The sequence below is a fragment of the Treponema brennaborense DSM 12168 genome, assembly GCF_000212415.1.
Taxonomy (GTDB): domain Bacteria; phylum Spirochaetota; class Spirochaetia; order Treponematales; family Treponemataceae; genus Treponema_F; species Treponema_F brennaborense.
In genome coordinates, this window is sequence record NC_015500.1 from 57,672 (window position 1) to 173,014 (window position 115,343).

Sequence of the window (115,343 nt, forward strand, 5' to 3'; positions counted from 1 at the left end):
CGAGGATTGCGTGGGCCGATTCCGGGGCGGGCAGAATGGTTTCGTATTTTGCGAACATGGTTGCGGCTTTGAATACGTCTGTCTGGCGGACGGAGACGGCTTCCATATATCCGTCGTGGTACAGTTTGGACAGAATGGGCGACATGCCGTGATAGCGCAGGCCTCCGGCGTGGTCGGGCGAGGGTTTAAAACCGCAGCCGAGGGTGTACATTTTGGCGAGCGGGGTGATTTTGCCGGTGTCGCAGAAGTCGTAGGCGTATTTTCCGCGGGTGAGCGAGGGGCACGAAGCGGGTTCTACGGCGACGACGCGAGGGGCGGCTTTGCCGGTGAGTTTGTCCTGCATGAACGGGGCGATCAGTCCGCCCAGATTTGAGCCGCCGCCCGCGCAGCCGATGACGACGTCGGGGTATTCGTCGAGGAGTTCCATGGCTTTTTTTGCTTCAAGGCCGATGACGGACTGATGCAGCAGTACTTGATTGAGTACCGAACCGAGGACGTAGCGGCAGCCTTCGGTGGAGACGGCTTTTTCGACCGCTTCGGAGATGGCGCAGCCGAGGCTGCCGCTGTTGGCGGGGTCTTCGGCAAGAATCGCGCGGCCGGCGTTGGTGGTGTCGCTGGGACTTGCGATAACCGTTGCGCCGAACGTGTTCATGACGGTGCGGCGGTGGGGTTTTTGGTTGTACGAGCATTTGACCATAAAGACGGTGAGCGGGATGTCGTAGTACGCGCACGCTTCGCTGAGCGCGGTGCCCCACTGTCCGGCGCCGGTTTCGGTGGTGAGGGAGGTGAGTCCCTGCTGTTTTGCATAATACGCCTGCGCGATGGCGGAATTCAGTTTATGGCTGCCGGAGGTGTTGTTGCCTTCAAATTTATAGTAGATTTTTGCCGGAGTGCCGAGCGCTTTTTCCAGATTGTAGGCGCGGATGAGCGGCGAGGGGCGGTAAATTTTATACATTTCGAGGATGCCCGCGGGAATGTCGATGTAGCGCGTCGTTGCGTCCATTTCCTGCTTGGCGAGTTCCGTGCAGAAAACGGGGTAGAGGTCTTCGACGGCTGCCGGTTTCATGGTGGCGGGATTTATCATCGGATCGGGCTGCTCTTTCATGTCGGCGCGCAGGTTGTACCACTGCGTGGGCATTTGGTCTTCGGTAAGATATAAACGGTGGGGTACTTTCATATGATCTCCTATAAAAAAGCAAGGCGAAAGTATCAATTTTCGGAGTGCTTTTTTAAGCTGCTTTGACGAAAGCAGCAAATAATGAAACAGTTTGCAACGCAAACTGGGAAGATAAAAACTGACGGCACTGCGGCAGTTTTTATCATTCCGCCTTTCAGATATACGGGGTTCCGTTAAACACGCAGTGTTTCTATGTGTAGAATTGTAATATATAAACGTGGTTTCTGTCAATAGTAACGAGAAAAAAATTATATTGCAGAAATCGTACGGAATTTATTTTTCTATCATTTCACGGCAGATTTTTTCGATTTCGGCGCTGATGTGGGAAATAAGCGTGTCTTTGAGCGTAGCGGCATATCTTTTTCTGAACGACGCATTGATGTTTGCAGGACTGCCACTTTTTGAAAAGAGAATTTCCGGCTCAATGTGCAGAATGCCGGCTATTTCATCTATGACTTGCGGCGGCGGAAACGAAACACCGCCTTCAATACTGTTAACGTAATTATAGCCTTTATTCAACATGATTGATAAATCTTTTTGTGAAAATTTTGCCTGCTTCCGGTAGAATTTCAGGTTTTCTATAAACGTTTCCTGCAATGACATACTTCTATATAGAACATTTTTACTGTTAAAAAACATTGTTTTATAGCATATCTAATTTATATTTGCTTGAATTTCTTTAAAACAATGTATATAATCTGCTAAAACAATGTGAAAGGCAGTAATTTAATTATTCTTCCCATTAAAACAATGTTATCGTGAGGGTTTATCATGCAAGAAACAACTGAAAACAAATTATACGTTAAGCGTTCTTCAAATTTTGAGCTGCTTAGAATTCTTGCAATGTTGATGATTGTTGCATGTCACGCGGTGCAGCATTCCCGCACCGGAAACTTCTCTTTGATGATTGAGCCTTTCAGTGTAAATGTGGCGGCGAATTATCTTTTGGGTTCGTACGGACAGCTTGGGGTGATTTTGTTCGTTATTGTTTCAAGCTGGTTTTTATGTAGTGCGAAAAGTATTCACTCCGAAAAGGTCGTGCGCCTGTATCTTCAGACCATGCTGTGCAGCGTTGCGGTTTTTGTGTTCGTAAAGCTCGGCGGATTTGAGCCTGTAGGATTTAAGGAACTTGTAAAAACCTTTTTAACGCCGATATACGGCGGTTACTGGTTTATCAGGACGTATCTGTTCTTTTATCTGCTGGTACCGTTTCTGCAGGATTACGTCCGGAAGGCGGATGAAAAACTTCAAGTTCGCTTGCTTGCAATTATGACGATCCTTCTGCCTGTGTTTCGTTTCTTTTTTTTTGTTGAATCTGAATTCGGGAACGTTGGGGATTTTATTTATGTGTTCATCGCCGTGGCATATTTGAAGAAAAAAGAAGGCAATTACCTTGAAAAATACTGCCGAATTATTTTTGCGGCGCTTCTTGCTTTGATGTGGAGTGCACTTTTTGCCGCGAATATCCTGTGCCATCGGTTAGAATTCAGCAAAAATCTGACACGGAACGTTATTCTGCACATTTATAGCAGTCGCCATATTTTTATTATGTTGCTTGCCATGAGTCTGTTCTATATCTTCAAAAACCATGTGAAAATCGGGTACTCAAGAATCATAAATACCGTGGCTAATACGACGTTCGGTGTGTATATTTTCCATGAGAATCTGCTGTTCCATTCTTATGGAGAAAACGGCTTGAGTGAAACGGCACTTTTGTTTGAACAATGGCTGCACGTTGGTGCGCATTTTGAAACGGACAAGCTTTATCCGCTTTATTTGATTTTGTGCGTGTTTGCAGTGTTCACCGTTTGCGGTCTGATAGAATTCCTGCGCCGAAAATTGTGCTGCTCGGTAGAGTACGGGTTCAAGAAACTCCTTCGGAGATGAACGGCGTTTCCCGGTTACTACAGGAAAACGCCGTTTGTTACGCTTGTACGTTTTCGGTTACGGTTTATGAAATGGAGCCGAAAACGCCGGTCTGTACGCAGATGCTGATGACGGTAAAAATGATAAGCGATACGATTATCTGGAGCGATAAAAATCCGGAAGTGAATTCGACGGATTCTTTTTCATTCGTATACATGGGAAGCAGAAAAGAACTCGGAATGAAAAAGTACGTAACGATGGAGACGGTCAGCGCCGGAAACAATCCGATTATGCGTGACAAGAAAAACAGGACGAGCGCGCATAAAATCCCCATAACGACGAGCCGGCAGCAAACCAGTTTGATACCCTTTGCAAAGATCCGCCGGTTGAATTCCAAGCCGGAGCCGATGCACAACAGTATGACCGGCGAAAGCGGTTCTGTCAGCCAGCGTATGCATTGCCGGTATACCTCCGAAAAGGCCGAATCGTTTATTTTAGTTCCTAACTGGAAAGCGCAGCCGATAAATCCGGCGATAACGGCAAGAATGAGCGGACTGGTAAAAAACGATTTTACGGTTTCTCCGATCGTCATTTTCGAGCCGGCGAGTATTTTCAGGCTGGTCGCCATAATGGTAAAACAGAAAATGCCGTTCATCATGTCCATCGGAATGATGTAAAACAGGTTTTCCGCCCCGACGAGTATGGATATCATTGCCCAGCCGAACATTCCGCCTTCAAACGTAGTAACGGCGAGCGGTACGTATCCCTGCACGCTCCGGTCGAAAAACCGTTTGCAGAAAAATCCCGCGCCGTATGCGGCAAACAGGACGACGATTTCCGTACCGATTAAAACGAGCGAACTTTTGCCGAATTTTCCGTTTATCAACACGTTGAAAGCGATTGCCGGCAGAAACACGTTTACGGCTATATTTTTTATCGAAGCGATACCCGAATCGCTGATAATTTTTTTGCGTTTCAGGACGTAGCCCAATGCTATCAGAAAAAATACGGGTACGACGATTTCCAGAATTCTCATACGGAACCTCCTTCGTACGATCACTGACCGTACTGTTTGAATTTCTTGATCAGTGAAATCATTTCACTGTCTTCCAAAATAACCGGCGTACCGATAGCCCGCGATTTTACGTATATCTGTGCGCAGAATTCGATTTCTTCTGCCACGGTGAACGCATGGGCTATCGATTCACCGCCGGCAATCAGTCCGTGATTCGCCAAAAGTACGGCGTTCCGGTCTTTCATGCCGTCGAACGCAACGTCGGCCAGCGCTTCCGTTCCGAACTGCCGGTAGTCGGTGCAGCGGACGTTTTTTCCCGCGAACGCGACCAAATAACTTGAAGCCGGCAGCGGTTCGCGTATCGTTGCCAGCACGGTGCAGTACGGCGAATGCGTGTGAACGACGGCGGAAATATCTTCACGGTTCGCGTAATAAATGAGATGCATTTTCAGTTCGCTCGACGGTTTCCGTTTTCCTTCAACGACGGCGCCGTCGAGTGAAACGACGGGAATGTCCGTCAGTTCCACTTCAAAATAATCCATTCCGCTCGGACTGATGGCGACGAGATTCTGATCCCTGTTGTAAATGCTGATATTCCCGCCGGTACCTTTGGTAAGTCCCGCAGAAACCAGTTTTCTGCAATAATGCATGACGTCCATCCGTTCTTTTTCCAATAACATAAAAAACCTCCTGAAGCATAGTTATCCGCGGCTTTCGCCGCGTTTGCGTTTTACTTATACCGGTACAGCAGCGGTTCTTTCCGCATAAAGCGGATAATATCCGAAACGATTTGTCTGGTGTGATTGGTGAGCACTTCGCGCGTGGCGCCGGCGATATGCGGTGTGACGACGACGTTGTCCAGTTCGGTAATATACGGGTGATTACGGGCGAGCGGTTCGTGTTCGTAAACGTCGAACGCCGCGCCGGCTATTTTTTTACGGCGCAGCGCGTCGATCATCGCCGATTCGTCGAGAACGGATCCTCTGGAAGTGTTGATAAAATACGCCGAAGGTTTCATCAGCGCGATGCGTTCGCGGTTTATCATGCCCCTCGTTTCGGGGGTAACTTTCATGTGACAGGTTATAAAATCGGATTCGCGCATAAGCTGTTCCAGCGAACGGACTTTCATGATGCCGATTTCTTCAATTTCGATTTCGCTTTGATACGGATCATACACGAGCAGCTGCATACCCATTGCGCGCGCAATTTTTCCCACGCGGCGGCCGATACTGCCGTATCCGAGAATGCCGAGCGTTTTTCCTTTCAATTGAGTGCCTTTGAACACGGTGTACGGCGCGTCGACGGTCATGTCCCAAATGACGTCCTGTTTGAGTCCCGCCTTAGCCTGATTCGGCACGGTTTCCGGTGCGGTAAACAGTCCTTTTTTCAGCGCGGAATGCGCTTGCGGAACGTGCCGTGCGGCGCACAGCATGAGTGCGACCGTCAGTTCCGCTGCGGAATCGGAATTCCGCCCGGGAGTAAACAGCACCGGTATGTTTTTTTCCCGTGCCGCTTGTACGTCTATATTAACCGGGGTTGCCCGGGTACAGGCTATCAGTTTGAGATGCGGCGCGTGTTCAATAACTTCGCGCGTGATGTCGTCGTAGGACGTAACGATCATGTCGGCGTCCGCCGCTTTTTCGGCAAGCTGTGCTTCCGTTAATTTGGGCAGCCCGCGTGCCCAGCCGTCGAACAGAATCTCGGCGAATTCCGCCAGCGGTTCCAATTCATTCGCGTCGTATTCCGCGGTAAAAAAGATTTTGATTTTTTCCATATTTCCTCCTGTAAAAAATTCAGGTAAAATCCGAGTGGTTTATATTGCGTTTTCTTGAGAATCGATGCGGTTGCTCAAGAAAAGGTGCGTTTTCACGAGCGGCGGTGTTCCCGGTTACGGGCAGTCCGTTTGCCGCAGATATTCCAGAAGCTCGCGGCGTCTGTTCCACAGCGGCATGTGCGCAATCCGAATTTCCCGGAAAAGACCGAACACGCGGTCGTAGCGTTCTTTTTTTTGCGGATCCGGCGTGTATTCGGCTTTGAATTTGCAGGAAGCGGTAACGGCGGCTTTGTAAGAACCGAATACGCCCGTGCGCACCAGTGCCATAAGAGCGATGCCTTTTGCTCCCAATTCTTTGGTGTCGGGAATTTTCACCGGCATGCCCATGATGTCGGAAATCATTTGCGCCCATACGGTGTCTTTCGCGCCGCCGCCGGCAAGATATATCGTGCCGCGGCCGTCGATATTTCCCAGACAGTCCCTGATGGAAAACGAAATGCCTTCGTAAACGGCCCGTATCAGCGTCGCTCTGGATGTTTGCACGTTTATGCCGAAAAAGCCCGCACTTGCGTACGGATGATGGAACGGCGCCCGTTCACCGGACGTGCTTATGTACGGCAGATATATGACGCCGCGGGATCCGGCCGGCTCGGAAGCGGCCAGCTGCCGTGCGACGGAAAAATCTTCGGTGCCGATAATTTCTTTCATTGCCCAGTCGAGGTTCGGCGTCCCGTTCATAGTCGGCTGCAGCGAGATATACAAATCTGTGAGCGGATGTTTTTCATAGCGGGAACCGGCTTCACCGAATTCGCAGCCTTTTTTGCGGTATATCACTTCGGTCGCGCACGTGGTTCCCAGAATAACGCAGCAATCGTGTTCTTTTATTGCGCCGATACCCAGCGCCGAAACCGACACATCCAGTCCGCCGGTGATAACGGGCGTTCCGATACACAGTCCCGTTTGAGCCGCCGCCTGTTCGCAGACGCATGCGCACAGCGTGTCGCTGCTGATCGGAACGGGAAGAATCGGCAGATATTTTTTAAGTCCCATAGCTTGCAGGATATTGACGGCGATCGTTCCCTGATCCAGATGAAGCAGGCTTGTTCCCGAATCGGTCCAGTCGCACGCAATTTGTCCCGATAACCTGAACCGGATCCAGTCTTTACAGAAAAAACAGGCGGCGGCGCGGTCGAGCGTTTCCGCGCGGTTGTTCTGCATCCATTTCAGGAGCATCAGCTGCGTCCCTTCGAGCGGCGGTGTTCCCGTGATGGTGTGTATTATTTGTCCGATATCGGATCGCTTGAAATACGAAACTTCTTCGGTTGCGCGCCCGTCGCACCAGAGAATGGCGTTCTGCACGGGTTCCCCGTTCCTGTCTATGAGCCAAAGGCCTTCACCTTGTCCGGTGATGCCGACGGCCATGATTTCCTCCTTTTTTGCGGGTCCCGATTCGACGAGATCATTGATACAGTGCGCCGTTTTGTCCCAAATGAGATTCATATCCATTTCGGCGGACGACGTACCGGAATAAATCGGCCGGTTTTCCCGTGATGTAACGAGGATTTCCGCGCCTGTTTCGTCAAAAAGAACTGCTTTTATGTTCGTCGTTCCGCAGTCTATTCCGATAACGTAGGTCATGAGCTTCTCCTTTTTTAACCTTACATTTGTAATTTAATATTACAAATGTAAGGTTATGGATAGTATGAACCCATTACCGGAAGTTGTCAAATTTTTTTTCGGTTTTTCGTGCGATTTTACGGAGCGGCGGGAGATATCAGCGTGCAGATGCGGGCGGCGGTGCGAGAATCGACGATGAGGGTGTCGATACAGCCGGTGCGCAGTGCGCTTACGATCGATTTTGCTTTATCGGCGTTGGCCGATACGGCGATTACGTCGGGTATTTTACGGAGCGTCGGAATGTCTATGCCGATTATCCGATCGGACAGCGGGCAGTCGTGCCAGGAACCGTCGTCGCGTATCGGATTCAGGCAGACGACGGAATGGAATCCCGTTGACCGCAGCTGTTCGATCTCCGCTTCCGCAAAAAAGTTCTGCCGGATAAACGTGTCTGAATCGATGGATCCGATTCCGACAAGGGCGGCGTCGCAGGTGGTAAGGTAGTCGAAATAGTCGCGTATCGGTTTTTCCTTCAGCAGCATGTTGCGCAGTTCCGCGGAAGAAACGATTCCCGGAGAATACATGGTGTAACAGGTACAGTCCAACTTTTCGGCAAGCAAATGGGCGACGGTGCTGTCCTTCGTGCTGTCGGAAAGGGCGTTCTGCACGCCGAACATCTGCACGACGTGTCCGTTCGCATTTTTCTTATATTCCATTTTCTGCACCGTTTTTGACAGCGTTCTGCTGAACGAAACGCCGATCCGTTTTTTCTGCGGCAAAAAGACATCCAAACAGGACGCAGCAAGCGACGTTACTTCGTTCATGACGTTTTCCGGCGTGAAATCGTCGGACACGGACGCAACCAGAACGTGTTTCAAGTTGAATTCGGTTTCAATAGTGTTCTCAAGAATAAAATCGCGGTTTTCGTAGCCGTTTATCTTTATGGAAACAATTTGCATGTCTTCCAGCTGATTGATTATCTGGTTGACCTTTTGGCGGGAAATGGAAAACCTTTTTGCGATTTCATCCTGTGTCAATTTCAATACATAGTAGAAATGAGCAATTTTGATATAAAATTTCCGTTTTTCCATATCGCCTCCCGTTTTTATCCCGATTCGGTTACCGTTTTATTATAACACGGGAAAAAACGGGCTGCAATATATCCGTTCTTTATTCTATCGTCAGTTCAGGCGGTTCGTCGAGCGATTCTGAAACGTATTTTCCGTTTTTTTTACGCTGCCGCACGCATTCGGAAAGCAGATATTCGATTTGACCGTTTACCGATCTGAAATCGTCTTCCGCCCAGGCTGCGACGGCATCGTATAATTTTGCGGAAAGGCGCAGGGGAATCTGTTTTTTCTGCGCTTCTTTTTTTTCCGTTTTTTCCATATGCTAATACAAGCTTCCCGAATTGACGATAGGCTGCGCGTCGCGGTTTCCGCAGAGGACGACCAGCAGGTTTGAAACCATCGCGGCTTTGCGTTCTTCATCCAAGTTTACGACGTTGTTTTCGTTGAGCCGCGCCAGTGCCATTTCTACCATGCTGACCGCGCCTTCCACGATCATTTTGCGCGCGTCGATGATAGCCGACGCTTGCTGCCGCTGCAGCATGACTGCGGCAATTTCCGTTGCATAGGCAAGGTAGGTTATGCGCGCTTCAAGTATTTCGAGTCCCGCTTCGGCTACTTTCTGCTGGATTTCGTCTTTGATGCGCCGTGCGACGATTTCACTGGAACCGCGCAGACTGCCTTCGTCCGCAGTGCCGTCACCGGTGGTGTCTACGTTCGGGGCTACGTCGTACGGGTACAGGCGGACGATGTTTCTGAGCGCGCTGTCGCACTGGAGCGACAGATATTCTTTGTAATTGTCCACGTTGAAAACTGCTTTCGCTGTATCGGTTACGCGCCACATGACGGCGATGCCGATTTCAATCGGATTTCCCAGACAGTCGTTGATTTTTTGAATGTTGTTGTTCAGCGTCATGATTTTGAGAGACACGTGTTTGCCGGTGGAACCGAAGGCTTCCGCTGCGTTCGCCGCGTTGCGGGCGCTGAGGGCCGACATTTTTGACGGAGTGTCGGCAGCGGTGCCGCTTTGATTCAGCTTCGTTTTTTCAGCCGGATTGATGGCCGTACAGAACGGATTGACGAAGTAAAATCCGTTGCTTTTCAGTGTTCCGACGTACGTGCCGAACAATGTCAGTACCAGCGCTTCCTGTGGTTTGACGATTTTCAGACCCAGAAACGGCACCCAGCCGAACGAAACGACGGCGATGCTAACGATGAAGAGAAGCGGCGAATCGCCTTCGTCCATTATGACGGCGCCGTATACTGTTCCCACGATTGCTGCAAGATATACGATAGCCGTAATCAGCAGCGCGGCCATACCGTTTTGTTTGGTATGTAAAATTTTTTCCTGCATAACGTATGTTCCTCCATGAAACGACGTGACATCAGAGTCTGCCGTAAAACGTGCGCACCGCTTGCTGCCGACTTTTTGATGTCTTTATGATATCATTTTAATATCATATTCGGAGGTTTGTCAAGCGTTTTATCGGAAAGTACCGGTACTGTTTTTCGGTGCCGGGGATTGTTGTGGACGGGAACGGCTGCGGTACGGCGGCAGTCGCTGTGCTATTTGTCTCTTTCTATTCTGCGTTTCTGAGGCATTCTGCGGTGATAGTTTGAGCGGTGTCGTGCATCTGCCGCGGTGTGCCGGTAAAGACGACTTGTCCGCCGTTTTTACCTCCGTCGGGGCCGATGTCGATGACCCAATCGGCGCGTTTTACGACGTCGAGATTGTGTTCGATAACGACGACCGTGTTGCCTTTTGTCACCATTCTATCGAACAGTTCAAGCAGTTTTCCGGTGTCGGAAGGGTGCAGCCCCGTCGTCGGTTCGTCCAGAATGCAGATGTTTCCCTTTTTGCCGACGTATTTAGCCAATTTGATGCGCTGCCGTTCGCCGCCTGAAAGCGTTGAAAGCGGCTGTCCGAGCGTCAGGTACGATAGGCCGACTTCGGTGAGCGCTTTCAGCTGCGCGGTGATTTTTGCGGCGGATTTTGCCGTCGGTTCTTCAGTAAAAAACGAGCGTGCGGCGTCGGCGGTCATGCCGAGAACGTCGGTGATCGATTTTCCGCGGTATGCGGCTGAAAGCGCGCGCTCGTTGTATCGCGACGTGCCGCACGCTTCGCACGGGGTGACGATCGGATCCATAAACGCCAGTTCGGTTACGACGACTCCTTTGCCCTGACAGACGGGGCATGCGCCTTTTGAATTGAAACTGAAAAGACCCGCGTCTTCACCGGTTGCGGCGGCGAACAGTTTGCGTATGTCGTCGAAGAATCCCAAAAAACTTGCCGGCATGGAACGGTTCGTCGCCGTGATGGGACCTTGATCCACTTTAACGACGCGATCGGCGTACGTGTCGGCGAAGCAGTGCGAAACGAGCGTACTTTTACCGCTTCCGGCGACACCGGTTACGACGGTCAGGACGCCTTCGGGAATCCGTACGCTCACGTCTTTCAGATTGTGGAGCGTCGCGTGTTCAACGGAGAGCCAGGCGCGCGGTGTTCTCTCGTGCGTTTTATACGGGAGGGACTGTTTCATGGCGCGCCCGGTGAGTGTGTCCGATTCGAGCAGTTGTGCGTACGATCCCTGAAAGACGATTTTTCCGCCGTCCTGTCCGGCGTGCGGGCCGACGTCGACGATATGATCGGCGATGGAAATGACGTCTTTGTCGTGTTCCACGACGAGGACGGTGTTCCCCTTGTCTCGCAGATTCCGCAGGAGTGCGTTCATACGCCCCACGTCGCGCGGGTGCAGTCCGGTACTCGGCTCGTCGAATATATACGTCAGATCGGTTAAACTCGATCCCATGTAGCGTACCAGTTTGAGCCGCTGCGCTTCTCCGCCGGAAAGGGATTCCGATTCGCGGTTCATGTGCAGATACGGCAGTCCGATTCCGATAAGTCTGTCGAGGCTGGTCAGGAGCGTTTCGATTACGGCGGAAACCCGGCTGTCGCCGATCGCGGCGAGTATGCGGCGTAAATCGGTAAATTCCATATTGCACATTTCGACTATGGTGTGATCGGCGACGCGGCAGCTGCGTGCGGCAGCGTTCAGCCGGTCGCCCCGGCAGTCCGGGCACGGCTCTTCGGTAAGAACGTTCGCCTGATGCGTTTGAGACGCTTTGCTCATAACGCTGGTGTCGCGATTTAAAAAGAGTCGGGTAAAATGCGGCAGCAGTCCTTCAACGAATTTGCTTTCGCGCAGGACGACTGCGTTTTTCGCGGCTGCGTTTTTCGCGGATGCCGCGCCGTTTGGGGCGATCTGTTCGGCCGTTATTCCCGCCCGGTTCCCGTATACGAGCAGATTGTATTCTTCCGGTGAAAATTCTTTGATTTTTTTGTCCAGGGCGAACAGTTTGGAGCGTTCCAACTGGCTCCAGTAATAGCCGCCGGGTTTGTACAGCGAATGTCGGATGCCGCCTTCGTTGAGTGATTTTTCGTGATCCAGCAGCGGTTCCATATTTATTTTGGTTACTTTGCCGATTCCGGCGCACGTGCGGCACATACCGTTCGGATTGTTGAATGAAAAATACGAGGACGTGCCTACGTACGGCGTTCCGATGCGCGAAAAAAGCAGCCGCAGACTTGCGTACATATCGCTGATCGTACCTACCGTGGAGCGTGCGTTTCCGCCGAGCGGCGACTGGTCTACGATGACCGACGCGGTCAGGTTTTCGATCTTTTCGGCGTGCGGTTTGGGATATTTGGGAAGCCGGCTGCGGATAAACGCGGAATAACTTTCGTTCATCTGACGCTGGGATTCGGCGGCGATCGTGTCGAACACGATGCTCGATTTGCCGCTGCCCGACACGCCGGTAAACACCGTGATTTTGCGTTTGGGAACGCGCAGCGAAACGTTTTTGAGGTTGTTTTCTTTTAATCCGATAATGCTGATTTCGTCATTGTTCATGTCGTGATTGTACAGTCTCCCGTAAGGGGAGGGTCAAGACGTGAGGCCGGTTGCCGTTCGCGGTGCGCTGCTGGTCAGTTCAGGAGCGTTCCCGATGCGAAAAAGGATACGTCGCCGCGGATAACGACGTCGCCGTTCCGGGTAACCCGTCCGGTTATGGTGCTGGGTCTGCCGCAGAAGCGGCCTTGACTGAGCGTTATGTCCGTTTCCGCGGGATACGCGCCGACGTTCACGAGGTACGCGACGAGCGAACCGGCGGCGCTGCCGGTGGCGACGTCTTCGTACGAGCCGGAATTGTCCCACGTGCGGCATTCGAGCGTATCGGTCTGAAAAAAATAGGCGAATTTTGCTTTCCGTTCGGCCAGATACGCTTCAAATCCGTCTTTACGGATACGGGCGTACGCGAGGTTCTGCTTGATCGGAATCAGCAGATATGCGAGTCCGGTGGAAACGACGCGCATCGGATACGAGTCGTCGATATCCTGCGGCGTAAGGCGCAAAAATTCGCACAGTTCCCGCACGTTTTGAATCGGTTCCGGATTGACAACGGATGCTTTGCCCTGATTCATTTCAACGGTCATATACGCGCCGCGTTTCAGACTTTGCAGACTGAGACTTCTGCCGGTGGATTTGATTTGCAGGGTGATTTTCCGTTCGGGGGAGTCGGGAGCGGTCAATTCGTGCAGGAGAGCGGCCGTTCCCAACACCGGGTGACCGGCGAACGGCAGTTCTTCCTGCACGGTGAATATCCTGATGGGGAACACACCGTCCCGCTCCGGATAGATGAATACGGTTTCAAACTGTTTGAATTCCTGTGCAATGTGCAGCAGCGTCTGCGGATCCGTTTCCTGCGGAAGGAATACGACGGTCAGGCCGTTGCCCGACAGCGGCTGTGAAGAAAATACGTCGACGTGATAATAATTCATACGGACTCCTTACGTGCCTCAACATTCACAAATCATTTATAGTTTTCCATGATTTTTTCGCAGATGAGAAAGGCGGCCGGGCAATACAGGGAGTCGAGCGCCAAGCCGACCAGTTTTTTCTGTACGTTCACCGATTTGGTGTGCGGAAAATTCCTGCACGACAGGGTTCGCTCTTCGTAGACGGCGCACGTGTTGTCGGCTTCCTGAAACGGGCAGGGCAGCTCTTTGAGCATATAGCCGACGCCGTCGGGATCTTGCATCAAGTAGCGGTTTCTGAACTCTTTTTCGTTCGTACCGATGGCGGAGCAGATATGCATGACGTCGGTATTGCGGAACACCGGTCCCAGATTCCGGCAGCACAAACCGCATTCGGTGCAGTCGATTTCCGCAAAAACTTCGTCGTGGTAACGGTGCACGGTTGCGTCGAAGTCGCGTTTGCTGAGCTTTGAAAGATGCCGCATTTTGCGCATGATTTCCTTATGTTTGGTTTTGCTTCTTTCGAGGATGGCGTCGAATTTACCGATGATATGCTCCTTGCAAAATCGTTTTCGCGCCCGCTCCTAGAGACCCGGAGTACTGAAAAATCCGGGTCGGACGGAAACGTACGCTTATATGAACTCGTGCTCCGGATTTTTCAGTATGAGCCGGAGGAGGCGAAGGTCGGAAGGAGCGCGAAGGCGCCCGTAAAAAACTTATGCAATCGTATATTCCGTTTTTTCGTACGTGTTCCGGAGTAAATCGGCGGTGACGATGTACGGGATATCGTTTTCGTATTCCCAGATTTGGATGCGCTCGATTTGGAATGCGATGACGACTTCGGTTGTGAGGTTTTTATAACGCTCGTAGGAACCGGCGTGGACGGCTTTGAATTTTTGCCTGAGTTCGGGGTGGTCGTCCCAAGTGCCGATGACGCGCGCCGTACCGTAAATTTGGTAATTGTCGACGCAATAGGCGGCGCGTGGGTTCCGTTCGACGGCGTGCGTTTTTTCCATTCGGGAGTCGGTTTGACAGTAGACGGCGTCGTAATCGACGAGCACGCTCATATTGCGGGCGGTTACCTGCCCGTCCCGGGACGTTGCGAGCACCATGATTCGTTTTTCCGACAGGGTGCGCAGAATATGTTCGATTTGCGGTATGTACATCTGTATAGTATACGGGCGGCCGCTGTTTCTGTCAATCAGAGACATGGGAGGCATAGAAGGCATAGAAGGCGATTTGCGTTTGTACAGCCGAGCGTGCGCGCGACGAGTAAGACGAGCGCCGTGCGTAATACGATCCGCAATGCCTGCGGTCGTTGTTTTTTCACGTTTTCTTCTGGCAAGAACTTTCGTACGTGCTTTATAAAGGTTCGGAGCATGTTGTGAAAAGCTTTTCATAACATGCTCCGTTTTTCCCTTATCTTTTCATTATCAGACCCGAAAAAGGGATCTGCCAAGTTTTTTATTCATTCAGGAAAAAAATCGTGAACGAAAAGGCTGCGCGGGCGTTTCCGGCCGTTTCTTATCCGGCGGAATCCGCAGTCTCCGTCGTATTGTTTGCCGCCGGAGCGGAAGCTTTTAGCGCAGTGCGGAAAGAATCGACCGGCCGATCGTTCCTTCGGGCATCGCTACGCCGAAGTTGTCCGCGACGGTTGCTCCGATAACTGCGAACGTGTCGTAATCGGGCAGTTTTCCGTTTTCGGGAAGCCCGTTGCGTCCGCTGCCGGCTGAAGCGTAAAAGCCGGGCGACCATGCGATGAAGGGAACTTGTTCGCGGGTGTGGTCGGTTCCCGTATACGTCGGGTCGTTGCCGTGATCGGCGGTCAGAATCAGCAGATCGGAATCGGTGAGTTTTTCCGTCAGTATGCCCAGCTCCGCGTCGAACCGTTCGAGTTCTTCGGCGTATCCGCGCGGATTGCGCCGGTGGCCCCACAGCGCGTCGAAATCGACCAGATTTGTAAAACACAGTCCGGTAAAATCCGTGTCCGCAATTTCGATCGTCTGTTTCATGCCGTGCACGGAACTTTCGGATTTATGGGCTTCGGTAATTCCTTCTCCGACAAAAATGTCGTTGATTTTTCCGACCGATACGACGCTGTATCCGGCTTCGGCGAGTGCGTTGAGAACGGTTTTGCCGTACGGCTTCAAGGCGTAGTCGTGGCGGTTCGCAGTCCGTTTGAATTCGCCGCGTTTGCTTCCGGTATACGGGCGTGCGATAACTCTGCCGACTTTCCATTCTTCTTTCATCGTCAGTTCCCGGGCGATTTCGCAGTACCGGTACAGCGTTTCAAGTCCCATCGTTTCTTCGTTTCCGCATATTTGCAGAACCGAGTCAGCCGACGTGTATACTATCAGGTGTCCGTGCGCGAGTTCTTCTTCCGCCAGTTCTTCCAGAATTTCCGTACCGCTCGCACTTTTATTGCCGATAACGGTTCTGCCGGTGCGTGCGGACAGTTCGTCTATCAGTTCCTGCGGAAATCCCGTGTCGGTAAACGTCCGGAACGGTTCGGTCGTATGAAGCCCCATCATTTCCCAGTGTCCGGTCATGGTGTCTTTGCCGTTGCTCGCTTCGTTGAGGCGGGCGTAATAACCGAGCGGCCGTTCGGCCGGTGCAACGGTGCTGACGGAATGCAGATTGGCCAGGCCGAGTTTCCGCAAGTTCGGAATGTGCAGCGTCGGAACGGAACGGGCTATGTGTCCGAGCGTGTCTACGTCGAAATCTCCGAACGACGCAGAGTCCGCCATCGCGCCTATTCCGAGCGAGTCGAGGACGATGATAAAAACTCTTTTATACTTCATAGGCTTCAGCGGGTTCCTCTTTTTTTGCGTCGTCGGCGATAAGGTGCCGTATGGCTTCGACGGTTACGCGGATGGCTGCGTCGGTGTCGTGCACGATGGGATTATCCATTCCCGCCTTTTGCCGTTCCTGATTTCCGACGACAAGAAACGCCGAGCCGCAGCGCACTTTCAGATAATCGGCAACGATGAACAGTGCTGCCGATTCCATTTCGGACGCTTTGCATCCCATGCGGAGCCAGGCTTCCCATTTGTTCTGCAACTCGTAACTGACCGGTTTCGTTTCCGGTTCGTGCTGGCCGTAAAAGGCGTCCTTGCATTGGACGATGCCGGCGTGGTACGGCAGGGCGAGTTTTTGCGCGGCGTGAACCAGCGCGTTGGTAACGTCCAGATTCGCGACAGCCGGAAATTCGATGGGAGCGTATTCTTTGCTCGTACCTTCCGCCCTGATGGCACCGGTTGCGACGACGATGTCGCCGCCTTTGACATCGACGTCCATACCGCCGCAGGTGCCGATTCTGACGAACGTGTCGGCGCCGCAGCGAACCAATTCTTCCATTGCGATGGATGCCGACGGTCCGCCGATTCCCGTAGACGTTACGCTGACTTTTTGGCCGTCCAGCGTGCCGGTGAACGTAACGTATTCACGGCTGTCGGCGATTTGCACCGCGTCGTCCAAATACCGTGCAATTTTGGCACATCGTTTCGGGTCTCCGGGCATAATGACGTACCGACCGACTTGACCGGGTCTGATTTGCAGATGGTACTGCAGATCCGCTTCTCCAGAATAGTTTTGCATAAAAACTCCTGTAAAAAATGATTCGGCGGGGGCGTTTTAAGGTGATTCGTGCGGAGGGTGTTATGCCCCGACGCTTGCGGCGTAATAAAGGGTGTAAACCCCGACAGCGATACCTTTTGAGAACAGCGTACCTCCGCGCGCTGCGTCGAGATATGCTGTTTCCGGATCACGGTTCCTGCCGACGGCGGAAACCGTACTGATAAAAGGGTTCAGGGTCTGTTTTTATCAGCGTCCCCGTTTTCCGGCTGATTGCGGATTTCAGTATTGCACAGTTCCGGTGAAAAGACAAGTTTTTTTTGATACCTCAAAAAACGCAAAAAACGTGAAAAACGCGGTGGTATGTTCAGTCGTTACGCTGGCGTTACTCTACGGGCTGCAAAAAACTCGATTACTCTACGGGCTGCAAAAAAAAATTTGACAAATTGAATTTACGGTGTTATGCTTTTTTATGAAAAGCTTTTCATAGTGTTTTCATGTTTTTTTCATCAAAAAATGTGATTTATCTGCCGGACACTGTCGTTTTTTCGTGCAAAACGACTGCTCATTTTAAAAAGGGACTGCCGAATGCATAATTTCCAATTTTTATTATATGGCGTACAGGTTCCGTTTGTCCTTTCGTGAGGAGACTTCATATGAAGTGTAAACGGAAAATATTTCTGCCTGCTGCTGTGTTGTTGCCGTTTTCGGGATTGATTACGGGATGCAAACAGAATATTCCCGGTGAACCGGCGGTAAAACCGCCGGGAATAGCTGCGGGTGATCCGGTGTTCGTGCAGATCGGTTTATGAACGGAAACAAGCGGTGCGCCGTTTAACCGTTCAGCGGATCGGTTTCGACGCCCGTTTTTGAAAGGAGGAAATTAAAATGAAAAAATGGTATGCCGGTATCGCAATGCTGCTGACTGCCGTTTTCGTATTCGGCGGCGGGTTGAAGGAGAACCCGAAAAATACCGCCGTGGTACGGACTCCGGATGCGGAGTATCAGTTCGTCGTGCTGCATACGAACGATTATCACGGCGGAGCCGTTGCGGAAAACGGGAAAGGCGGGGCCGCTTCGTTGTCGACGTTCGTTGCGCAAACTCGTGCGGCGAATGAAAACGTATTACTGCTTGACGCCGGCGACGTCAATACCGGCGGAGCCGTATCTAACATGTTTTTTGCCGAACCGGAATATAAGGCGTACAGCATGATGGCGTACGATGCGGTTACGTTCGGAAACCATGAATTCGACGTATCGCTGGAACAGCTGGAAAAGCAAATGCAGATTGCGGGTGTTCCTTTCGTTTCGGCGAACGTTAAGCGGCGCAACGGTAAATCGCTCGGTACGGCCGAATATCTTATCAGGGAGTTTGAAGGTATTCGCGTGGGAATTTTCGGGTTGACGACGCTGCGTACGACCGTTCTCGAAAATCCCGATGAAAGTTTGACTTTTACCGATGAAATCAAAACTGCCGAAGCGGTGGTTGACGAACTGCGCAATAAAAAAAAGGTTGATATCGTTATTTTGCTGGGGCATATCGGTGATGTCAAGGAATCGGCAGATCACGTAACTTCGCCTGAACTGGCGGCGGCGGTTCCCGGAATCGATATCATTGTCGACGGGCATTCGCATTCCTTGTTTGAGTCTCCGCTCGTCGTCGGCAGCACGAGAATAATTACCGCAGGATCTTACGGAAAGACTGTCGGTAAAGCCGTCGTTACGGTGCGCAACGGCAAAATTATCGGTTTTGACTGGGACACGGTCGTTTTATCGGAAGATGTGTTTCCTCCCGATCCTGCCGTTGCGGCAATGCTTCGTCCGTATGAACAAGAGGCAGAATCGTCTCTTAGTGAAGTCGTCATGCAGGCTGCCGAGCCTTTTGCCAACGATAAAAAACAGACGCGATACGGAGAAACGGCTCTCGGCAATTTTATCTGCGACGCGTTTTATGCCCGGCTTACCGCGATCGGTCACGAACCCGATTTCGTGCTGCTGAACGGCGGCGGTATTCGGGCGTCCATTCCGGCGGGAGCCGTTACGAAAGGCGATATTCTGACCGTTTTACCGTTCAATAATTACCTTTACGTTATTACGCTGAAAGGATCCGACGTTCTGGACGTTTTCGATTTTATTGCAACCGTGCCGCAGGGGGCGGGCGCGTTTCCCAGTGTGTCAAAACAGGTGCGCTATACGGTCAATTATAAAACCGGTAAAACGGAAAATCTGACGGTTAACGGTCGCCCCGTGGATCCCGACGCGGAGTATACGATCGGTACGATCAACTATCTTGCCGAAGGCGGCGACGGATACGAAGTTTTTAAAAGAAGCACGGATTCGTTCAATACTTCCATTTTATATGGGCAGATGCTGTTGGATTATTGCAAATCGTTATCCGCACCAGCCGTTCCGTATACGGACGGACGCGTAATCGTGATAGGAGGAAAATAGCGCGCGTGTAAAACCGTCCGGCCGAGCTCGAAACCGGACGGCAATCTGCCTGTGGAGGATATCTATATTATAGAAGATAAATGTTTGACAATGCGAAATGCCTGTGTTAGCATGACCAAAGCTTTTCTTAAGAAAAAAGGAATAATATGCTCAATATTAAGGATATCGCAAAATTGGCAGATGTTTCCATTTCCACCGTGTCGCGGGTTATCAACAAAACGGCTTACGTCAATCCTGAAACGGAACGGCGTGTTCGGAAAATTCTGAACGAAACCGGATACACGCCCAGTTTGCAGGCAAGAGAAATGCAGCAGAAAAGGACTCATACGATAGGAATCATCATTCCCCGTATCGACTTGGAAACGTTTTCTGCCGTATTCGACGGAATTTCACACGTTTTGTCGGAAAGAAAGTACAGCGTTCTGCTGGCGGATACGCACGTGGATCTCGAAAAGGAATTGGAATATCTGGACGTTTTCTGCAAAAAACGGGTAGACGGAATCCTGTATTTCGTAGTCGGAACGAGCGAAACGCAGCGGCGGATCGTTTCACGGCTGCCGGTGCCGGTCGTGATTCTCGATCAGAGCGGAATCGCTTTCAATCGCCCGGCGGTGCGTAAAGATTCGTTCGCAGGGGCGAAGGATATCGTTACGTATTTGTGTTCGCTCGGACACCGCCGGATCGGTTGTTTATGCGCAGATTCTACGGATTACAGCAGCAGCGTTTTGCGGCGGCACGGATACGAAGCGGCGCTGACGGAGCAGGGGATTCCTTCCGACCAGGAACTGATAGTAGCCGGTACTTTTGAATACAGTTCCGGCTACGAAGGAACCGAAAAATTGATGCTTCGAGGCGACGCGGCGCCGACTGCGATTTTCTGCATAACCGACCGTTTGGCGATTGCCTGCTGCAGCTGGCTGCTGTCTCACGGATATCGGATTCCGCAGGACGTGTCGGTTGCGTGCGTGGACGACACCTCGCTGCTGAAATATTGTTATCCGGGGGTAACGACGATGTCCCTGAATTATGAACTGATGGGGAACACCGCCGCTCGGATGATACTGGAATGCATTGAAGAGAATGAAAAGGAACGGAAAGAGATCGTCTTTCCTTATACGTTAACGGTCAGGGGAAGCACCGGTGAAGTGAAAACCGATACGTGAAACGTGCTGCGGTAAAATAAAGGGGGCGTATTTTTATGGAATATGTTGTAGAGATGCTGCATATCAGCAAGTTTTTTCCCGGAATTAAGGCGAACGCTGATATAACCTTACAACTGGCAAAAGGGGAAATACACGCGCTGCTCGGAGAAAACGGCGCCGGGAAGTCGACGCTGATGAGTATCCTGTTCGGTTTGTATCAGCCCGACGAAGGCGAATTGAAAATCTGCGGCAAAGCGGTGCGGATAAACGACCCGAACGTTGCAAATGATCTGGGGATCGGCATGGTTCACCAGCATTTCAAACTGGTTCCCAATTTTACGGTAACGGAAAACATCGTGTTGGGAAGGGAACCTACTGGCGGCCCCTTTTTAAATGTAAAAAACGCTGCGGAAAAAATCCGGTTTCTGTCGGAAAAATACGGGCTCAACGTGCAGCCTGATGCAAAAATAGAAGACATTTCCGTAGGGATGCAGCAGCGCGTTGAAATTCTGAAGATGCTGTACCGGGACGCCGATGTATTGATTTTTGATGAACCGACGGCGGTTCTGACTCCTCAGGAAATTGAAGATTTTATCCGCATTTTGAAAAGTTTAAAAGCGGAAGGAAAATCAATCATACTGATTACCCATAAATTGAAAGAAATAAAAGCGATTGCCGACCGCTGTACGATCATCCGGCAGGGGGAACTGATAGACACCGTGTCCGTTCGTGAAACGAGTGAAGAAAAAATGGCCGAATTGATGGTCGGCCGTAAAGTATTTCTCACGATTGAAAAGGAAAAATCGAAACCCGGCGAAGCGATATTGGAAATCGAAAATCTTTCCGTTAAAAGTGCGCGAAAAGTACCGGCGGTAAAAAATTTCAGTCTCTGCGTGCACGCCGGAGAAATTGTCGGCCTGGCCGGTGTCGACGGCAACGGACAAACCGAATTGATTGAAGCGCTGACGGGGTTGCGGCCGATAGAAAGCGGCTCGATTTTGCTGAACGGAACCGAAATCAGCCGATTGCCGGTGCGTGACAGGATAAAAAAAGGTTTGGCTCATATTCCCGAAGATCGGCAAAAACGAGGACTCGTTCTTGACTATAATATAGAAGAGAATTTGATCCTGCATGAATTCCGCACCGAACCTTTTTCCCGATACGGATTTATGGATCGCAAAGCGATAGCCGGATACGCGCAGGGCATAATCAGGGATTTCGACGTCCGTTCGCCCGAGGGAGCTGCCTCAATTGTCAGAACCATGTCCGGCGGAAATCAGCAAAAGGCGATTGTCGGCAGGGAATTTTCCTTACATCCCGATTTGCTGGTGGCCGTGCAACCGACGCGCGGGCTCGACGTCGGCAGTACGGAATACATTCACCGTCGAATCGTTGAACTGCGCGATACAGGAAAGGCGGTTCTGCTCGTTTCACTCGAATTGGATGAAATTTTAGGTCTTTCCGATAAAATCGCCGTTATCAGTCACGGTGAATTGATCGACGTAGCGGACGCCGCGTCGGTAACGGAAAAACAAATAGGTCTCATGATGGCGGGAGTAAGGAGGAATCATGATGTCGCGTAAAAGAACGGGCAGGGAATTTTTGGTCGGACTGCTCGCCGTTATACTGGGGCTTTTCGTCGGCGGCATATTGATGCTTTGTACCGGAAACAATCCGTTCAGCGGATATCTGTTCCTGTTCAAAGGCGGTCTGATGTCCGTCGAGCGCATAGGCGATACGTTCGCGATGGCGACGCCGCTCGTTTTGACGGGATTATCGGTGGCATTCGCTTTCCGTACCGGATTGTTCAATATCGGAACGTCCGGTCAGGTTTTATGCGGAGGTTTGTGTGCCACGATGATCGGTTTAACGGTGCCGCTTCCGAAACCGGTGCTGCTGATGATGATGTTTGCGGCGGCGTTTGCCGCCGGTGGAGTTTGGGGAGCCGTTTCAGGGTTTTTGAAAGCACGGTTTAACGTTCACGAAGTGGTTTCCGGCATCATGCTGAACTGGATTGCGTATTGGATTGTGTATTACGTAGTGCCGGCTTATTTTAAGGGCAGTTTTGAAACGGAATCCCGGCATATAACGGCGGGTGCTTCTTTGAAAGTGAATTGGCTGACGGCGTTGTTCGACGGCTCGTATATCAATTTGGGAATTTTTATCGCGCTCGCCGCCGTCGTCTGCACTGCGGTCGTTCTGAACCGCACGACGCTCGGATATCAGCTGAAAGCCGTCGGTTTTAACCGATTTTGCGCCGAATACGGCGGAATCGAAGTGAATCGTAATATCGTCGCATCCATGGTCATATCAGGCGCGTTGTCGGGTGTCGCGGGGTTTTGTCTGTATTGCGGATACTCTTCTACCATTCAGATCGGCGTTATGCCGTCTCAAGGATTCGACGGTATAGCGGTGGCGCTTTTGGGCGCAACGGCTCCGGCCGGCGTCGTGCTTTCCGCTTTGTTTTTCGGCATATTGCAAAGCGGAAAGGGGTTTATGAACGCGATGACCGATATTCCGCCGGAAATCGGCGATACGATTATTGCGGTAATCATTTATTTTTCGGCAACGAGCGTCATGATTCGCCGTTTTCTTGCAAAAATAGGCAGATAGGAGGATAGTATGTGGTCTGTTATCGTAAACATATTTCCGTATGCGATTGCGTTTGCAATGCCGATGCTCGTTACGGCTTTAGGGGGTCTGTTCAGCGAACGCAGCGGAATCGTCAATATCGGTTTGGAAGGGCTGATGATCATAGGGTCTTTTGCCAGCGCCGTTTTTGCTTCCGTTTTTTATCCGATTATCGGCATCGCCGCAGTTTGGGTGAGCCTGCCGTTTGCAATGCTCGCGGGAGTTTTGTTTTCTTTGCTTCATGCGTTCGCCAGTGTCAATTTAAACGCGAATCAGGTTATCAGCGGGACTGCGATAAACATGATCGCCGGAGCCGTCACGGTGTATCTTGCCCGTATCGTAACCGGTTCGGGAAACATTCAATTACAGCAAGGCGTTCCCCGGTTCGACATCCCGCTTTTGGTTCGTATTCCGGTCGTCGGGCCGCTGCTGTTCCGGCAGACGTACGGCACGACGTGGGTGATTTTAGCTGTTCTGCTGATAAGCGCCGCCGTGTTGAATAAAACGAAATTCGGCCTGAGGCTCCGTTCCTGCGGTGAAAATCCGCACGCGGCGGACGCCGCCGGTATCAACGTGTACCGGATAAGGTATGCCGGCGTGATGATTTCGGGTGCGTTCGCGGCTTTGGGCGGCGCGGCCATTCTGGTAACGTATTCCGGTGAATTCAACGGGTCCGTCGCGGGTATGGGCTTTCTTGCCTTGGCGGCGCTTATTTTCGGTCAGTGGAAGACGTGGGGAATTCTCGGCGCAACTTTTTTCTTCGGCTTTGCCGTAACGCTGGCGAATTCGTCTCAGGCGGAACCGGCGCTGCAGGTGATTCCCGAAGTCGTGCTGAAAGTATTTCCGTATATCGTAACGCTGTGCGTTTTGGTATTCTTTTCAAAGACGACGCAGGCGCCGCGCGCTTCCGGGGTCATCTTTGACAAAGGGCAGCGATGATTTTTAGGTGAACGGGTGAGAGTTTGCGTTGCAAACTGTGTTATTGTCTGCTGCTTTTTCAAAGCAGCGTGAAAAATCAATCGGAAAGCAGACTCTTTCGTCTTGCTTTTTCATAGGAGAATGAAATATGGACGTGAAAATGAACGGGTATATCGATCACACGATTCTTGCTGCAACGGCTGTGCAAGCGGACGTACGGAAGTTATGCGCTGAAGCAAAAGAATACGGATTCCATTCGGTGTGCGTCAATTCCTGCTGGGTGCCGCTGGCAAAAAAAGAAGTCGGCGATTCAGGCGTAAAAGTGTGTTCCGTAGTCGGATTTCCGCTCGGTGCGATGTCGAAAGAAGCGAAAGTATATGAAGCGACGACTGCCGTACAGCAGGGGGCGGATGAAATCGATATGGTCGTCAACATCGGGTTACTGAAGGGCGGTTCGTACGATTCGGTTCGGGAAGAAATCGCCGCCGTAAAAAAGGCGATCGGTTCCCGTGTTTTGAAAGTCATTATCGAAACCTGTTATCTGGATAAGGCGGAAAAAATAAAGGCGTGCGAATTGGCCGTTGCCGCGCACGCGGATTTTGTCAAAACGTCGACCGGATTCGGAACCGGCGGGGCGACGTTTGAAGACGCGCAGCTGATGCTTGATACCGTCGGAGTGAACGCGAAAGTCAAAGCTTCCGGCGGCGTTCGCGATTATGAAACGGCGCGCAGGTACGTTGAAATGGGCGTTCGGCGGTTGGGAACGAGCAACGGTGTGCAGATAGTCGGGAAAAAATGAAACGGCAGCCGAAAAAGCTTCGTACGGATTGACGGGCTTCACCGTTTTATGCCGATTCGCGGCTATACTGAACGATATAATCTGATAGGAGATGAAAATGAAAGTAAAATTGATTTCAATGTTGAGTATTCTTGCGTTATGCGCGCTGATTCCCCTGAACGTGTTTGCACAGAAAGTCGGAATGGTTACCGACGCGGGAACGATCGACGACAGGTCTTTCAATCAGGGTACCTGGGAAGGAATAGTCCGAGCACAGAAAGAATGGAGGCTGAAAGCAAAATATCTGAAGCCGTCGGGAACGACTGAAGCCGATTATCTGAAGGAAATAAGCAATCTGTACGATGCCGGATATCGGCTGATCATCATGCCGGGATTCAAATTTGAAACGGCGCTGTTTATCGCACAGGACAAATATCCTAAAGCGAAATTCGTCATTTTGGACGGCAGTCCGAACAACGGTGCCTACGATGCGACGCGGAAAGAAAAAGTCGGCGGAAACACCGTTTCCATCTTTTTTGCCGAACACGAAGCGGGATTTCTTGCCGGCGTCGCTGCGGCTTTGCAGGTTCGGCAAGGCGATTTCGGTTTTATAGGCGGAATGGAAATTCCTGCGGTACAAAAATTCAACTGGGGCTGGCAGCAAGGAATCGCGTACGCCAATAAAAATCTGGGAACGAAGATTACGCTGAAACCTGAAAACGTCATCTATCAGGGAACGTTCAGCGACGTTGCCGCCGGGCAGCAGTTGGCCGCTCAAATGTTTGATCGCGGAGTAAAAGTCATACATTGTGCGGCGGGCGGCGTCGGTGTCGGCGCTATCAACGAAGCCAAAGCGCGCGCGCAGAAAGGCGTGTGGATAGTCGGCGTCGATTCCGACCAGTACGAACAGGGTGTGTATTCCGGAAAAAAATCCGTTATTCTCACTTCGGCAATTAAACGCATCGACGTCGCCGCCTACGATATGATAAAAGCGGAACGGAACAAGAGCTTCCCCGGCGGAACGACGCTGTATTTCGACGTAAAGAACGACGGCGTCGGAATTCCCGCCGAAAATCCCAACCTCGATGCGGCGGTTGTGCAAAAAGTATCGGATATCGCGGAACTGATAAAAATCGGGCAGATCGTGGTGTCCGGGGAAAAAGGTAATTTGATAAAATAGGAACGCGAACGTACGATTTTTATGCAGGCGGGGAACAGTTTCCGGTTTCGGTTCCCCGCCGTATTTCAATCACACAAGGAGTAATCGATGAGTTTGCATATCGGCTGAAAGCACGTACGGCGAGCATATACGGCGGACGCCGGCAGTGAAAATTCCGTGTACGTGGGACAAGGCTATTCAAGCGATTCGTCTTATGATAAAGCCGAAACACGGAAACTGTTTGCAGTCTACGGCGTACCGGGCCGTGAAACGGAAACGGCGGAACCGGCCGCGCTGGCGTGAAAAATCAGCGGATTACGAGTCGTCTGACTTCGCGTTCCGTTAAAGCGGTAAAGTCGGGTGCAATGAGGTCGGCGAACGGTGCGACGGCTTCCGCCGGATTGGTGGTAGTGAGCGCGACGACTTTCATGGCGGCGCTCTTGCCGGACGTGAGCCCGTTGACGGAGTCTTCAAACACGACGCAGTTTTGTACGGGAACGCCGAGTTTTTCGGCAGCGAATAAATACGGATCGGGGGCGGGCTTGCTGCGTGTGAACTGCTCCGCGGTAAAAATGCTGCTGAACCAGGTGCGCAGTTCGGGGCGGCGCCGGTACACGCTTGCCATTTTTGCGGCGTTGGAACTGGTAACGATCGCCGCTTGCCAGCCGGCAGTTTTCATTTGGGTGAAAAATTCGGGAAACCCCGCTACGAACTGCATGTCCATGTCCGCTTCAAACGCATCGAGCGCCGCGGTTATTTCGTTTTGTACGTGAGACATTCGGGAAAAATGCGCGGCGTAAATATGCGGGAGCGTGGAACCCTTGATCGCGGTTCCGAAGTCGTCCCGGCCGAGGTAGGTTTTTCCTATTCCGTTCCAAAAAACGGAATACTGATTTTCGGTATCTATGATGACGCCGTCAAGGTCGAACAGCGCGGCGAGAGGTTTCGATGTATCGTAATTCATCGGCATATGATAGCGGGGGCCGCTCTTTGTGTCAATACGGGACTGGTACGGCTGCGGCAACGTTTGTGCATTCTCAAAGTATCCTTGTCGGAAAGCATCTTGATTTTGTTGTAGATTATACGCCTGATTATGGCAAGATTCTCCGCCGCATTCCTGTCCAGCCCCGGGCATTCATTGTCCTTGAAAACGACATCCGGACACCAATGCAGGTTATTTTCAATACTCCAACGGCTTCTCTCTGCCTGGGCAAACGTTTTTACTTCATTGACGCGGCAAATGATACCTGTTCTCCTCACGCCGCTCTGTTCTGCCATGGCTTTGCCGAACGTTTCATAATGTGAAAAAGATTGCCTGCCTTCTCATTCAAAGACTTCTTTCACTTCTTCATACGGCAACAGGTGGTTTTTCTTTGACGCCAGAATATAATCTTATCTGCTATTTCCTTCTGGCACATCATTGTGTCGGTGGTTATCACCGCTTCTGAAAGTTTCAGGCTGCCCAAAAGCTGCTGGCAGCCTGTGATTTCATTACTTTTTTCACGGCTGTATTTTTTTGCACCAAGACCACGTCAAGTTTGTGACTGTAAGCGCTCAGCAGATGCAGCGGGGACTCTGTTTGCGTTTCGCTCCCATTTGTGCTTTTCCAGTCTGGACTGAAGCCTGGCTACGGAACATTTGACTCCAATGGAAAACAAATTTTTCTAGGGCCCAAGACAAGCGTCTCGGCGATAACCATGATGGACGGATCTGTCTTTACTTTATACGCCTCCGTTTGACCATTCATGGCGTATAACAAATGCAAATTCCTTTAAAAGAATTAAGGCTTAATCTGGATAAAATCGCTTTCAAATGACAAAGATTACATTTCCCTTGTAAACAAACTTTTATCCCAGAAAATCCAATTCGAGTTGTCAGACTAGAAAACTCCTTATTTTTTGTATCCTATTTACTAAAATCGATCCAAACTCAAAAAATTTATTGGTCTTTAACCTTAAATAAAGGAACGTTTTTATCAGTCTTTACAGCTTTTTCAATGCGTAAATCAATTTGTTCCAATATAAGTCCTTTACCGTACTCTGTTCCTTCGTCATAACCAATCTTACGCCCGTCTGTGTAACCAATGTCATAAGAAGTTTTTTTTGCTTTTTCAATTTCAGAGTTCATAATCGTTTTTGATACTTTATCAGGATCATTTATATATTCTTTTTGATAAACAATTTTCTCTTCTACACGTGAACATGAGTGCCCGATGCCAAATCCCAAAATAAATACAATAACAGAAACAATTAGTATAGATTTTCCCAAAATTGACCACCTTAATAAAAGTCAACAATATTTACATAAAATACTCTTCCACTTTCTGCATCAATAACCTGTATACTTAATGAACCGGATCGAGTAATTTCAGGCTTAACAAAATAAGATAAACCAAGATTGCGAGTTAGTGATAAAGCTGTTTTATCATCCATTCTATCAGATAATTGTAGTTCCTGTTCCCTTTGTATATCTTTTAAATAACGACGAGTTACTACAACAAATTTTTTTGAATCTACCAATAATCTCTCAATTTGTCGTTGTACCCAATCTGAAACAGTAGATACAGTACCTTCCTCAAAACGTAAGTCAAAACACCAATCAACACCAATTCTGGAATTTTCAGGAGCTGATTCAATAATACTCTTAAATTCAGAATCAAGCAATGGTTTAATTAAATTTCTTTGTTTAGAATATGATGGTTGCGAAGAACAAGAAAATAATATAAATACAACAAATAAAAATCCAAAAAATGACCATTTTTTCATCTTATTTTATCTCCATAATTTTATTTCTTTATAGTTTTATTCTAAAGCAGTAGATTTTCATAAAAAAGCTTCGTTATCTTTCACATTGTTCCTTATGCAAAAAATATTCTTTTTTCCCTCTCCTGACGCCCGCAAGGGGCAATCTAACATTTGCTTAACCTGCACTGCCGGTTTTGCGTAGCAAAAATTGGCGCGAAACCCGTGTGAAGAACACGAAGCGTTTAGCAGGTTTCCTGATAACAGCAATGTCAAGTTTAACTTTTTGTTAGACTTTCCCGCATAAACAATTGTAATCCAAATAAATTACTCATTGACCTGAAATGCTTATCGCATGAAAAAAGTTGCATATTATTATCAATCGCATTTTGTACTATAAGTATCATTTTATGCACGCTTCCGCAGCGTATCTACATCTATTCCAAGGTCAACTTTTCCGTAATATTTTTTTAAACCTTGTATTTTTTCTTTTTGAATCAGATTTTCAAGCGCAACCTTTATTACATCCGTTTTCGTTTGAATTTTTGTAAGCGCCATCGCTTCCTATACAAGTGTGTCAGGGAGTTCTAATGTTGTTCTCATATATATCCTACTATGCATAATAGTATTGCATATTATATGCATAGTCAACAATTTTTATATGCATCTGCAATTATTATGCTGCCATATACTCGTAACATAGTATTTTTTGCATATTTTAGCGCCCTGCAGACGTCAGCCTGACATTGTTTTACACCGCAGCGGGCTTGAGCTGCGCAGCCCGTTCCGCATAGCGGATTGGCGCGATTCTTGCCGAGGAGCGTTCCCCAACGTAGTTGGGGCGCGACGACTAGCAAGAATCGTGACATAGCCGAGTCTGGTTGAAGCAGTTGTTAACTATTTCGTCCATATTTTATTTCACTATCACTAAATACCGTTATTACATCAATATCTATTTCATGTTTTTTTCAAAACGAAAAAAATCTGCGAAGTAATCATTTTCGGGAAACTGCTCTGCATCTTCTTTTTCATTTGGATCTTTATGATACTTATTATAATACTCTACAATATGAAATCCACATTTATTAACATAGAAATGTATATTCCGTTTTTCAAAGTATGGCGTATGAGTTTCCCATATTTTAGTATCAGGATATAATTTTTCAATTGCATTCCATATTAACTGTCCTAAGCCTTTACTGTGACTTCCCTTTTTAACATATAAAAAATCAAGATGATTATGTTGTGTTTCGTTGTTGATAACAACAATTGCGCCACCAACTAACTTTCCATCAAACCACGCTTCGTAAGTAAAGGAACCATTAACAGAAACAGATATATCAATATCTTTTTCAGGAAGTATTTCTGTATTTACATCACTAAACCCATCAACTGCACCTTGTTGAAAAGATTCTTGCATATCTTTTTAAAATTGTGTTAAGTGTTCGAGTTCAAGAGGAATCAATTTAAAGCACATTTAATATTCTCCAAAAGCGAAATTTTATCTGCGTAATTATGGGGTCATAAAATCTACCAAATAACGACTATTAGTATATAACTCCAATATTTAGTAAATATGATTCAATACTGATTTCATTCTTTCATTAATAAAAAAATGTATTAATACGATAACAACCTATTCTATTTACTTCTAAATAACTGATTAATGATATTATTCTGTATTAATCTGCCGCGTGTGCAGCGTCCAGCTAACTATATTTTAACCTGCCTTTGCGGTTTTTGCGAAGCAACAGCACAAATCGTGACAAAGAAAGCATCAGGTTGAAGCAGTTGTTAGGCCTTTTTGTTTAATTGCGGTTACCATATATTATGAGCAAAGAAATCATCGCCCTCACCGAGTAAATTTTCATTTAATAAGCAATTCAACTCACCAAGATGGTAGTAACTATGTCTGGATATGAATATAACTACACTTTCAATATCTTTCCCGGTCCATGGAAATTTTTCATTCTTTTCATTTAAATCTATATTTTCAATCCAGTTCTTTATTTTTTCATATTGCTTTTTGATATTTATTATTATTTCTTCTTTTTTAATACTAAAATTATTATCAATTTTGTAATCATGACATAAGCCTGTATTCCCATTACATTCTTCAAAATTAGAAGTATCAGTCATATAAAACTTAGTTGACTGAAGAATATGAAATGATAGTTTTTGAGGAACAGTTAATTTATGCCCAACCGATACCCATGCATCATCACTAAAGCCATTAACAATGTCTGAAAACATCCGATAAAACTGTTCAAATTGCTTAATGTAGTTTTCTTTCATAAAAAATCTCCTGCTTTTTTTATATCCTTTTTTATACACGTTTTATAATGGACAATTAATAATACCTTATTGCTAATATACAAAACTATGCCTGAATAAATTGAAAGCTATTTCAATAATTTCTTATTTATATATTATTAGCTTTATCTATAAGTATATGAACCAATAAGATTTTTCAAGTATTACATGTGTCATAATAAATCTCCTGTAGGTTTATAATATTATATCCGCGCGCGCAGCGCTAACATTGTTTTAACCTGCAGCACGTCATTGGCGCGCTGCTTGCATTTACTGCAAAACAATATTTGTGTGAAATCTATGCAAGCAACGTGACAATAGCGCTGTCGGGTCGAAATCGTTGTTAGAGCAATTTTCTTATATATACAGTATCAAGGTTTTTATCATTAACGTTTCGGAAATACTGTATTTCATATTCGCTTCTATTTAATTCATCCTCAATTACTTTAACCGAGGGTGTATATATAAACACGCCGTCTTGCTTTAATGAATGGAGTATTTCATAATACTTCTTCATATATGTGTCTTTATATTCGTCGCTATTAATTATTGATCTTCGTAAATGATTCGAAAATGACATATGAGCAATAATCGTTCCCCAAGTTGATTCCTGGAATGAATAATCAAACCAATTACTACATGCTACTTTTGAATCATTACTAACATATTGATCTAATCCATATACTTTTGAATAACCATTTCTTCGTAATAGTTTAATTAATTCATATGATAATCCGCAGCCGATATCGATAATTGGTTCATGTAATTGATTTAGATCAGTTCTTAGGATTTCGTTCTGAAATTCACCAGTATATTCTGCGCAGGGAATAAATAATTGTTCTTTTTTATCCTCATAATCATTGTTTTCAAGTGCTGAAACTAACTTATTTCGATGTTCATCGACTATACAGCGTAATTCAATAATTTCATATTTTTTACTACTAATTTTGCGCAAATTAAGTACGAGTTGTTTATAGATCTCATTAATCGCGTTTATTGTTTTATTTGAAAGTGAAACATACTGGTTGTTCTGCACACATTCTTTAACAAATTGATTATAAATCAAGCCAGTGTATTTCTGTATTTGAATATCTGTATTTATTCCCTGATACAACAGAATATTATCATTAATAAGGGAGACTATTCGTTCTTTTGTTTCATCGCTTTGTAGATACTGAATTATATTCTTCATATTTTATCCTTTTTTGCGCACGAGCGGCGTCAATCCAACATTGTTTTAACCTGCAAACGGGCTTGACCCGTTTGTCAGCGTTGAAAACTGTGTTAGCTGTGTTTTTTATAATTCTTCGGAAAATAGTCTTTTCCAACTTGCCATAAATACTTATCTATCTCTTTTAGATTATACTTCTCTAATTTGTAAAATTTCCTAAATTCTAATAGAATATTATAAAACTTTTTGTATTGTTTTAATTCACAATCTTCAAACATATAAAATTTATCTTCTTTTCGAAGATATTTTAAAACCTTTTCTACAAAACTATCAAAGATTGGATATTTAGTTTCAAAATGATGACTACAATATTTAGAAGCAAACGAATAGAAATTTATTTGCCTTTTTTTTATTGTAATTGTTGCTATATCATTTACCAAATTTAAATCACCTTCTTTTAATCTTTCATCTATTTTTAATTGAACAATATGTTTTGCTACATCAAATGGTGAAAAAATATTGGTACTGTAGAAATCATTTAATGAACAAACTTTTATTAAAACATCATCCATTTCTGTATTGGAAGGATATGTTCTATGAAATAATTTATCTAAACTACTTTCTTGAAGAACATAGTTGTCTAAAGAATTCCATTTTAATAAATACTTTTCAATTTCTTTTTCTGTTGGAAATAGCATTTTTCTTGTTTGTATTTGTATTTTTGATATTGCTTTTGATGAAACTAATTTATCTTTTAAACAAATGGAACAAATACCTTTTTCTTTGTTTACTATTTTTTCAGAAGCAAGTTTTGTTGTTATTGAGTTTATTTGTTGTCTGGGGTAGATACTACATTTTTCTGATAAACAATCATCACATATAAAATCATTCTCTTGTAAAAAATTTATTACTTTATTACCGTTTGATTTATTTGTCATCATATATTTTTATTCTTCATTATAAACTTTCTCCATTGAGCACCGCTGTGCGGTGTCCAGCTAACATTTGCTTAACCTGCATTGCGTACATTGGCGCACTTTTTGCCGAGGAGCGAAGCGACGACTGCAATTTTCATGACAAAAGGAATTATCAGACAATATGAAGAGACCTCCAGTATGTTATTAATCGCGGATTAGCAGCATACTGGAAACCAATACGTGCATACCGCACACAAACGGAGGCCCCTTCATGAATAGAATAGTTTATATTGGAATGGATGTCCATAAGGACACGTACAGTCTTTGCAGTTTTGACTCTCATGAAAACTATATGTTTTCAGAGACAACGATTAAATCAGAGACTACTGCAGTACTTGCATATATTAAGACGATCGAAAATCGTTTTAAGGATGATGATGTGATGGTCGTCTGCGGATACGAGGCAGGGCCAACTGGATTTTCATTATGTCGAGAGCTCCAAAAGAAAAATATATCCTGCGTTGTTATGGCGCCATCATCACTGCCTAAATCGACAGATGATAAAAAAAGAAAAACTGATAAAATCGATGCTCGTCAGCTCGCCCTGCATTTAGCCCATAACACCTATAAATCAGTGAACGTCTTAACGCCAGAAATGGAAACGATTAAGGAATTAACCCGAACCAGAGCTACCGCATTGAAAGCCCAAAAGAGAGCAAAGCAAATTTTGCTGTCCTTCTTACTGAGAAAAGGCATGGTATATCCCTATGGCAACAGATCTAAATACTGGACGCAAAAGTTTTATGCTTGGCTCAAGACTCTCGAGTTCACTAATGATATCGAACGCTACTCTTTTGAAGAATATCTTTCCGAGGTCAATCACCAAATGAGCAGGGTATCCAGGCTCGATGACAAAATCGCAGAAATTGCGGAAACCCCCTTAATCAAAGATGACGTTAAAAAACTATGCTGTTTCAGCGGTATCAGCATTCTTACCGCCGTAACTCTTATTTCTGAGGTCGAAGACTTCAATCGTTTTGAAAAGGCAACGTATTTCGCAAGCTATCTTGGTTTATGTCCGGGTATTCATGCAAGTGGTTTATCAAGCCAAAACAGGGGAATCACAAAGGCAGGAAATAAACACTTGCGATGTCTATTGATCGAGGCCGCACAATCCATGAGCCACTCGCAGTTATGCGGGAAAAAATCGCTTCGTTTATTAGCGCGGCAGAAAGACATGAATCCTTTGATTGTTTTCTATGCCGATAAAGCCACCGAACGTATCAAACGAAAAAGGAACTCAATGATTTTTCGTGGTGTCAACCCAAACAAAGCGACGACTGCAGCCGCCCGTGAAATGGCCTGTTTTATTTGGGGAATGATGACGAATAATATTGCATAATTATTGTGTTTTGCTCGGGGACAAAGTTTGACGATTACGCTATTCAAGTCATCGTCGATTCAACCGTAAGGACAGTTCTTTTTATTACAAAGATCTGAATCCTATTGTCAGAGAGGACGGACTTATTTCTGGCGGACCATTGACCTGTGGTATCCAATCCACGTATATGAGAGTGGTCAAGCCGTTATAAATCGTCAGCTTTGTCCCTTTTCTATGTTGACAGAGGTCTCATCATATGAGGTTGAAGCAGTTGTTAGATGAATGACTAAATGAATAGATGCAAATCGATATTTTTAAGTTTTTTTTCTATATATTCTTTACAGTCATCATCTGATAACGAAAGTATTTCTGCTTTATAGTTTGTCTTTTGTTTTAATACTGTCGCAACTTCTTTCACCCAGTTTGACATACTCATTTGAATAATAGTTCCATCGATATTTTTTGCCATGTCAACAATTCTACTACGTTCTCCTATTCGATCAACGAGTATTATTGTTGACATATAGTATTTTTGTCGGCCCATCTCTATTTCTCTTTCAAATCGTGATACTTTATCAAGTGAAATTTCGGTGTTCCCAGGACCTATAAAACCAATATCAAAACGTACGCCAATACCTGGTTCAACTATTAATGTCGCATCGCTTTCTCGTTTATCTTCTCTTTGAGAGAGCCAGAATGTTTTTTTTGTAATACTTGGATCATCTTTCAATTTAAAACCTAATACACTTAATAAAGATCCAAGTACCAATTTTTCAAAAAACTTCCCATACATAGATTTTTCAGAACCACGTATAGTTAATGTTTGTGCACCAATTGCTGTAAATAGTTGAAGTAGTTCAGGCCATTGTAGGAAATATTCCTGATTTTCCTTATCAATGATTTTTGCAGTAAGTTCCCCATATACTTGTGAAGACTCAGCAACACTTTTCTCAAGAGATGCAGATAAATCTGTTAAGTATGATTGAAACTCTGAGTCATCACTTCTTAATACATTTTGTATGCTTTTTCCTGTTAAACCGACAATCCAGTTTAGAAATATTTTGGTTTCCTTATCGTTTTTTTCTTATTTAACTCTTCTGCAATAATTGTGTTTAGGTTCTCACTAAAGTTATCAATGTTTTTTAAGCATGCGAGGAATGTGATAAGCATTGCCCCATTTGACAAATTCAACCTTCGTCTTGTGAGGCTTTCAGTTAATGATCTTACATTCCCACCAGATAATATTGATAATACAACAGATCGTATGACATCTTCGCCTAACCTATCAATAATTTCAGTACCAGAATAAAAAGAGAGTTCCTTGCCTGTTTTTGGAATAAGAGCTGAAATGCTTTTCTTATTCATCATCTTCTCCTGTAAACTCAAGGTATTTTTGATTTCTATTAGGTGGTTGTGTATTAATCCAGTTAATCTGATCAACTTTTCCTGATGTCCACCGTAATGCTTTTTGTTTAATTTCCTTCATATATTCATCATTCATTTCAAAAAGAACATAACGACGGTTTAACTTGTTTGCTGCATCTCCTACAGTTCCGATTCCACCAAAAGGATCAAGGATGACATCATTAACAAATGAATAATACTGTATTACTTTTTCAGCAAGAGAAACAGGGAAAATAGCTGGATGTTTTTTTGAATGAGCCGGAGTAATTTTCCAAATATTTGTTACTTCATAGCCATCTTCAATTTTTGATTGTTCGACTAATTTTTGATCTGGGTGTTTGCGAATATGCCAATCAATAAGTTTGTCGGTCTTTTTTCTATATACCAGAATGTATTCTGTTACTGGAACAGGTTTGTATTGAAGAGGATTTCTGTCAGCAGAAAAACGCCGTCCGCGTCCTGTTGCCCATCCGGCACCCTCTGGTTTTACCCAAATAATGTCATCAATAAACTCAAATCCTTCTTCAATAAACAAACGATGAAAATCAAATGGAACAGCGATACGTTTTGATGATTCACTTCTACTTGATCTTCTAATTAGTATTGGAGAAATATTAATTACGAAGAAACGTCCTTCATTTAATACTCGATGACAGGCACGGATTATTTTCCGCATTTTATTCAAATAATCTTCATAGGTTTCGTAGTCAGCATATTCTGGTCTTGCGTTGTAATAAGGCGGTGATGTAAAAACTAGATCAATTGATTCTGCAGGTGTTTCGTTAAGAAGCTCTTCCGAATCACCTAAGCCAATTGTGTTGATTACATGAGAAATCTTTGGGCTATCACCATTTTTTTTGGATTGAGCAGTATTCTCTTTTCGTTGAAGTATTCGATTCTCTAAAATATTAGGCTTTGTTGTTTTTTGCTCATCAATTAAGCTTGTCAATGAATCAATTACTACTTCACCCAATAGATGACTATTATGAAGCAGGGGAACACGCCAAATATGGTAACGATCATCAACTTCTGGTAGTCCGAAATCAATTACTTTATCAAGCATTATTGATTTAAGATAAACAAATGCAATTTTTTTAGCATCGTCTACAGATTTAACCATATAGTTCTGTTGTTTATTCTTCGATCGTGCCATTTCAACCTCAAACCAAAAATTATATCAAATAATATTAAATACTTCAAGTATGTGCGCCGCGAAAGCGGCGTCCATCGAACATTTCTTCATCAGCTCCATATAACATCCTCTCTACCACGATTCCGGTGGTATAAAATGCCGTTTCGCCTTGATTATTCATTATATTATCACAAATTGTCCATTTTTACAAACATTTTATGAGGATCCGTATAAACTCTCCGTTATATCAAATAAAGCGTTCGCACATTGTTCACCACTCGTCAATATCAATCGGTAAATTATGAAAGCTGGCTGTAATCTTTCATGCTGAAGCTCTGGATACGACTGCGGTAACGCCGCCCCGTTGCTGCCGGATAGCGTGAGATTGAACTCCCGAATGTTGCCGGCCGGTTCCCCGATTGCCGTCAGTGTGCTATACTGCAAAAATGAAATCGTTCCAGAAAGAGTTGCCGTTCAGTGCGGTATCTATGATCGCCGGACTATCCGATACCGGAGAAGTTCTCCGTGCCTGAAAATATCACCGTTCTGATAAAACCTGCTTCTTCCCTGTGCAATATGCGCTGCCGATGGTACTGCTTTTTTTCTTTTTTCAAAAATACATGATAAAAGGACTGGTTGCCGGTGCGGTAAAAGGCTGAACGTCCCATCTCCTCCGCCTGTACCGGAGAACAGAGCAGGCTGACGGCGAGGCGCGATTCTTTTATCGTTTCCGGCTAACGAATACGTTGTAAAAGTCATCGCGTCCGGCGGTATTTTTTTCGTAATCTGAAAACACTTGCGAATCGATGAATCCGTCAGCCTGTAATAACTCCAGAACTCTTGTCCTTTTTACCGGTAACAATTCCGTAGAATCCGTATGGTGCGTGCCCCGGATTTTATCGAAGAAATCGATTTCAAACGTGATTTTGTCTTCAGTAATGTTCGTATAGTTTCTGGAAAAAACGTACTCGCCGTTTTCCTTTTTGGGAAATTGAACGGATGCATCTCGTACTATTTTATCATAATTGAGTATTTGAAAGATGAAAATACCGTTTTTATTCAGCAGTCGGTTTATTATCGTGATACACTTTTCAAGTTCGGTCCATGACGACACGTGAGGCAACGTGTTTCCCAAGCAGAGGACGCAGTCGAATTTTTCATTCGCGTCAAGCTCCAGCATATTTTGTGTTTTAAAACTGACTGAAGCGTTGTGTTTTCCGGCTTTAGCTTTCGCAATATCTATCATTTTTTTGTTCAAATCGATACCCGACACGAAGTATCCGCGTTGACAGAGGGCTAACGCCAAATCACCCGCTGCACAGCCGATATCCAGTATTTTTTTAGCATTGATCGTCTTGAGATAGTATTCTATAAAACGAACGGTTGCAGCTTCCAGGGGAAATATCGAACTGTAATTCGACGCAATTAAATCATACATTTTCGTCTCCTCATATACGTATATTGTAATACGCTATCCCTTTTCCCGCAAACGCCTCCGCAGTTTTCAATTCTGTAACTTCGTTTGTCTTTTTTCATTTAAATAGGGTATATCTTTATAAAAGTAATTCCGTACGGGGCGCACGGTATTCCGTACGGATTTGCGCATCTCATTTTATTCATCATTTGGAGGTCGCATGATAGAGGCGGAGCATGTCAGCCGCTCGTTCGGAACGTTCCGGGCAGTGGATGACGTCAGTTTTTCCATTCAGACAGGCGAAATCGTCGGATTGCTGGGACCGAACGGTGCGGGCAAGACGACGACGATGCGAATGATTACCGGATTTCTTGAACCGTCTTCCGGCAGCATCAAAATCGACGGGCAGGATATCGCGTCCGACCCCGTGCGGGCAAAACGCAAGATCGGGTATATGCCCGAATCGGCGCCGCTGTACGCGGATATGATCGTGGACGATTACCTTCGGTACGTCGCCGACATGCAGGGCGTGTGTGCCGACGAGCGGCTGCCGGTTTTAGTTGCCGAATGCGGACTGCGCGACGTGATGCACAAAAACATTGCGGATCTGTCGCGCGGCTACCGGCAGCGGGTTGGGCTTGCTCACGCGCTGATGAACGATCCCGAAATTTTGATTTTGGACGAACCGACGGGCGGTCTTGACCCGAATCAGATCGGCGAAGTTCGCGCTCTGATAAAAGAAATCGGCAAAACCCGCACGGTCATCATTTCCACCCATATTTTGGGCGAAGTCGAAATGTTGTGCGACCGCGTCGTTATCATTGCGCACGGAAAAATCGTTGCGGACAGTCCGACTGCCGAACTGCGGCTGCGTTACGGAAACGGCGCGTCGCTGCACGTTGCGGCCGCCGGTTGTACGGCGGCTGAATTGCAGGATGCGCTTGAAACGGCGTGCCGGAACGCAACCCGCGTCGATTCCGACGGTTCGGCAGTTGCGATAACGGCGGAATCGTGCACGCTGCCCGCTGCGGAAGACCGGCCGGCGGCCTGTGCGGACGTTTCCTTTTCCGCCGGAACGGAACTCAGACCTGCCGTTTTTGCGGAGATCGTAAAGCGCGGCTGGATTTTATATGAAATGAACGTCTGCCGGAACAGTCTGGAAGACGTGTTCAGAAACGTAACGGCCGGAGGTGACGCCGATGAGTGAACGATTTGAGAACGAGACGGAAAAGGCCGGCAGCGAACGTACTGCCAACGAATGTACTGCCAGCGAACGTACTGCCAGCGAACGTGCCGGCCGTAACGCTTCTTTTAAAATAGATACGGCCGGCATAGATTCAGCCGGTATAGATACGACATGCACTGCGTCCGCCCGCCGTGCGGGTGCAAAACGGGCGGCGTTCGTTATCATGAAACGCGAATTGGCCGCGTATTTTACCGGGCCGATTGCGTACATCGTTACCGGGCTTTTTTTGGTGTTTTCGGGATTCTTTTTCTTTTCGGTATTTTTTCTGGCGGATCGGGCGGAACTGCGGCAGTTTTTTACGCTGCTGCCGGTGCTGTTCGCGTTTTTCATTCCGGCGCTCACCATGCGCGTTTTTTCCGAAGAAACGCGCAGCGGCAGTTTGGAAACGCTGCTGACGCTTCCGGTAAGCGCGGCCGACGTGGTTGCCGGCAAATACCTCGCGTCGCTGATTGCGTCCGCGTCGATGCTGGTACCGACGCTGCTGTACGCGGCGACGGCGGCCGTGTTCGGCGATCCGGATCCGGGACCGCTTGCGGGCGGTTACATCGGCGCGATTTTTCTTGCCGCAGCGTTTTGCGCCGTAGGCGTGTACGCGTCGTCCATCACCAAAAATCAAATTATCGCGTTCTTTACCGCGTTTGCAGTGTGCATCGTGCTTACGATGATCGACAATTTTCTGGTTTTTCTGCCGGGAGCGTTCGTAAGCGCGGCGAATTTCCTGTCCGCTTCGGCTCATTTTGAATCCGTCGCGCGCGGTATTATAGACAGCCGCGACATCGTGTATTTCCTGTCGCTCACGGCGGTGTTTATCGGACTGACGGTGTGTTCGGTTGAAAGACGGAGGAGGGCGTAATTTATGGAAGACAAATTGGAACCTATCGACACGGATCGGCGCGCCGTCAGGCCGCAACGATCCGGCAATTCGGATAGCGCCGTTCGCGGCGGAAACGGTCGCCGTACGGGCGGCTTTGCCCGTTGGTTTGCGGGCAGCCGCGGTGATTTCATATTGTTCGTGATAGCCGTCGTGCTGCTGAATCTGGTGTGCAGCCGCGCGTTTTTCAGAATCGATTTGACGTCCGCGCGCTCGTATTCGCTGTCTCCGGCGAGCCGCGAACTGGTGAAAACGCTCGACGCGCCGCTTTCGGTAAAAGCGTTTTTTTCGGAAAATCTGCCGGCGCCGTATAATTCGGTTGAACAGTACGTACGCGATCTGCTGGCCGAATACAAGGGCGCGGCGAATCGGCATTTTTCGTACGAGTTTTATGATGTGGATAAACCGGAAAACGCCGAACTTGCCGCCGGATACAATATCAGGCCGATACAGATTCAGGAAATAAAAAACAACGAATTCGGCGTGAAAAGCGCGTACATGGGACTGGTCCTCGTGTACGGCGACGGCATGGAAACGCTCGACGGCATTTCTTCCGCCGAGGGATTTGAATACAAACTGACGACGGCCATGTCGCGGCTGATTTCGTCGGTTAATACGCTCGCCGGTTTGAGCGGCGACGTAAAATTGACGCTGTACGTTTCGTCCCGGCTCGCGCCGTTCGGTATCAGCGGTTTCGACCGTATCGAACAGTCGGTGTTGGACGCGTACGCCGCCGTAAAAAAGCAGTCTTCGGATAAATTGACGTATCAGCGGGTCGATCCGTCGCCGGATGAAGCGGATTCGCTTGCCGCGCGGTACGGGCTGCAGACGCTTTCATGGAAGGAACGCGACGGTACCGTTCACCGCGGCGTTATCGGCGCCGTTCTCGAATACGGCGATTCGTTCCGGCAGCTTCCGCTGTATCTGTCGCGGACACTGTTCGGCGGATACGCGGTCGCGGGACTTGACGAACTTGAACAGTCGCTTCCCGAAACGCTGAAAAGTCTGCTCGCGCAGTCGGTCGAGATCGGATACGTAACCGGTCACGGCGAACTCGATTTGAACGATACCCGCAGCGGTGCCGGTGTTTTTACGGGGCTGGTTTCCGGATCGTATACGCTCAAACCGCTTGATCTGACTGCGGACGCGATTCCGGCGGGACTTTCGACGCTGATGATCGCCGGTCCAAAGACGGCGTTTTCCGAAGCGGAATTGTATAAAATCGATCAGTTTATCATGAAAGGCGGAAACGTCATGTTCCTGCTGGATCCGTTTGCCGAAGTCGCCGCTCAGTCGTATTACGAACCGTCGACGTTCGTTCCCGTTGAAACGGGGCTCGACCGGCTGCTGAACGCGTACGGAATTGCGGCGGATAAAAATTACGTTATGGACGCGCAGTGTTTTGAAAGCATTCAGCAAGGATACGGTAAAACGTCGCTGAATTTTGCACCGCTGATACAGAAAAACGGATTGAACCAGAAACACGTCGTTTCGGAAAATCTGGGATACGTGCTGTTTTTGCAGGCCGGCTCTGTTCGCGTTTTGGAAACGGCGGACGGCGGCGCGCACACCGTTTCGATTTTGGCGCAGTCTTCGCCCGAATCCTGGACGGTTTCCGATAATATCGTGCTCAATCCGCTGTACGTCAAGCCTCCCGCGGAAGGCTATACGGGACGCGAAGCGCTCGCGCTGATCGCAGAAGGCCGGTTTTCCAGTGCGTTCGATCGTGCACCCGAAACGGCGGATTCTGAAACGCCGGGTGCGGCGAATTCTGCCGGTTCGGGCGATTCGGCGCTTGCGGTGAACGACCATTTGGCACAAAGCGTTGCCGGCGGTAAACTGTTCGTTGCCGGGTCTTCGCTGATGCTGACGCCGCAGATGATAGACGAGTCGGGGCAGCAGGGAATTGCGTTTTTCATGCAGAACGCACTTGATTACTTGAACGGTGCGCCTGAATTGTGTGCAATGCGAACGAAAGGACTTTCGCTCGATACGCTGACGTTCAAAAACGCAGCGGCACGTAAAGCGGCGCAAGTATTCAACCAGTACGGTGTGCCCGCGCTCGTTGCGTTGGCCGGGCTTATCGTGTGGCGGCTGCGCGTTGCGCGGCGTAAAAAGATCCGCGCCGGATACGCGGCATCCGATCCCAGAGAGACGGACGCCGTATCGGAAACGGACAACAGCGGGGTGGCGGAATGAGTACTAGAAAAACAGTATTAGTGACTCTGATCGGAATTCTTGCGGCGATATACGCCGGTCAGCTCGTCCTTTCGGGCCGCAATCAGGTGCGCGAGCTTACGCTCGGCGTGGAGCCGGATACGGTCGTTATCGAAAACGTGCACGGTACGGTAACACTCGCCTTAAAAGACGGAACCTGGGCGGTATCCGGTGCTTCGGCAAAAGGCTCCGAGGCTGCGGGTTCCGAAACATCGGGTTCCGAAACGTCGCCGGATTCGTTCCGCGCGGCGGATTCGGCGGCGGTCGATACCGTTTTGCGTACGGCCGGTATGCTGAAGGTGTTGGGAACCGTTTCTCCGGACGGAGACGGTAGCCGGTACGGTTTTTCCGACGGAAAAGGAATAAAGGTAACGCTTCTCACGAACGGGCAGGCGGTGCGGACGCTTACGGTGGGAAAAACGTCTGTTACGACGCAGCAAACGTACGTGCAGCTTGACGGTAAAAAAGACGTGCTGCTCGTGTCGGGCAACGTTCCGGCGCTTTTGAACAAATCGGCGGATGATTTCAGAAGCCGGAAAGTCTACACGCTGTCCGCCGCGGATATCGGCGGCGTGACGGTAACGCTCGGAGCCGCTTCCGGCGCGGGCGCGCAATCGTACGCGCTTGAAAAGTCGGGCGAACCGCCGCGCTGGCAGCTCGTTCCGGATTCGGACGGTTCCGATTTGCAGTCGGCGGTGGATGCGGAAAAAGCCGCTTCCTGGATCGATTCGCTTGCCGCGCTGAACGTCGTTTCCTGGGCGCCGGACAACGTCGTTCTCCCCGATTCCGAGGAAGCGGCGGGTACCGTAACGCTCGCCGCGGCTTCTTCCGGAGAAGTGCGCACGGTTCGGGTTACCGTTTTCGGCAAAGACAACGACGGCAATTATTTGTGCACGTCCGACGCGGTGCCGTACGCGTTTTATCTTTCGTCGTATGCGGCGGAAAAATACCTGAAACCGCTTTCCGCGCTGGCCGCGGATTAGCGGACAATGTGCGGGTTGCCAGGCGATTTGCAGGGTAACGGACAATGCGCCGTAAAAAGGGTGAGGCTCCGCAAGCGAAACGCTTACGGAGCCTCATTCGTTTATGCGTACGGAGATTCGGTTCCGTTACGCCAGGTATTTTTTGAGCGTCGCGCGGACGGCGTGCGGCGCGGCGATCTGTTCCAGAAACATCGCTTCTATCAGGCCGCCTATTCCCGCTTCATACAGGTCGATGCCGAAAATATGCGCGTTCGACAGGATCGGTTTCAGCTGTCCGGTGTACGTTTCGGGCTTTCCCACCGTTATGCCGGCGAGCTGTGCGGTCAGGTCGGGAATCATCGGATCCGGAGAAAGCTCGAACGGGTTTCCTTCGTCGTCCCGTGCGAGCAGATACCGGCACCAGCCGGCCAGTGCGAGCGGGATTGCTTTCAGTTTAGCCGCGCTGCCGTATTTTTCAACGTACGATTTGATCGTTTCTCCGTAGCGGATGCCGACTTTCTGCGACGTGTCGGTCGCGATGCGCTGCGGCGTGTCGGGCATGAACGGATTGGGAATGCGCACGTTGATAACTTCGTCGGCGAACTTCTGCGGAGACAGAATTCCCGGATCCGTAACGACGGGCATTCCTTCGACGAGGCCGATTTCGTGTACCAATCGGCGCAGCTCGGCGTCTTTCATTTCATCGGCGATGAGCGTGTATCCGAGGACGCAGCCGTATACGGCGAGCGCGGTGTGCAGCGGATTCAGGCACGTGGTTACTTTCATGCGTTCGACTTTGTTAACCGTTTCGCGGTCGGTCATATATACGCCCGCTTTTTCGAGCGGCGGCCGCCCGTTGGGGAACGTGTCTTCAATAACCAGATACTGCGGCCCTTCGGCGTTTACGAACGGTGCGATATACGTTTTCTTTGACGTTATCACCGGTTTCATGTCTTCAACGCCGAGTTTTTCAAGTTCACTGCACACGGAATCCGCCGGGCGCGGCGTGATTTTATCGATCATCGACCACGGGAACGCCACCCGTTTTTCATCGGTAAGATACGAAGCGAATCCTTCACCGGTGAATCCTTTTTTGCGCCATTCGTCCGCCATCGTAACTATCGCGCGGCGCAGTTTTTCACCGTTGTGCGAACAGTTGTCCATGCTGACGACGGCGATCGGCGCTCCGCCGGCTTTGTACCGTTCGTTCAGCAGCGCACAGACGACCGCCATTGCCGAAACGGGTTTTTCAGGGCCGTTGTCGATGTCCGTTTTGATAAACGGAAAGTAAGCGCCGTCCGCGCCGGTTAAGGCGTATCCTTTTTCGGTAATGGTGAACGAAACCATTTGCAGCCCCGGATCGGTAAATATCCGTTTCAGCCGGTCCCATTCGGCGGCAACGGACGATCTGGCTTTAATCGCTTCGGTGAGCGAACCGAGCACCCGTTTATCCGTAGAACCGTCGGATTTGAGCGTAACCGCCAGCACCAGATTGTCGTACGGTGCGTAGATTTTGTCGGCTACGTCGAAGTCGAACGTTTCCACGCAGGTGATGCCCGTGTCGGTGTTCCCGCTTTCAAGAAGCGAATCGGCAATGCCGCCGATAAAAATGCGGAAAATGTTTCCCGCACCGAAGTGTACCCACTTCGGCGCCTTTTTCGTACGGTCGGCGACTGCCGCGATATCATAGGAAGGAAGAGAAATCCCCGCTTCTTTCCATGCCGTTTCGGCTTTCAATCCTTCACGCGTTAATTTCATAATTACCTCGATTATTGCTTGCGGGCGTGCTGTTTTTCAACGGCTTCCCATAATCCGCGAATGTAGGCGGCGCCGAGCGCGCGGTCGTACAATCCGTATCCGGGCATGGCTTTTTCGCCCCATATCATGCGGCCGTGGTCGGGCCGGATGGGACCGTCGAATCCTATGTCGTATAATGCCTTGACGATTTCGTACATGTCGAACGAACCGTCGCAGCTCAAGTGCGCCGATTCCTGAAAATCGTTTCTGCCGTCGTTAAATTTAAGATTGCGCACGTGTGCAAAGTGAATTCTGCCTTTCAGCGCGCGGATCATTGCCGGCAGGTCGTTGTCCGGATTCGTGCCGTACGAGCCTGCGCAGAACGTAACGCCGTTATGCGGATTATCGGTCATTTTCATCATGCGCCGGATGTTTTCCATATTCGTAATGATGCGCGGCAGTCCGAAGACGCTCCACGCCGGATCATCCGGATGGATCGCCATGTTGATGTCGTATTTGTCGCATACCGGCATTATCGCGTCGAGAAAATATTTGAGATTGGCGAACAACGCTTCGGCGTCGGTGTCTTTGTACATTTCAAACAGATCCTTGATTTTCGCCATACGTTCCGGTTCCCAGCCGGGCATAACGGTTCCGTTCATATCGCCCGAAATGGACTCGAACATGTTCGCCGGATCGATTTTATCGACGGCGGCCTGCGAATATGCCAGAACGGTGGAACCGTCGGCACGGACGCGGGCGAGTTCGGTTCTGGTCCAATCGAAAACCGGCATGAAATTATAGCACACCAGCCGCACGTCCGCTTTTCCCAGATTTTCAAGCGTTTTAATGTACGCGTCGATGTCTTTATCGCGCGCCGCGCCGCCGGTTTTGATGGCGTCGCTGACGTTCACGCTTTCTATGCCGGAAAGGGTGAGGCCTTCCGCTTCGATTTCCGCTTTAAGCGCGTTGATTTCCTGCGGCGTCCATAATTCGCCGGGCATTTTACCGTACAGAGTGGAAATAACTCCCGTCGCGTAGCAGGTCTGTCTGATCTGCCGTAAGGTAACGGTGTCGTGTTTGCTGCCGTACCATCTCATCGTCATTTGCATAACTTTACCTCTTTGCGTGTTTTTGTATCCGTCAACCGTCTATCCACTGAAGGGGAACGGTGATCAATTGCGGAATGAATATCAGTAAGAATACGAGTATTATTTGAAGAACATAATACGGCATTACTTTCGGTATCAATTTGTCCATTTTGACTTTACCGGTCGCACAAGCTACGTTCAGCACCGGACCTACCGGCGGAGAGGTCAGGCCGAGTACGTTTGCGAGCGTAAAGACGACGCCGAAATATACCAGATTGATGTTCGCCGCACGCAGCAGCGGTAACATGATCGGCGTCATGATCAGAATCGTCGGTACGACGTCCACGCACGTTCCCATCAGAATGATGATCACCTGAAGCACGAAGTTGAGCAGCATCGGATGTTCGACGAGCGGCGCGAGCGACTGCGTGATGAGCTGCGGAATTCGTGAGATTGTCAGAATATACGCGGCAACCTGTGCCGCCGCTGCGAGGAACATGACGACTGCGGACATTTTGGCCGCGCCGATAAAAGATTTGAAAATATCGCGCGGTTTCAATTCCCGATAGACGAACAGTCCGATCACGAGTGCGTATACGACGGCGACGACGCCCGCCTCTGTTGCGGTAAAAACGCCGCAACGCAGTCCGGCGATAATGATAATCGGCAGGAACAGCGCCCACATTCCTTCAATAAAACAGCGGACGGTTTCTTTGAACGTGGGCTTCGGTGTGTCTTCTTTGATGCCGTCTTTTTTGGAAACGAAAAACCAGACGATACACATGATGACCGTCAGATACACGGCGGGCGCGATTCCGCCTAAAAACAGCGATTTGATGGAAACGCCGGCGGTAACGCCGTACACGATCATCGGAACGGACGGCGGCATGATCGGAGCCACGAGGTTTGCGCTCGCCAGCAGTCCGGTTGCCTTTGCCCGATCGTATCCGGATTTAACCATCATGGGGATCAGAATTGCGCCGAGCGCCGCGGTGCTCGCGACGGCCGACCCGACGAGACTGGCGAACATCAGACATGCCAAGATAGTTACGTAACCGAGTCCGCCGCGGACGCGGCCGACGAAAATATTGCAAAATGAAATGATCCGCTTGGTCAGTCCGCCGCGGTTCATCAGTTCACCGACTAAAATAAAAAACGGCAGCGCCATCATGGTGACCGAATCGGTTCCGCGCATGAGCTGCGCCGCAACAATCTGCGGATTCGTAGCGCTTCCGCCCATGGAAAGCGCCGTTGCCGCCGCACTTAAAATGAGCGAATAGGCGATGGGTAATCCGAGCATTATTCCTATTACGAGGGACGCCAAAAAAACGACCGTATATACAGTTACCATATATATTCCTCCGGGAAATCAGCACGCGCGTGCGGTTTCCGTTTTCATTCCGCACTTGCGGCAATTTCTTCTTCCTGTTCCTCTTCCGAAATGGATACGAGCTGTACGACAGGAATTTTGAAAACGTACAGTCTGATAATGTTTACGATTGAAATGATGATGATCGCCGCCCCGGTGAGCAGTCCCGAAGCGTATACGAGATACGTGGGAAAATGCGTTGCCACCCATTTGTCGTTCAGGTTTTGCAGAATGAGCCCCCAGCTTCCGGTTGCGAGTATTCCCATCAGCCAAATCACGCAGACTTGTACGAGCGTGTATACGATTTTTTGCAGAACGGGCGGAAATTTCAGTAACAGTGTGTCTATAAGCAAATGCCTGTTGTCGCGTGCAGCTCCTATCGAGCCCAAATATACCAGATAAATGAAACACAGGCGTGCGATTTCTTCCGACCACACGAAGCCTTTGTTAAATACGTATCGCAGTACGACGTTCATGAATACCAGAATGATCATCGCTGCCAAAAAAACCGCAATAAGTATTTCAATTCCCTTGAACAAGCCGTCCATAATTTTTTTCACGGCGCTATCCTCCTTTCTCTCTACGGAGCCGAAACCGCGTTGTCGCAGCATGAAAACGCGGCCCGACTCCTCAGGCTGCCTGCGGAACGCATGGTTCCGAAGCAGCCCGTTTTGCTTAGTAAGCCTTGATCTTATCGGTCAGATCTTTGGCCCAGGTCTGTTCCGCGTACAGTTTGTCGGTCAGCGGTTTGATTTTGCTGATGATGAGCTGCTGGTCTTCGGGAGTGCATTCGGTAACGGTCAAACCTCTGTCGCGCAGCGTTTTGCGGTCAACGTCCACGCTCTTGATGTATTCCGTCCATGCCGTTTCAGCGGCCGCTTTCGCTGCGTTCGTGACGATCTTCCGATATTCGGCGGGCAATTTGTCAAAGAACGGCGCGCTTACGATGATTTCAAGCGTCGCGATAATATGATTCGTTTCATAGACGTATTTCTGTACCTGATCGAAGCTCTGGCTCAACACGGTAACCATGCCGTTGTCCTGTCCGTCGACGACGCCCGTTTCCAGTGCGGAAAACAATTCGTTCAGCGGAATGACTTGCGCACTCGCACCGAGGTTCTGCGCGATTCCGACGTGAATCGGATTGGACGGCATACGGAATTTTTGTCCTTTAAAATCGGCCACGCTGGTGAGTTTTTTGTTACTGGTGAACGTACGCGCACTGTTGGGGCCCCAGGCGAGCATGTATACGGTGGGAAACTGCGCGTGAAACTGTGCGTTCAGTTCCGCCGCAATCGTTCCTGTCCAGACTTTATGTGCGTGTTCCAGATCGCGGTACAGAAAGGGCCAGTCGGAAATCATACTTACCGGCCATTCCTGATTGAATGGCGTTCCCACGACTGCCATTTCTATTGTACCGTTGCGTACTCCGTTCCACAAGTCGCCCTCGTTTCCGAGTGTTCCGTCGGAATAAATTTCAACGCTGACGGCGCCGCCGGTTTTTTCTTCTACCTGCGTTTTGAATACGGATGCCATCGCCCGGCCCATCGGATGTGTAGCGCCCCAGTTGTCGCCCACTTTAAGCGTGTATTTTGACGTTCCTCCGTCGCGGCCGCCGGCAGCAAAGACGGCGCCCGATGCCGATCCCAAAATGAGAATGCACGCAGCGGCGAGTGTTTTTTTCATTGACAGTTTCATGTGAACCTCCTTGATGTGTGCAAGTGTAATTTTACTTGCATGGTAATATGTTAGTATGCAAGTTTCCTTTTGTCAAGTTTTTTTTATCGATGTTTGATAGATGTTCGATTTTCGGGTAAAAAGCGTCGTTTCTGTCCGTTTATCCGTCCGTTCTCACCCGTTTTGTCCTTTTTGTCCGTTCTCCCGATCGATCGGGCGATCTATTCAAGCAGCAGGAAAAAAATGTTGACAGTCTTTGTTCGTCATGCTAGCATACTTACATGTAAGCGAAAAGCACACGTATGAAAAACGTGGAGGAATGTAAATGAAAGCAGTACAGATTGTAAAACCGGGCGAATTGCAAGTAATCGACATGGAAGAACCGGTATTGAATGCGGCGGACAATGTTCTTATAAAAATGACGGCCGCGGGTATCTGCGGTTCCGACGTCGGAATTTATCACGGTACGAACGCAGCCGCCACGTATCCGCGGATCATCGGCCATGAAATGGTCGGCCGCGTCGTACGGACCGGCCCCGGCGTAACCGCGGTAAAACCTGGCGACAGGGTTATCGTGAATCAAGTTACCAGCTGCGGAACGTGCTATCCGTGCCGGAAAGGACGCGGCAACGTGTGCGACCGGCTGAAAGTCCGCGGCGTGCACATCGACGGCGGCTACCGCGAATACATCGCGGTTCCCGAATCGGACTGCTACGTGCTGCCCGATTCCGTTTCCGACGCGGACGCGGTTATGATTGAACCGACGACGATTGCTATTCAGTCCTGTACGCGCGCGGAATTGGTAAAAGACGATATGCTGCTGCTGTTCGGGTCAGGAGCGCTCGGCAGTTCGATTTTGAAAATTGCCCGGCTGCGGTGCGATACGATTATCGTGGCGGACGTGGTTGAGTCAAAGCTCGAAGCCGCGCGCAAAAACGGCGCGACCCGCACGATCAACGTTCTCACTGAAGATTTGACCGAAAAAGTCAAAGAATATACCGACGGTCACGGCGCGACCGTTTCCATCGACGCCGTGTGCAGCGCCGACTCGCTGCTGAAACTGCTTGAAGCGACGGGAAACGCCGGCCGCGTTATCACCATGGGATTTTCCACCGCGGCGACTCAAATAAATCAATTCGTCGTTACCTCGAAAGAGCTGGACGTGCGGGGTTCCCGCTTACAGAACCGGATGTTCGGTAAGGCGATCGACCTTATCGTCCGGGGCGAACTCGACTTGAACGGAAGCGTTTCCCACACGTTCGCGCTTGCGGACGCGCAGAAAGCGTTCGATTTTATCGATTCGCACGATCCGTCAATCCGGAAAATCGTACTTACGTTTGACGAATGAAAAATCCGCACCATAAAGAATAGGAGATATGTATGAAAGCGATTAAAATTGAAAAACCGTGGGAAGTTTCCCTCGTCGAATTGTCCGAACCCGTTCCCGAAAACGGACAGGCGCTGATAAAAGTAAAAGCTGCCGGTATCTGCGGAAGCGATATCGGTGCGTTCCGCGGAACAAACGGACTGGTGTCGTATCCGCGCGTCATCGGGCATGAAATTGCCGGAGAAATCGTGTCGATTAACGGAGAGCCGGCCGGATTCAAACCGGGCGATAAAGTCGTCGTGGATCCGTATCTGTACTGCGGCAGCTGCTATCCGTGCAGCATCGGGCGGACGAACTGCTGTACGAGTCTGAACGTACTTGGCGTGCACGTCGACGGCGGTATGTCCGAATACTTCTGTCATCCGACGCATATGCTGACGAAGATTCCTGACGGCATGACGTGGGAACAGGCGGCGATGGCTGAGCCGCTGACCATTTCGCTGCACGGAATTCATCGCGGCGGACTGAGCGCCGGCGAATACTGCGCGATTATCGGTGCGGGTCCCATTGGTCTGGTAGCGGGAATGGTTGCGCAGGCGTACGGCGCGCACGCGATTTTACTCGACTTGGTTCAGGAACGGCTGGATTTTGCGGCTTCGCTCGGTATCGAGTTCACCGTTAATTCCGGAACGGAAGACGCTGCGGCGCGCATCCGCGACATTACCGGCGGCACGATGGCACAGCAGGTGATGGAGTGCAGCGGCTCGAACGTCGGGATCAGAAGTTCGCTCGACTTCGTCAGCCACGCCGGGCGAATCACGCTGACCGGCTGGCCGAAGCGCGAAACGTCGCTGCCGACCGATCTTATCACAAAAAAGGAAATCGATATCCGCGGCGCCCGCACGAGTGTCGGCGAATTCGCCGAAGCGCTTGAACTCATCTCGAGTAAAAGAGTCGACATGCTGAAAATTCTGACGAAAACGGTTCGTTTGGAACAAGTGCCCGAAACACTCGCCGATATCGAAAAAAATCCCGAAAACTATATGAAAGTGGTTGTCCTGACGGAATGAGTGCGCTGCAAACAGCGGCGAGTTCGTGAAGATTAAAGCTTTTTTATTTATTCCATATATGGTATTATGTACGCATTAAGGAAAACGGAAAATGACAGACAGCACAGCCACTCAGGACAGAAGCGTACAGGCGACGGTGTACACGATATTGAAAAACAGCATTATGAGCTTTCAGCTTAAACCGGGCACCGTAATGAGTACGCAGGAAATCGCGACGAAACTGCAAGTCAGCAGAACGCCGGTACGCGAAGCGTTTATCCGGCTGCAGCGCGACGGTTTGGTCGATATTTTTCCGCAGAAGGAAACGATCGTTTCCCGCATCGATCTGCAGCGTGTCTGGCAGGAACGTTTTATCCGCGAAGCGCTGGAATGTACCGTTTTGGATTCCGTCGCGGCGAACCGAACTGCCGAAAACCTCGCGCCGCTGCACGCCAATATCGAAATGCAGCAAAAGGTTTTCGCCGCCGGTGATTATTATGAATATATGCGGCTCGACAACGAATTTCATCATTTGCTGTTTACGATCGGCGGGCAGGAACTTGCCTGGGAAACGGTTATGGACGTCAGCAGTCATTATGCACGCGTACGGTTTATAGCGGTGTGGACGGCGCAGATCATGGAAAAAAACATTTCGCAGCATCAGCGGCTCGTCTCGGCAATCGAAGAAGGTTCCGCCGAATCGGCGCATACGCTCATGAAAAAACATCTACATCAGCTCGAAACCGAAATAAAAGACATTGCGGTCAAATATCCTGATTTTTTCGTTTCCGCGGAAAACTCGAATCCCGCCCGCCGAGACATGCTGCTTTCACTTTGATAAAGAAAAAACGCCGCAGCCCGTTAGGAAGCTGTGGCGTCTTTCCGTTTGAAAATCACCGTTACCGTTTTGCACGTATGCGTGCTCGCTGCGGCTGCCGTTTTGCGTCGCCGTTACGGCTGCTTGCCGATGTAGGCGAGAATACCGCCGTCGACGTACAGTACGTGCCCGTTGACGAAATTCGACGCGTCGGATGCCAGAAACACTGCCGGTCCCATGAGGTCTTCCGTCGTTCCCCACCGCTCGGCGGGCGTTTTTGCAACGATGAACGCGTCGAACGGATGGCGCGAACCGTCTGCCTGGCGTTCGCGCAGCGGAGCGGTCTGCGGCGTTTCAATGTACCCCGGACCGATGCCGTTGCACTGGATGTTCGCGTGCCCGTATTCCGAGCAGATGTTGCGCGTCAGCATTTTGAGTCCGCCTTTTGCGGCCGCATATGCCGAAACGGTTTCGCGTCCCAGTTCGCTCATCATGGAGCAAATGTTGATGATTTTTCCGTGCCCGTTTTTGATCATTCCCGGAATGACCGCTTTTGAAACGATAAACGGTGCGTTCAAGTCCACGTCGATCACCTGACGGAACTCTGCGGCGGACATTTCGATCATGGGAATCCGCTTGATAATACCGGCGTTGTTGACCAGAATGTCTACGGTGCCGACTTCCTTTTCGATTTTCGCAACGGTTTCGGCAACCTGCGCTTCATCCGTAACATCGCATACATATCCGTACGCGGTGATTCCCTGTTCTTTATAGGCGGCGAGCCCTTTTTCCACCAGTTCGGGTTTAATGTCGTTGAATACGATTTTGGCGCCGTATTTGGCGAACGCGGTTGCGATGGCAAACCCGATGCCGTATGAGGCGCCGGTTATGAACGCCGTTTTTCCTTTCAGACTGAAACTGTCCGTATTGAACATATATACCTCCCGTATGCAGTCGAAGCGGCTGCATACAATAGAAGTATATAAGCAAAATCGGCAAAACGTTTGGACTTTTCTGCCGTTTTTTTGCGCAATAAAGCGTTATACTCAGGATACGTGCAGTGAAGCCGCTTCTTCTTCGGAAAAGATTTTGTCCACGTCCAGTATGACGATAAAACGGTCGTCCTTTTTACCGATGCCGCGGATAAACTCACCGGCTATGCTGTTTCCGAACTTAGGCGCGGGTTCTATGGATTTGTCGTCCAATTCGATCACTTCTTCAACGCTGTCGGCTATGGCGCCGAACGTCGTAACGCGCTCCGCCGCACCGCCGGAATGGCTTACTTCAAGTACGATGATGCGGGTGTTTTTATCATGCTCCGTCTGTTCGAGGTCGAACTTGGTGCGTAAATTGATAACCGAAATGCCTTCTCCGCGCGAATTGATAAGCCCTTCGACGTAATTCGCCGTGCACGGCAGCCGAACCGGCTGCGCGTATTCAAGCACTTCCTGTACTTGGGAAACTTCGACGGCGTACAACGTATCCTGTAATGAAAATGATAAAAACTGACGGTTCATATGTGGCTCCTGTAAAATTACCCGCGGCGGAGTTCCCGCCGCAGTTCTGCGGTTTCGCCGGCTGTGCGGTTACGCTTTCCGTTCGGCTGCGTCGGCTGCAGCAGCCGTGTTCATACACTGAATCTCTTCAAAAGTAAACACGTAATTTATATCGAGCATGATGATGAACTGTTCTCCGTGCTGCCCGATTCCGCTGATAAATTCGGAAGCGATGCTGTTCCCGACTTCCGGCGGCGTTTCTTCGGCGGAAGCGTCTATTTCCATAACTTCGTTTACCGAATCGGCGACCGCTCCGAACAGCGCCGTTTTTTCGGGATGATCGGGCGTGTTGATTTCAAGCACGATGATACGGGTGTCGGCGGTCGCTTCCGCGTCGGGAAACCCGAACTTCCGGCGCATGTTGACGACGGAAATGCTTTGTCCGCGTGAACGGATAAGTCCCGCTATCACCGGATCCGGGCAGGGCAGTTCCTGCGGCTGCCGGTATTCAAGTACTTCACGCACCTGCGTAACGTTTACGGCGTATAAAGACTCGTTCAAGGTAAATGTCAAATATTGATTGCTCATACCAACGCCTCCGCCGCTACCCGATGATTTTCTTGACGACGGCGATCAATTTCTCCGACGCGAACGGTTTCACTATCCAGCCCGTCGCTCCGGCGGCTTTTCCTTCCTGCATTTTGGAGTCTTGGTTTTCCGTCGTCAGTACGATGATCGGGGTGAACTTATATTCAACCGTTTGCCGCAGCTCCTTGATGAGTTGAATGCCGTCCATGTTCGGCATGTTGATATCGGTGATAATCAGGCCGAATTTGTCCGCTTTCGCCCTTACCAAACCGTCGGCACCGTCTTCGGCTTCAACGACTTCATATCCTTCTTGACTGAGGATAAAAGAAATACTTTTTCGGATTGAGACTGAATCATCTACTGCAAGGATTTTCTTGGATGCCATATCCCCTCCTGGATTGTCAAGTACGATTATACTTCTTTCCGAGTATATCACAGTTACGGATGAAAAACAACGGCAGCGCCGTTCTGCTTCAGGGATTACGCATTCCGTTCGACCGAAATCTGTTCACGCGTGCCCCCTGCGTTTTACTTGATCTGTCCGACGGCCTTTAAAACGGCCGCCGCGATGTTTTTAAGCGGGACGATTTCATCCACTCCGCCGGTTTTAACCGCTTCGCACGGCATACCGTACACGATACAGCTCGCTTCGTCCTGGGCGATCGTCCAGGCGCCGGTGTCGTGCATTTCTTTCATGCCTTTCGCACCGTCGTCGCCCATACCGGTCATAATGACGCCCACGGCGTTTTTACCGGCGTAGCGCGACGCCGAGCGGAACAGTACGTCTACGGACGGGCGGTGCCGCGAAACGAGCGGACCGTCTTTTACTTCCACATAATAGCGCGCTCCGCTGCGTTTAAGCAGCGTGTGCTTGTTTCCCGGCGCGATAAGCACGCGTCCGCGCACGACCGAATCGTCGTCTTCGGCTTCTTTTACGGTAACTTTGCAGAGCGAGTCCAGTCTGTCCGCGAACGATTTGGTAAAATGTTCGGGCATATGCTGAACGATTACCATTCCCGGTGCGTCGATCGGCAGCATTTCAAGAAATTCGCGCAGCGCTTCGGTTCCGCCGGTACTGGCGCCTACTACCACGACTTTTTCCGTAGTTTCAAGCGAAAGGCGCGCGGGCGCTTTATCGAGAATGACGTCCGCCGTCAGTTTGGGCTGTACCGTTCGGGAAAGCGAGTCCGTCGCGGCGAGCCGTTTTATTTTATTCCGGCTGTAATACGCCGCTTTCACCGCGTCGCAGATTCGGATCTGCGATTCCTGCAGGAACGCTCTGGTTCCCATCTGCGGCTTCAAAATCAGTTCCGCCGCTCCGTATTCCATCGCCTTAAAGGCGTTGTTGCTACCGTCTTCGACCTTTGAAGAACAGATGACTACCGGAATGGGATTGGTAAGATTGTTGATTTTCTTTAAGAACGTCAGCCCGTCCATGCGCGGCATTTCGACGTCGAGCGTGATAACGTCGGGACGGTCGGTCTGGATTTTCCGTACGGCGAAAATAGGATCCGAAGCCGTTCCCATCACTTCTATTTCGGGATCCGCGGACAGAATTTGCGTCATGGTTTCCCGGACTACCGCCGAGTCGTCTATGATAAGAACTTTAATCTTCATGTCGTTCCCCTTTTCCGTCATTATATCCGCTGGAACACCGTTGGTGCAACCGTTTTCAGCGGCAAGTCCATGCCGAATATCGTTTCGGAATGTCCTAAAAACAGATATCCGCCCGGTTCCAGATACTGCATGAATTTTTTGATCACCGCTTCCTGCGTATTTTTATCAAAATAAATGAGTACGTTGCGGCAGAAGATGATCTGCATCGTGTCCCTGAATCCGAAGTCGTCGTCCATAAAATTGAGCCGGCTGAACGTTACCCGGTTTCTGATGGCCGGTTTCAGTCTCACTTCGGCTGTCTGCGGATTTTTGCTTTTCAGAAAATACTGCCGCTTCAAATCGAGGGGGATGTTCTGAATAGCTTCCATGGGATAAATCGCCGTCTGTGCCTTATTGAGCACTTTCGTGGAAACGTCGGTTGCCAATACGGAAAAATCGGTGATTTTTCCGGGGTTCCGGCTGATGAACTCGGACATGACGATGGAAAGCGTGTACGGTTCCTGTCCGGTGGAACAGCCGGCGGACCACAATTTGATACGGCTGCGGCCTTCTTGGGCAAAGCGGGGCAATACCGAGTTCGTCATATAATCGAAGTGCTGCGCTTCCCGAAAAAACTCGGTCAGATTCGTGGTCATCGCGTCGATCATCATGATGACTTCGTTGTTGTCCGTGTCTTTGCCGGAAAACACGTATTCGATATATTCCTTGAAAGACGTTAAATGCAGCGCTTTCAAGCGGCTGGTGAGACGCGACTGCATCATGAGCCGTTTCTGTTCGGGCATTTTTATGCCGACGCTCTTTTCTATAAAAGACGCGAGTTTCCTGAATTCCGCTTCGGAAAGGAGCATGGGTGCGTATAAAGATTGATCGCTCATGGATTATACCGCCGCCTCCGTTTTGCGGATAACATCCGACAGTTTGAAAATATCAAGAATAAGCGCCACCGAACCGTCGCCCAAAATCGTCGCTCCCGAAAGTCCCTGAATGTTTTTATACAGCATACCGAGCGGTTTGATAACCGTCTGATGGTTTCCGATCACCCGGTCTACGACGATGCCGAGTTTTGAATCCTGATCGTTGACGACGACTACCTGCTGTGAAGCCGGCAGCGGATCGGTAATTTCAAAATAAGTCCGCAGGTTGATGTACGGCAGGAATTGTCCGCGCGCTTCGATGTGAGAACAGACGCTGCCGTCCTTTTCATGCACGGGGTTGAATTCGAGGCATTCTTCAACGTTCGTCAGCGGAATGACGTAATCGGCGTTGCCGATTTGCACCATCATGCCTTCGATAATAGCCAGCGTGAGCGGAATTTTCAGAATGAAGTTCGAGCCTTTTCCCGGCGTCGTTTCGATCGAAACCGTACCGCCCAGAGAGGTGATGTCTTTTTTGACCACGTCCATTCCGACGCCGCGTCCGGAAACCGACGTAACGTTTTCAGACGTGGAAAATCCGGGCAGGAAAATCATTTCGTAAATTTCGTTGTCCGGGAGTTCGATGCCTGCGGAAACGAGCCCCCGTTCGACTGCTTTTTTGTAAATCCGTTCCTTGTCCAGTCCCGCGCCGTCGTCGGAAATCGTAATCAGAACGAACGCACCGGCGTGCTGCGCTACCAGTTTGACCGTTCCCTGCGGATTTTTGCCGGCGGCGGCCCGTTTTTCGGGCGTTTCGATACCGTGATCCACGGAATTGCGGATCATGTGGATAAGCGGGTCGTTCAGTTTTTCAATAACCGTTTTGTCCAGCTCGGTTTCCGCCCCTTCGGTTACCAGTTCGATATTTTTGTGCAAATCGGACGCGAGGTCGTGCACCAAGCGGCGGAACCGGGTGAATATAGTGCCGATCGGCAGCATCCGCATGTCCATCGCCGTGTCGCGCAGAGACAGAATGAGCCGTTCGCTTTGCTCGCTGAGCGTGAGCAGCATGGCGTTGTTCGTTTTCTGGGAAAGCTGCCCGAGGCGCGCGTTGAACGTTACCAGTTCGCCCACGAGGTCTATCAGCTGATCGAGTTTTTCGGAATTGACGCGGATGCTCTGCTGCGCGCCGGTTCCTACCGCCTGCTCGACGGCTTTATCCGCGCTGCTTTTTTCCGCACCGGAAACGGCTTTTATGTGGGTCTGCTCTGCCAGCGCGGATTGCAGGTTTTCTTTTGAAATCAGCTTTTTTTCAACGAGCAGTTCGCCGAGTTTTTTCTGTTGGTTGAGAATTTCGTCGAGATCCTGTTTTGAAATGGCCTTGCGTTCGATAAGAATTTCGCCGATTTTTCGGTTTTCGGCGGAGGACAGATCAATCCGCTCAATTTTGACGGACGATTCTTCATCAAGAAAAATGAACGCGTCTTCAATATCGTTTTTGGAATGAGACGTCGTCAGAATGATGTCCCACGAAAGATAGCACAGCTGAGGATCGTACTCGGAAAGCAGCGGTACGTTTTGGCAGAACAGCACCGTGGTCGCCGTTCCCATATCCTCGATTTCCTTGATGATGAGCGACGGCCGCGTTCCGTTGCATAAAATTTTCTGCGACGGCGTGAACGAAATGCGCCAAGTCGTCTGCTTTTCCGCCGGCAGGCCGCCGGACTGCTGCGATTCACCGGACTGCTGCGATTCGCTGCTTTGAGGCTGTACGGCCGTTTTCGGTTCGGCTTTTGGCGCCGTATCGCCGCGGTAGGGCGCCGTCAATTCCTTGAAGGCGTCTATGATCAGGCGGGACTGTTCCTTGGTTGCTTCCGAGTCGTCCCCTTTAAGCATTTTCAGGATATGATCGCGCGAAGCGAGCGTCAAATTGATACGCTGCGGGGTAACGGGTACGATTCCGTTGCGCACCATGTCGAACGCACCTTCGACTTCGTGCGTGAATTTAGAAATCGCGTCGAATCCGAACATTCCCGAAGACCCTTTAATGGTATGCATGACGCGGAATATGGCGGAGATGATTTCCTTATCGGTCGGCGTTTCTTCCAGCGAAAGCAGCATCCCTTCGAGCGATTCCAGCAATTCGTTGGCTTCTTCAAAAAAGACTTCGTTTATTTGTTCAAGCATTGTTGTCTCCTGCGGATATGGGGTTCAAAATATTTGAAGAAAACTGCTCACCGCCTCTTATGGTGTCTACGGGAATTCCGATGCAAGTAAAATAGGAAGCAATCGCCGGAGGAATGGTTCCGATAATCTTGAATACGGTTTTTTTTCTGATGGCTTCTTTTTGTGCGGCAATAATAAGCTGGACGCCGGTAACGTCTATGTTTTCAAGTTCAGACATATCGAGAGCAATCTCTTTGCTTGTGTTGAACGCGTTCAGCAATTCCTGTGTTTTTTCCTGCGAATTTTCGATAGTAACAGTTTCTTTCCAGACGATGGTTTGCGTTTCGGTTTTCTTTTTGGACACAAAATACTCCTGTTTGAATGGTGTACGATATATATATTCCGAACGGGAACGGACGTCAAGGTTTTTCGGTCGATTTCTGTTTGGATATACGGTAAAGCAGCTTTTAGAGCCTTCCCATTCTTTACTATTATCGGAAAATGCATTATAAACATTAGTTATGGAAGAAAAAGCTCTGACTGACGAACTCTATTTTACCTTTAAACTGGGTACGGGTAAATACGCTGTCGAGGTAACGCAGGTCAAAGAAGTCCTGAATTTTGAAAGCGTTACGAAAGTTCCCAAGGCTTTACCTTATATGAAAGGGGTAATGAATATACGCGGTTCCGTCGTTACCGTGATAGATTTGCGTATTCTATTCGGTTTCGAGGCTTCAGGCGATCTTGCCGATACCGATATCATCGTTACCGAAATCAATCGCGGAGCGGAACAGCCGATCACCGTGGGGCTGATTGCGGACGAAGTCGACGTGGTAACGAAGCTTGAACGCGTGCACAGTGACAGTGTTACGTTCGGTTCCATGCCGCAGCGAACCGATTTCATACAGGCTGTCGGAAAACTCGACGACGCGTTCGTGCTGATCCTCGATTTAGGCAGGATTCTGGCGTCGATTGAAGCCGAACTTTCCGGAAAATAACGGCGGAACCCGGAGCGTCCGGTTTCAGAACCAGACGATGTCTCCGGTATGCTGTTCTTTTTCGCGAACCTGCGCGGCGTACTGCGCTTCCTGCTTTTTGATGTATTCGATTTCGTGGATCGTGTTGTGGATATGTTTGAGCCATATTTTGGACGAAGCCGGGTCGTAGAAAATCTTACGCGACTGGGTGCCGCCGACGTTGGACGCAACGACCGGTATTTTTTCCCGTTCAAGGTATGAAAACGCAAAGTTGATGTTCGCTTCTCCGACCTGTATCCGTGTGGATTCTTTCGTACATAAAACGTTGCTTCCGCCGAACACTTTGGCACTGAGGTATTTGCGGTTGGCGCCTTTTTTGATCAAATCGTTCATGAGCAGTTCCATCGCGTATTCGCCGAACCGCCCGGCGAGCGTATCGTGTTCGCGTGTGCCCGCACCGTCGTATGCGAGCATGAAATGATTCAATCCGCCTATTTTCAGTTTTTGATCATACAGTGCGATGCTGATGCACGAACCGAGTACGGTGGAAATGTATTCCTCCCCGGATCCCGAAAAATATTCGCCGGGGTAGATAGTTACTATTTTTTTACCAAATTGTGAATCATAGTATGTGTTCATGCGCTGCCCTAAAAAAAGGTGATATCGCCGGGCGGTGTTCCCGATTCAACGATGAAGCCGGCAATTTTGCCTGCTTCCTCTTTATGTGCGGTGATCGTGAAATGCTGTATCAGATCCTTGAATTTATCGTCTTCTATTTCCCAATCGGATAATCCCGTTTTTTCCATAAGCTGCCGTTTTTGTACGGTCATGTTTTTGACTTCTTCGGTCAAAAGGTTCGCCGTACCGGTAAATCCGTCGTTGATACTTCGCAGCTGTGAAAGAAGCGTGTGAATCGTTTCGCACTGTTTATGGAATTCCGGCGGATACACGTTGAAATTTTGCATGATGGAGAAAATCTGTTCCTGAACGTTTTTCAGGTTTTCAAAAAAGAACGTTTTCTGGCTGCGGATTTCGGACATTTTCAGATTGTCCTGCGCAACGGCTTCCGAAAAACCGGAAAGCATTTCTTCGATTTCTTCTATAAAACTGACGATCGTTGTCTGCATGAGGTCGAGCGAATCGGTCGTTTCAGAGATCAGCTTGTCCATATCGGTAACAAAATCTTTTACCGTGGTAATGGCTTCGTTTTTTGATACCTCTATTTCCTGCAGGATGCGGACGTGCTGCAAACGGCTGATTACCGGCCGCAGATTTCCGAATACTTCGTACATGGAACGGGCTTTATCCGTTACGGTGCGGCACAGCAGCACGACGTTTTTCTGTGAAGATTTGAATTGGCCGAAGTCGCGTATCAGGAGTTTGAATCCGTCGAGTGCGGCTTGGAGTTCGGCGACGAGCGTCTTGCCGGTATTTTCGGTACCGGCGTTTTCCGCATCGGTAATTTTCGTGCCGCCGATTTTCGTGTCGCCGGTAAAAAAACGTTTCAGGTATGCAAGACGTTCCTGTTCCGTTCGGTCGAGGATGTTCAGCACGGATCCCCATTTCTCGTCAAATACGGCCGAACTTTTTTTCAGATGCCCGGAAATGTCTTTTAAAACGCTTTGGGCCAGGTCGGATAACGAAATATCGAACGCGACCGTGTCCAATTTTTTTACCGGATCTTCCACCGCTTCGGGCGGCACGAATTCGTTCATGCAGAGAATGACGTGATTCAGCGCCTGTTTGATAATATCCTGAAGCTGTATGCCTTCCATGGCGGCTTGAATGGCGGGAAATACCGACTGCGACAACCTGATGATCTGATCGAGCGGAGCGGCTGCCGCTTCGATATTTTCGGAAATACGGGCCAATTCCGTAGGACTCCGCTCGGCAATTCGTTTTTGACAGCCGGCGATTTCGGTAAACACGTTTTTAAGATTTGCGATGTTTTTTATGAGCGACGTTTCTTCGTCGGTCAGTTTTGCCGATAATTTTATCATGTCGCCGGACAGCCGCTGCAGATTTTCGGTGATGCAGGAGAACGCGCGGCCTTTTTCTCCTGATTTTATGGAAATGACCATCGCGTTGAGCGCGATCAGCTCCATTTCTTCGCTGTTGTTTTTTATGCGCGCGATCTGTTCGTTTATGCGATGCAGGTTTTCGACTTTCACGTTCAGCTGGTCGAACAGCGCGGTGTATTTTTCATCGTAATCGGCAAAATACGTATTTTCGGAAGCGGATGCTTTGCGGTTTGCAATTTCAAGTTCTTTCAAAAGTGCCAGCAGCTCGTCGAGGGAGCCGCTGTGCGAAGACCCGATCAGTTTGGGAAATTCAGTGGAAAGAGTTATAAATATATCTTCAATTTGAGTACTGATTGATTCTATTTGTGAAGAAAGGTTGCGTATGTTCATGTTATGTTTCCTGGGCCGCTGCTATGTATTCTGATTTCAGTTGTTCAAGATCGCCGTCTTCTTCATCCGGCACTAACGTGTCGTTGACCCCGTATTCATATGCAAGCATGCGTTCGGCCGTTCTGCCGATTCCGATCGAAAACGGGCTTTGCGGTTCCAGAAGGTATAAAGGCGTACGCCGCGCAACGGCGACGGGAACGTTCGGGTCTTTCGGGATAAAACCGATAAAATCCATGCGGATGTTCAGCTTTGTGCGGACGAGCGAGCGGAGTCTGCGGCCCATTTCAAGATCCTGCGCGGAAGAGCCGCAGTTGAGAACGACTTGCGGATTGAAGCGTTCCAGTTCAAGGCGGGCTTTTTCTCCCGATTCGGGATAACTGCGGCATATCGTTTCGATGAGCGCGGTGAACGAACTTTCGGTTCCCGTTAAAACCGATTGGATAAAATCCGCGACGGCTTTCCGCTCAGCACTTTTTGCCGGAAATTGCTGGGTAAAAAAGCGGAAGACGGATGCTTTCAGAAACGAGTATGCGTTCATGATGGACGTAATTTCCGGTGTGGTGACCAAAAGCGAATTGTACGTCATCAAATAAAAGTCGAGAATGTTGTACGAACTGCCTCCGCCGAGATCCAGCAAAACATAATCAGCGGGCAGCAGCGACAATTCTTTCATTATTTTTTTCTTGATAAAGAAATCCATGTTCGCGGTTCCCGGAAAGAGGCAGTCTCCGGCGATAAACCGCAGGTTTTCCGTCTGGGTTTCTTGAAGCAGTTCCGCAAGTGAATTCTGCTGACGGTAAATAAAATTACCCATACCCGCGTGATTGTTTTTCAATCCCAGCAATGTGTGCAGATTGGCACCGCCGAAGTCGAAATCGCAGAGTATGACCTGTTTTCCTTTTTGGGCAAGAGCTATTGCAAGATTTGCCGATACCGCACTTTTACCAACGCCACCTTTGCCGCTCGCGACAGGAATGATATTCACCATGATTTTTTATTATAGTGTGTAACATCAAGTAGCGCAAGTGTAGGGGAATAAACGTTCCTAAACAATAAGTCGGCAACGGTAACCTGTTTACCGTGCGTGCCGGCGTACCGTGTAAACGGCAGAGAGCCGGCACTCAAGCGATGAGTTTGCCATTTCGCCGAATTCTGCCTCCGGTGTACAGACTGAATACGGACGGAAATAATTTTTTGCACAGGATTCCGCTTAGCAGACTTAACGATACGATGAAAATGAGTCTGAGAAAAAAAATTGCGAACAGCAGTTTCGGTGTAACTGCCGGAATGAATTTGAGAATCAACTTGTTCACAACGGTTGCTGTCAGCGGTGTGTGAACCGCAAAAATCCAGAATGAATAAACGGAAAGCGACTGTAATCCTGCAAATATTTTTTCCTTTTTTACCCAAAGTCCGGCAAATTTTAAAATCAGCAGGCAGCTTAAAATTATGTTAAGTGCCTGTAGAATCTGAAAATCATGCCGATTAAGTACGTATTCTGCCGTTTGCGCTGCTATCACCAATCCGTACACGATTCCCAATTCTCGGAATTCGAGTTTATCGATTTTTGCCGCCGTTATGTTGTATTTGACTGCGCAGTATCCGAGCGGAAAAAATATGAACGCCTGTCCGTACATGGAATGCAGGGGAAGACTGCTTTGCCAAAAGATAAACGTGGCGCAAAAATAAAGAATAGGCCATTTGTCAATAATTTTTTTGATGAGCGGAGATAAAACGAATACCAGCATCAATTCGCGCAGATACCAAAACTGAATGAGAAACGGATAAAAAGTGCCGTCTTCATCCGCAGGGAATCCGCTGAATATTTTCAGCCAGCCGGCAGCGGTTTTATCCGCAACATGGTTTCTGGTAAGACCGGCAGAATCGGCTATAAAAAATAAAACGAAAGAAGAAAAAATCCATAAAAAATACGGCAGAACGATACTGCGCAGTCTTTTTTTCAGCATTGTCCCGTAAGATTCCCGTTTGGCAAAATACAGATATCCCGAAAAAAAGAAAAACAGTGGAACCGCACAGCAGATAAAAAAATGATTCGTAATGAAATTCTCCGAGCTTAAAAAAAACTTTGAAACTTCAACGCCTTTTCCGTAATTTTCAAACATTTCTGCAAGTGCGCCGCTGTGAATCGTAACGACGAATGTGCTCAGCAAAAAACGCAGCGCCGTAATTCTTTTTGACAGTTCCGGATCAATTTCCGTATTCGCCGATTTACCGTTTTCCATACGTGCTTCCTTTTCGATTCCGAATGTTTTCGTCTGCACGCGGATGCAGCCGGGGCAGCATAAATTCCGTCTGAAATTTATATTTTTCTAAGTTATAACCGGATTATATATAACTATGGTATATGATTCAATAGTTATAAGTTATATTTTATAATTTTTAAACGGTTTACTATTTACGGAAATGCTTTTTTACTATTTAAAATGGATGTTTATGAAACGTACGCAGCGAATATCAAGAAAATCAGAATTGCAAAGAAACTGAATCAGGCGGAACTTGCTGAAAAACTCGGTCTTTCAGTAAAATACGTAAGTGATTTGGAAACGGGCAGAAGCTCCGGTTCCTTTGATACGCTGGTAAACCTTGCCGATGCACTCGGCGTAGAACCGTACGAGCTGCTTTTGCCGCGGAATCAGCCGGTAAATTACGATAGCCGGCGTACAAAACAGCTTATGACTCGCCTGCGAACCAACCTGAACGAGCTTGTAGACACGGTGGAAAATTTCCTGAAAGAATAGGCACGCTGTTTGACACCGGACAAATTTTTTATTATCTTTTAAACAAAACGTATAAATGGTGAGCCGGGATTCTGCTGTCTGGGGCAGAACTGCGCTATAAAGTAACGCGGATTTATATAAGGAGGCTCTATGTCCGATTTTCCCTGTCAGCCGGAGAACGGCGTCGATTCGGTTTTTTTGCAGAATAAAATTGCCGAATACAGTTCTTTTGCACGTTCGTGCAGTCAAATCGATCCGGATTTGTATACGAAATATGAAGTCAAACGCGGACTGCGCGACATCAGCGGTAAAGGTGTGCTCGCCGGACTGACCGAAATATCGGAAGTGCTCGCGTACGTTATAGAAGACGGCGATTTGGTTCCGTGCGACGGCCGTCTGTTTTACCGCGGCTACGATATCCGCGACCTTGTGGACGGTTTTTTGAGCGACGGCCGCTTCGGTTTTGAAGAGGTCTGTTTTCTGCTGCTGTTCGGACATTTGCCGTCGGCTGACGAATATGCCGAATTCCGCCGCGTTTTGAGCTCATACATGTCTTTGCCCGATGAATTCCTGCGGAACACGATCATGAACGCTCCCGGCCACGACATGATGAATCAGTTGGCGACGAGCGTGCTGACGTTGTACACGTACGATTCGGATCCGGAGGACATTTCGATTCCGAACGTGCTGCGCCAGTGTTTGCGCCTGATAGCGCAGTTTCCGAGTTTGATGGTGTACGGATTCCAGTCGTATGCGTATTATTACAACAAACAGAGTCTGATTATCCATTCGCCCGACCCGCAGCTGTCCGCGGCGGAAAACATTCTGCACATGCTGCACCCGGATTCCCGTTTTACTCCGCTTGAAGCGCGCATTTTGGATTTGGCGCTCGTGCTGCACGCTGAGCACGGCGGCGGCAACAATTCGACGTTTACGAATCATGTCGTAACGTCTTCCGGCACTGATACGTATTCGGCTATGGCGTCGTCCCTGTGCTCGCTCAAAGGGCCGCGGCACGGCGGGGCGAACATAAAAGTGATGCAGATGTTCGACGATATGAAAACCTCCATTAGGGACTGGCACGACGACGACGAAATCTGCGCGTATATTGAAAAGCTGCTGGATAAGCAGGCGTTCGATAAAAGCGGACTTGTGTACGGTATCGGGCACGCCGTGTATTCGCTGTCCGATCCGCGCGCGCTTATTTTTCGGGGCTTCGTGGAGGAGCTTGCCGAAGCGAAAAACGCCGGTGAAGAATATCTGTTGTATTCCAAAGTGGAAACGCTTGCGCCGCGCGTCATCAGCCGCCGCCGGAAAATGTATAAAGGCGTGAGTGCGAACATCGATTTTTATTCCGGATTCGTATACCGGATGCTCGGTCTGCCGCCCGAATTGTACACGCCGCTTTTTGCGACCGCGCGAATGGCCGGCTGGTCCGCGCATCGGATCGAAGAACTTTCAAATAACGGAAAAATCATCCGTCCGGCGTACAAGTCGGTTTCGGGGCATAAAGACTACGTGCCGATGGCGGGGCGCTGAACCGGCGGCTCGGTTCCGTGCCTGCCGCAGCCCGCTGCGGATAATCAGAAGCGTACGCCGGCTGCAAGGCGCGGCGTCAGGAATCCCATAAAAGCGGTGGTGCCGGTAACGTGCGTAAAATCCGTTCCCACGGTAAAAAACACGTGGCGGTACGGAAAATACGTAACCGAAACGCCGGCGGTGAACGAAATGAAGCCCGCCAGCCCCGACGGTATCGGTTCCGTATACGAATCGTCGCGGTATGTGTTCTGCTGATTGATAAAAGTAACTCCCATACCGGTTTTTGCGCCGAGACGCAGCTGTTCGTTCAGCAGCGGATACTGATACAGCAAGTTAAAACCGAACGACGTCAGCGTGTTCCGCAAGGCGTATTCGCTCTGCCGGTACGCCCAGGTTTGATTCCGAATCGAGATTTCAGCACCGTAATAACCGTTGTCCTTTTTGGTTTGAATGCAGGACAGCGATATCTGCGCCGCTCTTGCAATGGCCGGAACGGCGTATTCTGCGCCGCCGTACGTACGGATTGCGGTACCGAACGCCGCTTCGGCGGCAACGTCTATGCGCGTGATGAGCGTAAACGTCATGTCTCCTTCCGCGTCCCGCAAGCTGCCCGGATTTTCCGCCAGAAGCGCATATTCGGTTTCTTTAAGCTGCTGCGAGCTGAACACGGCCGTCCCCGCCGCTCCGTCGAACGTCGTTTCGCGGGCGGGAATCGCCCGGCGCGGCAGCTTCGGTTTTGAAAGATCGGCGGCGCGGGGTATCAAATAGAATCGCGTTTTCGGCGTAATTCCTTCGGCTTCAAATAGAACAGTGAACGCGGTTCCCTGTTTTAAGATTTTCGCCTGCGTTTCCGCCTTGATTACGTCTGGCTGTTCGGTTTTAACGATCGAAAACGACCCGGTTGCGGCGGAAAGACTGCGGCTGTTGGTAATTCGGATCGAATACGTTCCTTCCTGAATGGCGTCTGCGCCGAACGTCAGTTCGATCGGCTGCGTGCCGTTTTTTTTGGGCGCAGGACGTTCGACCGTTTCGGGAAATAGTTCCGTGCCGTCGTCGCCGATCAGCCGTACTGCGGCGTCCGGCTGCACACCGCGTGCGCTGAACGTTATGAGAAGCGGCTGCGCTTTGACGGCGCAGTACTCGTTTGCCGGTTCCGACACGATAACGGGACGTGCGGTGAATCGAAGGGATACGGCGGCTGATTGGTCGGTCAGGTTTGCCGGGTTTTCAACGGTAACGACGAACGAACCGCCTTCATACGCTTCGGGAACGGCCGGAAATTCGAGCCGTGCGGAATCCGCGTACACCGTCCGCGCCTCGGGGGCAAGGATGAGCACGTCTTCCCGTTTCGGATCAGCCGGGTCGTCGCTGCAAACGAGCAGAAACACCGATTTTTCAAAAAAGCCGGAGCCGTCGATCGTAACGGATACCGATTCGTCGGCAATCAGCACCGACTGCGCCGGTGTGATGGAGACGACGTGCGGCCGGAACGTTTCCTCGACGGTCAGCGGTTCCGATTGATCGGCAAGTCCGCCGGGGTTCACCGCCGACAGCCGCCATATGCCCGGCGCGAGCGGCGCGTCCGATCCGTTTTGAACGGTCAATTCCGCCGTCGTTTCGGGCGCGCCTTTATTGCCGGAATCGCCGGTATTATTTCGACCGGAACCGGTGCCGGACTTACCGCCGACTGTTCCGCCCGCAGTGTCAAAATTGCCCGAATTGCTGCCGGCGATGCGCAGCTGCGCCGGGATTCGCACGGCGTCGTCTGCGGAAACGAGTTCAATCACGGTCTGCGGGGTCAGTCCCGAACCGGTTATTGCCGCGTGCAGCGGTTCGTCCGGTTGCAGCAGAAATTCATTCGGAACGACAGACCGTATATGCGGAGCCAGCGCGGCCGTCAAAGATACCGCTTCGCTTTCCGATTCGAGCCCCGCGGGGTTTGCAATGTGCACCGTGTATCGGCCGGGAACGGCCGCGCTGCTGCTGAACGAGACGCGGACTTCGGATTCCGTGATTGCGGCGATAGAACAGGGTATTGTTTCTCCGGTTTGTTCGGAAACGAGACTGATCGTGCTTTCGGAGGTAACGCCGTACGCGCTCACGACCAGTTCTGCGGTCGCTTTGTTCGGCATCAGCGGCGGTATCTCCGCGACTCCGGTAACGACCGGCTGCACCGCCTGCAGAATTTCAAAGTGTTGCCATTCGGTAACCGACGCGGGGCGGCCCAATAAATCGTATACCTGAATCCGATAGCGGTAGCTGCCGGGCGGAAGTGAAAGTTCCAGCGAATTCCGTTCGGTGGCGTACGATTTCGTTTCGGAACGTTCGTCCTGAATTTCGAGTTCGTATGAAAGCGCGTATTCATCGGCTTCCCATGAGAATTGCTGCATAAAGGTCGTTCGCCCGTCCAATTCCCGTTTTTCATACGTAACGGCGGAGCGCCGCGGTGTTTCGGTTGGAGCCGACGGCTGTGCCGCCGCCGGAGTGCGGAAAAGCAGAAGGCACAGAAGTGCATACGGTATGTGGCGGCGAGCCGGTTTTTTAATTTCCATATAATGTTCCGGGCGTTTCGGGTAATATTTTGCCCGGCAGCGCAATATCTACGGTAAATTCTGCTTGGGACGAAGTACCTTGCCGTTCAATATAGCCGTCTTTTGCGCGGGCGTTCGTATCAATATTCCATATAAAAGTGCCCGCGTCAAGAATGGACATGTCGCGCAGCGTCAGCTCCGTTTTTTCGGCGGAAAGCGTCTTCCTGATGAGCGGGTCTGCGACTGTTCCGTCGGGCGTTTTACGGTACAGGGTGAACGTATACTCGGTTGCTTCGGGAACGCTCTGCCATGCGAATCTCAGCGTACGATGCGTGCGGAAGTACGCGGGGCCGAATACGGTCCCTGCTTCGGGCTGAAGCAGTACCGCCGGCGAAAGGCGTTCGGGAGCGGAGACGGTGAACGTCCGCGGTTTACGCGCCCGTATGTCCGCGCCGTCGCTCGTGCGTGCTTCCACCGTCCATTGATACGTTCCCGCGCTCAGCCGTTCCAAATACAGCGGACGGGCGGGATCCGTTCTGGTGAGTACGGTCTGCGTGATGCCGCCGGGAAGCAGCCGCCGCAGGATGAACACGGTCTGTGCGGCGGGATCCGTTTCTGTCCAAGTGAATCGCAGCGGCGAGCGGAGCGCTTGCAGGCCGTCGATCAGTTCGTTATCGGCAGGGTATGAGAGCGTAACGGGAATCGGGCTTCTGACGCTGACCGTCCGTTCCGTTTTGCGGCCGGTGCGGGCTGCCGCGTTCTCCGTTTCTTCCGCAGCGGCTTCAATGCTCCACGTGTACGACACCGGCTGTTCCGCCGCAGGCAAATGCAGGCTGACTGAGGTGCCGGTGATGCGGCGGTGTTCGGCGATCGGTTCCGCGTCTGCCGGGACTGTTGCGTTTGCAGCCAAAGCGGAGTTTGCAATCAAAGCGGAGTTTGCCGGTGCGCTTTCGGTTGCCGCCGTCCGGTACACGCGGAGTGTGTAATGCTGTGCGCCGATCACCGGCTGCCAGCTGAACGTAACGGGATTTCCGTTATGTGCGACGACCGTCGCCCCGTCTGCGGGTAAAATCGGCTGCGGCGCGTCCAATTCGGGTACGACGGTAACCGCTCGTGCCGGCGAATACAGCGGATCGCCCGTTTCGGCGTCCGCCGCACAGATCCGCCAGTACCAGGTTCCGGCGGCAAGCGCGACGCCGTCCGCCGTCTGTCCGTTGATTTGCGTATCGATAACGGGATTTGAAAACGTCTCATCCTGTGCGAATTGCAGTCTGCATTCGTTTTGTGCGTCCGTCGTTTTCCAGTTGAATTGCACTGCGGAAACGGAGGAAGCCTGAACGGTATAGTTTTCAGGCGGATAGAGCAGCAGCCGATCGGGAATTTTACGCGGTTCAACCGAAAATCGGAACGCCGGCGACGGTTCGGAAACGTCGCTTTCACCGTCGCGCTGCGTTACGCTCCAGTACCAGGTGCCGATATCCAGCGTTTCCGCCGAAAACGGAACCGAAACGTACGGATCCGTCGTGTTCAGTTCAAGTACCGGCTGTTCCGACTGCGGATCCGCCGCTACGGTGAGCGTATAGGCTGCGGCGTCGGGATCCGCTTTCCAGGCGAATTTGACGCTTTCCGCTTCAGAGGCGCGGCGGGTGATGACGCTTCCGTCTCCGGGCGTTACGGGAACGGGAGCGGACAACTTTTCTTTTTTATATATAGTGAACGGCGTTACGGGCGACGGTTCGGCCTCCGCGGCGTTCTGCGTAAGATACCGCGGCGTAACGCGCCAAAACCAAGTGCCTTCCGCCAAATCTGCGGTTACGGCGGAATTGCCTGAAACCGACTGTTTGACGGCCGGATCGGTCATTTCCGGAGACCCCGATACTTCCAATTCGTAACCGGCGGCCCAGTCGCTGCCGTCCCAGGCAAAGCGGATGACGGGATTTCCCGTTCGGTATGAAATGACGGTTCCGGCCGGCGGATAGCGCGGCTGCGGCTGCGGAACTGCGGCGAGTACCGCTTTGCCGGAAACCGATGCGGGTGCAGCGGCTGCGGCATCAGTTTCGGCTGCGGCATTGTTTTCAGTTGTGTCGTTTCCGGCCGTGCCGTCCGTGTCCGTGCCGGTATCGGCCCGGCTGCCGTCCGTTCGGTTCGCCTCGATTCGCGTAACGCGCCAATAAACGGTTCCGCTTTTGCACGGGAAAACCGCATTGCCGGAGGCCGCTTCCGTGCGGCTTTCGGTAATTCGCGTAAAATCGGGGTCGTACGATAATTCTATCAGAACCGAATCGGCAGGTTCCGGCCTATTCGATTTCCATGAAAAAAGCAGCGGAACGGCCGCAGTTTCTTCGTCCGTTCCGTCCGCCGGCGTTTGCATAAAATGCAGGATACGCGCGTTCGGGAGCGGAGCGGTAACGGTGAGCGGCGGTTCGCTGATGCCGCCGTCAGCGGAAACGCGCAATTCGGTGCCGTTCGAGGCGGTGCGCACCGTACCGTCGGCGGAAGCGACGAGCGCCATTCCGTTTTGTATTTGTACGGCGAATCCGTCCGCCGCGGTCTGCGCGCTCAGCGTCGCACCGGTTCCCGTTTCTATGCGCGAACCGTTTTCGGTAACGATGGTAAATCCGGCCGAGCCTGCGGTTGTGTCGAGCGAAATGGTTCCGCCGTTCGTAACGAGCGCCGCGCCGGTTTCGGTATAGAAGATTTGAATCATCGTGTTTTCGTCCATATTCAGGACGTTGCCGTCTTTCAGGTGAATCATCGCTTCAGATTGTTCCGCAGTGCGCAGCGTGTCTCCGTCGTACACGGGAGATTCCTGACGCAGCCGGTCCCAGATGACGCGGCCGTTCAGTTTGCGTTGGGCGGTGCGATATTTGAAAGTGATCGTCGCGATGGCCTGTTCGTTGCGCTTCGTCTGAATTCGGGTGATATCCTTGTAAAACAGGAATAAACTCGCGATCAGTACCAGCAGACAGAGAACCGTTATGACCGCGTCACTTGCCTTGAATCTGATATTTCTTTTCTTCCTCGTCAAGGTTTACTCCGTTTAGATTCGGCTCGGGAATACCGAGCAGGGCTCTGATTTCACGCACCGACTGCGGGCCGTCCGCGCCCGCGCCGGGAATGTCCCGCGCTTCGGGCATATTGACGACCGCGTAAATTCTGACCGGTTGTTCCTTGCCCTTTACCGTAACCGCCGGCATTTGTTCGGCAAGAATATGGTCTTTTATCAATTCATACGTGTTTTCCGTTATCAGGATATCCGTGCCGAGCGGTTTGTTCAGCGATTCGGTGCGGGAGGCGAAGTTAACCGCGTCGCCGATAACGGTATATTCCATACGTTCCGTTGAACCGATCTGTCCGGCAACGACCGGACCGGTGTTTATGCCGCATCCGATTCTGATGATAGGATTTTTGTCTCCGCCGCGGTTTTTATTGAACTCGATAAGCACGCTGCGCATCAGGAGCGCCGTGCGGACGCAGTTGAGCGCGTCCCGTTCGGGACTGCCGGAAGAAACGGGCGCGCCCCAAACCGCCATAACCGCGTCGCCGATGAATTTATCTACGACGCCGCCGGTTCGGTTGACGCAGTCGACCATGCGCGTCATGTATTCGTTCAGGAATTCAACGACTTCCGCCGGTTCCAGTTTTTCCGATATGGCGGTGAACGAACGTATGTCCGAAAAAAAGATGGTGGTCAGTTTGGTTTCTCCGCCGAGCGACAGTTCGCCGCGCATGGCCTTTTCGGCGATATCCTTATTGATGAATCTGCCGAACGTATCTTTCAGCCGTTCCCGTTCGGCAAGTCCTTTGCCCATGCTGACGAAACTTTCGGTCAAAAGTCCGAGTTCGTCTTTCGTATGCGGCTTTAAGTTCAGCTCGAATTTGCCTTCTTTTATTTCCTGCGCGGCGGCGGCGAGCGCCTTGACCGGCGTGCTGATCGTTTTTGAAAAAAACCAAATGACGGCTACCGACACGGCCAATACGGCAATCGTCAGGTAAATGTTCCGCCGCGTAGTCGCTTTGACCGACTCGAACACGATGGACGCCTGCACGACGGTGATGACGCCCGCATCGGCGAACGCGGGCAGCTTCCGATACGCGCCGAAAAACGATTCTCCGGCAGCGTCGTCGTAGAGCAGCTGGCGGTTTTCGTAACTGTTTTCACGCATTTCGCGGACGATAGGGATTGCGGATAAGTCGGCCGCTTTCAGGACAAGATCGGCGTCGGGATGTGCGATAACGCGGCCTTCGTTGTTCACCAAATACGAGGAATTCGTGGAACTTATACCGAACGTTTCGCTCAGCGTTTCAGGTGAAAACAGAATGACCAGCGCGTGCTGTTCGCCGTCCCGCGGGTCGGGAAGCAGCAGTGCGATGAGCGGTGTTGAAAAATACGGCGAAACGTTTAAAAGCGCCGTCGTTCCCGCCGCCGCCTGCGCCAGGCGGTTCTTTTCTCCGGTCAAAAAAGCGGAAACGTCCGTCGGCGTCAATTTTCCGATTCCGGCAAAAACGGCGTTTATCAGTACGTCCTGCTGCGTGCCGGCAACCGCCGCTATATCCTGATTCCGCTCGAAAAAAAGCACGGCGGCTTGTTCCGGCGGAACCGCTGACGCGCCGTCTCTGCCGGTTATGTCGAGCAGCGTGCGGACGTTCGTTACGATGGATTGCAGCCGGGTTTCCGCTTCGGCGGCGGTGCGGCGGTTTATGGCGAGGTTGTTTTCTTCGGCGGAAATGCGGACGTCGTTCGTAACGTAATGCGAAACGAGCATCGTGATGAGGCCGAGCGCGCTCACGACGATGAGCGATATGATGCCGATGAGTTTTGCGCTGATGCGATATTTCGATTTCGGCGTGCTGTCGGCGAGCGTATAGTAATCGTCTTCGGGAGTACGGGCCGGTTCGGGTTCCGGAACGGCGGATTGCCCGGCTGCCGGAGGAATCGCGTTTTCAAATACCGGCGGCTTGCCCGGCAGCGTGTTCTCGGCAGGCATAGCTTCCGCAGAAGATTTTTCGGCTTCGGCAGGCGGTACGTCCGTCGGCGGCTGTTCAGGTACGGCCGTTTCTATTTTTTCAGGATATACGAACGTTCCGTACGGCAGTGTTCGGCTCTGCCGTGTGCGTGTGTTCGCAATCCTGAAGGTGAGTACGTTCGGTTCGTTCATATCCGCGTACAAAACGGTAACGACGAGCAGCCGTTCCTTTTCAAATCCGATTTCTACGACGACGGACTTGCGTGCCGACTTTGTGCCGGAAGGGATGACGATTTCAAACTCGCCGATTTTTTCGTCCAGATCCGTTTTCGTTTCACTGCGGCGCAGTATAAGCGGAACGGCGGTGCGTGCGTTTTGTCCGCCGGATAAAACGATCCGCTTGCGGGCAGTGCTTCCCAACGGAAGCAGCGGAACGAACGGCCGGTCGGAGACTTGTATGCCGATCATCGGCTGAGCCATATGACACTCCTGTAATGGACTGATGCGCGGGTCCGTACGAAATAAACCTGCTTTTTATATATCGGCTGCCGCACTGATAAATCATAGTATTTTATCCTGAAAATGTGGTATGATACCGGCATGAATTCAGCTAATGATACGCGTTCGATACGCAATTCCGCGCGCAAAACGGTGCGCGACGTGTGTGCGATAAAATCCGGCGAACGGGTTCTGATCGTTACGAACCGCTCCCTGAAAAACGGAGCGGCTCAAACGTATGAGATTTCGCAGGCGATTTACGACGAATGCCGAGAGGCCGGCGCTCAGCCCGTGCTGATCGTGCAGCCGGAAAAGGCTTCGCTTGATTCGGCGGATCCTGTGGTGCTTGCGGCGCTCAAGACCGAACCGGACGTGTTTTTTTCCGTCTCCGAAAATAAACTCGGCAAGGATCCCGAAGGAATCGCGAATCCGTATATTGCCGAAGACGGCTCGAAGCACGATCATATTTTCGATTATCTATTATATGGAAAGAAATCGATGCGGGCGGTTTGGACGCCGGGCATTACGCTCGATATGTTTGCGCGGACGGTCGATATCGATTATGACGAATTGGACGGACGGTGCAGGGAGCTGTGCGCCCGGTACGAGGGCGTCGTAAGCGTGCACGTTACGGCTCCCGGCGGAACCGATATAACGGTGCCCGTCGCCGGGCGTAAGGCGCTTACCGACGACGGTTCGTTCCGCACGGCGGGTTCCGGCGGAAACGTTCCCGCCGGAGAAGTGTTCATCAGTCCGGTTGTCGGAAAAGGTTCAGACCGCACCGGCGGCGAAAATCCCGCTGATGCCGGCGCACCCGGCGGCTGCAGCGGACGGATCGTGTTCGACGGTTCCATGTCGCTGAACGAAGGCGACATTGTCATAAAAACGCCGATTACGGTTGAAGTGCGCGGCGGGTTCGCCGTGTCCGTTTCCGGCGGTGAAGAAGCGGCGAAGCTGAACGCGACGATCGCCGCCGCGGAACGCTCCGCGCTCGATATGGAAAAAGTCGGAATACTGAGCGCCGAACAGGCGGCCGTGTATAAACGGAACGCGCGCAACATCGGCGAATTGGGGATCGGTTTGAATCCGGCCGCGCGGATCACCGGCAACATGCTGGAAGACGAAAAAGCGTTCGGTACGTGTCATTTTGCAATCGGCTCGAATTACGACGGAGACGCGCCGTCTCTGATTCATTTGGACGGCGTCGTGCGCGATCCGGTCGTCACGTTCCGGTATGCCGACGGCGGCACGTATACGGTGGACGTTTGGCGCTGACCCCGGCGCTTGCAGATTAGAGCCGGGGCGTTCGCACGACGCGGCAGGGGGCGTTGCCGGTATACTTTTGCGCAGCAAAAGATAAAGGCAAGCACCCGGTCCGACCTGGCCGGCTGACGATGCGGGACAGGTCGGAGCCGCCCGAAAGATCAGAAGCCCATAATGTCGAACTCGAACGTTCGCGTATTTTGTCCGGAGATTTTGAATTCCGGGTGAACCGCCGCCCCCCAACTGTCGTCTCCGCCGACGCCGCTTTGTGCCGCTGCGGATTTTTCGGCAAGCGAAGCTGCATCCGCTAACATCGCGAGCCGAACGGTGGCGGAGATCTTTTTCCGAACGTCCGGCGGCAGAATCCCGACGTGCGATTCGGCCTCGTTTTCGGTTGTTTTCAGCAAGTCGCCTTCATCGGACAGCGGAAGTCCGGTCGTACCGGGTTCTGCCGTTTGGCAGTGTTCGTTTTCGGGAAAAAGGGGGATTCGTCGGTTCGTCGCTTCCCGAACGGCAAAGTCGACGGTCTGCGGCGACAAACCGAACGGCAGCACGACGAGGGCGGCGAGCGGTTCCGCAAGCGAATCGGTGTGTTCAAAAAACAGGGCGACGTCCGGAATGCTTACCCTGCCGTTCGCGCCGTCGTGTACGAAGCGTCGCGTACCGTTTTCCTCCTTTAATAACGTGATTATTCCGGTAGCGGCGTGCGGGTCGGCGCTCAAATGCGTGCAGTTTACGCCCGCGTTTGCAAGATACGAACGGAGCGAACCGCCGTACGGATCGGCACAGACGGCATCGCATTTTGGCGGAGAAGCGGGGATTTCTGCTGCGAGTGCCGGTTCCGCCGGTACTGATGATGTTATCTGTGCCGCTGATGTTGCCGTTGTCGATACTACTGCCGGTGCGGGGCAGGGTTGTCTGCCGCCTATCCGGCCGCAAAACAGTACGCCGTATCCTGCACGTGAAAGGTTGAGCGCCGCCGTAAACGCGCCGCCGGCCGGTTCTGCCGTAAAAAACGGTACGGCTGCGGTTCCGTCGTGCGGCTGCTGCCCCGCGGTTCGCATCAATTGCGCAATGTAGATACTGCCTATTACACCGATATTCATGGGCTTACTATATCATCGGAGGCGGAGCGGCACAAGCCGCCGCCGGATACCGATGAGGCACGAGCTGCCGGTACGGTTCGGCGCGCGTCGGGAATCCGTCTGAAAGGCGAAGGGCGAAAGCGCTGCTGCGTACGCGGATTTTCGGTTAACGGTGCAGATACAACGTCATTTCATACCGTCCCGGGCGTACGCGGTACTGTTCGAGCGTATCCGGCCCGCACGCTGCGCTTCCTACGCCGCGTTGTGCGCAGTCGACGTGCAGCGTCCAAAAGCCGCTTTGGGAAATGGTGTCTTTCAGTTCGTCGGTATGCCGGGCGTTCAGCATGTTTTCCGGTGAATACCGTTCGGCGCTGAATTGCAACGGCGAACCGCAGCGTATGCCGAACGGTTCCCGGCTGCCTTTTAGGATAATGTCGCGTACGCCCGTACGGTTGCCGTTTTCCTGCGGTACGATGTACGGTACTTCGAGTTCCGCCGGACTACCGGCGTAGTATCCTAAAAACGCTCCCGTTTTTCTGTCTGCGTAGGATTCGTGCGGACCGGAACCGAACCATTCGATACGCGCGGTATCCGCGGGTATCCGTACGGAAATACCTACGCGCGGCAGTTCGGGAAGTGCCGGATCCAGATCGAACGACACGTCGAGTCGGACGGGGGCCGAATCTCTTTTTTCCCGAAGCGCGCGAAGCGAATAGGTTCCCAAAAATCTGTTCCGATACGCGGAGCAGGCGTTATTTCCGGCGATCAGGTTCCCCGATTCTGCAAACAGAACGTCGTTGTCCGACTCGTTTTCCGTCGTTTTCTCATATCGCAGATGGAGTAGGTCGAGCTCGAGCCACGGATTTACGGCTTTGTCTTTCCAGTAAAAGGCGGACTCGCTGTCTCCGTATCGGTCGAAATACGTTTTGAGGCCGTCGTTTTCCGTGGGAACCCGGAACAGACAGGGGGTAATTGATTCTATGAAGGCAAGACACGCGGCGTCTGACGGTGCACCCGTAAACACCGGCAGCGTTTCCCGGAGAATATGTTCTGCGGAAGAAACGATAAAACCCGCGTCTGCCCAAGGCGTTTTATGTTTCAGACGGAAATCGCAGTGCACGTAAGTGGTTCCTTCGTTCATAGTGCTTTGCGTTACCGGCAGCGTTATTTCTGTTGTTCGGCCGGGCAACGTGCGGGGCAGTTCGGTGATTCCCCGTTCGAGAACCGAGCCGTCGCAGCATACTGTCCATTCGAGTTCAAGAATGTCCAAAGCGGTAAAGTCGAATTTGTTTTGAATCGCGTACCTGAACGGAATTCCGGGTACGCTTCGCATACGAACCGGAGCGAATACGTGTTTGCATTCGGCAAGCGCCGGTTTCGGCGTTTGGTCGGGAAACAATAGTCCGTTCAGACAGAAGTCGTAATCACACGGTTTATCTGCAAAATCGCCGCCGTATTTCCAAAATTTTACACCGGTTTCGGAAACGGCGGCAATTCCCTGATCTATCCAGTCCCAGATATACCCGCCTTGCAATCCGCGATGACTTTCTATCGCTTCCCAATAGTCGGCTAAACTGCCGTTTGAATTCCCCATAGCGTGTGAATATTCGCACATGATGAGCGGTCGATCGTCGTCACGATACGTTGCGTAATCCGTAATGAGGCTGATAGGCGGATACATCGGTGCAACGATGTCGGTAAGTCCTTTACCGCGGGCGAGCGAGTCGAGTGTGTAAGCGCCCTGTCCGCGTTCCGGGCGAATAAACCCTTCGTAATGGATCGGACGTGACGGATCCCTTCGCCGGATCCAGGCGCCGCAGGCGACGTGATTTTCACCGTCGCCGCTTTCGTTTCCCAGCGACCAGACGATAACACTCGGATGATTTTTGTCACGCAGCACCATGCGTTGAATCCGGCTCGAGTATGCATACGTCCACCGAGCGTCGCGGCACAATTGATCGTAAAAGCAATGATTTTCGATGTTCGCTTCATCTGTCAGATAAATACCGTATCTATCGCACAATTCGTACCACCGTTCGTCGTTCGGATAGTGGCAGGTTCTGACTGCGTTGAAGTTATGCCGTTTCAGAAGCTGAATGTCTTTCAGCATGGACTGTACGGAAAGCGTTTTGCCGGTGTGTTCGTCGTGTTCATGGCGATTTACGCCTTTTATGTAAATCGCCCGTCCGTTTATGCGCAGTTCCCGTTCCGCGACGGTAACGCTTCGGAATCCGGTACAAAACGCCGTGCTTTCAAGATGGCGGCCGTCTTTATGAATCGATACGGCGACGACGTACAGTGCGGGCGTTTCGTGTGACCATTCGGCCGGATTCAATATGGTGAGCGGAATTTCAGCAACGCAGGAATTGGTGCGGTAATTACAGGTGAAACTCCGCACCGTCTGCGTTATCGGGAGCACGTTCCGTGCAAACTCGGTAGCTTCAGCCGCACTCGACGGTAACGTGAACGGATACAATGCGCAGGTTATGTCGAACGTATCGTACTTTGCCGTCCGTATTTCCGCATCGGTCGGCGCGTTGCCTATGCCGGTACCCGCGTGCAGATCTCCGGCAAGGGCGATGTGCAGGGTAAGCGACGCCGTACGATCGGTGTTCGTGCAGTCGTTTTGAACCGCAGCGTGCGACGGGATAGCGCTTATATCCTGAATGTATTGCCGTTCGGTACTGTACAAATACACGCTGCGGTGTATGCCGCCGAACCACCACTGATCCTGATCTTCTACGTAGCTGGCGTCCGAGTACCGGATAACTTTAATGCATATATCGTTTTGGGTGTCGTAATGGATGAACGGTGTGATATCGAATTCACTAGGCAAGCGGGAATCTTTTCCTGCACCGACGAATTCTCCGTTAACGTAAACCATGCAGATGCTTTCGGCGGAACCGATATGCAGCACGACGCGGCGCTCTCGCCATTGAGCGGGAAATGTAACCGTTTTATAATAAACGCCGGTCGGATTTGCTTTGGGTGCGCGGGGAGGCAGTTCGGCGAACGGCATTTGTACGTTGGTATAATGAGGTTTGTCATACCCTTGCAGCGACCAGGTTCCGGGCACCGTGATCGGCGCGGCGTTTTCCGGTGGAAATACGGGAATCGGTTCGTCGGGGCCGGCATGAAACGAAAACAGCCATTGACCGTCCAAGCTGAGACAATAGTCATTCGCGGAAAAGTCCCTGAATTCGGGACCCGCATACGCATCGGCTACGGCTTCCGTAATGGAAGCGAACGGCAGCAGCGGACTGCGCATGGGCAGCCGGTTCAATTCCTGTATTTCAGGATTTTCCCATAACGGGGTAACGTTCGGTATGTTCATATGCCTATGATACGGGGCGTTTTTCCCTATTGTCAATAGTATGGGAATACCGAAAAATTACGGAAACTCGGTATTTTTGTAACTTGTGCCCTGAAAAGACCGATCGTATACTTGACTGATGATACCGATACCGTATCGGAGAATACAAGTTTCAAGGGGGAATCTGATGAAAAAACTGGCAATCGCCGTGTGTACTGCCGCGCTCTGCGCTGCCGTAGTGTTTGCAGGAGGCGGAAAGGACGCTGCCGTAAAAGATCCGAATGCGCCTGTTACGCTCACTGTGTGGTGCTGGGATCCTATGTTCAACATTTTTGCGATGAACGAGGCCGCAAAAATCTATAAAACCGATCATCCCAACGTAACGGTTCAGGTCGTGGAAACTCCCTGGCCGGATTTGCAGCAAAAACTGATAACGTCGCTGTCTTCCGGACAGACGGAAACGCTGCCCGATATCATTCTATGTCAGGACAACGCCATTCAGAAAAACGTGATGAATTATAAGAACGCGTTTTTGCCGCTGAACGGTAAAGTGGATTTATCCCGTTTTGCCCAATTTAAAGTGGGCAGCGGTACGATCGACGGAAAAAGTTACGCCGTACCGTTCGATAACGGTGTGACCGGAACGTTCCTGCGCAGGGATATTATCGAACAAGCCGGATTACGGGTTTCCGATTTTAACGATATTACCTGGGAGCGCTTCATCGAACTGGGTAAAACCGTAAAAGCCGCAACCGGCAAGCCGATGGTTTCTACGATGGCAAACGAGCCGGACTTTATAATGATCATGCTGCAAAGCTGCGGGATATGGTTGTTCGACGATGCCGGAAACCCGTATTTAAAAGATAACGCTGCACTGCGCGAGGCCGTTCGGTTATATGCCGAAATGATCAAAGAAGGCATTTGTATTCAGGTTCCCGATTGGAACGCCTATATTGCTACGCTGAACAACGGTTCCGTTGCCGCAACGATCAACGGCTGCTGGATTATCGGTTCCATTTCGGCGGAAAAATCGCAGTCCGGTAAATGGGCTGTTGTCAATACGCCGCGCTTCGCTTCGATTTCCCGTTCCGTCAATTACAGTAATCAAGGCGGTTCCAGTTGGATGATTATGGCGGCTTCCAAAAACGCCGACACTGCGGCGGATTTTTTGAGCAAGACGTTCGGCGGCAGCGTAAAGCTGTATGAGACGATACTTCCTGCGTCGGGTGCAATCGCGACGTGGCTGCCTGCGGCCGAATCTTCTGTATATGCGGAACCGAATGCATTTTTCGGCGGGCAGAAGATATATGAAGATCTCGTCCGTTTTGCCGGTAAAGTACCGCTGGTAAAATACGGCGTGTTCAATTATGAAGCCCGCGACGCTATCGGTCAGCAGATAACGGATATCGTTTCCGGTAAGAAAACGATTGAAAAAGCGCTTGCCGATGCTCAGAAGCAGGTTGAATTCCTGATGGGAATGTAAAAAAAAGGAACCGGTAAAACGCATGTTTTTTCATCCGGTTCCGTTCGGCTGCCGTTTGCTCTTCCGACGGCAGTCGTTTTCATCAGCCGGGAGTCCGGCGGGAGGTACCATTGTGCGACAATTGAAACTTGAAGAAAAATATAAACGCTGCGGTTGGTTTTTTATTGCACCGGCGAGTCTGTTGATTTTCGTGTTCAGTTTTTATCCGATGATGCAGGCGCTTGTTCTGTCTCTACAGTCGGGACTTGGCAATAATTTACGTTTTACCGGTCTTAAAAATTATTTGCGATTATTTCAGGATGAAATTTTTCTTACGTCCGTAGGAAACGTATTCGTGTATCTTATTTTTCAAGTTCCCGTGATGCTGCTGCTTGCGCTCGTGTTAGCCTCGATTTTGAACAAACCCGATTTGAAGTTCAAAGGAGTGTTTAGGACTATCGTTTTTTTACCCTGCGCGACGGCTTTGGTTTCTTCCGCACTTATTTTTAAATCGTTTTTTGCCGTAGACGGAATCGTAAACGCATATTTCATGAAATTCGGTATTATCGATTCGGCGGTAAATTGGTTAGGACATCCGCGGTGGGCGAAGGTGATCATCATTATCGCCATCACGTGGCGTTGGACGGGATACAATACCATTTTTTATTTAGCGGGATTTCAAAATATAGATGCGTCCCTTTACGAAGCGGCCCGTATAGACGGCGCGTCCGACCGGCAGCAATTTTTCAAGCTTACCGTACCGCTTTTGAAACCGGTTATTTTGCTTACGGCGATCATGTCTACGAACGGAACCCTGCAATTGTTTGATGAAGTCAAGAACATTACGAACGGCGGTCCGGGAAACGCGACGATCACCATTTCAAACTACATATACAATCTTTCTTTCAAGTATAATCCGCAGTTCAGTTACGCGGCGGCGGTATCGTATTCGATACTGATAATGGTGGCCGTGCTGTCTTTTATTCAGATGAAAATAGGAGATTCGGATGCGAACAGGTAGAATTCATTCGCGCGTCGTCATGTACGCGTTTTTAACGGTAGTGTGTTTGGCTTCCGTGTTTCCGTTTTACTGGATGCTGGTTGCCGCAACGAATTACAGTGTCGACGTTATTAAGGGAAGTAATTTTTTTGGGACGGCGCTGATTGATAACGTGAAGACGTTGACGGCGACGGTAAATCTTGGTGGTGCTTTTTGGAATTCACTGCGGAATACCGTTGCGGGGACGGCTGCCAGTTTATTCGTCTGTTCATTGGCCGGTTACGGATTTCAGGTGTATCGTGATAAAAACAAGGACATGCTGATGAAAATACTGCTGCTTTCGATAATGGTTCCGTTTGCTTCCATTATGGTGCCGCTTTTCAGATTGTTCAGCCAGGTTAAAATGCTCGACACAACGATGGGTTTTATTTTGCCTTCCGTTTCCACGGCTTTTCTTATCTTTTTCTTTCGTCAGAATTCCATGTCGTTTCCGATAGAAACGGTGCAGGCAGCGCGGGTGGACGGATTAAGCGAATTCGGTATTTACCTGAAAATCTATCTGCCGGTTATGATGCCTTCGTTCGTTGCCGCCGGAATCGTGACGTTTATGAACAATTGGAACAGTTATCTGTGGCCGCTCATTATCATGCAGACGCAGCGAAGTCAGACTATGCCGCTGCTCATTGCGGGTATGACTGCCGGATACACAACCGATTACGGTGCGCTGATGCTTGCCGTTACCGTATGCACGCTGCCGACCGTGATCCTGTTTTTTACGCAGCAGAAACGCTTTGTGTCCGGTATTCTGGGTTCCGTCAAATAAGTTAAATGGTGCAAGGATCGTTTCTGTTGGCCAACCGGATCATTTCAAAGCGATCCTTTACCCCGGTTTTAAAATAAATTGCGCTCACCTGATTTCGTACCGTTTGAATGGCCAAATGCAGTTTTTCGGCAATTTGCTCGTTGCTGTATCCGGTTACCAGCAGCGTCGCTATTTCCCGTTCCCGGTTAGTCAGTTCCTTGAGCCACGGCGCGTCGTCCGGGTCGGGGCGGCTTGCGGGGGTGAACCGTTCTTTTACCAGTTTTTTTATTATACCAGGGGAAATCTGCATTATACCGCTTTTCAGAGCACGAATTGCCGTTATCAATTCCGTGGGTGAAATGTCTTTTAGCAGATATCCTGAAGCTCCGGCAAGCAGTGCCGAACGTACCAATTCGTCTTCCTGATACGTGGAAAGCATGATAATTTTAGTTTCCGGCAGCAGGTTTTTTATCTGCCGAACGGCTTCTATTCCGTCCATTTCCGGCATGGAAACGTCCATTACGATAATATGCGGAAGAAACTGTCGGGCGAGTGCGACGGCTTCTATTCCGTTATGCGCAGTTCCGACTATTTCTATGTCGTCCGCGTAGTTGGTCAGATACGTACTCAGACTTTCGATAAAAATTATCTGGTCGTCTGCCAGCAGAATTTTTGATGTTTCCTGTCGTTCAGTCGTCATGAGTGTCTCCCGCTCCGCCGAATTCCGATTCCGCACCGGTAAGCGGAATTGAAATGATCAGTCTGAAACCGCCGTCTTCCGGCGAAAAAAATGAAAGAGTACCGCCGATTTCGCGCAGCCGCTCTTCCATTCCGGCAAAACCGATGCCTTTTACGATCTGTTTTGCTCCGATTCCGTTGTCGCTCACCGTTATCGTCAGGTTTCCTTCAAATTCCTGAAAATGGATCAGAATGTGAGTCGCATGTCCGTGCCGCAGGGAATTGGTGAACGCTTCTCGTATGATTTTCCGCAGCGTGGAATTGACAGCGCGTCCGTATTCATGTTCCATGTTTCCCGTTTCTATGTCGATTGAAATACCGGTTACTTCTTCAAATATGGTTTTCAGCTGATAAATATCCTGTATACCAGTTGCGACGGGATCCTGTATGTTGCGAATGAGATGCAGGATTTCGCGCGTATGTTTGAGTCCGTCGGCCGCCTGCGTGCGGATCAGCTGAAACATCCGATGGGCGTATTGATCGTCCATATTGGCAGTGCTCATCGCCGCATCGGAAAGTGCGATAATGTTCGTAAATACATAGCCGCAGCTGTCGTGCATATCTCGGGTGATACGCGAACGTTCCCGTTTGCTTGCCTGTTCTCCGCGGGTTTTTGCATTTTCCTGCAGATGCTGGTTGACTGCGGCAAGTTGCGTTTCGGTAAGGTGCAAATGCGCAACCGTTTCACGGAATGTGTCGCAATATTTTGAAAGTCGTTTGGAATACAATGCGCCGCCCCAAAAGAGGAGTACGAGCACGTAAAAGAAAAGCGCTTCAGGTACGGTCGGGTTGAATTGTTTCAGACTGATGTTTCCTTTGCCGAGTTGATCGGGATGGAAGAGTGCCGCCGAAAAAAGAAACAATGTCGCCGTCGGATATGCAATATTTTGCGGAAAAGGAAACACCGTGTAAGCGACGACGTGCGAAGCACATATTGCAAATTTTATGGTAAACAGATCGGGAACGGTATACGCCGAGAGTGTTGCGGAAAAAATACCTGCTGAACAGAAAAGCAGGCGGGGAAACCACCGGTCGTTAAAGAATGCGCCGGCGAGGGTGAGCGATGCCGTTAAAAGCGGTACGTAAAAATTTACGTAAAACAGGAACGAATTTCCGGCGACGTCGTTTTCAAACACGAGAGGAATCCGTGTCCTGATCCGATATTTTATCAGAAATAAAACGTACGCGAGAAGAATGAAAAGCAGAGTGATTCCTGCCGTAACATACGAATGTCGTTTCTGATAGTGTTCTTTCATATTCTTACACCGGCTATAATTATATGGTATAACCGGTGATCGGGCAAGCATTGTTTTCTTTCAGGAGTATTGTAAATTACGTGCTGCATAAAAAAGCGACCCGTTACGGAAGCTGTGCCTCCGGAACGGGCCGCCTGCACCATGTGCTCAGAGCCTTACGGGTCTTGCGCGCTGCGCTTTATGCGCACGCTTTGCGCGTCCGGCGTACCTTACGCGCCTGCGTTTACAGCAGCGACGTATACAGCGCCGAAATGTCTGCAACCGTCGGATCGCGCGGATTACCCGGCGTACATGCGTCGGCAATCGCGGACATCGCCAGCTGCGGTACGTCCTCCGCTTTCGCGATGTTTTTCAGATTCATCGGAATGCCGACGTCAGCCGCCAGTTTTTTAACTGCGTCCACCGCAGCTTTCCGGTATTCGGCTTCGGTCATTTTTTCCGTACCGGTAACGCCCATAACGCGCGCGATGTCGCGGTATTTGGTTCCCGTCGTCGGCGCGTTGTATTCCATTATAGTCGGAAGCAGAATCGCGTTCGCAATACCGTGCGGCGTGTCGTAAAACGCACCCAGCGAATGCGCCATCGAATGCACGATGCCCAGCCCGACGTTTGAAAACCCCATTCCGGCGACGTATTGGCCGAGCGCCATATCGGTACGGCCTTCCGGCGTGCCGGCGACGGCGTTCCGCAGCGAACGGGAGATTATTTCGATCGCCTTTATATGGAACATATCGCTCAATTCCCACGCGCCTTTGGTTATAAAACCTTCGATTGCGTGCGTGAGCGCGTCCATTCCGGTAGCGGCGGTCAGCCCTTTGGGCATACTCGACATCATATCGGGATCTATGACGGCAAGAATCGGAATATCGTGCGGATCGACGCAGACGAATTTCCGTTTTTTCTCCGTGTCAGTGATAACGTAATTTATCGTAACTTCCGCCGCGGTTCCCGCCGTCGTCGGTACGGCTATGATCGGAACGCTTTTGTTTTTGGTGTCGGCCACGCCTTCGAGCGAGCGGACGTCGGCAAATTCGGGATTAGCCGCGATAATGCCGATCGCTTTCGCCGTGTCCATGGACGAACCGCCGCCGATGGCGATCAGGTAATCGGCGCCGCTTTTGGTAAACGCGGCGACTCCGGTCTGTACGTTTTCAATCGTGGGATTCGGCTTGATGTTCGAGTACAGTTCGTATTTCATTCCCTCCGCGCCGAGCAAATCCGTTACTTTTGAAGTAACGTTGAATTTGACCAAATCGGGATCGGAACAGACGAACGCTTTTTTGAACCCTCTTCTTTTGACTTCCGGAACTATCGCGGTGATAGCACCGGAACCGTGATACGATGTTTCGTTCAATACGAATCTTTGTGCCATGTGAAATGCCTCCTAGCCGTACAACGGCCCGTAAAATTTGCAGGCCGAATAGTCGGCTGCCTGTTTGTCTTCAGTTCCGAAACCGGCCCAGCTGTGCGGGCGGTACACGGCGCTTTCTTCGACGTTGTGCATGGTAACCGGAATTCTGAGCATGGACGCCAGCGTGATAAGATCCGCGCCGACGTGTCCGTATACGGTAACGCCGTGATTCGCTCCCCAATTGGCCATTACGCTGTACACGTCCGTAAACGCGCCGTGTCCGGTAAGGCGCGGGCAGAACCAGGTCGTCGGCCAGGTCCGGTCGGTACGTTTGTCGATGACGGAATGAATGTCGTCCGGCAGATGTGCGGTTCGGCCTTCCGCAATCTGCAGAACGGGTCCGATTCCTTCAACGATATTGAAACGCAGCATCGTAACGGGCATTTCGGCCGCACACCGGAAATGGCTTGAAAATCCGCCTCCGCGGAAATATTCGTAGTTCGCGCGGCACCAGTCGGTTGCCGAAAGGCACGCTTTTACGTCGGCTTCGGTCATCTGCCAGAACGGTTTCATGCAGTTTTCACCTTTCGCGTTCTTGCACGCGCCGCTTCCGTCGAGTGCGGTTGCGCCGGAGTTGATCAGGTGAATAAATCCGTCTTTCGCAACGCCCGAAGGTTTGCGTCCGGTTACCCGTTCGCAGGCTTCGGCGCTCCAATACGTGCGTACGTCGTGAAAGCACGGCGCGGTACCGGAAACGAGCGTTCCGAGCAGCATTGAAATGCCGTTGCAGGTGTCGTTTTCGGTTGCAAACGGAGTCGGCGGTTTGGTTCCGTTCCAGTCGAACGTGGAGGCCATGATCGCTTCGGTGAAGTCGGCGTTCGGCAGCCAGTCCGTCCAGTTGCGCTGCCCCTGGAAGCCTCCGGCCACGGCGTTTTTGCCCAGCGCTTCTTCATGCCAGCCGAGTTCGGCCAGTTTGGGGTTTCCGTAGAGAATGTCGCGCATGACCATCGTCATTTTGGTGATGAACGTCCAATCTTCTTCGGGCGGAACCGTTTTCGATTTGGTAATGATTTCCGGCAGTTTTTTACCGGCGTTGCAGTCGAAACCTTCCTTGCAGTTCTTTTTTACCCATTCGCGCGCTTTTTCAAATTCATCCTGATCGTAAATGCCGAGCGTGATGCGCCGCAGGATTTCGGTCATGTCTACCCATTCGGCGCGGATTCCGAAATATTTTTGCATTACCGAAGCGTCGCAGTAACTTCCCGCTATACCCATCGCCACGCCGCCGAGGTTGACGTACGATTTGTTTTTCATCCAGCCGACGGCGACGGCGCATCGGGCGAAACTGAGGATTTTATGCGCGACGTCTTCGGGAATCGACGTGTCGGCTGCGTCCTGCACGTCGTGTCCGTAAATGGAAAACGCCGGAAGTCCGCGCTGTGCGTGCGCCGCCATGACCGCCGCAAGATATACGGCTCCGGGGCGTTCGGTTCCGTTGAAACCCCACACCGCTTTAATGGTAGTCGGATCCATGTCGAACGTTTCCGTTCCGTAACACCAGCACGGCGTTACCGACAGAGTCGCGACGACGTTTTGTGCTGAAAACTGATCCGCAACGGCGGCCGCTTCCGCTCCGCCGCCGATGGTCGTGTCTGCGACGACGCACCGAACGGGTGTTCCGTCCGGATATTTCAAGGTTTCGCTGATGAGTTTCGCGGCGCGTTCCGCCATTCCCATCGTCTGTTTTTCAAGACTTTCGCGAACTCCGCCCCAGCGCCCGTCTATTACCGGGCGTATACCGATTTTAGGATACAGCATGATCGATTTCCTCCTGATTAAATACTTGCAGCGAATATCTGCAGCGGCGGCTTCGTGGAAACCGGCCGCTTCAGTGCGTTTATTTCATTTCTGCCTCGACTGCGGTACGCTGCGGCCACGACCGATTAGCGGTCGTTCCGCGCGTGTGCCACCGGACACTTTTCCCCTTACCGTGCGGCTTCCGTCAGCGACTGCGGCTGCGACCGATTAGCGGCCGCAGTCTATGATTTTCCGGAATTTTTCAAACACTTTGCCGTCTGACTCCGTTTTTGCCGGTTCGTACCGCTTGAGTTTTTCCGTTTTTCGCAGCAGCGCGCGTCCGGCGGCGATATCCGGAATGTCGCCCAGCGCCGTAAGCTGAATAAGTATGTTTCCGAGCGCGGTCGCTTCCACCGGACCCGCTACGACGGGTATACCGCAGAAATCCGCCGTAGTCTGACATAAAAAGCGGTCGCGGCAGCCGCCGCCGAGCACGTGCAGCCGCTCGAACCGTTTTCCGGTCGTTTCGGAAAGCTGTTCGAGCGCCGACCGGTATTTAAACGCCAGACTTTCGTATACGCAGCGCATGATTTCTCCCGGACTGCGCGGAACGTACTGTCCCGTCTTGCGGCAGAATTCCCGGATCCGTTCGGGAACGTCGCCCGGCGGTGCGAACGACGGGTCGTCGGGGTCTATGCAGCAGCGCGCACCCGGCGCTTCCCGTGCGAGCGCTTCCAAATCCGCGAACGAATACGTCGTACCTTGCCGCTTCCATTCGCGCCGGCTTTCCTGTATGAGCCATAAGCCTATAATGTTTTTCAGATAGTTGATTTTTCCGTTCGCGCCGCATTCGTTGGACAGTTCCCGCTCCATGCTCGTTTCCGTCAGCACGGGCGCGTCGAGTTCCGTTCCGATGAGACTCCAGGTTCCGCACGAAAGGAACGCGACCTTTTCCGCTTTTACCGCCGGAATCGCGGCGACGGCACACTGCGTGTCGTGTCCGGCGACGGAAATGATTTTCATGCCGTCGTACGTGCCCGCGACCGTTCCGCTTTCCGCAAGCGGAGCGAACAGCGTTTCAGGAATTCCAAACGCGGAAAGCACTTCCGCGCTCCATTCGCGTGTCGCCGGATTGAACATCTGGCTCGTAGACGCGATCGACCGTTCGCAGACGGCGTTTCCGCACAAGGAGTAGGCGAACAGATCCGGCATGAACAGCAGTCTGTCCGCCCGGGCGAACAGCGCGGGATCCTGTTCTTTAAGCGCGACGAGCTGGAACAGCGTGTTGATGTTCATAATCTGGTTGCCGGTCGCGGCGTACAGCGTTTTACCGGGCATGACGGATTCCGTTTTTGCCGGAAGTCCCGCCGTCCGCTTGTCGCGGTAATGTACGGGGCGAGCCAGCAGCGCGCCGTCTTTTCCGAGCAAACCGAAGTCGACGCCCCAAGTGTCGAACCCGATGCTGTCGACGCGTCCCGCTTTTTGTATGCCGGTGCGGACTTCGGCAAGCAGCGCGCCGAAGTCCCAGCAGAGTGTTCCGTTTTCTTCCACGGGCTTTTTTTCAAACCGGTGAATTTCTTCATATTCGAGTGTTCCGCTTCGATAAGTTGCTTTTACGGCGCGCCCGCCGGACGCACCGAAGTCGAATGCAAGTACGCTGCTCATCGTGTCCTCCCGTAAAAATCCAAAATGAAAACTTCAGTGTAAACGTGCATCGTGTAAACGCGTAAATAAAAGCCGGCGGCATTTCCGGCAGCTTTTATCGCACCTTTCGCTATTTGTCCGTCGGTTCGTCGTTCCGCGGAGCGAATTTTTTGTATCCGGGATGTCTTCCCGTAACGCCGTAATAACCGCGCAGGTCGATCAGTTTTTTGATGTTTTCACGGCTGATATCGCAGCTGCCGCCGAGGATGATTGCGTTTATGGTGATTTTCGCCCACAATTCGAGGCTTTCCATCCGGTAAAAAGCGGTGATAACGTCCGAACCGACTGCGAGCGCGCCGTGATTTTCAAGCAGCATGACGTCGTGCTCGTCGAGATACGGTTCAATCGCGTCGGGAACTTCGGTCGTCGACGGCGTGCCGTACGGTGTCAGCGGTACGGCACCCAATACGGCTACGTCTTCAATCATGTTGTACATGTCCATGGCCCGGTGTGCCACGGCGAACCCGGTGGCTGCCGGCGGATGCGCGTGGACGACGCTGCCCACGTCCGAACGTTTTTGGTAGCAGCGCAGGTGCATTTTAATTTCGCTCGAAGGGCGCAGCCCCTCTTTCGCTTCAAGCACTTTTCCGCTGCCGTCGATGCGGATGAGCTTTTCCGGCGTAATGAAACTTTTGCTCATACCGGTGGGCGTCGCAAGGTACGTACCGTCGTCAAGTTTTGCCGAAACGTTGCCGTCGTTCGCGGCTACCCAGCCGAGCTGCCACATTTTATGGCAGACGTCGCATATTTGGTCTTTGATTTCTGAAATGTTCATCGGGAAAGCCTCCATGTAAAAGTCCGGATCCGCTGCGTGCTGATGCTGCGCCCTGATTTTGCGGTCTGCTTTGATAATAACATTGCTTTTTTTCCGGTGCTCCGCTTATAATGAGTAAAAGTATGACGATATTCACTTTTGGGGGCGTTTATGAAATATCTGGTCTGCCATGAAAAGGAAACGCGCGGTACGTTCGATTTTCCGATCGAATTGTATTACGTGAATCGATTTCATCCCCGCTACGAAATGCCGTTTCATTGGCATATGGAATGCGAGCTGATTCTGGTGCTGCAGGGACTGTTTGAACTGTCGCTCGACGGCAAGCCGCTTACGCTGCGCGCCGGAGAATCGGCGTTTATTCCCGAAGGCGTCGTTCACGGCGGAATTCCGCGTAATTGCGTGTACGAGTGTCTGGTGTTCGATATGGAACGGTTCGTCAGCGACGGAACGGTTTGCCGCCGTCCGTACGCGGAACTGATCGGTACCGGAATGCATATCAACGGATTGTTTCCGCCGGAGTCGATCGCCGGAGGTACGGTCAAGGCGCTGTTCGACGCGGTTAAAAAAAGGCAGATAGGATACGAGTTCACGACGACCGGTTTATTGTGGCAGCTTATCGGGATCGTGCTGCGCGAAGGTCTGTGTTCGCTTCCGACGGAAGAGGAGCGGCGCAACAGCCGCCGCGCGATGCAGATGAAGAACGCGCTGCGCCGGATACGGACGGATTACGCTTCGGTGCTTACGCTCGAACAGCTTGCCGAAGAGGCGTCCATGGTGCCCCAATATTTTTGCCGCGTGTTCCGGCAGGTAACGGGGCGCACTCCGGTGGATTATTTGAATTATTACCGCATCGAATGTGCGGCCGAACTGCTGCTTTCCACGCAGCTGTCCGTAACCGAAATCGCGCTGCAGTGCGGCTTTAACGACATAAGCTATTTCAGCAAACTGTTCAGAAAATACAAGGACGTATCCGCCAACGCGTTCCGCAAGGAAGGATCGGGCACGGGTTCGTCTTAACACGGAACTCGCCGCCGGCATGTCGCGCTGCGATGTGTCGAGCCGCGCTGCGATGTGTTGCCGCCGGCATGTCGGCAACGGTATGTTGCACCGCCGGTGATGTACTATAAACTGCTGCAAACTGCCGTTGCCGGATCGTCCGATTCGGCCTGAAATGCGATTTCGGCGGAAAAAAAACGGATAAAACGCAAAAAAAAACTTGACAGATGAAAAATTCAGTGCGACCATATAACCAAGTTTGAATGTAATCGTTTACATTTTGTAAATACTTTTTTGGAGTACGTATCATGCTTATAGGCGTTTCACCCGTTATCAGTCCCGATTTGCTCGCCGTTTTACACCGTATGGGTCACGGTGATGAAATCGTGCTTGCCGACGCGTTTTTTCCCGGCGACACGTGCAGTGCGCGTGTGATCCGAGCGGACGGAATCGGAATTCCGCGGCTGCTCGACGGTATTCTTCGGCTTATGAATCTTGATGCATACGTTTCTTCGCCCGTCGCGATGATGGCTCCGGTCGCCGGAGACGAATTGGATATGTCGGTGGAATCGGCTTACAGAGACGTTATCGACCGCCGCTGGCCCGGAACGCCGCCCGTGGAACGTATCGAACGTTTCGCTTTTTACGAGCGGGCGAAAACGGCGTTCGCCGTCGTAGTGACCGGCGAAACGGTCAAATACGGCAACGTCATTCTGAAAAAAGGCGTCGTTCCCGTTTCCGCCGAATTCCGGCAGCAGGGGTAAACGCCGGCGTGCGGACGCTTGCACCGAGTACCGGCGTGCGTCCGCCGTTCGGACGGATTTCCGTTATCCGGCGGCATTTTTCCGTGCGGACGGACCTGCAAGACCGATCCTTTCGTCATTTCTGTTTTTGCGGAAGACCGTACCGGTTTTCCTGAAAATACGCATAAAGGAAGGAAACTACTATGAAGAAAATGGCACTAGTACTGTTCGTGCTGCTTGCTACGGCAGGCATGGTCTTTGCCGGAGGCAAAAGTGACAGCGGTAGCGGAAAAATCGTTATGGGCGCGCTCATCAGAAACCTGAACGAAACGTTCGTCCGCGACTATGCGGATAATCTGAAAAAACTGGCGAGTGCGAACAACGTGGATTTGCGCCTGCTGGACGGCAACGGCGACGTTGCGACGCAGCTGGACCAGCTGAACACGCTGCTGACGCAGGGAGTGAAGTATTTCGTTATCATTCCGCAGGATACGAGCGCAACTGAACAGATGTGCAAAGCTATCCAGGCACGCGGCGGAGCGGCGGCGTTTTCCAATATACAGCCGTCCGTTGCCGCACTGAAAGTCGGAAAGAACTTCTTCCTTGCTTCTTCTCCCGAAACCGTCGCGGGCGACATTCAGGCGCAGATAGCCGACAGCTATTTCAAAAAATATCCCGATCAACTCGGCCCGAATAAGACGATTAACCTGATACTGCTTGAAGGACAGCTCGGCCACCCGGCTCAGGTAAACCGTGAAAAAGGCGCGCTTGAAGGACTGGCAAAACTCGGCTACAACGTGAACATCGTGGCTAAAGATACGGCCAACTGGGGCGCCGCCGAAGCGCAGCAGAAAATGGACGCCTGGATCGCCGCGTATCGCGGTCAGTTCAATCTGGTGCTTGCCCAGAACGACGATATGGCGCTGGGCGCCGTCGAATCCATGCTGACGAACAAATACACCGACGACCCCAACAATATCACCAAAGATACGAACGGTGACGGAACGGTGTTGAAGGTGCCGGTCATCGGTATCGACGCGACGGAAACGGGCAAACGGTCAATGCAGGAAAACAAAATGTACGCGACGGTTCTTCAGGATTCCGTCGGTCAGTCCACGACGGCGTTCGAGCTGGTGTACACGGTGGCCACGAAGGGTACCGCGATCGGTTCCATTGCCAACGGACTGAGCGCCGCTACGCTCGTAACGGGTGAAGATCCGGTTACCGACTGGTCGATTCTGGATCAGTGTTATCTGGTTCCGTTCGTTCCGGTTACCAAGTAAATAATCGGCGGAAACGGGGGCGCCCGCGGGGCGGTGTGAAAGTTCGTGCTTTCAGCGGTGCCGGCGCGCCCCTTTTCCTGTGCAGTTTGCGTTGCAGACATACTTATTTGCGTGTGCGTTCCGGACGCACCGATTCAACTACAGGAAGCAATATGAGTGAAGAATATATTCTCCGGATGGAACACATTACGAAGCAGTTCCCTGGAGTGCTCGCGCTGAACGATGTCAGTCTCAATATCCGGCCGGGAACGGTGCACGCGCTGATGGGTGAAAACGGTGCCGGAAAATCGACGCTGATGAAATGTCTGTTCGGCATCTATCATCCCGATTCCGGCTCCGTAATTTTGCATGATAAGGAAGTCAAATTTCACAGTGCGAAGGACGCCCTCGATTCGGGAATTTCGATGATTCATCAGGAATTGTCGAACGTTCCGCATCGGACGGTCTGCCAGAACATCTGGCTGGGGCGGGAACCGATGCGCCGCGGTACGCCGCTCATCGATCACGGCGAGATGTTCGGAAAAACGGCGGAACTTATGGAACGGCTCGGCCTCGGCATAGACCCGCTGTGTAAAATGGGAACGCTGTCGATTTCGGAACAGCAGTCCTGTGAAATCGTAAAAGCCGTGTCGGCGGGCGCGTCCGTAGTAGTCATGGACGAACCGACTTCGTCGCTTTCCGAACGGGAGGTGGAACATCTTTTCAGAATCATAAACGATCTGCGTTCTCAAGGGGTGGCGATCATTTATATTTCGCACCGAATGAACGAAATATTTCAAATTGCGGATGAAATTTCAGTTATGCGCGACGGCAACATGATCGGTTCGTGGAGCGCCGCGGAACTGAATGAAGATAAATTGATCAATCTGATGATCGGACGCGTAACGACGCAGCGTTTTCCGCCGGTCGAAGCTCGGCCCGGAGACGTTTGCCTGCACGTCGAACATCTGTGTTCAGCCGAACCCAATTCGTTTCAGGATATTACGTTCGATTTGCACCGTTCCGAGATTCTCGGCATAGGAGGCTTGGTCGGTGCGCAGCGTTCCGAACTGGTGGAATCGATTTTCGGTCTGCGGCAGATAAAATGCGGTACCGTTTCGGTCAACGGGCGGCACGTCGCGATTAAATCGCCGAAAGACGCCATCCGCAATAAAATTGGACTGATTACGGAGGACCGCCGCGGAACCGGAATTTTCCCGCTGCTTTCGATCACCGTAAACACGGCGGTTGCCGCGGTAGACAAATATCTGTCGCGATTCGGCTTTATCAGGCACAAAGACGTGGCGGCGAAAACGATGGAACTGAATAAGCTGCTGCATACGAAAACGCCGTCCATGAATTCCAAAATACAGAATCTTTCCGGCGGAAACCAGCAGAAAGTGATCGTGAGCCGCTGGCTCATGACCGATCCGGATATCCTGATCATGGACGAACCGACGCGCGGTATCGACGTGGGTGCGAAGTATGAAATCTACACGATCATGGCGGACCTGGTAAAACAGGGAAAGTCGATCATCATGGTGTCGTCGGAAATGCCGGAATTGCTGGGCATGGCGCACCGCGTTATGGTGCTGTGCAACGGGCGGCTGACCGGTGTGCTGGATAAAAAGGACGCGTCGCAGGAAGCCGTAATGCGTCTCGCCACCCAATTTTAGCGGTCATTTTAATAGGAGAATTGTATGTCCGAAATCAAGAATACGTTAAAACTTTCGCCGAAAGAAATCCTGAACAAATATACGAACTATATCACGTTCGTGGTGCTGTTCGTCGTACTGGGAATTTTGACGCGCGGCGGTTCGCTGCAGCTCGCTTCTCTTCAGAATCTGGTGATCGCCGAATCGGTGCGGGCGTTCGCCGCGTTGGGCGTCGGAATGATCATTATCAGCCGCGGAATCGACTTGTCGATCGGATACGTCGTGTGTCTGACTACGAGCGTTGCGGCTTCGTTCGCGCAGAACGTGGACTATTCGGCCGCCATGTATCCGGGCGTCGCGTTTCCGGTTATCGTACCGATCGTGGCGGGAATCGCCGTGGGCGGTCTGTTCGGTGCGTTCAACGGCGTGCTGGTCGCGTATGCAAAATTACCGCCGTTCATCGCGACGCTCGGTACGCTGTCTCTTGCAAGAGGCGCGCAACTGATTTATACTCAAGCTAAAGTCGTCGGCAGTTTGCGCGACGATTACAAGCATATTGCACAGGGTTTCGTAGGCCCGATACCGAATCTGGTCATTTTCGTCGCCATAGCGGCGCTGATCGTGTTCGTGCTGCTGCGGCATACGAAGATCGGTACGAATCTGTATGCGATCGGCGGTAATCCGCTGGCGGCGCGCGTGGCCGGTATCAACGTAGAACACAATCTGGTGTTCGTGTACTGCTTTGCCGGTCTGCTGTACGGCGTCGCCGGCGTGCTTCAGTCTTCGCGGCTGGGACTCGCGAACTCGCTGACCGGAAACGGTATGGAACTCGACGCGATTGCGGCGGTTACCGTCGGCGGTGTGTCGCAGGCGGGAGGCGTCGGTACGATGGGCGGCATGATAATCGGCGTATTGACGCTCGGTATCATAAATTACGGTATGACGTATTTGAGTATCGATTCGTATTACCAGCTGCTCATGAAAGGCGCGATTATCATTATCGCCGTATTTTTCGATATGCGCAAACATGCTAAAAAATCGTAACGGATCGTTCTAAAGGAGCTGCGTTTCGGAAGTGTTTACAATCAAGGATGTCGCTTCAGATGCCGGAGTTTCAACGGCTACCGTTTCAAGAGTTTTGAACCACGACAGCCGGGTAGCCGGCGTCACCCGCGAAAAAGTAATCACTTCCATTGAAAAACTGGGATACCGCCTGCATCCGGCAGCGCGGTCTCTCAAAGTGGGTGAAACGCGGTTCGTCGGCATCATCGTGCCGGAAGTATCCAACATATTTTTCATGTCGCTGTTCGGATATATGGAAGCCGTGCTGCGCAAGGAAGGTTACACGGCGATATTGTGTTCGTCGGCGAATTCCGTCGCAGGCGAAGTGGAACAGCTCAAGTATCTGACCGACAAATTCGTGGACGGACTCATCGTCATTCCCGCCGGAAACGACGGGACCCATTTTTCCCATTTAAAAGAATGCAACATTCCGATCGTCATGATCGACCGCGAATATGCCGAAGTTGCCGGAGACAGCGTGCTCGTGCGGAACGACGAAGGGACGAAGGAAGCGGTTACCGCGCTGATAGGCGACGGATTCGACCGGATAGGATTTGTCGGCGGAGACGTGAACCAGATGACCAGCCGCGAACGCTTCGAGGGATATAAACAGGCGCTCGCCGCCGCGGGCGTGGCGTTCGAGCCGGAATGCGTGGCGCTGTCCGGTATGGACGTGGAAAGCGGCTATTCGGGAATGAAAGAACTGCTTTCAAAACCGGATCATCCGCAGGCGTTTTTTTTCGTAAACCTGATGGTCGCGCTGGGCGCGGTGCAGTATCTGGTTGAAATGCCCGCCGCCGTTCAGGAAAAAATCGTCTGTGCGAGTTTCGACAACGTGTTCTATTCTTCACTGATGCAGCACTGCCGGTACTTCGTAGCACAGCCGGCGAAGGAAATGGGAACGCTCGCCGCGCAGCTGCTCATAGCGCGCATTCAGCACAAAAGCAGCGGCTCGTATCAGTCCATCAGACTGAAAACGACGCTGATAAAAAAATAACGAAAAAGTCCAAAAAAAAGCTTGCATTTCGGCGGATATGTGGTATCTTATAAGTGTAAGGGGTTGTGTGAAAACGGTCGGCAGAGTGACCGTAAAAACGTACGGCAAGGAGGTCTTATGGATAATCCGCCTGAAACAGCGGTGCGGTCCGGAAACTTCGCTTTGCGGGCAGCCGCGTATTGTTAAAAGTACTACACCTGCTTTGTGCAGGAATATATCGGTTGACCAGAGCGGTTACATGCAGTGCGCATTCCGCAGGTCGATAACAGCCGGCGTGAGGCCGGCTCTTTTTTTATTCCAACGAACTTTCTATCGGATAAACGATATCGTCGTAATGGTCTATTTTGTACGAAAGATATTCGAGCGTTTGCTGCATTTCGGCAATACGCTCTTGCAGCGCCGCCTGCTGTTCGACAAGCAGTGCTTTGCGTGCTTTTTTGGTCGATTCGCCTTGCTGAAAAAGCGATACGTAGTCGATGAGCACTTCCAGCGGAAGACCGGCGCGTCTCATGCATTTGATAAAGCTTACCCAGTTGCAGTCGATTTCGGAATAGCTGCGGATTCCGCCGGCGGTTCGGCCGATCGGCGGAAGCAGTCCTATGCGCTCGTAATAGCGGAGCGTGTCGGTTGAAAGTCCGTATTTCTGCGCAACTTCTGCAATAGTCATGTGATCCTCCCATAAAAAGTCAAGGAGGAACTGTCAATTTCCGCCTTGGCTTTTTACGCAGCTCCGCAGCAAAGTGAGAAACTGCACTTGATAAGAAAGTTTGCAGCGCAAACTTATAAAAGATAAAAACCGACGATATGGTAGGCGGTTTTTATCTTACATTCTTTATGATGAGTTCGGGCGGCGGCGTAATATTAAACGCGGCGGAGCGATTGACGGCTGCGTCGCCCGCCGTGACCGCGATTCGTTCCTCTACCGCGTCGCCCGCTGCTGCAATTGACGGCCGTGCTGTAGTCGTTAATCCGCCGCGCCCGCGCACGGTTATTGTAATACGTTCAGCACGTCTTCGGCAATCTGCGCCGGCATCATACGGTTTTCTTTCAGCAGTTCGGCGGGGTCGTATCTGTCCGGAAAACTTTTGGCCACACCGTAATTCAGCACTTTCATGCCGGATGCGCCGTAAAACGACGCGATTTTTTCACCGAAGCCGCCTTCTTTTACGCCGTCTTCAATCGTAACCGTTACGGAGTGCTCTTTTTTCAGCGATTCAAGCAGCGTCGTGTCCAGTCCGGTGATGAATTTGGGGTTGATCAGCGTGGCGTGTATTCCGCGCTGCGCCAGCAGTTCCGCCGTTTTTTCGCCGGTGCCGTACATGCTGCCGAGCGCCAGAATCGCGACGGTTTCACCCGCGCGGGTTACCTGATACGCGTTCAGTACGGAATAGTCGGTCGTATCTTCGATTCCGGTGGAAACGACGGGTCCGGCGGGAACGCGAATGGCGACGGGGTGTTCGGTCTGCCGCATCGACCAGCGGAGCATGGCGAAATATTCTTCTTCGGAAACCGGTGCCAAGTAGATCAGGTTCGGAATGCTGCCCATCAGCGCGATGTCGAACAAGCCTAAATGCGTAACGTCGTTCATTCCCCAAACGGAAGCCCAAAATACCAGAACGGTGGCCGGGTTGCGGTCTATGCACAAATCCTGAGACAGCTGGTCGTAGGCGCGCTGGATGAACGTTCCGTATACGCCGTACACCGCTTTTCCGCCGTTTTTGGCGATGCCGGCTGCGAGCGCGACGGCGTGTTCTTCGGCTATACCGACGTCTATGAATTGCTTGCCCGCTGCGCGTCGTTTTTCTTCAGTAAAACCGATGACGGTCGGCGTTCCCGACGTAATGGCGGCGACGGTCGGATCTTTTTTCATTTCTGCCAGCAGATACTCCGCCGTCAGCGCGGCGTAATCTTTTTCCCGTACCGCGGAACCGTTCGCCTGCGCAATGCGTTTCGGCATACCGGTGTTTTTGTCGAACGGCGCGCCGTAATGCCACGTTTCCTTGTCTGCTTCCGCCGGAGCGAACCCTTTTCCCTTGACGGTGTGAATATGGACGACGACGGGGCGGGTGCAGTCTTTAACGGCCCGGAACGCGCCGATGAGTGCGTGAACGTCGTTGCCGTCCCGCACGTAGATATACTCGAAGCCCATCGCCTTGAAAAAATTACATGCAGCCGCGCCGTTCGTGTCGCGTAACAGCCGCAGGTTGGCGTACAGTCCGCCGTGGTTTTCCGCAATGGACATTTCGTTGTCGTTGACGACGACGATCAGGTTCGTTCCGTTTTCGGCGGCGTAATCGAGCCCCTCGAACGCTTCTCCGCCGCTGAGCGAACCGTCGCCGATGACGGCGATCACGTTGTACCGTTCGTTTTTCAGGTCTCGTGCTTTTGCAAGGCCCGAAGCGAGACTCACCGACGTCGACGTGTGCCCGATCGTAAAAAAGTCGTGCTCGCTTTCTTTCGGATTTGAAAAGCCCGTTACGCTGCCGTACTTCGCGGAGTCCGTAAACGCGGCTTTCCGGCCGGTAAGCATTTTGTGGGCGTAACTTTGGTGCGAAACGTCGTAAACGATTTTGTCTTTCGGCGAGTCGAACACGTAGTGCAGCGCGGTCGTCGCTTCAACCATGCCCAAATTCGGGCCGACGTGTCCGCCGCGTACGCTCAGTTCTTCGATCAGTGCGGATCTCAGTTCCGCACACAGACTTTCCAATTCGCTTCCGTGCAGTTTTTTTACGTCTGCCGGAGAATCGATGTGTTCCAAATACATATGTGTCTCTTTATCCTTATAATTTCCGATTGCTGCCGTAACCGGTTGCAGGGTATGACGTAAAGATACGTGTTGGAGTTAACTCCAAGTCAAGCACATTCCTTTTTTTTTGAAAATATTTTTCTTGACTTAGAGTTAACTCCAGGTTGTAAAATTACCTGAATGTGTAAAAACGGGAACAGCCGGTACGCGGCTGATTCCTTTTTGCGAATAAAGTTGCGCTGCGCGTCGTTCTTGATTGCAGTTTTCGGTATTTTTATCATACATTGACTGTCGGGCTGTGCCCGTTTTCTCGGAGGCTCTATGAAATTGTCGAAAAAAAAGGCGTTCGTACTTAAAAGTGCGGCGCTTGTCCTGCTGCTGAGCGTATGCGCCGGCAGCGCTGCCGCCCAAAATGTACGGAACGTGCCGGTGGCGCTTGAGCACGAGCGGGCAGCCGGTCCCGTCGTGTATATGACTGCCGAAATCAGTCCCGCGAGTTTGCAGCGGGTGTACGAAGCGCTCGGTCGCAAAGCCGCCGCTTCAACGCCGGACGGCAAAGTTGCGGTAAAAATTTCCACGGGCGAGCCCGGCGGTAAGAATTTTTTGCAGCCGGCGCTGATCGGAAAATTCATCCGGGATTTGAACGGCACGATCGTCGAATGCAACACTGCGTACGGCGGACGGCGTGCGAGCACCGCGCTGCATAAACAGGTGCTCGCCGATCACGGTTTTACGGCCGTCGCGCCGTGCGATATTTTGGATGAAGACGGTTCAACTTCCATTCCGGTAACCGGCGGTATCAGGATAAAAGAAGCGTTCGTCGGTTCCCATTTCGATCGGTACGATTTTTATGTTATCCTTTCCCATTTCAAAGGACACGCGATGGGCGGGTTCGGCGGCGCGATAAAAAATATCGCCATCGGAATGCAGTCGTCGATGGGCAAGGCGTGGGTTCACTCCGGAGGCAAAAGTAAAACCAATCCCTGGGGCGGAAAGCAGGACGAATTCCTTGAGGCGATGGCGGAAGCGACCAAAGGGTTCGCCGATTATCAGGGTGAGCGGATATTGTATATCAACGTCATGAACCGTCTTTCCGTCGACTGCGACTGTGATGCGAATCCCGCCGAACCCGATATGCACGATATCGGTATTCTTGCGTCGCTGGATCCGGTTGCCCTCGATCAGGCGTGCGTCGATTTCGTGTACGCGGCGGCTGACGGAGGTTCGCTCCGGCAGCGCATCGAAAGCCGCAACGGTATTCACACGCTGGAACACGCCGCCGCTGTCGGTTTGGGCAGCTGCACGTACCGGCTCGTTCGGCTTGAGTAGGACGGCGCCGTATGTGGGAAATCGTCAGGCGGGAATGCGTTTATCTGTGGTATTACGTGTGCCTGCAAGTGCAGCTGATCGTTCCGTATTGGGTGCTCGGATTGCTGCTCGGTTCCGCCGTGTCGGTGTTTTTGAAAGACCGCATCGCTTCGCTGTTTTTGGCTTCGGCGCGAACCTCTGAACCGCAAAACGCTGAATTGCGAACCGCTGAATTGCAAAACGCCGCACCGCGGTTCGGCGGGAAAAAAAACGCTGAACCGCGAACCGTTTCTTTCAGGGGACTCGTACCGGCGAGCCTGCTGGGCATCGCTTCTCCGCTGTGCATGTACGGAACGGTTCCGCTCGCGGCGTCGTTTTCGGTCGCCGGAGCGGGCGACGGTATCCTCGCCGCGTTCATGACCGCTTCGGTACTGCTCAATCCCCAGCTTTTGCTGTATACGGCGGCGTTGGGAAAAACGGCGGTTGCGGTCAGATTCGCGTCGTGTCTGCTTTGCGGAGTGGCGGCGGGATTCGCCGTCCGTCTGTATTGCCGCGTGCGCGGCAAGCCGTTTTTTAAGTTTACCGGTTTTTCTGCCGCGACGAGTCGCGATACGGATCCGAACGCGGCGCTGCGGTATCTTAAAAATCTGTGGCGGAACGTAAGGGCGACCGGACCGTGGTTTCTGGCGGGTATCGCGGCTGCGGCTGCGTATCAGCGGTACGTTCCCGCGGAAGTCGTGGGGCGCCTGTTCGGAAAACACGAAGCGTTCGGACTGCTCACGGCCGCGGCGCTCGGCGTTCCGTTGTACGTGTGCGGCGGCGGTACCGTCGCGCTGATGGCCGGCTGGCTTGCAGACGGGATGAGCATGGGCGCTGCCGCCGCGTTCATGATCAGCGGTCCGGCGACGAAAATAACCAATCTGGGTGCGCTCAAAACGGTTCTCGGTTCGGGCCATTTTTTTGCGTACATCGGTTTTTCCGTCGTGTTCGCCGCCGCTGCCGGTTTCGTTACCGATCTGTTCTGTTAAACGTCCGACCGGCGATCCGGCAGATCGCCGCCGCGCACGGATTGCCGCGCGGCGGCCCACTGCGCGGCGGTCTGTTACCGTACGGTTTTACCGTATGTTCCTACAGTACGGCGGTTCCGCTTTCCTGTTTTTTGATGCCGTGCTTTTCGGCGAATCCCGTCAGTATCAGCGTGAGCGCGCCGTCTCCGGTAACGTTGCAGGCGGTGCCGAAGCTATCCTGCAGCGCGAATATGGTCAGCATGAGCGCCGTTCCGCTTTCATCAAATCCCAGAACGCTGATGATGAGACCGAGCGACGCCATAACGGTACCGCCGGGTACGCCCGGCGCGCCGATGGCGAAAATGCCCAGCAGAACGCAGAACAGTACCATCGTTCCGACGGAGGGGACGGCACCGTACAGTATCTTTGAAACCGTCATCACGAAAAATACTTCGGTCAGAACGGAACCGCACAAATGGATGTTGGCGAACAGCGGAATGCCGAAGTCGACCATATCACCGCGCAGCGTGGGCTGCGATTTTTTTGCACAACGCAACGCGACGGCGAGCGTTGCGGCGGAAGACATCGTGCCGACCGCCGTAATGTACGCCGGCCCGTAATTCTTGATAACGGCGAGCGGATTTTTCCGCGAATAAATTCCCGCCGCTCCGTACAGCAAGGCGAGCCAAATATAGTGGCCGACCATAACGATGAGGACGACTTGCAGAAACACCGGCAGCTGTTTGGTGATAGTACCTTCGTATGAAAGCGCGCAGAACGTAAACGCAATGAACACCGGCAGCAGCGGAATGACGACTTTAGTTACGATAACCAGTACGATTTCCTGAAATTCGTCCAAAATGCCGGTGATGAGTTTGGCCTTCGTCCAGGTAGCGGCCAAACCGAGCAGCAGCGAAAATACGAGCGCGCTCATGACCGGAATGATCTGCGGAATGTCGAGGCGGAACAGGATGCCGGGCAGATCTTTCAGCCCGGTAACGTCGGAAGAAATGGAAAGATGCGGTATCAGTATGAATCCCGCCGTCATGGAAAAAAGCGCGGCGCCGAGCGATGAAACGTACGCAATCAGTACCGCTATACCGAGCATTTTGGACGCGTTGCTGCCCAGCTTCGTGATCGACGGGGCGATAAACCCGATGATGATCAGCGGTACGCAGAATACGATAACCTGATTCAGAACGTACTTGATCGTTACGACGACGTGCATGACACTTTCGGTGGCGACAAGCCCTGCCAGAATACCGAGTACGACCCCCAGCAGCAGCTTGAACGGCAGACTCTTCACGATGTTTTTCATATTTAGCCTCCTTAAAAATTCCGCGCAGCGAATCATCCGCCGTTCCGTACACGCCGGTCGCCCCGAGACCGAGCGCAGTAATCGCGCCAGACCGGATACGCCGAACGTGCAGGAAACAGGGTTCCGCTACGATTCTATCATCATTTTTATAATCTGTTCGTTGGTTTCTCTCATACCTTCTTTACCCAGCCGTCCGATATTTTTGAGCGTCGCTTCCACCCCTTTGGTAACGATTCCGTCACCGCCGTAAAACTGCTGTCCGTGCGCGTACATATCGTAGCCGAGAATTCCCGCTTCTATGGAAGAGGCGATTTTCGCCGCACACGAAGCTTTTGCGCCGTCGCACACGATGCCCGATACGATTGCGAGCGCGTTGACGACGGTGTGTATCACTTCCTCATAGCCGCCGCCGGACAGATACGCAATGCCCGCGCCCGCGCCCGCGCCGGCGTTGACTGCGCCGCAGTACGCCGACAATCTGCCGATAGGCGTTTTGACGTGAATGGCGGTCAGATTCGAGAGCGTGAGCGCGCGCAGCAGTTTTTCCCTGCCGGTGTTCAATGCTTCGGCGTACACGATCAGCGGTACCGACACCGTAATGCCCTGATTGCCGCTGCCGGAATTGATGACCACCGGCAGTTCGCAGCCGTTCATTCGGGCGTCCGATCCGGCGGCGGCCATCGCTTTCGCTTTACCGGCGACAGTACCGCCCGCGCTCGTCATAAGTACTTTACCGATGTTCGCTCCGTAATCGCCGCGAAGTCCTTCTTCGGCAATAGCCAGATTATACTGCATCTGCCGTTCGAGTACGTCGCGCACGTCGCCCACGTCGACGGTCGTGCTGAAATCCCAAATATCGGCCATGTTGAGCAGTTCCCGGTTCGTCAGAGATTCGGTTTCCGCCGTTACTTCGCGCTGTTCGAGGATCCGGCCGTTTTTTTCTATCCGGACGATGTTCGTGTGATAGTTCGCGATTCGGACGAGCGCCGTTTCCCCGCTCTCCGTTCCGCCGTCCGCGTGCAGTTCGACGATAATGTCGAACGTAATGCCGTTATCCACGTGTTCGACGGTAACGGGTGTTTCCGTCATAAATGATTTGATGCGGGCGATTTGGGCGTCCGTGACTTCGGCAAGAACTTCAAGCTGTTTTTCAGGATTTCCGGCGACGATTCCCGCCGCCGCTGCCGCCGCGATGCCTTTCAGCCCGCCGGTGTGCGGTACGATGACCGACTTGACGTTTTTGAGGATGCTTCCGCTGACGCCGACGGTAACGCGGTCGGGCAGCGTTCCGAGTACCCGGCGCGCTTCGGCCGCCGCGTAGGCGACGGCGATCGGTTCGGTGCAGCCCATCGCCGAAACCAGTTCTTCTTTCAGTATCTGCACGTATGCGGCATATTTTTCGTCTGTTTTTTTCATGAGAATGCTCCCGGATTTTCATTGCAACGATGTTGCTTTTTCTGTCGTTTTTACTGTAGCATGGATATGACTATATGTAAAATTAAATGTTTTTATTGAAACGTTTAATTATTTTTAATAATCGGGCAACCGAGCAATTGAACAATTGAACAATCAGGCAATTGAACAATCGGGCAATTGAACAATCGGGCAATCGGAAACCCGAGCCGCCGGCAGTCGGAAACTTGGGTAACCGAAATTCAGTCTGCGCGGCAATCGCCGGAGGCAGCGTATGGAAATCCGTGAATTGAAAACTTTTCTGCAAGTCGCAAAGCAGAGCAGCTTCTGCAAGGCCGCCGACGTTTTGGGCTATTCGCAGGCGGCGGTTACGATTCAAATCAAAAGTCTTGAAAGAGATCTGGGCGTGCAGCTGTTCGATCGTATCGGAAAGCGGATTTCGCTGACGCACGCGGGCACGACGTTTTATCAGTACGCGCTGAACGTGATCCGCGATTTAAATCACGTGAAAGGGATGCTTTCCGAGTCGGCCCAGCTGCAAGGAATGCTGGTTATCGGCACGATAGAATCCGTGTGCAGTTCGCTGCTTCCGCCGCTCGCCGCTGAATTTCACCGGCTGTATCCGAACGTCGCGCTGAAAATCGTCGTCGACACGCCAAATGTACTGCTTTCCATGCTGAACGCAAACACCTTGGATCTGGTGTACTTTCTTGACCGGCGGATATACGACGCAAAATGGATCAAAGTGCTGGAACAGCCGGAAGCGGTTATTTTTGCCGCTTCAACCAGATTTCCGCTCGCCGGAAAAAAGCAGCTGTCCATAGACGAGGTTATCGCGCAGCCGATGCTGCTGACCGAGTACAACGCCAGTTACCGGCTGGCGCTGGAACAGCGGCTCGCTGCCGCCGGTAAAAGTATTCGGCCTTTTTTGGAAATCGGCGATACGGGTTTTATCGTTACGCTGCTGCGGGACAACGCGGGCGTTTCGTTTTTGCCGGAATTTACCGTCCGTGCCGATATTGCGTGCGGTTCGCTTACCGCGCTCGACGTGGCCGATTTTCAGCTGCGTACGTGGCGGCAGCTGGTTTACCACAAGGATAAATGGGTCAGCCGTGAAATGAAAGCGTTTATCGCCCTGGTGCAGGAAAAAGAACTCGGCGCGGATGCGTGAACGCGATTCGTGCCACGCGGTGCGCTTCGTACGGCGATTGTGCTTGCACACATGCCCGATTTTTTCTATAGTCTATGGATACGATAGGAGCGTGACATGAAATTTTTGGAACCCGGGCAGGAAATAGAGACGACGGTGGTTGCCGTTTCAGCGGATAGTATTTTTCTCGATTTGAATATGAAAAGCGAGGGCGTTGCCGATCGCGCCGAATTTACCGATGCGGACGGTAAGCTTACGGTAAAAGAAGGCGATACGGTAAAAGTTTTTTTCATGGGTGATAAAAACGGCGAAATGCGTTTTACCGCCAAAATCAGCGGCGACAAGGCCGATAAAACCGTGCTCGAAAACGCGTATAAAAGCGGTATCCCCGTCGAGGGTCACGTTGAAAAAGAAATTAAAGGCGGTTTTGAAATTAAGATAGGAACGAGCCGCGCGTTCTGTCCGTATTCGCAGATGGGTTTCAGACAAAAAGAAAGTCCCGATTTTTATATCGGTAAATCGCTGCCGTTCAAGATTCAGGAATACAAGGAAAACGGCCGGAACATTCTGGTGTCGAACCGCGTGATGGGTGAAGAATCGTATGAAGAAAATTTGGCGAAATTGCAGGAAACGCTGAAAATCGGTTCTACGGTGGCCGGCGTTATAGAGGCCGTTCAAAGCTACGGCGCGTTCGTCGATATCGGCGGATTCAGGGCGCTGCTGCCCGTTTCCGAGATTTCGCACAGCCGCGTGGACGATATCCGCAGCGTGCTTTCCGAAGGACAGAAAATCGAAGCGCAGATTATCAAACTCGATTGGAATAACGAACGGATTTCGCTCAGTCTGAAGGCACTTGAGCGCGATCCGTGGGACGACGTTGTGCGCAAATATCCGGCAGATTCAAAACACGCGGGGACGGTTTCGCGGATTGCCGAATTCGGTCTGTTCGTTGCACTGGAACCGGGGGTGGACGGGTTGGTTCACGTTTCCGAGCTGGAAGACGCAAACCGGAACACGAATCTGCGTAAGCTCTATAAAATCGGCGACAAACTGTCGGTCGTGGTCAAAGCGGTCGACGCGGAGCAGAAACGCTTGTCGCTGAAACCCGCGGCTTCGAGCGAACAGGACTCGTCGGCGGCGAAATATCTGAAAAATCAGGACGATTCGGACACGTATAATCCGTTCGCCGCGCTGCTCAAAAAATAACGCCGCGCCGACAGGTACCGCAGCCGCGTGCGGTAGTGCCGGTGCGACTCGCCGCCATGACCGCTGCGGTTAGCAATACCGCAATTCGTTTTACACACTTCATTGAATCCTCTCGTGTTTTTTATCTTTCACGAGGTATAACACGGAAAAATCGGAAATTTGTTACTTTAAAAAATAATGGGCCGTCCGCGGAGGTGACGGAAAAGCGAATTTCCTTTATCGTATACCCATGATTACGTGTGAAATCGTGAACAAGGCGATAGACTTCATACTGGCCAATTTACGGAACGATATTTCGGTGGACGACGTCGCCGCGTACTGCGGATATTCCAAATTCCATTTCTGCCGTTTATTCAAAACGCAGACCGGTGAGAGCGTGTACGCGTTCGTCAAACGGATGCGGATGGAACAATGTGCGTTCCGGCTTAAAGTGGAGCGGCACCGCACCGTGAGCGACATCGGAATCGATTACGGTTTGAGTTCGTCGAACTTTGCGACGCTTTTCAGGGAATTTCAGGACACGTCGCCGTACTATTTCCGAAAAGGTGCCGTCCGGCGTTCCGTGGAACATCCGTTTTTTCACGCGGAAAACGACGAACTCGAATCGTTCGACGAATGCCGGAAAAAAATCACCATAGAAATGCTGCCCGATTATCACGTGGTTTATGAGCGCCGAAAAGGCAATTATCACAATTTATCGGGCGACTGGTGCGCGTTTATTGAAAAATACGGAACATATCATACTGAAAACAGCCTGCTGTTCGAGCGCACCTACAGCGACCCGTCCGTTACCGACGCCGATAGCTGTTTGTACGATATCTGTATGGAAGTGCCGCTCGGCTGTCCGCTTGAAAACACGTGCACGCTGACCGGCGGAAAGTTCGCCGTGTACCATTTCAACGGATCTCCGAAACTGATATTCGCCGCGTATCAGAGCGTGTTCAACGTATGGATGCCGTGCACGGGCGCGCTGACCGACAATCGGTACGGGTTCGACATTTACCGGAATGTCGCCGCCGACGCGTCGCATATGGAAATCGATTTGTGTATTCCGATTTGCTGAACCTGCGCGCCTCCCGGCCGCAGCGATGCCATTCCGGCGGCGATAGTGACCTGTGCGGGTTTTGCCGAAGCGGATTGGCAATGTCAGATTGAAGCAGTTGTCAGATGAAAATTCTTATTTTCCCATAGCCTTATCCCAACGGTTGTCAAGACAAACACTTACATCAATTGTTGCAGGGCTCGGTGCATTTTGTGCTTGAGTGCAGTTTTCAAGTTTTACGATCTTACATTCCTGTTTCCGTTTTTTCAGTGTTTCTGCAAGTTCAGCTGCAACATGATATTCGGTAAAGGAACAGCGATTTGAATAATAAACGACATATCTCTTTTTATGTTCGCACTTTCACTTTCTTGCAGAATCATTAAAACTCATAGCAAGAAGACTATATCCGTAGGGAAGGACGTCGCATTCAACAAATCCCTGTTTTAAAAGCCATTTTGTGTCGCTCAAAAAATGCAGTTTTTTGTTCCGACAACAGCAACAATTCCGCTCTTTTCATTTTTTTGGCTTCCGTTATCACATATTCCAATAATGCTTTTCCATGACCTTTTCCTTTATATTGTCCCGATACCAAAAAGCATCCAAGTGCATAGTAATTCGACGCCGAGATTGGAAGTCAGGCTTTTTCGGACGGACCATATTCAATAAAAGCTTTTACCCGCTCGTTTAATTTTCTAACGTCAGATTCAGATAGCTCCTTTTTACTCCTTATCTGAATCTGAGCAAATTTGCACCGCCTGATCAGCGTCGTTCATTCTTGTTTTTCCGCATTCCGTACATACAGTATCATGCAATGATATTATACCGTCACAGTCTGAACAGCCGTATTTTTGTATCTGTGTTTCCATAAGGTGCGGTATGCCTTGTTCCTTTGCAATTCTGCTGTTTTCAACAAGGCTTTCACAATATCGTTGATTATAGCTTTTTTCAAGGTTTTTTATCAGCCTGCACGGAAAATCACTGCATTCAAAGCAATAGGACAGGGATTTTTCTTTGACACACTCTTTAATCTTACATTTGCGGCAATGTTGCGGCTTTCCCTTGCTTTCAAGCAGACATCCCTGGCAAGGTTGGTGCGTTTTTTTTGTATGGCAATGTTTATAACAGACCAGACAGTTCATACCGCACGGCGCAAGCATTTCCGTATCAATTTTCACAGGCATTTTCATTAGCCTTTTCCTCCCTTCCGTCCTTTTATCATTTTTCAAAAACCGCTTTTCCTACAATCGCGTTAGACGAGTGATTCTAATCAATGAGCATTTCCATCAAGACTTCTTTCACTTTCTTTATTGTTTTTGTTTCAATCTTTCCCACCTTCTTCACTAAGCGAACCTTGTCTATTGTTCGTATTTGATCCAACACAATCCACCCTTGCTTTTCTGCAAATTTCAATTGTACTCGCGTTGGAAAACTGTGTGATTTCGTTGTCATAGGTGCAACGATTACTGTACTAATATGATGATTCATTTCATTTGGCGAGAGCACTAAACAAGGTCTTGTTTTCTGCATATCATGTCCCATCGTTGGGTCTAAATCAATGAGAAATACTTCATATTGATTAACTACCATACCCATTCAAATGCCTCGGATTCAATCGGAGCCTCATCAATGATAGTATCCTCATTTGTTTGATGCATGTTGATAAATGATTCATTCCAGCCTTGCCGAGCTTTTGACTTTACTGGTTTAAGCACAATCTTGCTGTCTTCTATTTCTAATTCGAGCTTATCCTTTACTTGTAGTTGATCTATGACTGTTTTGGGCAGTCTTATTCCTTTGGAATTACCTATTACGACAAGCGACACTAGCATATGATTAACTCTTTACACAATAAGTAATTATATTGTTATTACATCACGAAGTCAAGGCTTTTTCGCCGCAGGCGTCCGCCCAACAGTTGCTTGACCTGCGATGCGCCATAGCCGAGTCAGACAATATGAAGAGACCTCCAGTATGTTATTAATCGCGGATTAGCAGCATACTGGAAACCAATACGTGCATACCGCACACAAACGGAGGCCCCTTCATGAATAGAATAGTTTATATTGGAATGGATGTCCATAAGGACACGTACAGTCTTTGCAGTTTTGACTCTCATGAAAACTATATGTTTTCAGAGACAACGATTAAATCAGAGACTACTGCAGTACTTGCATATATTAAGACGATCGAAAATCGTTTTAAGGATGATGATGTGATGGTCGTCTGCGGATACGAGGCAGGGCCAACTGGATTTTCATTATGTCGAGAGCTCCAAAAGAAAAATATATCCTGCGTTGTTATGGCGCCATCATCACTGCCTAAATCGACAGATGATAAAAAAAGAAAAACTGATAAAATCGATGCTCGTCAGCTCGCCCTGCATTTAGCCCATAACACCTATAAATCAGTGAACGTCTTAACGCCAGAAATGGAAACGATTAAGGAATTAACCCGAACCAGAGCTACCGCATTGAAAGCCCAAAAGAGAGCAAAGCAAATTTTGCTGTCCTTCTTACTGAGAAAAGGCATGGTATATCCCTATGGCAACAGATCTAAATACTGGACGCAAAAGTTTTATGCTTGGCTCAAGACTCTCGAGTTCACTAATGATATCGAACGCTACTCTTTTGAAGAATATCTTTCCGAGGTCAATCACCAAATGAGCAGGGTATCCAGGCTCGATGACAAAATCGCAGAAATTGCGGAAACCCCCTTAATCAAAGATGACGTTAAAAAACTATGCTGTTTCAGCGGTATCAGCATTCTTACCGCCGTAACTCTTATTTCTGAGGTCGAAGACTTCAATCGTTTTGAAAAGGCAACGTATTTCGCAAGCTATCTTGGTTTATGTCCGGGTATTCATGCAAGTGGTTTATCAAGCCAAAACAGGGGAATCACAAAGGCAGGAAATAAACACTTGCGATGTCTATTGATCGAGGCCGCACAATCCATGAGCCACTCGCAGTTATGCGGGAAAAAATCGCTTCGTTTATTAGCGCGGCAGAAAGACATGAATCCTTTGATTGTTTTCTATGCCGATAAAGCCACCGAACGTATCAAACGAAAAAGGAACTCAATGATTTTTCGTGGTGTCAACCCAAACAAAGCGACGACTGCAGCCGCCCGTGAAATGGCCTGTTTTATTTGGGGAATGATGACGAATAATATTGCATAATTATTGTGTTTTGCTCGGGGACAAAGTTTGACGATTACGCTATTCAAGTCATCGTCGATTCAACCGTAAGGACAGTTCTTTTTATTACAAAGATCTGAATCCTATTGTCAGAGAGGACGGACTTATTTCTGGCGGACCATTGACCTGTGGTATCCAATCCACGTATATGAGAGTGGTCAAGCCGTTATAAATCGTCAGCTTTGTCCCTTTTCTATGTTGACAGAGGTCTCATCATATGAGGTTGAAGCGATTGTTATACGTTTATTTTTCTAATACTTCATGGTAAATCTACAATTTGGATAATTTGAGCATCCATAAAATTTACCATATTTTCCTTCTCTTAATTTCAATTCCGAATTACATCTCGGACAAATTAAGCTTTCCTTTTTTAATTGTTTTTCAAAAATACTTTGATGAATTTCTTCTACATGCTCTTTTTTAGCACCTTTCTCTGTTATTTTTTTTGATTCTAGTAAATTCTTAATTTGTAGAACTTCTTCATTTGTTAAGCATTTTTCTGTGCTGTAATTTCTAATTGTTTGATTTAATGAAGATTCATAAATTACAGGAACTGACGATTCTATATCTTTCAATGTTGCATTTCCGGAAAAAACAACAATTGGATAATACCTTATTTTCTTATATTCAAATAAAATATCTTTTAGCGCATAAATATGACTCCAATTTTGTTTAACTGGATTTCTAAACTTATGCTTTTCTTTGAAAAGAACCTGTGTCCAGTATTCTGATTTTTCATTTCCAAAAATCCATCCTTTATAATTTTTTGTTTCTATTACAAAAATTCCGTATTCCGATAAAACTAAGTGATCAATTTGGGAAGTTGATCCTTTTGAATTCCTTATCATCATGTCGTGCAAAGAAATACATTCAAAATTAAGAAAACTTAATATTGTATTTACTTTGAACTCTCCAACAGAACCTTTAATCTTTGAAGAGTTAACTCTAAATATAATTACAATAATTACGATTAAAATTACTAATAATATGCTCATTTATTCTGTTTTATCGGACATGTTTTCAAAGAAAGCAAAATCTTTTTCTGTTATTACCTTTCCCCACCATGTAAAATCATCTTTTCCAGTAATTGTTACCAAAAGAACAATTGCTTCTGTTGCGTAAGCATTATCTGCACATATTACTAGATAGTATTCTCCTTTCTTATAATCCCATTCATTTAAAGCTTTTCTGCATAACCATAAATTGTTTCTTGTTAGTTTTGAGATATTTCGTATATCTTCAGGAAATTTATTTTTAAATTCTTCTATCATTTCATCATCAACTTCAGTTGAATCGCCTAAAAAAATTGCAGCTGCAACTCCTTTGAAATTATTATCATAATCGCCATCTTGAATCGAAGAATAGTACTTTAAATCTGTATTTTGGGCAAAACAGTTTTCCATATTAATTATTAGTAAGAGTGGTAATAAACAAAAAAGCCTTTTCATTCTCTATTCTCCTTTCAGCGCCGGATCGTCCGGCGTCCGTATAACATTTCTTCGTCGGTTCCGCATAACATCCTCACAACCCTGCTTTCCGTCAGTATAAAATGCCGTTCTGTTTTGATTATTCATTATATTACCATAAATTGTCTGTTTTTACAAAAATTTTACGAAGATCCGTAAAAATGAATCATATGACTCCGTTGAATCAACTGTTGTCCGCTCCAATATGCATGACATGTGGGAGGAACTGAAAAATAACACACGGCGAGATTCCTCATATCCGAAATAATGGGAAAGCAATTATATTCCCATTATTTTCCCGACAGTATGTGCCGTTCTTATTGTCAGTTTGTTGCCGATGCTTGCACTCGCCGTTTTTGACCACCAGTTTGTTTTTTGATAATCTTTTCGGCTGAAAGACCAGAACACCGCTTTTTCATAGTCCTTTTTTAATTCTGCCATTGGAATCTCATTTTTACCGCTTATATTGACACCACGCAAAAAGGCAATATATCTTTTCATATTCGCTGTCTCCCCTTATGTCAACTGAATAAATCGGTATTGCTAATTTAATTTCATGTATAAAAGCGGATAGGGGTTCCCTTGTTCATCGTGGTCTGTTCTTTTATAGACTTGAAAACCCATGTGTTCATAAAACCCTTTTGCAAGCGGATTTTGTTCATTAACAGCTAATTCTTTGATTGAAAAATTCTCTGTTCCATATCCCATTAATCGTTTCCCCAAACCGTTGCCTCTTCCTTCCGGTGTAATAAACAGCATTTCAAGTGTTTGTTCTTCTATTCCCATGCTGCTTCTCTTTGTCCCGTCGATAAACGCAAAATTATCGCTTCGGCAAATCGATTTACCGTTCTAGTTCTTTTATTTTACCACGATTTCCGGGGGAGTGAAAATCACTTCTTTTCAGCGGAATTTCCGACTTTACGGATACGGTACGGGCGAGCAAAACGTGTAAACTTGGGTTAGTTCGTCGCCGGACAGACACAGGTGTATGACCGTCTGAAAGAGATATCGCAGAAACTCTCGCAACTCAAGTT

Annotated in this window: 104 protein-coding genes (1 of these 104 only partly in view); 37 read left to right on the forward strand and 67 right to left on the reverse strand. The window is 50.5% G+C overall.

The features are described from left to right. Positions 1 to 1,177 carry the 5' portion of a TrpB-like pyridoxal phosphate-dependent enzyme gene (locus tag TREBR_RS00240; protein ID WP_013757226.1) on the reverse strand. Its footprint begins 197 nt before the window's first position, so only the first 1,177 of its 1,374 coding nucleotides appear in the window; its start codon is at positions 1,175 to 1,177; its stop codon lies beyond the left edge, outside the window. A 273-nt stretch (positions 1,178 to 1,450) separates the two neighbouring features. Further along, positions 1,451 to 1,780 carry a helix-turn-helix domain-containing protein gene (locus TREBR_RS00245; protein WP_013757227.1) on the reverse strand — a complete coding sequence of 110 codons (330 nt, stop codon included), beginning with the start codon at positions 1,778 to 1,780 and terminating at the stop codon, positions 1,451 to 1,453. Between the two features lie 168 nt (positions 1,781 to 1,948). On the opposite strand from TREBR_RS00245, the gene TREBR_RS00250 reads away from it, so the two are divergent. Then, on the forward strand, positions 1,949 to 3,064 hold the full coding sequence (locus tag TREBR_RS00250) for an acyltransferase family protein (protein ID WP_013757228.1): 1,116 nt from the start codon (positions 1,949 to 1,951) through the stop codon (positions 3,062 to 3,064). Between the two features lie 64 nt (positions 3,065 to 3,128). Here TREBR_RS00250 and TREBR_RS00255 read toward each other — a convergent pair whose 3' ends face one another. From TREBR_RS00255 to udp, 13 genes are all read right to left on the reverse strand, one after another. Continuing rightward, the gene (locus TREBR_RS00255; protein ID WP_013757229.1) at positions 3,129 to 4,079 is read right to left on the reverse strand and encodes an AEC family transporter; all 951 of its coding nucleotides are present in this window, start codon (positions 4,077 to 4,079) and stop codon (positions 3,129 to 3,131) included. Between the two features lie 20 nt (positions 4,080 to 4,099). Then, on the reverse strand, positions 4,100 to 4,738 hold the full coding sequence (locus TREBR_RS00260) for an L-fuculose-phosphate aldolase (protein WP_013757230.1): 639 nt from the start codon (positions 4,736 to 4,738) through the stop codon (positions 4,100 to 4,102). Positions 4,739 to 4,788: 50 nt separating this feature from the next. Further along, on the reverse strand, positions 4,789 to 5,832 hold the full coding sequence (locus TREBR_RS00265; RefSeq protein WP_013757231.1) for a 2-hydroxyacid dehydrogenase: 1,044 nt from the start codon (positions 5,830 to 5,832) through the stop codon (positions 4,789 to 4,791). Between the two features lie 114 nt (positions 5,833 to 5,946). Further along, positions 5,947 to 7,470: an FGGY-family carbohydrate kinase gene (locus tag TREBR_RS00270; RefSeq protein WP_013757232.1), complete on the reverse strand. Its 1,524-nt coding sequence runs from the start codon at positions 7,468 to 7,470 to the stop codon at positions 5,947 to 5,949. Between the two features lie 116 nt (positions 7,471 to 7,586). After that, the gene (locus tag TREBR_RS00275; protein WP_013757233.1) at positions 7,587 to 8,540 is read right to left on the reverse strand and encodes a sugar-binding transcriptional regulator; all 954 of its coding nucleotides are present in this window, start codon (positions 8,538 to 8,540) and stop codon (positions 7,587 to 7,589) included. Between the two features lie 79 nt (positions 8,541 to 8,619). Then, positions 8,620 to 8,838 carry a type II toxin-antitoxin system antitoxin gene (locus tag TREBR_RS00280; RefSeq protein WP_013757234.1) on the reverse strand — a complete coding sequence of 73 codons (219 nt, stop codon included), beginning with the start codon at positions 8,836 to 8,838 and terminating at the stop codon, positions 8,620 to 8,622. Positions 8,839 to 8,841: 3 nt separating this feature from the next. Then, on the reverse strand, positions 8,842 to 9,870 hold the full coding sequence (locus TREBR_RS00285; protein ID WP_013757235.1) for an SPFH domain-containing protein: 1,029 nt from the start codon (positions 9,868 to 9,870) through the stop codon (positions 8,842 to 8,844). Positions 9,871 to 10,096: 226 nt separating this feature from the next. Beyond that, positions 10,097 to 12,427, reverse strand: a complete 2,331-nt coding sequence (locus TREBR_RS00290; protein WP_013757236.1) for an ATP-binding cassette domain-containing protein — start codon at positions 12,425 to 12,427, stop codon at positions 10,097 to 10,099. Positions 12,428 to 12,501: 74 nt separating this feature from the next. Then, positions 12,502 to 13,353 (reverse strand): PhzF family phenazine biosynthesis protein, encoded by an 852-nt coding sequence (locus TREBR_RS00295; RefSeq protein ID WP_013757237.1) that lies wholly within the window; start codon positions 13,351 to 13,353, stop codon positions 12,502 to 12,504. Between the two features lie 32 nt (positions 13,354 to 13,385). Beyond that, positions 13,386 to 13,814 (reverse strand): YkgJ family cysteine cluster protein, encoded by a 429-nt coding sequence (locus TREBR_RS00300; protein WP_169310614.1) that lies wholly within the window; start codon positions 13,812 to 13,814, stop codon positions 13,386 to 13,388. Between the two features lie 231 nt (positions 13,815 to 14,045). Continuing rightward, a complete protein-coding gene (locus TREBR_RS00305) occupies positions 14,046 to 14,495 on the reverse strand; it encodes a pyridoxamine 5'-phosphate oxidase family protein (protein ID WP_169310615.1) in 450 nt (149 codons plus the stop codon). A 414-nt stretch (positions 14,496 to 14,909) separates the two neighbouring features. Then, positions 14,910 to 16,130 (reverse strand): phosphopentomutase, encoded by a 1,221-nt coding sequence (locus TREBR_RS00310; RefSeq protein ID WP_013757240.1) that lies wholly within the window; start codon positions 16,128 to 16,130, stop codon positions 14,910 to 14,912. Then, a complete protein-coding gene (gene udp, locus TREBR_RS00315) occupies positions 16,120 to 16,926 on the reverse strand; it encodes a uridine phosphorylase (RefSeq protein WP_013757241.1) in 807 nt (268 codons plus the stop codon). The genes TREBR_RS00310 and udp overlap by 11 nt, the downstream gene beginning before the upstream one ends. Before the next feature lie 632 nt (positions 16,927 to 17,558). Between udp and TREBR_RS14190 the strand changes: the two genes are divergently transcribed. From TREBR_RS14190 to TREBR_RS00350, 8 genes are all read left to right on the forward strand, one after another. Then, positions 17,559 to 17,714, forward strand: coding sequence for a hypothetical protein (locus TREBR_RS14190; RefSeq protein ID WP_013757242.1), 156 nt, complete (start codon positions 17,559 to 17,561; stop codon positions 17,712 to 17,714). A gap of 76 nt (positions 17,715 to 17,790) precedes the next feature. Next, a complete protein-coding gene (locus TREBR_RS00320) occupies positions 17,791 to 19,353 on the forward strand; it encodes a bifunctional metallophosphatase/5'-nucleotidase (RefSeq protein ID WP_013757243.1) in 1,563 nt (520 codons plus the stop codon). 146 nt (positions 19,354 to 19,499) lie between these two features. After that, the gene (locus TREBR_RS00325; RefSeq protein WP_013757244.1) at positions 19,500 to 20,516 is read left to right on the forward strand and encodes a LacI family DNA-binding transcriptional regulator; all 1,017 of its coding nucleotides are present in this window, start codon (positions 19,500 to 19,502) and stop codon (positions 20,514 to 20,516) included. Positions 20,517 to 20,551: 35 nt separating this feature from the next. Then, the gene (locus TREBR_RS00330; protein ID WP_013757245.1) at positions 20,552 to 22,078 is read left to right on the forward strand and encodes an ABC transporter ATP-binding protein; all 1,527 of its coding nucleotides are present in this window, start codon (positions 20,552 to 20,554) and stop codon (positions 22,076 to 22,078) included. Beyond that, a complete protein-coding gene (locus TREBR_RS00335) occupies positions 22,065 to 23,108 on the forward strand; it encodes an ABC transporter permease (protein WP_013757246.1) in 1,044 nt (347 codons plus the stop codon). Before TREBR_RS00330 ends, TREBR_RS00335 begins: the two co-directional genes overlap by 14 nt. A gap of 9 nt (positions 23,109 to 23,117) precedes the next feature. Continuing rightward, positions 23,118 to 24,065 (forward strand): ABC transporter permease, encoded by a 948-nt coding sequence (locus TREBR_RS00340; protein ID WP_013757247.1) that lies wholly within the window; start codon positions 23,118 to 23,120, stop codon positions 24,063 to 24,065. Between the two features lie 127 nt (positions 24,066 to 24,192). Next, positions 24,193 to 24,843, forward strand: a complete 651-nt coding sequence (gene deoC, locus TREBR_RS00345; RefSeq protein WP_013757248.1) for a deoxyribose-phosphate aldolase — start codon at positions 24,193 to 24,195, stop codon at positions 24,841 to 24,843. Between the two features lie 97 nt (positions 24,844 to 24,940). Then, a complete protein-coding gene (locus tag TREBR_RS00350; RefSeq protein WP_013757249.1) occupies positions 24,941 to 26,002 on the forward strand; it encodes a BMP family lipoprotein in 1,062 nt (353 codons plus the stop codon). A 286-nt stretch (positions 26,003 to 26,288) separates the two neighbouring features. On the opposite strand, the gene TREBR_RS00355 is transcribed toward TREBR_RS00350, so the two are convergent. Next, positions 26,289 to 26,945, reverse strand: a complete 657-nt coding sequence (locus TREBR_RS00355) for an HAD family hydrolase (RefSeq protein WP_041610268.1) — start codon at positions 26,943 to 26,945, stop codon at positions 26,289 to 26,291. Here TREBR_RS00355 and TREBR_RS14195 point away from each other — a divergent pair. Next, complete coding sequence (locus TREBR_RS14195; RefSeq protein ID WP_156786578.1) at positions 26,930 to 27,286, forward strand: hypothetical protein; 357 nt, start codon at positions 26,930 to 26,932, stop codon at positions 27,284 to 27,286. The two genes, TREBR_RS00355 and TREBR_RS14195, sit on opposite strands and share 16 nt — an antisense overlap. A gap of 633 nt (positions 27,287 to 27,919) precedes the next feature. Here the strand turns inward: TREBR_RS14195 and TREBR_RS00365 are convergent. From TREBR_RS00365 to TREBR_RS00385, 7 genes are all read right to left on the reverse strand, one after another. Further along, a complete protein-coding gene (locus TREBR_RS00365; RefSeq protein ID WP_013757251.1) occupies positions 27,920 to 28,249 on the reverse strand; it encodes a hypothetical protein in 330 nt (109 codons plus the stop codon). Between the two features lie 11 nt (positions 28,250 to 28,260). Continuing rightward, complete coding sequence (locus TREBR_RS14200; RefSeq protein ID WP_013757252.1) at positions 28,261 to 28,746, reverse strand: CsgG/HfaB family protein; 486 nt, start codon at positions 28,744 to 28,746, stop codon at positions 28,261 to 28,263. Positions 28,747 to 29,130: 384 nt separating this feature from the next. Beyond that, positions 29,131 to 29,280, reverse strand: coding sequence for a type II toxin-antitoxin system VapB family antitoxin (locus tag TREBR_RS13985; protein WP_013757253.1), 150 nt, complete (start codon positions 29,278 to 29,280; stop codon positions 29,131 to 29,133). 394 nt (positions 29,281 to 29,674) lie between these two features. Beyond that, entirely contained in the window at positions 29,675 to 30,142 is a 468-nt protein-coding gene (locus TREBR_RS00370; protein ID WP_013757254.1) for a GNAT family N-acetyltransferase, read from the reverse strand. Between the two features lie 398 nt (positions 30,143 to 30,540). Then, a complete protein-coding gene (locus TREBR_RS00375) occupies positions 30,541 to 31,017 on the reverse strand; it encodes a hypothetical protein (RefSeq protein WP_013757255.1) in 477 nt (158 codons plus the stop codon). Positions 31,018 to 31,378: 361 nt separating this feature from the next. After that, entirely contained in the window at positions 31,379 to 32,227 is an 849-nt protein-coding gene (locus TREBR_RS00380; protein WP_013757256.1) for a hypothetical protein, read from the reverse strand. 92 nt (positions 32,228 to 32,319) lie between these two features. Next, positions 32,320 to 33,147, reverse strand: a complete 828-nt coding sequence (locus tag TREBR_RS00385) for a hypothetical protein (protein WP_013757257.1) — start codon at positions 33,145 to 33,147, stop codon at positions 32,320 to 32,322. Between the two features lie 247 nt (positions 33,148 to 33,394). On the opposite strand from TREBR_RS00385, the gene TREBR_RS00390 reads away from it, so the two are divergent. After that, the gene (locus TREBR_RS00390; protein WP_013757258.1) at positions 33,395 to 34,525 is read left to right on the forward strand and encodes an IS110 family RNA-guided transposase; all 1,131 of its coding nucleotides are present in this window, start codon (positions 33,395 to 33,397) and stop codon (positions 34,523 to 34,525) included. Between the two features lie 265 nt (positions 34,526 to 34,790). On the opposite strand, the gene TREBR_RS00395 is transcribed toward TREBR_RS00390, so the two are convergent. The 4 genes from TREBR_RS00395 to TREBR_RS13345 form a co-directional block, all read right to left on the reverse strand. Further along, complete coding sequence (locus tag TREBR_RS00395; RefSeq protein WP_156786579.1) at positions 34,791 to 35,564, reverse strand: CfrBI family restriction endonuclease; 774 nt, start codon at positions 35,562 to 35,564, stop codon at positions 34,791 to 34,793. Beyond that, positions 35,555 to 35,869: a hypothetical protein gene (locus tag TREBR_RS00400; RefSeq protein ID WP_041610270.1), complete on the reverse strand. Its 315-nt coding sequence runs from the start codon at positions 35,867 to 35,869 to the stop codon at positions 35,555 to 35,557. Before TREBR_RS00400 ends, TREBR_RS00395 begins: the two co-directional genes overlap by 10 nt. After that, positions 35,862 to 37,061 (reverse strand): DNA-methyltransferase, encoded by a 1,200-nt coding sequence (locus TREBR_RS00405; protein ID WP_013757259.1) that lies wholly within the window; start codon positions 37,059 to 37,061, stop codon positions 35,862 to 35,864. Before TREBR_RS00405 ends, TREBR_RS00400 begins: the two co-directional genes overlap by 8 nt. 700 nt (positions 37,062 to 37,761) lie before the next feature. Beyond that, positions 37,762 to 38,478, reverse strand: coding sequence for a class I SAM-dependent methyltransferase (locus tag TREBR_RS13345; RefSeq protein ID WP_013757260.1), 717 nt, complete (start codon positions 38,476 to 38,478; stop codon positions 37,762 to 37,764). 196 nt (positions 38,479 to 38,674) lie between these two features. On the opposite strand from TREBR_RS13345, the gene TREBR_RS00415 reads away from it, so the two are divergent. Genes TREBR_RS00415 through TREBR_RS00430 form a run of 4 tightly spaced genes read left to right on the forward strand, consistent with a single transcriptional unit; the run spans position 38,675 to position 43,771 of the window. Then, positions 38,675 to 39,661, forward strand: coding sequence for an ABC transporter ATP-binding protein (locus tag TREBR_RS00415; protein ID WP_013757261.1), 987 nt, complete (start codon positions 38,675 to 38,677; stop codon positions 39,659 to 39,661). Beyond that, positions 39,654 to 40,553 (forward strand): ABC transporter permease subunit, encoded by a 900-nt coding sequence (locus TREBR_RS00420; RefSeq protein WP_013757262.1) that lies wholly within the window; start codon positions 39,654 to 39,656, stop codon positions 40,551 to 40,553. Before TREBR_RS00415 ends, TREBR_RS00420 begins: the two co-directional genes overlap by 8 nt. A gap of 3 nt (positions 40,554 to 40,556) precedes the next feature. Further along, a complete protein-coding gene (locus TREBR_RS00425) occupies positions 40,557 to 42,770 on the forward strand; it encodes a GldG family protein (protein WP_013757263.1) in 2,214 nt (737 codons plus the stop codon). Beyond that, complete coding sequence (locus TREBR_RS00430; RefSeq protein WP_013757264.1) at positions 42,767 to 43,771, forward strand: DUF4340 domain-containing protein; 1,005 nt, start codon at positions 42,767 to 42,769, stop codon at positions 43,769 to 43,771. The genes TREBR_RS00425 and TREBR_RS00430 overlap by 4 nt, the downstream gene beginning before the upstream one ends. Positions 43,772 to 43,897: 126 nt before the next feature. Here the strand turns inward: TREBR_RS00430 and TREBR_RS00435 are convergent, their stop codons facing one another. From TREBR_RS00435 to TREBR_RS00455, 5 genes are all read right to left on the reverse strand, one after another. Then, positions 43,898 to 45,508, reverse strand: coding sequence for a mannitol dehydrogenase family protein (locus TREBR_RS00435; protein ID WP_013757265.1), 1,611 nt, complete (start codon positions 45,506 to 45,508; stop codon positions 43,898 to 43,900). An 11-nt stretch (positions 45,509 to 45,519) separates the two neighbouring features. Further along, positions 45,520 to 46,599 (reverse strand): mannonate dehydratase, encoded by a 1,080-nt coding sequence (gene uxuA, locus TREBR_RS00440; RefSeq protein ID WP_013757266.1) that lies wholly within the window; start codon positions 46,597 to 46,599, stop codon positions 45,520 to 45,522. Positions 46,600 to 46,630: 31 nt separating this feature from the next. Then, the gene (locus TREBR_RS00445) at positions 46,631 to 47,929 is read right to left on the reverse strand and encodes a TRAP transporter large permease (protein WP_013757267.1); all 1,299 of its coding nucleotides are present in this window, start codon (positions 47,927 to 47,929) and stop codon (positions 46,631 to 46,633) included. A 44-nt stretch (positions 47,930 to 47,973) separates the two neighbouring features. Further along, entirely contained in the window at positions 47,974 to 48,507 is a 534-nt protein-coding gene (locus tag TREBR_RS00450; protein WP_013757268.1) for a TRAP transporter small permease, read from the reverse strand. A 115-nt stretch (positions 48,508 to 48,622) separates the two neighbouring features. Then, positions 48,623 to 49,645: a TRAP transporter substrate-binding protein gene (locus TREBR_RS00455; protein ID WP_013757269.1), complete on the reverse strand. Its 1,023-nt coding sequence runs from the start codon at positions 49,643 to 49,645 to the stop codon at positions 48,623 to 48,625. A gap of 304 nt (positions 49,646 to 49,949) precedes the next feature. Here TREBR_RS00455 and TREBR_RS00460 point away from each other — a divergent pair, with 304 nt between their 5' ends. The 3 genes from TREBR_RS00460 (at position 49,950) to TREBR_RS00470 (ending at position 52,838) form a co-directional block, all read left to right on the forward strand. Next, positions 49,950 to 50,972 carry a zinc-binding alcohol dehydrogenase family protein gene (locus tag TREBR_RS00460; protein WP_013757270.1) on the forward strand — a complete coding sequence of 341 codons (1,023 nt, stop codon included), beginning with the start codon at positions 49,950 to 49,952 and terminating at the stop codon, positions 50,970 to 50,972. A 32-nt stretch (positions 50,973 to 51,004) separates the two neighbouring features. After that, a complete protein-coding gene (locus TREBR_RS00465; protein WP_013757271.1) occupies positions 51,005 to 52,021 on the forward strand; it encodes a zinc-binding alcohol dehydrogenase family protein in 1,017 nt (338 codons plus the stop codon). A gap of 91 nt (positions 52,022 to 52,112) precedes the next feature. Next, positions 52,113 to 52,838 (forward strand): GntR family transcriptional regulator, encoded by a 726-nt coding sequence (locus TREBR_RS00470; RefSeq protein WP_013757272.1) that lies wholly within the window; start codon positions 52,113 to 52,115, stop codon positions 52,836 to 52,838. Positions 52,839 to 52,951: 113 nt separating this feature from the next. Here TREBR_RS00470 and TREBR_RS00475 read toward each other — a convergent pair whose 3' ends face one another. The 8 genes from TREBR_RS00475 to TREBR_RS00510 all read right to left on the reverse strand — a co-directional run bounded on the left by TREBR_RS00475 (position 52,952) and on the right by TREBR_RS00510 (position 59,902). Further along, positions 52,952 to 53,752: a gluconate 5-dehydrogenase gene (locus tag TREBR_RS00475; RefSeq protein ID WP_013757273.1), complete on the reverse strand. Its 801-nt coding sequence runs from the start codon at positions 53,750 to 53,752 to the stop codon at positions 52,952 to 52,954. 111 nt (positions 53,753 to 53,863) lie between these two features. Beyond that, positions 53,864 to 54,334: a chemotaxis protein CheW gene (locus tag TREBR_RS00480; protein ID WP_013757274.1), complete on the reverse strand. Its 471-nt coding sequence runs from the start codon at positions 54,332 to 54,334 to the stop codon at positions 53,864 to 53,866. A gap of 69 nt (positions 54,335 to 54,403) precedes the next feature. Then, on the reverse strand, positions 54,404 to 54,901 hold the full coding sequence (locus TREBR_RS00485) for a chemotaxis protein CheW (protein WP_013757275.1): 498 nt from the start codon (positions 54,899 to 54,901) through the stop codon (positions 54,404 to 54,406). A 16-nt stretch (positions 54,902 to 54,917) separates the two neighbouring features. After that, on the reverse strand, positions 54,918 to 55,286 hold the full coding sequence (locus TREBR_RS00490; RefSeq protein WP_013757276.1) for a response regulator: 369 nt from the start codon (positions 55,284 to 55,286) through the stop codon (positions 54,918 to 54,920). A 143-nt stretch (positions 55,287 to 55,429) separates the two neighbouring features. Beyond that, the gene (locus TREBR_RS00495; RefSeq protein WP_245523721.1) at positions 55,430 to 56,518 is read right to left on the reverse strand and encodes a protein-glutamate methylesterase/protein-glutamine glutaminase; all 1,089 of its coding nucleotides are present in this window, start codon (positions 56,516 to 56,518) and stop codon (positions 55,430 to 55,432) included. Positions 56,519 to 56,538: 20 nt separating this feature from the next. Next, on the reverse strand, positions 56,539 to 57,393 hold the full coding sequence (locus TREBR_RS00500; RefSeq protein ID WP_013757278.1) for a CheR family methyltransferase: 855 nt from the start codon (positions 57,391 to 57,393) through the stop codon (positions 56,539 to 56,541). A gap of 3 nt (positions 57,394 to 57,396) precedes the next feature. Then, on the reverse strand, positions 57,397 to 59,559 hold the full coding sequence (locus TREBR_RS00505; protein ID WP_013757279.1) for a chemotaxis protein CheA: 2,163 nt from the start codon (positions 59,557 to 59,559) through the stop codon (positions 57,397 to 57,399). Next, positions 59,552 to 59,902 carry an STAS domain-containing protein gene (locus TREBR_RS00510; RefSeq protein ID WP_013757280.1) on the reverse strand — a complete coding sequence of 117 codons (351 nt, stop codon included), beginning with the start codon at positions 59,900 to 59,902 and terminating at the stop codon, positions 59,552 to 59,554. Before TREBR_RS00510 ends, TREBR_RS00505 begins: the two co-directional genes overlap by 8 nt. Positions 59,903 to 60,059: 157 nt before the next feature. Here TREBR_RS00510 and TREBR_RS00515 point away from each other — a divergent pair, with 157 nt between their 5' ends. After that, the gene (locus TREBR_RS00515; RefSeq protein WP_013757281.1) at positions 60,060 to 60,536 is read left to right on the forward strand and encodes a chemotaxis protein CheW; all 477 of its coding nucleotides are present in this window, start codon (positions 60,060 to 60,062) and stop codon (positions 60,534 to 60,536) included. 24 nt (positions 60,537 to 60,560) lie between these two features. Here the strand turns inward: TREBR_RS00515 and TREBR_RS00520 are convergent, their stop codons facing one another. The 4 genes from TREBR_RS00520 to TREBR_RS00535 form a co-directional block, all read right to left on the reverse strand. Next, positions 60,561 to 61,154, reverse strand: a complete 594-nt coding sequence (locus TREBR_RS00520) for a chemotaxis protein CheD (protein ID WP_013757282.1) — start codon at positions 61,152 to 61,154, stop codon at positions 60,561 to 60,563. An 8-nt stretch (positions 61,155 to 61,162) separates the two neighbouring features. Continuing rightward, entirely contained in the window at positions 61,163 to 62,926 is a 1,764-nt protein-coding gene (locus TREBR_RS00525) for a hypothetical protein (protein ID WP_013757283.1), read from the reverse strand. Between the two features lies 1 nt (position 62,927). Further along, on the reverse strand, positions 62,928 to 63,914 hold the full coding sequence (locus TREBR_RS00530; protein ID WP_013757284.1) for a P-loop NTPase: 987 nt from the start codon (positions 63,912 to 63,914) through the stop codon (positions 62,928 to 62,930). Between the two features lie 133 nt (positions 63,915 to 64,047). After that, entirely contained in the window at positions 64,048 to 65,169 is a 1,122-nt protein-coding gene (locus TREBR_RS00535; protein ID WP_013757285.1) for an acyltransferase family protein, read from the reverse strand. Between the two features lie 201 nt (positions 65,170 to 65,370). Between TREBR_RS00535 and TREBR_RS00540 the strand changes: the two genes are divergently transcribed. Together TREBR_RS00540 and TREBR_RS00545 are read left to right on the forward strand one after the other, a co-directional pair. Then, a complete protein-coding gene (locus TREBR_RS00540; RefSeq protein WP_013757286.1) occupies positions 65,371 to 65,685 on the forward strand; it encodes a helix-turn-helix domain-containing protein in 315 nt (104 codons plus the stop codon). A gap of 129 nt (positions 65,686 to 65,814) precedes the next feature. Beyond that, complete coding sequence (locus tag TREBR_RS00545) at positions 65,815 to 67,203, forward strand: citrate/2-methylcitrate synthase (RefSeq protein WP_013757287.1); 1,389 nt, start codon at positions 65,815 to 65,817, stop codon at positions 67,201 to 67,203. Positions 67,204 to 67,247: 44 nt separating this feature from the next. Here the strand turns inward: TREBR_RS00545 and TREBR_RS00550 are convergent, their stop codons facing one another. Genes TREBR_RS00550 through TREBR_RS00560 form a run of 3 tightly spaced genes read right to left on the reverse strand, consistent with a single transcriptional unit; the run spans position 67,248 to position 74,563 of the window. Then, a complete protein-coding gene (locus tag TREBR_RS00550) occupies positions 67,248 to 69,755 on the reverse strand; it encodes a phage tail protein (RefSeq protein ID WP_013757288.1) in 2,508 nt (835 codons plus the stop codon). Further along, complete coding sequence (locus TREBR_RS00555) at positions 69,745 to 72,762, reverse strand: FecR domain-containing protein (protein ID WP_013757289.1); 3,018 nt, start codon at positions 72,760 to 72,762, stop codon at positions 69,745 to 69,747. The genes TREBR_RS00550 and TREBR_RS00555 overlap by 11 nt, the downstream gene beginning before the upstream one ends. After that, positions 72,722 to 74,563: an adenylate/guanylate cyclase domain-containing protein gene (locus TREBR_RS00560; RefSeq protein ID WP_245523755.1), complete on the reverse strand. Its 1,842-nt coding sequence runs from the start codon at positions 74,561 to 74,563 to the stop codon at positions 72,722 to 72,724. The genes TREBR_RS00555 and TREBR_RS00560 overlap by 41 nt, the downstream gene beginning before the upstream one ends. A gap of 738 nt (positions 74,564 to 75,301) precedes the next feature. Between TREBR_RS00560 and TREBR_RS00565 the strand changes: the two genes are divergently transcribed. Next, entirely contained in the window at positions 75,302 to 76,474 is a 1,173-nt protein-coding gene (locus TREBR_RS00565) for an aminopeptidase (protein ID WP_041610490.1), read from the forward strand. A gap of 149 nt (positions 76,475 to 76,623) precedes the next feature. Here the strand turns inward: TREBR_RS00565 and TREBR_RS00570 are convergent, their stop codons facing one another. Both TREBR_RS00570 and TREBR_RS00575 read right to left on the reverse strand, forming a co-directional pair. After that, entirely contained in the window at positions 76,624 to 77,568 is a 945-nt protein-coding gene (locus tag TREBR_RS00570; protein ID WP_013757292.1) for a glycoside hydrolase, read from the reverse strand. 145 nt (positions 77,569 to 77,713) lie between these two features. Continuing rightward, positions 77,714 to 80,881 carry a glycoside hydrolase family 2 TIM barrel-domain containing protein gene (locus tag TREBR_RS00575; RefSeq protein ID WP_013757293.1) on the reverse strand — a complete coding sequence of 1,056 codons (3,168 nt, stop codon included), beginning with the start codon at positions 80,879 to 80,881 and terminating at the stop codon, positions 77,714 to 77,716. Positions 80,882 to 81,047: 166 nt separating this feature from the next. On the opposite strand from TREBR_RS00575, the gene TREBR_RS00580 reads away from it, so the two are divergent. The 3 genes from TREBR_RS00580 to TREBR_RS00590 all read left to right on the forward strand — a co-directional run bounded on the left by TREBR_RS00580 (position 81,048) and on the right by TREBR_RS00590 (position 84,145). Then, positions 81,048 to 82,343 (forward strand): ABC transporter substrate-binding protein, encoded by a 1,296-nt coding sequence (locus tag TREBR_RS00580; RefSeq protein WP_013757294.1) that lies wholly within the window; start codon positions 81,048 to 81,050, stop codon positions 82,341 to 82,343. Positions 82,344 to 82,455: 112 nt separating this feature from the next. Continuing rightward, positions 82,456 to 83,343, forward strand: a complete 888-nt coding sequence (locus TREBR_RS00585; protein WP_013757295.1) for a carbohydrate ABC transporter permease — start codon at positions 82,456 to 82,458, stop codon at positions 83,341 to 83,343. Continuing rightward, complete coding sequence (locus tag TREBR_RS00590) at positions 83,330 to 84,145, forward strand: carbohydrate ABC transporter permease (protein WP_013757296.1); 816 nt, start codon at positions 83,330 to 83,332, stop codon at positions 84,143 to 84,145. The genes TREBR_RS00585 and TREBR_RS00590 overlap by 14 nt, the downstream gene beginning before the upstream one ends. A 1-nt stretch (position 84,146) precedes the next feature. Here the strand turns inward: TREBR_RS00590 and TREBR_RS00595 are convergent, their stop codons facing one another. From TREBR_RS00595 to TREBR_RS00620, 6 genes are all read right to left on the reverse strand, one after another. After that, positions 84,147 to 84,824, reverse strand: coding sequence for a response regulator transcription factor (locus TREBR_RS00595; RefSeq protein ID WP_013757297.1), 678 nt, complete (start codon positions 84,822 to 84,824; stop codon positions 84,147 to 84,149). Next, positions 84,814 to 86,118, reverse strand: a complete 1,305-nt coding sequence (locus TREBR_RS00600) for a sensor histidine kinase (protein ID WP_013757298.1) — start codon at positions 86,116 to 86,118, stop codon at positions 84,814 to 84,816. The genes TREBR_RS00595 and TREBR_RS00600 overlap by 11 nt, the downstream gene beginning before the upstream one ends. 223 nt (positions 86,119 to 86,341) lie before the next feature. Next, positions 86,342 to 87,490 carry a lactaldehyde reductase gene (gene fucO / locus TREBR_RS00605; RefSeq protein WP_013757299.1) on the reverse strand — a complete coding sequence of 383 codons (1,149 nt, stop codon included), beginning with the start codon at positions 87,488 to 87,490 and terminating at the stop codon, positions 86,342 to 86,344. Between the two features lie 12 nt (positions 87,491 to 87,502). Beyond that, positions 87,503 to 89,287 carry an L-fucose isomerase gene (locus tag TREBR_RS00610; RefSeq protein WP_013757300.1) on the reverse strand — a complete coding sequence of 595 codons (1,785 nt, stop codon included), beginning with the start codon at positions 89,285 to 89,287 and terminating at the stop codon, positions 87,503 to 87,505. Positions 89,288 to 89,494: 207 nt separating this feature from the next. Next, complete coding sequence (locus TREBR_RS00615) at positions 89,495 to 90,931, reverse strand: rhamnulokinase (RefSeq protein WP_013757301.1); 1,437 nt, start codon at positions 90,929 to 90,931, stop codon at positions 89,495 to 89,497. Between the two features lie 109 nt (positions 90,932 to 91,040). Continuing rightward, positions 91,041 to 91,745, reverse strand: a complete 705-nt coding sequence (locus tag TREBR_RS00620) for a class II aldolase/adducin family protein (protein ID WP_013757302.1) — start codon at positions 91,743 to 91,745, stop codon at positions 91,041 to 91,043. 150 nt (positions 91,746 to 91,895) lie between these two features. On the opposite strand from TREBR_RS00620, the gene TREBR_RS00625 reads away from it, so the two are divergent. The 6 genes from TREBR_RS00625 to TREBR_RS00650 all read left to right on the forward strand — a co-directional run bounded on the left by TREBR_RS00625 (position 91,896) and on the right by TREBR_RS00650 (position 98,460). Further along, a complete protein-coding gene (locus tag TREBR_RS00625) occupies positions 91,896 to 92,762 on the forward strand; it encodes a helix-turn-helix transcriptional regulator (protein ID WP_013757303.1) in 867 nt (288 codons plus the stop codon). A gap of 287 nt (positions 92,763 to 93,049) precedes the next feature. Next, on the forward strand, positions 93,050 to 93,505 hold the full coding sequence (fucU, locus tag TREBR_RS00630) for an L-fucose mutarotase (protein ID WP_013757304.1): 456 nt from the start codon (positions 93,050 to 93,052) through the stop codon (positions 93,503 to 93,505). Positions 93,506 to 93,687: 182 nt separating this feature from the next. Further along, on the forward strand, positions 93,688 to 94,767 hold the full coding sequence (locus TREBR_RS00635; RefSeq protein WP_013757305.1) for a substrate-binding domain-containing protein: 1,080 nt from the start codon (positions 93,688 to 93,690) through the stop codon (positions 94,765 to 94,767). A 152-nt stretch (positions 94,768 to 94,919) separates the two neighbouring features. Next, entirely contained in the window at positions 94,920 to 96,422 is a 1,503-nt protein-coding gene (locus TREBR_RS00640; RefSeq protein WP_013757306.1) for a sugar ABC transporter ATP-binding protein, read from the forward strand. Between the two features lie 24 nt (positions 96,423 to 96,446). Beyond that, entirely contained in the window at positions 96,447 to 97,445 is a 999-nt protein-coding gene (locus TREBR_RS00645) for an ABC transporter permease (RefSeq protein WP_013757307.1), read from the forward strand. A gap of 31 nt (positions 97,446 to 97,476) precedes the next feature. Beyond that, the gene (locus TREBR_RS00650) at positions 97,477 to 98,460 is read left to right on the forward strand and encodes a LacI family DNA-binding transcriptional regulator (RefSeq protein ID WP_013757308.1); all 984 of its coding nucleotides are present in this window, start codon (positions 97,477 to 97,479) and stop codon (positions 98,458 to 98,460) included. A gap of 292 nt (positions 98,461 to 98,752) precedes the next feature. On the opposite strand, the gene TREBR_RS00655 is transcribed toward TREBR_RS00650, so the two are convergent. Together TREBR_RS00655 and TREBR_RS00660 are read right to left on the reverse strand one after the other, a co-directional pair. After that, entirely contained in the window at positions 98,753 to 99,127 is a 375-nt protein-coding gene (locus TREBR_RS00655; protein ID WP_013757309.1) for a MerR family transcriptional regulator, read from the reverse strand. Positions 99,128 to 99,448: 321 nt separating this feature from the next. Further along, positions 99,449 to 101,224 (reverse strand): 1-deoxy-D-xylulose-5-phosphate synthase, encoded by a 1,776-nt coding sequence (locus TREBR_RS00660; RefSeq protein WP_013757310.1) that lies wholly within the window; start codon positions 101,222 to 101,224, stop codon positions 99,449 to 99,451. 303 nt (positions 101,225 to 101,527) lie between these two features. On the opposite strand from TREBR_RS00660, the gene TREBR_RS00665 reads away from it, so the two are divergent. Continuing rightward, complete coding sequence (locus TREBR_RS00665; protein ID WP_013757311.1) at positions 101,528 to 102,535, forward strand: DUF362 domain-containing protein; 1,008 nt, start codon at positions 101,528 to 101,530, stop codon at positions 102,533 to 102,535. 11 nt (positions 102,536 to 102,546) lie between these two features. After that, complete coding sequence (locus TREBR_RS00670) at positions 102,547 to 103,542, forward strand: permease (RefSeq protein ID WP_013757312.1); 996 nt, start codon at positions 102,547 to 102,549, stop codon at positions 103,540 to 103,542. A 100-nt stretch (positions 103,543 to 103,642) separates the two neighbouring features. Here TREBR_RS00670 and TREBR_RS00675 read toward each other — a convergent pair whose 3' ends face one another. Both TREBR_RS00675 and TREBR_RS00680 read right to left on the reverse strand, forming a co-directional pair. Beyond that, the gene (locus tag TREBR_RS00675) at positions 103,643 to 104,839 is read right to left on the reverse strand and encodes a dicarboxylate/amino acid:cation symporter (protein WP_013757313.1); all 1,197 of its coding nucleotides are present in this window, start codon (positions 104,837 to 104,839) and stop codon (positions 103,643 to 103,645) included. 126 nt (positions 104,840 to 104,965) lie between these two features. After that, positions 104,966 to 106,255, reverse strand: a complete 1,290-nt coding sequence (locus tag TREBR_RS00680) for an L-cysteine desulfidase family protein (protein ID WP_013757314.1) — start codon at positions 106,253 to 106,255, stop codon at positions 104,966 to 104,968. A gap of 271 nt (positions 106,256 to 106,526) precedes the next feature. Here TREBR_RS00680 and TREBR_RS00685 point away from each other — a divergent pair, with 271 nt between their 5' ends. The 3 genes from TREBR_RS00685 (at position 106,527) to TREBR_RS00695 (ending at position 109,671) form a co-directional block, all read left to right on the forward strand. Next, the gene (locus TREBR_RS00685) at positions 106,527 to 107,423 is read left to right on the forward strand and encodes a LysR family transcriptional regulator (protein ID WP_013757315.1); all 897 of its coding nucleotides are present in this window, start codon (positions 106,527 to 106,529) and stop codon (positions 107,421 to 107,423) included. A 96-nt stretch (positions 107,424 to 107,519) separates the two neighbouring features. After that, positions 107,520 to 108,608, forward strand: a complete 1,089-nt coding sequence (locus tag TREBR_RS00690) for a 30S ribosomal protein S1 (RefSeq protein WP_013757316.1) — start codon at positions 107,520 to 107,522, stop codon at positions 108,606 to 108,608. A gap of 229 nt (positions 108,609 to 108,837) precedes the next feature. After that, on the forward strand, positions 108,838 to 109,671 hold the full coding sequence (locus TREBR_RS00695) for an AraC family transcriptional regulator (RefSeq protein WP_013757317.1): 834 nt from the start codon (positions 108,838 to 108,840) through the stop codon (positions 109,669 to 109,671). Between the two features lie 406 nt (positions 109,672 to 110,077). On the opposite strand, the gene TREBR_RS14760 is transcribed toward TREBR_RS00695, so the two are convergent. From TREBR_RS14760 to TREBR_RS00710, 4 genes are all read right to left on the reverse strand, one after another. Continuing rightward, positions 110,078 to 110,278, reverse strand: coding sequence for a GNAT family N-acetyltransferase (locus TREBR_RS14760; RefSeq protein ID WP_156786682.1), 201 nt, complete (start codon positions 110,276 to 110,278; stop codon positions 110,078 to 110,080). 91 nt (positions 110,279 to 110,369) lie between these two features. Then, positions 110,370 to 110,876 (reverse strand): DUF3795 domain-containing protein, encoded by a 507-nt coding sequence (locus TREBR_RS00700; RefSeq protein ID WP_215904825.1) that lies wholly within the window; start codon positions 110,874 to 110,876, stop codon positions 110,370 to 110,372. A 37-nt stretch (positions 110,877 to 110,913) separates the two neighbouring features. Next, a complete protein-coding gene (locus TREBR_RS00705) occupies positions 110,914 to 111,243 on the reverse strand; it encodes a type II toxin-antitoxin system PemK/MazF family toxin (protein WP_013757319.1) in 330 nt (109 codons plus the stop codon). After that, on the reverse strand, positions 111,231 to 111,479 hold the full coding sequence (locus tag TREBR_RS00710) for an AbrB/MazE/SpoVT family DNA-binding domain-containing protein (protein WP_013757320.1): 249 nt from the start codon (positions 111,477 to 111,479) through the stop codon (positions 111,231 to 111,233). Before TREBR_RS00710 ends, TREBR_RS00705 begins: the two co-directional genes overlap by 13 nt. Before the next feature lie 215 nt (positions 111,480 to 111,694). On the opposite strand from TREBR_RS00710, the gene TREBR_RS00715 reads away from it, so the two are divergent. Continuing rightward, entirely contained in the window at positions 111,695 to 112,825 is a 1,131-nt protein-coding gene (locus tag TREBR_RS00715; protein WP_013757258.1) for an IS110 family RNA-guided transposase, read from the forward strand. 269 nt (positions 112,826 to 113,094) lie between these two features. On the opposite strand, the gene TREBR_RS00720 is transcribed toward TREBR_RS00715, so the two are convergent. The 4 genes from TREBR_RS00720 to TREBR_RS00730 form a co-directional block, all read right to left on the reverse strand. Further along, positions 113,095 to 113,838, reverse strand: coding sequence for an NERD domain-containing protein (locus TREBR_RS00720; RefSeq protein WP_013757321.1), 744 nt, complete (start codon positions 113,836 to 113,838; stop codon positions 113,095 to 113,097). Then, a complete protein-coding gene (locus TREBR_RS00725; protein WP_013757322.1) occupies positions 113,839 to 114,291 on the reverse strand; it encodes a hypothetical protein in 453 nt (150 codons plus the stop codon). Positions 114,292 to 114,588: 297 nt separating this feature from the next. Further along, positions 114,589 to 114,810: a DUF1697 domain-containing protein gene (locus TREBR_RS13990; RefSeq protein WP_013757323.1), complete on the reverse strand. Its 222-nt coding sequence runs from the start codon at positions 114,808 to 114,810 to the stop codon at positions 114,589 to 114,591. 42 nt (positions 114,811 to 114,852) lie between these two features. Beyond that, positions 114,853 to 115,095 (reverse strand): GNAT family N-acetyltransferase, encoded by a 243-nt coding sequence (locus tag TREBR_RS00730; protein WP_041610273.1) that lies wholly within the window; start codon positions 115,093 to 115,095, stop codon positions 114,853 to 114,855. Positions 115,096 to 115,343: the final 248 nt, after the last annotated feature.

Bases quoted from the DNA above. Each gene is read 5' to 3' on its own strand.
- TREBR_RS00615 (WP_013757301.1), bottom strand. From the start codon at position 90,931: ATGAGCAGCGTACTTGCATTCGACTTCGGTGCGTCCGGCGGGCGCGCC.
- TREBR_RS00370 (WP_013757254.1), bottom strand. From the start codon at position 30,142: ATGCAAGAATCTTTTCAACAAGGTGCAGTTGATGGGTTTAGTGATGTA.
- TREBR_RS00270 (WP_013757232.1), bottom strand. From the start codon at position 7,470: ATGACCTACGTTATCGGAATAGACTGCGGAACGACGAACATAAAAGCA.
- udp (WP_013757241.1), bottom strand. From the start codon at position 16,926: ATGCAAAACTATTCTGGAGAAGCGGATCTGCAGTACCATCTGCAAATC.
- TREBR_RS00275 (WP_013757233.1), bottom strand. From the start codon at position 8,540: ATGGAAAAACGGAAATTTTATATCAAAATTGCTCATTTCTACTATGTA.
- TREBR_RS00320 (WP_013757243.1), top strand. From the start codon at position 17,791: ATGAAAAAATGGTATGCCGGTATCGCAATGCTGCTGACTGCCGTTTTC.
- TREBR_RS00485 (WP_013757275.1), bottom strand. From the start codon at position 54,901: ATGAGCAATCAATATTTGACATTTACCTTGAACGAGTCTTTATACGCC.
- TREBR_RS00685 (WP_013757315.1), top strand. From the start codon at position 106,527: ATGGAAATCCGTGAATTGAAAACTTTTCTGCAAGTCGCAAAGCAGAGC.
- TREBR_RS00490 (WP_013757276.1), bottom strand. From the start codon at position 55,286: ATGGCATCCAAGAAAATCCTTGCAGTAGATGATTCAGTCTCAATCCGA.
- TREBR_RS00575 (WP_013757293.1), bottom strand. From the start codon at position 80,881: ATGAACATACCGAACGTTACCCCGTTATGGGAAAATCCTGAAATACAG.
- fucO (WP_013757299.1), bottom strand. From the start codon at position 87,490: ATGGCACAAAGATTCGTATTGAACGAAACATCGTATCACGGTTCCGGT.
- TREBR_RS00715 (WP_013757258.1), top strand. From the start codon at position 111,695: ATGAATAGAATAGTTTATATTGGAATGGATGTCCATAAGGACACGTAC.
- TREBR_RS00265 (WP_013757231.1), bottom strand. From the start codon at position 5,832: ATGGAAAAAATCAAAATCTTTTTTACCGCGGAATACGACGCGAATGAA.
- TREBR_RS00330 (WP_013757245.1), top strand. From the start codon at position 20,552: ATGGAATATGTTGTAGAGATGCTGCATATCAGCAAGTTTTTTCCCGGA.
- TREBR_RS00550 (WP_013757288.1), bottom strand. From the start codon at position 69,755: ATGGAAATTAAAAAACCGGCTCGCCGCCACATACCGTATGCACTTCTG.
- TREBR_RS00520 (WP_013757282.1), bottom strand. From the start codon at position 61,154: ATGAACACATACTATGATTCACAATTTGGTAAAAAAATAGTAACTATC.
- TREBR_RS00540 (WP_013757286.1), top strand. From the start codon at position 65,371: ATGGATGTTTATGAAACGTACGCAGCGAATATCAAGAAAATCAGAATT.
- TREBR_RS00400 (WP_041610270.1), bottom strand. From the start codon at position 35,869: ATGAATAAGAAAAGCATTTCAGCTCTTATTCCAAAAACAGGCAAGGAA.
- TREBR_RS00625 (WP_013757303.1), top strand. From the start codon at position 91,896: ATGAAATATCTGGTCTGCCATGAAAAGGAAACGCGCGGTACGTTCGAT.
- TREBR_RS00295 (WP_013757237.1), bottom strand. From the start codon at position 13,353: ATGAATTATTATCACGTCGACGTATTTTCTTCACAGCCGCTGTCGGGC.
- fucU (WP_013757304.1), top strand. From the start codon at position 93,050: ATGCTTATAGGCGTTTCACCCGTTATCAGTCCCGATTTGCTCGCCGTT.
- TREBR_RS00590 (WP_013757296.1), top strand. From the start codon at position 83,330: ATGCGAACAGGTAGAATTCATTCGCGCGTCGTCATGTACGCGTTTTTA.
- TREBR_RS00285 (WP_013757235.1), bottom strand. From the start codon at position 9,870: ATGCAGGAAAAAATTTTACATACCAAACAAAACGGTATGGCCGCGCTG.
- TREBR_RS00380 (WP_013757256.1), bottom strand. From the start codon at position 32,227: ATGAAGAATATAATTCAGTATCTACAAAGCGATGAAACAAAAGAACGA.
- TREBR_RS00500 (WP_013757278.1), bottom strand. From the start codon at position 57,393: ATGAGCGATCAATCTTTATACGCACCCATGCTCCTTTCCGAAGCGGAA.
- uxuA (WP_013757266.1), bottom strand. From the start codon at position 46,599: ATGCAAATGACGATGAGATGGTACGGCAGCAAACACGACACCGTTACC.
- TREBR_RS00580 (WP_013757294.1), top strand. From the start codon at position 81,048: ATGAAAAAACTGGCAATCGCCGTGTGTACTGCCGCGCTCTGCGCTGCC.
- TREBR_RS00655 (WP_013757309.1), bottom strand. From the start codon at position 99,127: ATGACTATTGCAGAAGTTGCGCAGAAATACGGACTTTCAACCGACACG.
- TREBR_RS00525 (WP_013757283.1), bottom strand. From the start codon at position 62,926: ATGAACATACGCAACCTTTCTTCACAAATAGAATCAATCAGTACTCAA.
- TREBR_RS14195 (WP_156786578.1), top strand. From the start codon at position 26,930: ATGTATCGTAATTCATCGGCATATGATAGCGGGGGCCGCTCTTTGTGT.
- TREBR_RS00310 (WP_013757240.1), bottom strand. From the start codon at position 16,130: ATGAAGTATAAAAGAGTTTTTATCATCGTCCTCGACTCGCTCGGAATA.
- TREBR_RS00280 (WP_013757234.1), bottom strand. From the start codon at position 8,838: ATGGAAAAAACGGAAAAAAAAGAAGCGCAGAAAAAACAGATTCCCCTG.
- TREBR_RS00600 (WP_013757298.1), bottom strand. From the start codon at position 86,118: ATGAAAGAACACTATCAGAAACGACATTCGTATGTTACGGCAGGAATC.
- TREBR_RS00480 (WP_013757274.1), bottom strand. From the start codon at position 54,334: ATGAACCGTCAGTTTTTATCATTTTCATTACAGGATACGTTGTACGCC.
- TREBR_RS00245 (WP_013757227.1), bottom strand. From the start codon at position 1,780: ATGTCATTGCAGGAAACGTTTATAGAAAACCTGAAATTCTACCGGAAG.
- TREBR_RS14190 (WP_013757242.1), top strand. From the start codon at position 17,559: ATGAAGTGTAAACGGAAAATATTTCTGCCTGCTGCTGTGTTGTTGCCG.
- TREBR_RS00565 (WP_041610490.1), top strand. From the start codon at position 75,302: ATGAATTCAGCTAATGATACGCGTTCGATACGCAATTCCGCGCGCAAA.
- TREBR_RS00470 (WP_013757272.1), top strand. From the start codon at position 52,113: ATGACAGACAGCACAGCCACTCAGGACAGAAGCGTACAGGCGACGGTG.
- TREBR_RS00545 (WP_013757287.1), top strand. From the start codon at position 65,815: ATGTCCGATTTTCCCTGTCAGCCGGAGAACGGCGTCGATTCGGTTTTT.
- TREBR_RS00610 (WP_013757300.1), bottom strand. From the start codon at position 89,287: ATGCTGTATCCTAAAATCGGTATACGCCCGGTAATAGACGGGCGCTGG.
- TREBR_RS00455 (WP_013757269.1), bottom strand. From the start codon at position 49,645: ATGAAACTGTCAATGAAAAAAACACTCGCCGCTGCGTGCATTCTCATT.
- TREBR_RS00710 (WP_013757320.1), bottom strand. From the start codon at position 111,479: ATGCTAGTGTCGCTTGTCGTAATAGGTAATTCCAAAGGAATAAGACTG.
- TREBR_RS00335 (WP_013757246.1), top strand. From the start codon at position 22,065: ATGATGTCGCGTAAAAGAACGGGCAGGGAATTTTTGGTCGGACTGCTC.
- TREBR_RS00730 (WP_041610273.1), bottom strand. From the start codon at position 115,095: ATGGGAATAGAAGAACAAACACTTGAAATGCTGTTTATTACACCGGAA.
- TREBR_RS00675 (WP_013757313.1), bottom strand. From the start codon at position 104,839: ATGAAAAACATCGTGAAGAGTCTGCCGTTCAAGCTGCTGCTGGGGGTC.
- TREBR_RS00570 (WP_013757292.1), bottom strand. From the start codon at position 77,568: ATGAATATCGGTGTAATAGGCAGTATCTACATTGCGCAATTGATGCGA.
- TREBR_RS00660 (WP_013757310.1), bottom strand. From the start codon at position 101,224: ATGTATTTGGAACACATCGATTCTCCGGCAGACGTAAAAAAACTGCAC.
- TREBR_RS00300 (WP_169310614.1), bottom strand. From the start codon at position 13,814: ATGCGGCATCTTTCAAAGCTCAGCAAACGCGACTTCGACGCAACCGTG.
- TREBR_RS14200 (WP_013757252.1), bottom strand. From the start codon at position 28,746: ATGAAAAAATGGTCATTTTTTGGATTTTTATTTGTTGTATTTATATTA.
- TREBR_RS00505 (WP_013757279.1), bottom strand. From the start codon at position 59,559: ATGCTTGAACAAATAAACGAAGTCTTTTTTGAAGAAGCCAACGAATTG.
- TREBR_RS00340 (WP_013757247.1), top strand. From the start codon at position 23,118: ATGTGGTCTGTTATCGTAAACATATTTCCGTATGCGATTGCGTTTGCA.
- TREBR_RS00255 (WP_013757229.1), bottom strand. From the start codon at position 4,079: ATGAGAATTCTGGAAATCGTCGTACCCGTATTTTTTCTGATAGCATTG.
- TREBR_RS00355 (WP_041610268.1), bottom strand. From the start codon at position 26,945: ATGAATTACGATACATCGAAACCTCTCGCCGCGCTGTTCGACCTTGAC.
- TREBR_RS00530 (WP_013757284.1), bottom strand. From the start codon at position 63,914: ATGGTGAATATCATTCCTGTCGCGAGCGGCAAAGGTGGCGTTGGTAAA.
- TREBR_RS00260 (WP_013757230.1), bottom strand. From the start codon at position 4,738: ATGTTATTGGAAAAAGAACGGATGGACGTCATGCATTATTGCAGAAAA.
- TREBR_RS00250 (WP_013757228.1), top strand. From the start codon at position 1,949: ATGCAAGAAACAACTGAAAACAAATTATACGTTAAGCGTTCTTCAAAT.
- TREBR_RS00595 (WP_013757297.1), bottom strand. From the start codon at position 84,824: ATGACGACTGAACGACAGGAAACATCAAAAATTCTGCTGGCAGACGAC.
- TREBR_RS00405 (WP_013757259.1), bottom strand. From the start codon at position 37,061: ATGGCACGATCGAAGAATAAACAACAGAACTATATGGTTAAATCTGTA.
- TREBR_RS00430 (WP_013757264.1), top strand. From the start codon at position 42,767: ATGAGTACTAGAAAAACAGTATTAGTGACTCTGATCGGAATTCTTGCG.
- TREBR_RS00385 (WP_013757257.1), bottom strand. From the start codon at position 33,147: ATGATGACAAATAAATCAAACGGTAATAAAGTAATAAATTTTTTACAA.
- deoC (WP_013757248.1), top strand. From the start codon at position 24,193: ATGGACGTGAAAATGAACGGGTATATCGATCACACGATTCTTGCTGCA.
- TREBR_RS00460 (WP_013757270.1), top strand. From the start codon at position 49,950: ATGAAAGCAGTACAGATTGTAAAACCGGGCGAATTGCAAGTAATCGAC.
- TREBR_RS00635 (WP_013757305.1), top strand. From the start codon at position 93,688: ATGAAGAAAATGGCACTAGTACTGTTCGTGCTGCTTGCTACGGCAGGC.
- TREBR_RS00620 (WP_013757302.1), bottom strand. From the start codon at position 91,745: ATGAACATTTCAGAAATCAAAGACCAAATATGCGACGTCTGCCATAAA.
- TREBR_RS00415 (WP_013757261.1), top strand. From the start codon at position 38,675: ATGATAGAGGCGGAGCATGTCAGCCGCTCGTTCGGAACGTTCCGGGCA.
- TREBR_RS00290 (WP_013757236.1), bottom strand. From the start codon at position 12,427: ATGAACAATGACGAAATCAGCATTATCGGATTAAAAGAAAACAACCTC.
- TREBR_RS00390 (WP_013757258.1), top strand. From the start codon at position 33,395: ATGAATAGAATAGTTTATATTGGAATGGATGTCCATAAGGACACGTAC.
- TREBR_RS00515 (WP_013757281.1), top strand. From the start codon at position 60,060: ATGGAAGAAAAAGCTCTGACTGACGAACTCTATTTTACCTTTAAACTG.
- TREBR_RS00375 (WP_013757255.1), bottom strand. From the start codon at position 31,017: ATGAAAGAAAACTACATTAAGCAATTTGAACAGTTTTATCGGATGTTT.
- TREBR_RS00535 (WP_013757285.1), bottom strand. From the start codon at position 65,169: ATGGAAAACGGTAAATCGGCGAATACGGAAATTGATCCGGAACTGTCA.
- TREBR_RS00465 (WP_013757271.1), top strand. From the start codon at position 51,005: ATGAAAGCGATTAAAATTGAAAAACCGTGGGAAGTTTCCCTCGTCGAA.
- TREBR_RS00420 (WP_013757262.1), top strand. From the start codon at position 39,654: ATGAGTGAACGATTTGAGAACGAGACGGAAAAGGCCGGCAGCGAACGT.
- TREBR_RS00495 (WP_245523721.1), bottom strand. From the start codon at position 56,518: ATGAAGATTAAAGTTCTTATCATAGACGACTCGGCGGTAGTCCGGGAA.
- TREBR_RS00325 (WP_013757244.1), top strand. From the start codon at position 19,500: ATGCTCAATATTAAGGATATCGCAAAATTGGCAGATGTTTCCATTTCC.
- TREBR_RS00640 (WP_013757306.1), top strand. From the start codon at position 94,920: ATGAGTGAAGAATATATTCTCCGGATGGAACACATTACGAAGCAGTTC.
- TREBR_RS00435 (WP_013757265.1), bottom strand. From the start codon at position 45,508: ATGAAATTAACGCGTGAAGGATTGAAAGCCGAAACGGCATGGAAAGAA.
- TREBR_RS00695 (WP_013757317.1), top strand. From the start codon at position 108,838: ATGATTACGTGTGAAATCGTGAACAAGGCGATAGACTTCATACTGGCC.
- TREBR_RS00670 (WP_013757312.1), top strand. From the start codon at position 102,547: ATGTGGGAAATCGTCAGGCGGGAATGCGTTTATCTGTGGTATTACGTG.
- TREBR_RS00665 (WP_013757311.1), top strand. From the start codon at position 101,528: ATGAAATTGTCGAAAAAAAAGGCGTTCGTACTTAAAAGTGCGGCGCTT.
- TREBR_RS00425 (WP_013757263.1), top strand. From the start codon at position 40,557: ATGGAAGACAAATTGGAACCTATCGACACGGATCGGCGCGCCGTCAGG.
- TREBR_RS00305 (WP_169310615.1), bottom strand. From the start codon at position 14,495: ATGTACATACCGCAAATCGAACATATTCTGCGCACCCTGTCGGAAAAA.
- TREBR_RS00720 (WP_013757321.1), bottom strand. From the start codon at position 113,838: ATGAGCATATTATTAGTAATTTTAATCGTAATTATTGTAATTATATTT.
- TREBR_RS00705 (WP_013757319.1), bottom strand. From the start codon at position 111,243: ATGGGTATGGTAGTTAATCAATATGAAGTATTTCTCATTGATTTAGAC.
- TREBR_RS13985 (WP_013757253.1), bottom strand. From the start codon at position 29,280: ATGGCGCTTACAAAAATTCAAACGAAAACGGATGTAATAAAGGTTGCG.
- TREBR_RS00645 (WP_013757307.1), top strand. From the start codon at position 96,447: ATGTCCGAAATCAAGAATACGTTAAAACTTTCGCCGAAAGAAATCCTG.
- TREBR_RS00690 (WP_013757316.1), top strand. From the start codon at position 107,520: ATGAAATTTTTGGAACCCGGGCAGGAAATAGAGACGACGGTGGTTGCC.
- TREBR_RS00680 (WP_013757314.1), bottom strand. From the start codon at position 106,255: ATGAAAAAAACAGACGAAAAATATGCCGCATACGTGCAGATACTGAAA.
- TREBR_RS00445 (WP_013757267.1), bottom strand. From the start codon at position 47,929: ATGGTAACTGTATATACGGTCGTTTTTTTGGCGTCCCTCGTAATAGGA.
- TREBR_RS00725 (WP_013757322.1), bottom strand. From the start codon at position 114,291: ATGAAAAGGCTTTTTTGTTTATTACCACTCTTACTAATAATTAATATG.
- TREBR_RS00350 (WP_013757249.1), top strand. From the start codon at position 24,941: ATGAAAGTAAAATTGATTTCAATGTTGAGTATTCTTGCGTTATGCGCG.
- TREBR_RS13345 (WP_013757260.1), bottom strand. From the start codon at position 38,478: ATGTATGATTTAATTGCGTCGAATTACAGTTCGATATTTCCCCTGGAA.
- TREBR_RS13990 (WP_013757323.1), bottom strand. From the start codon at position 114,810: ATGAAAAGATATATTGCCTTTTTGCGTGGTGTCAATATAAGCGGTAAA.
- TREBR_RS00475 (WP_013757273.1), bottom strand. From the start codon at position 53,752: ATGTTCAATACGGACAGTTTCAGTCTGAAAGGAAAAACGGCGTTCATA.